This window comes from Streptomyces sp. NBC_00258 (assembly GCF_036182465.1).
Lineage (GTDB): Bacteria > Actinomycetota > Actinomycetes > Streptomycetales > Streptomycetaceae > Streptomyces.
The window spans coordinates 11,018,152-11,132,623 of sequence record NZ_CP108081.1 but is presented as its reverse complement, the minus strand read 5'-3'; the positions used below and the strand labels follow the sequence as shown (position 1 = coordinate 11,132,623).

Sequence of the window (114,472 nt, the reverse complement as noted above, 5' to 3'; positions counted from 1 at the left end):
GCGGAGCGGCTGCGCCGGGCATGGCTGGAGAGCGAGCGGCACGCCGACCTGAGCAGTCTTGACCTGGCCGGGCTGTTGTCCGGTGCCGACGGCGGCCCTCGCACGGCGAGCCCGGCGGGCTTCAGTTTCGCCCGCTTCCCGGCCCGCCCGGCGGCGGACTGCCCGGTGGAAGTGCGGGCGACCGCGGCCGGCACCGGCTCGGCCGCGACCCGGCTGAGCCTGCTGTGCTGGGCGGACGGCCCTGTGCTGCGCATGTCGTGGAACTTTCCGCTCCCGCTCTTCGAGCGGCGGACCGTGGCGCGTCTGGACCGGGAGTACCGGGAGGAACTGGCCGCTCTGTGTGCGCTCCCCGCACCGCCTGCGACTGCCCTTGCGCCTGCTGAGGTCGCCTCCCCTGATTCCGGCGTGACGTCCGCGTCGCTCGCCGGATCGGACGGCGGTCCAAGCCTGGTCGACCGCCTGCTCGACCGGTTCCGTGCCACGCCCACGGCGACCGCGGTCGACTCCGGCGCGGCGACGCTCACCTACGCGGCCCTCGACCGCGCATCGGACCGGCTCGCCGCGCGCCTGCGGGCCCTCGGCGTGCGTCCGGGCTCCCTGGTCGGACTCCTCACCGAGCCGGGCCCGGACACCGTGATCGGCGTGGTCGGCATCCTGCGGGCCGGTGCCGGCTGGGTTCCGCTGGATGCGGGCCATCCCACGGCACGGATGGCGGATCAGCTGGCCCGCACGGGTGCCACCACCGTGGTGTGCCATGCCTCGACCCTGTCAACCGCCAACGCCCTCGGCGGAGTTCGGGCCGTGGCCGTCGACGACCTGCCGAGCGCGCCGGTCGCAGAGGCCGTCGTCCCCGTGTCCACGGCGGAGGCCGAGGCGATCGCGTACGTCATCTTCACCTCCGGATCCACCGGGCGCCCCAAGGCGGTCCCCATCACTCACCGGGCGATGGAGAACTACCTCGACTGGGCCGTCGCCACCTTCGGCTACGGCGCCCAGGACCGCCTGGCCCAGACTGCGTCGCCGTGCTTCGACGCCTCCGTACGCCAGTTGCTCGCACCTCTCCTGGTCGGCGCCACCGTGGTGACCGTGCCGCAGGACCTGCGACGCGACCCCGAACTGCTGCTCGCGTACGTGGAGCGGGCGCGGATCACCGTATGGAGCTCCGTACCGACGCTGTGGGAGCAACTGCTGTCGGCGGCCGAGGAGCAGGTGCGACGCGGGGCCGGGCGACCGGACCTGTCGGCACTGCGATGGGTGCACGTCGGAGGTGAGGCACTGCCTGCCGCGCACGTCCGCCGGTGGTTCGACCTGTTCGGAACCGGCACACGGATCGCCAACCTGTACGGGCCCACAGAGGCGACGATCAACGCCACCTGCCACGTCATCGACGTCCGTCCCGACGACGACGTACAACTTCTGCCGATCGGACGGGCCGTCGCCGGTACCGATCTGGAGGTGGTCCGCCCCGACGGCACGCCGTGCGGGCGGGACGAGTTCGGCGAACTGCTCATCGCGGGAGTCGGGTTGACCCCCGGTTATCTGGGCGAGCCGGACCTGACGACCCGTGCGTTCGCCGTACGTGACGGTCGCCGCTGGTATCGCAGCGGGGACCGGGTACGCCGCGGCGAGGGCGGCACCCTGGAGTTCCTGGGCCGAGTCGACGACCAGGTGAAGATCCGTGGGAACCGGGTGGAGCCGGGAGAGGTCGAGGCGGCCCTCCAGACACACCCCGGCATTGCACGGGCCGCTGTGACCGCGCGCGAAGGGCGGCTGCTGGCGTTCGTGACCGTCCGGCCCGGTTCCGGCCGACCGGCCACGCGTGACGTGCGCCGACACCTCTCGGACGTCGTGCCGCCGTTCATGGTCCCGGCGCGCATCACGGTCGTTGACGCGCTGCCGCTGACCGGGACCGGCAAGGTCGACCGCCGTGCTCTGTCCGACCGGGCATCTGCCCCCGCGGACCGTGCGGGCAGGGTGGCGAGGGACGCTGGGGCGGCACAGGAGCAGACCTCCACGGCACGGTTGTCGTCCCTGCCCACGCCGTCCGCGTCCCTGTCCGCGTCGACCACCGCGCTGTCGACGACCGCCGACCGCGGTACTCCCCCGGCGACGCCGACCGAACGGCGGCTGGCGGCGATCTGGTCCGAACTGCTGGAGGCCGGCCCGGTCTGCCGGGAGGACGACTTCTTCGACCTCGGCGGAGACTCGATGCTCGTCCTCCAGGTGTTCGCCCGGCTCGGGGACCAGGAAGGGCCGTTGCCCAGGCCGACCGCGGTCTACCGCCACCGCACTCTCGCCGCGCTCGCCGCCGCGGTGGATGCGGCAGTGGTCGCGGGCGAGGGGCAACCGTGCCGGACGGAGACAGCCACCGCCGCGGGCTCCCGCTCGGCGGGAGCGGACCACATGGCTCCCTTCCCTCTCACGCCGGGCCAGCGCGGATTCCTCCTGGCCGAGGAGCTCTCACCTGGCGGTGGTGCCTGGCTGGCGCGGCTACGGCTGACCGGCCCACTGGACCAGGAGGTCTTCCAGACCGCGGTGGACCTGCTGGTGGAACGCCACGCGATGCTGCGCACCGTCTTCCCATCCGGCGCCCGGCCGCCCGTCCAGCAGGAACTGCCGCGCTCACTGCGGCTGCCGGTCGTCTTCGAGACACTCCGCGACCGCGGAGATGTCGACGAGCGGGCTGCGGCCGAGGCAGGCCGGCGCTTCGAGCCGTGGACCTGGCCCCTGCTGCGGCTGCGCGTGCTCACCCTGGCTCCGCACGAGCACGTCCTCCTCGTCCACGCGCACCACCTCATCGGCGACGGGTACAGCGCCGCGCTGCTCATGCAGGAACTGACGGACGCGTACGACCGGCTGGTCGTCGGCCACACAGCCGAACCGTCCTCCCCACCGCGTGCCACCTTCCGTGACCACTGCCTGCTGTTGGCCGAGACGGTCATCGAAGCCGCATCCGAATCCCGAGCGGGGTCCGGCTCAGCGCCGGGCGCCGCGCAACGCCGGGCCCGGCTGGGTGCCCCCTACCGGCCCCCGGTGCTGCGCGCCCTCAACGACGACACGGGCAGCGGCAGCAGTACGCCGACGGACGGCGCCACCCCCGCGTTCCATTCGGCGGAGTTCGTGCTCGACGCGAGCCGGACGGCAGCGCTGCGGGTGCTCGCGGCAGAGGCGGGGGCGACCCTGTACGCGCCGCTGCTGACCGCCTACTACCAGCAGTTGGCGGAGGTCACCGGCCAAGCGGACCTGATCCTCGGGCTGGCGGTGAGCGGGCGGGACCGTCCGCTGCCTGATGTGCACCGGATCTTCGGCCCGTTCGCCGCCGCGGTACCGATGCGGCCGGACGGCACAACCGGCCAGGGGCCGGGAGAAGGTCCCTTCGGTGATGCCCTGCGCCGGATCGTGACCGAGGCGGAGGAGGCACGGACCCACGAGGACGTACTCCCTCGCCACGCCAACGGGCTGCCGCTGACGTCGCAGTTCTTCTTCACCTTCCTGGACTTCTCCGCGCTGGCCGCCCCCAACGGCGGCACGCTGACGGTGTCGTGGGAGGACGCGGACAGCGCGTTCGCCCCGCCGTCGACGGCGACGGACGTGTTCATGGCGGTACGGCCGGACGGAGACGGGCTGCGCGTGACGCTCCGTGGATCCGCGAATGCCTTCTCGCCGCCCGCACTGGACGGCTTCGCGCAGTCGATCCGCGCCCGGCTCACCCGGGCATCAAGCCCCGGCCTCGCGGTTCGACGGCAGCGGGCTCGGGAGACGATGGACGCGGCACTGGTCGGATACCTGCCGGCCCCCGACCATCTGGCGCGGCTGGCGGGCCTGCCCGACGGGGCGCTGCCACGCGCCGAACTGCGCACGATGCTGTTCCCCGACGGCGCGCCGCGCCTCCTGGAGACGGTGGAGACGCCCCTGGGCCGCTCGGGCTTCGTATGCGTGCCGCTCTTCGCCGACGAGCTCGGCCGGGATCCCGGTCTCGTCCGGCACGCCGGCCACGCGGTGTCCCTGGCTTCCTCGCTCGGCGCCCGCTGCGTCTCGCTGGCGGGGATGATCCCGTCGCTGACCGGTTACGGCTTCGACGTGCTGTCCTCCGTCGAGGGGGCAGCGGCCGTGACGACGGGCCACGCGGCGACCGTTGTGTCGGTGGTCAAGACGGTGCGGGCGGCCCTCGACGCCACCGGCCAGAACCTCGCGGACCTCGACGTCGCGTTCGTGGGGCTGGGTTCGATCGGCTCCTCCTCGCTGGAACTGCTCCTCGCACAGGCCCCCCGTCCACCACGTCGGCTCCTGCTGTGCGACGTACGGGGCAGCGCACCGCGACTGGAGGAGCTGGCCCGGAACCTGCGTGAGCGGGGGCTGGCCGGCGAGGTCGAGGTGGTGGAGTCCCGGCAGGGACTGCCGGACGCGGTGTACGGGACCGATCTGCTGGTGACGGCGATCAGCGGCAGCGCCGCGGTCCTGGAGGTGGACCGGCTGAGGCCGGGCACCACCGTGATCGACGACTCCTTCCCCCACTGCTTCGACACCGCCCGAGCACTCGCCCGGATGCGGGACCGGCAGGACGTACTGGTTCTGGGCGGCGGACTGCTCCACATCGGCCGCACCCACCGTGAGCCCGCCGAGGGCCTGCCTGCCACGGCAGCGGCCGGCTACCTCGCCCAGCCCTGGATCGAGGGCACCCTCGCGTCCTGCCGTACGGAGTCCCTGTTGCACGCCTCGTTGCCCGAACTGCCGCTGGTGCACGGCTTGGTGGACCGGGAGGTGGCCCACGCCTACGCCCGGGCCGTGGAACAGGCCGGAGTGACGGCGGCCCCGCTCCACCTGCTCGGGCACGTCATCAGTTCGGACGTGGCGGTTGGTCTGCCGAGGAAACGCTGACCGGTGGCGTGCACGATGGCCAAACGGCCGGGCCCGCGAGAGCGGGAAGCTCTCGCGGGCCCGGCCGAGGGGCGCCCAGGTGTCGCTCTGCTGTTCAGATCGGTGGCGTCCCGCTGTTCAGAGACGGCCGCCGCTGAGGCGGGAGAGCGGGCCACGCCGACGCAGACCGGCACGGCGGCCCAGCGTGTAGGAGCAGAGGACCACGGTGGCGGTCCCCGCTCCGGCGACGACCGCCACAACCTTCCTGGCCTTCAGGAGGGTCCAGGCCATGCCGGCCTTTCCGACCGTCTGCTGGGCGGCCGAGGAGACGGTGCCCTGCACTGTCCTGGCCGCTTCCCTGGCCTTCTCCGACGCCGCTCCGCCGAGACTCACCACGGCTTCCTTGCTGCCGTGGCCGACGGCGGCGGCCGCTTCTCCGGCGCTCTCCGCCGCCTGGGCGGCAGCCCGCTGCGACTCCTTCGCCGGCGCCGCGGCGCCTTTGGTCACGGTGTTCTTCGCCGCTCGCGCGCTCGCGGGCGGCGTCTGTCCGTTCGTCGTCTTGTCGCTTGCTCCAGCCATGTGCGCCGGGTAACCAGCCTCACGTTCGGCAAACGGAGACCCTCATCGCGCAAGCTGATCGCATCGGGCGGCGGCTCCCGCCCACCGTCGTCGAGTCCGTCGATGCGGGCGATCCCCCACAGAAATGCGAACTCACGTCCACGGCGGTGTTTCGCCCGGCGGATCGCGCCTACCGGTACTACATGGTCCAGTCGATGCGCGAGACAGAACGCAAGTACGCCGTCCCTTCGTCCTCCGACACCTCCTGGCTGTCCGATGCCTCCTGGCTGTCCCAGTTGGAGCGTGTGGAAGGTGTCGCGGCGGTCGTCGACCGGGGACCCGAGGAGTTGGACGCGGTCTACTACGACACCGCCGACCTTCGCCTGTCCGGTTCTTCCGCCACGCTGCGCTGCAGGACCGGCGGCTCCGACGCCGGGTGGCATCTCAAACTGCCGTTGCCGGGCGACAGTCGGGAGGAGATCCAGGCTGCTCTGACCGACACCGTCCCGGACACCATGCTCGACCTGACCGTCTCCCGCACGCGCGGAGCAAGGCTGACCCCGGTGGTTCGCATTCGCTCGACCCGCGAGGTGCGGCATCTTGTCGACGCCGAGGGCACTCTCCGTGCCGCGCTGAACTTCGACACGGTTCGAGCGGAGTCCCTGCGTGCGGAGGGCAGGCGTGCCGCGTGGAACGAGGTGGAAGTGGAGCTGGCCGAGGGCGCCGATCCCGCGCTGCTGGACGCCGTGGACAAGAAACTGCGGAAGAACGGCATCGCTCGCGCGCAGTCCCCGTCGAAGCTGGCCCGGGCCCTCGACGAGACGACGACCGCCGCCTCGGCCGATCGCGTTGACCGGTCCGGCGACCTGGACCTGAACCCGGGCTCGGCCGGCGAGCAGGTCCTCACATACGTGCGCGAACAGATCCGTATACTCACGGCCCTCGATCCGGCCGTACGACGCGACCGGCCCGACTCGGTGCACAAGATGCGCGTCGCCTGCCGCCGTCTGCGCAGTTGTCTGCGCTCCTACCGGTCCGTCCTGGACCGCGAGGTCACGGACGCGATCCGGGCCGAGCTGAAGTGGCTGGCCGGTGAGTTGGGCGCCGAGCGCGATCAGGAAGTTCTGATGGAGCGCCTCACCCACGGCGTCGACGTCCTGCCCGAGAAGCTCGTTCTCGGCCCCGTCGTGGCGCGGCTCCAGACATGGAACGTCGTCCGTGGCACCGAGTCCCACCAGCGCTCTCTCGATGCCCTGGGCTCGCGCCGCTACCTGACCCTGCTCGACTCCCTCGCCACACTGGTGGAGCGGCCTCCGCTGCGTGCCAAGGCCGGCAAGGCGGCCGGCAAGGTCGTGGCCAGGGCTGTCCTCAAGGAGTACGACCGCCTGGCCGAGCGCATGACGCACGCTCTGGACCTGTCGCCCGGTCCCAAGCGCGACGTGGCGCTGCACGAGGCCCGCAAGGCGGCGAAGAAGGTGCGCTACGCGACCGAGGTGGCCCGCCCTGCCCTCGGGAAACCGGCCAAGCGTCTGGGCAGGCGCGTCAAGGCGGTCCAGAAGGTCCTCGGTGATCATCAGGACAGCGTGGTCGCCCGGGGCACGATCAGGGATCTGGCCGTGGCGGCCCAGACGGCGGGCGAGGCCGGCTTCACCTGGGGTCTGCTCTACGGCACGGAGCAGGCCGGAGCGAACGCCAGGGAACAGGAGGTGCCCGCGGTGTGGGAGCGCGCCTCGGCCCCCGCGCTGCGCAAGCGCCTCCGTCGTTGACGGATGCGGACACCCTGCTCGCCGTGCGCGACCGAGCCTTGGCGGCTTGGCCGCGCACAGTCGCGCGCCCCGAATCGGCCAGGCCGAGCCCGTGACCGTGGCGTACGGGATCCTTCCAGCCGAACCAAAGACATGGCCGTCATGCCTCTCCACGGCCACAGCCGGTGTCCGGACAGGGGCGTGGAGGTGCGAGATCAGCGTCGCGGGCCCTCGCTGCCGGCCGGAGCAGCGATGTCCTCGGGGGCGATGTTCTTGTTGTGGCGGAGCAGGTTGTGCGGGTCCCAGGTGGTCTTGACCGTGCGCAGCCGCTGGTGCTTGGCCTCGCTGCCGTGCACGCCGCGGCGCCATGCCTCGCCCAGGTCGTCGGTGAGGTTGGTGTAGCCGTTGGTCAGCGAATGGGGCCGCATCACCTCGCTGACGGTCGTCGCCCACTGCTCGTACTGGGTGTCGTGGTCGGGCACGTCCCACATGTTGACGGCCTCCCACAGCCAGGCGGCGCCCTCGCGGGAGAATGCCGTGGCGTCCTCGGCGACGTCCTCGGAGATCGCGCCGCCCATGCACCAGAGGTTGAAGGAGGTGGCGGCACCGGGGTGCGACGGAGCGGTTACGGCCTGGCGCAACAGAATGTCGATGACGTCGGTGGACAGGGCAGGTAGGTAGCCACCACGCAGGTTCATGCGCTGGCCGTACGGCGCTACGGCGTCGAGCATGCTGTTCGCCCGCAGCCACGGCATCCTGGCGACCAGGTTGACCAGCGGCCGGCCGAGTGCGACGAGCGGCTCGATGACCTCATCCGCTGTTGCGAGGTCCCCGGTGTAGACGGGGACGAGGACCAGGACCGGCCTGCCGTGTGCCTCCGGCGGCAGTATCGGCAGCGCGGGGGCGGCGGGTCCTGGACCGTCTGAACGACTCCCCGGCCCTGGTGCTGACCGACATGGCCGACACCCTCGCGATGAACCCGCTCGCCACCGCGCTGCTCGGCGACCAGACGCTCCACACCGGACTGGCCCGCAGTGCCTACTACCGCTGATTCATGGACCCCGCCGAACGCCTGGTGTACCCCGAGGGGGACCACCCACGCCACGGCCGTGCCCAGGCCGCCCGTCTGCGGGTCGCGCTGACATCCGGCAGCGACATCCCCAGAGCCGCTCGGATAGTCGCCGAACTCCAGGAACACAGCCCTGAGTTCGTCCGCCTGTGGGAGTTGCAGGAAGTCGCCCAGCGCTACGACGAGAGCAAGACGATCGTCCATCCCGAACTCGGCCGCATCGATGTCGACGGCCAGGTCCTGTTCACCGACAACCGCGCACAGACCTTGGTCGTACTGACCACACGCCCCGGCACGGAGAGCCACGGCAAACTCGAACTGCTCTCCGTCATAGGGCACCAGCAGCTCACCTCCTGACGCCGTCAGTGGCCGACGTCGTGGTCGCCCGCTTCCACGAGGCCGCTCTCGTAGGCGAAGATCACGATCTGGATCCGGTCGCGCAGCCCGAGTTTGGTGAGGATGCTCGACACATGTGATTTGACCGTGGCGGCGCCGATGGACAGTTGCCCGGCGATCTCCGCGTTGCTCGCGCCCCGGGCGACGGCGGTCATGATCTCGCCCTCTCGGCCGGTGAGCCGTTCCAGGCGTGCCGCGGCGACGGTGTTGACGCGGCGCTGCGTGAACCGGTCGATGAAGCGCCGGGTGATCGAGGGGGCCAGCAGTGTCCCGCCCTCGGCCACGGTGCGTACGGCGGTGGCCAGTTGTTCGGGGGGAATGTCCTTGAGCACGAAGGCACTGGCGCCGGAGCGCAGCGCCTCGTAGACGTACTCGTCCGGGTCGAAGGTGGTCAGGATCAGCACCCGGGTTTCCCAGTCGGCCTCCTGAAGGATCCGGGAGGTCGCTTCGAGGCCGTCCATCTCGGGCATGCGGATGTCCATGAGGATCACGTCCGGGCGATGCCGGCGTACGGCCTCGATCGCCTCGATACCGGTCCCCGCCTCGGCCACGACCTCGATGTCGTGGTGGACCCGGAGAATCATGGCGAAGCCGCGGCGTACGAGCGCCTGGTCGTCGGCGACGACGACACTGATGCTCACGTGGGCTCCCCCTTGGTGGGCAGATGGGCGGTGAGCCGGAAGCCGCCGCCGGGGCGCGGCTGGGCGTCGAGGCTTCCACCGAGCAGGAGGGCTCGTTCCCGCATGCCGACGATGCCGTGGCCGGGCAGGCCCTCGTGCGCGGCGGACACCGACCGGACGGCGGTACCGCGGCCGTCGTCGAGGACTTCGATGGTGATTCCGTCGCCTTCGGCGCGCAGGTGCACCTCGGTGCGGGTCTGCGGTCCGCTGTGCTTGAGCACGTTGGTCAGTGCCTCCTGGACGATGCGGTACGCCGAGAGATCCACCCGGGCCGGGAGGGGATCTTGGATGCCGCCTGCGACCGAGACGTCCAGACCAGCCTCCCGGACCTCGGCCACCAGGCGGGGCAGGTCGGCCAGGCCCGGCTGAGGACCAAGGCCGTCGCGTTCGGTGTTCGGCCGCAACACTCCCAGCAGGTGTCGCAGTTCGTCCAGCGCCTGGCGTCCCGCTTCCTCCACCGCCGCCATCGCTTCCAGGGCGCCCTGCGGATCCTCGGCGGCCACCATCCGGGCCGCACCGGCCTGCACCGTCATCATGCTCACCCGGTGGGCGACCACGTCGTGCAGTTCACGGGCGATGTGGGTGCGTTCCTCGGCCACGATCCGCCGTGCCTCGGCGGCCTGTTCCTGGCGGAGCCGGGCAGCCCGCCCCGCGCGAAGCCGGAGGCGCCGGCCGAGGTACCAGGCCCCGAACATGAAGACGTAGCCGAAGCCGATGTCCTCCCAGGGCGTGGAGAGGAGGGCGCCGTCGATCGTGAGCGCGACGACGGCCGCGCCGACACCGAGAGGGCCCCACCGGTTGTCGTCGTCGTGCCGCCCGACGCTGTAGAGCGCGACGATCACGACCCCGCCCAGCACGGAGTAGCTGCTTCCCAGCGTCGGGAGCCACGCGACGAGTGCCACGCACAGGACCGCGACCGGCCTGCCCCGACGCAGGTAGAGCGCGGCGCCGGCCAGGGTGATGAGCAGGAGGGCGGGCTGGAGCACGCTGGTGACAGGGCGGATGACGAGGGAATCGCCCGGACCCTCCTCCAGGAGCGCGGTCAGCAGGAACACGACGGTCGCGAGTACGGCGTCCGCGCCCCGCGGCCAGCGCGTGAACGGGCCGCGGAACCTGCCCGGCGCCCTGCGGCCCGGTGTCTCGGCATGCGGAGCCGTACGGATCATCGTCGCTCCATCAAGAGGCGGCCGGTGCCTTGGCCGAGAAGCGTCCGGTGCCCTGGCGCAGGGCACCGCGACGCGCCGGGCAAGCCATCGTAATTCCAGCTCCGAGGCACCGTCACCCGCCTGCGGGCGGATGCGGTCCTCCGCCCCCGGGCGGAGACGTGGGCCCGTACTCCCCGTCGTGCGTGGGGGCGCCCAACCCCCCTGACGGCGGGAGACGGCACCGGCGTCGGCGCCCACGATGGAACCGCTCGAACCTCCTGCCGCCGCGCACCGACCGGTGCCACCCGGACGGCAACCGTCCCGCACAAGCCCAGCCGACCGGTGCCACCGGTCGGCAGCCATCCCGCAAGAGCCCAGCCGACCGGTGCCGCCGGTCGGCTGCCGTCTCCCAGGAGCCGCAGCCATGAACCGACTCACGCGCCGTATCGGCGACGCGAGCGCCCGCCGACCGTGGGTGACCATCGCCGCCTGGGTGGCCGCCCTGGCGCTCGTACTGCCCCTCGCCGGCCTGGTCGGCGGCTCGTTCGTCGACGACCTCGTCGCTCCCGGCAGCCAGAGCGAGAAGGCGATGGAACTGCTCGAAGAGCGCTTCCCCGAAGCGTCCGGCGGCAGCGCCGTCGCCGTCTTCGCCGTGCCGGAAGGGGAACGGATCGATCGCCACCGGCCTGCCGTCGAAGCGGCCGTCGACCGCATCGCCGACGTGGCACACGTCGCCACGGTCACCGATCCCTTCACCACGGGCACCATCTCGCCCGACGGACGGATCGCCTTCGTCCAAGTCGCCTTCGACGTACCGCCGATGGAGGTGCGTCCCGAGCAGATCGATGCCCTGGGCGACGCGATCGAACCCGTACGCGGCGACGGCGTCGTCGCCGAACTGGGGGGCGACGCCGTCTTCATCAACGCCGAGACGCCGACGTCGGGCGCGGAGGCGGCGGGCCTGCTGACGGCCCTGGTCATCCTGGTGGTGGCGTTCGGCACGATCGTGGTCGCGCTGGTCCCGATCGCGCTCGCCCTGGTCGCCGTGGCCGCCGGCCTGGGCAGCATCGTACTGCTGGCCCATGCGACGGACGTGTCCACGGCCGCGCCCACGATCGGCGCGATGATCGGCTTGGGCGTGGGTATCGACTACGCCCTGTTCATCGTGGCGCGCTGCCGCGAGAACCGCGCGGCCGGCCAGGACAACTCCACCGCTCTGTCGAACGCCATGAGTTCGTCCGGCGCGGCGGTGCTGTTCGCCGGCGGCACCGTGGTCGTGGCGATGAGCGCGCTGGCGCTGACCGGCCTGGGCTTTCTGACCTCGATCGGCCTGAGTACGTCGCTGATCGTGCTGTTCGCCGTGGCGACCGCCCTGACGTTGCTGCCCGCCCTGCTCTCCCTGATGGGCGACCGCATCCACAAGGGGCGGCGGCTCCGGGGCCTGCGTACGCGCCGCAGCAAGAAGCCCGAGGACCCCGAGAAGACGGCATGGTGGCGGTTCGCGCACCGCGTCTCCGGTCGGCCGTGGCCGTACCTGCTGGCCGGGTCCGCGGTGCTGCTGGCGCTGGCGATCCCGGCGCTGCGCATGGAGACGGGTTTCCCCGACGCGGGCAACGACGCGACCGGCACCACGCACCGCCGCGCCTACGACTTGTTGGCGGAGGGCTTCGGTCCCGGTTTCAACGCCCCGCTGCTCATCGTCGCCGATCTGCGCAGCGCCGGTGTGGACGCCGAGGGCATCCCCGAGTTGTCCCGGCGTATCGCCGACGTCCCCGGCATCGCGTCGCTCGGCGAGCCCAGGGTCTCCGCGGCGGGCGACACGGTCGTGCTGCCAACACTTCCCACCACCGCCCCCGCGGACGCCGCGACCTCCGACACCCTCGAACGCGTCCGCGACATCGTCCCCGACAATGTCGCCGTGGCGGGCCTGACCGCCATGACCGACGATCTCACCCGTCAACTCGCCGACACCCTGCCGGTGTTCATCGCCGCGATCATCGTGGTGTCGTTCCTGCTGCTGATGCTGGTGTTCCGCTCCGTCGCGGTACCCCTGAAGGCCGCCGTGATGAATCTGCTGTCCATCGGCGGCGCCTACGGCGTCGTGGTGGCCGTCTTCCAATGGGGCTGGCTGGGAGGGCTGTTCAACCTCCACGAGACGATGCTGATCGCCTCACCCCTGCCGACGATCTTCTTCGCGGTCCTCTTCGGCCTGTCCATGGACTACGAGGTGTTCCTGCTCTCGCGCGTCCGCGAGGAGTACGACGCCACGGGTGATCCCACCGAGTCGGTGGCACGCGGCATGGCGGTCACGGGCCGAGTGATCACCTCCGCCGCGCTGATCATGACGGTGGTCTTCCTCAGCTTCGTCGCCAACCCCTCGCCACTCGTCAAGATGATGGGACTGGGGCTGGCCACGGCCATCGTGCTCGACGCCACGATCGTCCGCATGGTTCTGGTGCCCGCGGCCATGGCGCTGCTGGGGCGCGCCGCATGGTGGCTGCCCCGCCCACTCGACCGGCGGCTGCCCCGTGTCGCCGTGGAGAGCGTGGCGAGCGCCGACGTCCCGCCTCCGCCCGAGCCCACGCCGGCCCCCACTGCCCGGATCAGCTGAAGTCCCGGCACGTACGCGTCACGCTCCATGCCTGCGAAGTGGTCTGCCTCATAGCCTGTCACAAGGGTCAGTCGGGCGGCGTCTTGATGCCGAACCCACTGCGGATGAGGGAGACACCATGGCTGAGAACACTGAGGTGGTCGTGATCGGCGGCGGATACGCCGGCGTCATGGCGGCCAATCGTCTGACGCAGCGCGACGACGTGACAGTGACTCTGATCAACCCGCGCCCGATCTTCGTTCATCGGATCCGCCTGCACCAAGTGGTGGGCGGGTCCCACGACGTGGTCGTCGACTACCGAGAGGTCCTGGCCGAGGGCGTCGAGCTGGTGGTCGACACCGTGGCACGGATCGACGCGGCCGAGCGCAGCGTGGCGTTGGCGGCGGGCGGCGCGGTTGGCTACGACTATCTGATCTACGCGGTGGGCAGCGGCAGCGCCGACCCGGGTGTGCCCGGAGCGGCCGAGTTCGCCTACCCGATCGCCGGCCTGGAGGAGGCGCAGCGGCTGCGGTCGGTCCTCGACGCCGCGCCCGCAACGGCCGCGGTGACGGTGGTCGGAGCCGGCATGCTCGGCATCGAGGTCGCCGCCGAACTGGCGGAGGCGGGCCGCACCGTGACCCTGGTGTGCGGCGAAGAACTCGGGCCCTATCTGCACCCCCGTGTTCGGCGCTCGATCGCCAAGCAGCTGGCCAGACTCGGTGTGACCGTACTCGAAGGCCCCGACGCGAAGGTGACGGCTGTGGCGCGCGATGCCGTGCAGCTCGGTGACGGTCATGAGCTGCCGAGCAAGGTGACCGTCTGGACCGCCGGATTCGGTGTGCCGGACCTGGCCGTGCGCAGCGGGTTGAGCACCGACGCCCTGGGCCGCCTGCTCACCGACGAGACGTTGACGAGCGTGGACGACGTACGCATCGTCGCGGCCGGGGACTCGGCGGCACCGTCGGACCTGCCGTTGCGGATGAGCTGCCAGGCCGCGGGCCCGCTGGGCGCCCACGCCGCCGACACGGTGCTCAGCCGGATCGCGGGTGAGCAACCAGCGTCCATCGACGTGGGGTTCTTCGGCCTGTGCGTCAGCCTTGGGCGTCACGCCGCCACCGTGCAGCTCGCCTCCAAGGACGACACCGCGAACAGGTTCTCCATCGGTGGCCGCATTGCCGTGAAGATCAAGGAGAGCAGTTACAAGGGCTTGCTCAAACACCTGGCGGACGAGGCGCGCAAGCCCGGTTCGCACACATGGCCCTTCAAGGACGGCAAGCGCCGGCAACTGCTGCAGGCCGAGCGCGGTGAGGCACCGGCCACCGCTGAACGGGCAGCCTAGCCAGGCATTCGTGGCCGGTCCGGTCCACTCCGCGCCAGACGCTCCCCCAGTGTGGCCGCGAACTCCTCCGCCCTGGCCAGTTGGGTGCGCAGATCCTCAACTCGCTTGTGTGCCGCCTGCTCGAAGCCTCGAATCCGGTGCAGCAGTTCCTCGCGTTCGTCGGGCGGCAGTTCCTCGCCGGAGTCGAGGCGGTCGGTGGCGTCGAGCAGGGCACGCATCTCGTCGAGGGTGAAGCCGAGCGGCTTCATGCGCCGGATGACCATCAGGCGGGCGACGTCGGCATCGGTGTAGAGGCGGAACCCGCCCTGGGAGCGGGCGGAGGGGATGACGAGGCCGGTCTCCTCGTAGTGCCGGATGGTGCGCAGCGACAGCTCGGTCCGTGCCGCGACCTCGCCGATCTGCATGTGCTCGCTGCTCACGCGGGGTGCCTTCCTCGTCTTCCACTGCGGCCGCAGGCAGCCGACGCCGATCTCTACTCTAACGTTAGGGTAGAGTTGCGCCGGTGTCGGGGCGGTCGCCTGCCGTGCCCGTTCCCATGGCGCGGGATGCCGTCCCGTGACCGTCAGCCGTGTCGGGGCCGACGAAGCCCCCGGCGAAGACCGTTGTCCGCAGGAGAGAGCGTACGCATGTCCGTGATGCCCGGCGCCGCTCCCTGCCCACCGTGATCCTTCGACCGCAGGCAGCGCCCGATTTCCGCGCCGGTCACGTCGCCGCTGCCCTCTGACCTCGGTCCGCGCCGCTCGCGGATCTCGTGGAGGACCGCCCCGATTCTCCACGCCTACTCGCGCGCCCGCCGTGATGCCGGGTGTGCCCGAGCACGACAGGTTCCTCTCCTCTTGTCCTCCCCCGCACTGCCCCAGGCCGCCCGGCCGCATGGCTCCCGACGTCCGTCATGGCTGTCCGATCCGAAGGTGCTGCGCACCGAGGTGCTGGCCGGTCTCGTGGTCGCCCTGGCACTGATCCCGGAGGCGATCTCGTTCTCGATCATCGCCGGGGTCGAGCCGGCGATCGGCCTGTTCGCCTCGTTCACGATGGCAGTGACCATCTCGATCGTCGGCGGCCGACCGGCCATGATCTCCGCCGCCACCGGTGCCGTGGCCCTGGTCATCGCCCCGCTCAACCGTGAACACGGCTTCGGCTACCTGGTAGCGGCCGTCGTCCTCGCCGGTGTCTTCCAGATCGTCCTCGGCGCGCTCGGGGTGGCCAGGCTGATGCGGTTCGTGCCGCGCAGCGTGATGGTCGGCTTCGTCAACTCCCTCGCCATCCTCATCTTCCTGGCGCAGGTGCCGGAGATGACGAGCGTGCCCTGGCCGGTCTATCCGCTGATCGCCGCCGGGCTGGCGCTGATGGTGTTCTTCCCGAAGGTCACCACGGTGATCCCGGCGCCGCTGGTCTCCATCGTCATCCTCACGGTCATCACGCTCGCGGCCGGGATCGCGGTGCCGACCGTGGGCGACAAGGGCGACCTGCCGTCCGCGCTGCCGGTGCCCGGGCTGCCTGACGTGCCGTTCACCCTGGACACCCTCACCACCGTCGCTCCGTACGCGCTCGCGATGGCCCTGGTCGGTCTGATGGAGTCGCTGATGACCGCGAAGCTGGTCGACGACATCACCGACACCCACTCCTCCAAGACCCGCGAGTCCATCGGGCAGGGCGTCGCCAACATCGTGACCGGCTTCTTCGGCGGCATGGGCGGCTGCGCCATGATCGGCCAGACGATGATCAACGTACGGGTCTCCGGCGCCCGCACCCGCCTGTCGACGTTCCTTGCCGGCGCCTTCCTGATGGTGCTGTGCATCGTCTTCGGACCGGTCGTCTCCGACATCCCCATGGCGGCGCTCGTCGCGGTGATGGTCATGGTGTCGTTCGCGACCTTCGACTGGCACTCCATCGCCCCGAAGACACTCAGGCGGATGCCGGCCGGGGAGATCACCGTCATGGTGGTCACCGTCGCCTGCGTCGTCGCCACCCACAACCTCGCCATCGGCGTCGTCGCCGGCTCCGTCACCGCGATGGTCATCTTCGCCAAGCGCGTCGCCCACGTCGCCGAGGTCACCGCCGTCACCGACCCCGACCACGCCACCGTCGTCTACCGGGTCACGGGCGAGCTGTTCTTCGCCTCCTCCAACGACCTCGTCGGCCGGTTCGACTACGCAGGCGACCCCGGCAAGGTCGTCATCGACCTGACCGCCGCCCATATCTGGGACGCCTCCTCCGTCGCCGCCCTGGACGCCATCGAGACCAAGTACTCCCAGCGCGGCAAGTCCGTCGAGATCATCGGGCTGAACGAGCCCAGCGCCCACCTCCACACGACGCTCAGCGGCGAACTCTCCGGCAGCCACTGACTCCCGAGCAGCCGGGGCTCGCCCCCCTCGCACGACGTGAACGCGGTCGCCCACGGACAGCGCATCGTCTTACGGACTCGTGACGTGGTGCGCGCGGCCCGGGGGTGAGACCGGTGTGCCGCCCTACCGTGGGCGCATGCGAGTACTGGTCACCGGCGGTGCCGGGTTCATCGGGTCCCATGTCGTCGAGGCGCTCCGGGCGCGCGGGCACGAGCCCGTCGTGTTCGACGTGCGTGATGATCCTGGCGCGGACGTCCGGGACCCGGAGGCGGTTGCCCGTGCCCTGGCCGGTGTGGACGCCGTGTGCCATCAGGCGGCGATGGTCGGGCTGGGTACCGGGTTCGCCGACGCGGCGGAGTACGTCTCCCGAAACGACCTGGGCACCGCCGTCCTGCTCACGGCCATGGCCGGACAGGGCGTCCGGCGCCTGGTGCTGGCCGGCTCGATGGTGGTCTACGGCGAGGGCAGGTACACGTGCCGGCGGCACGGGGTGGTACGTCCCGGGCCCCGGGACGTCACCGACCTGGCGGCCGGGCGCTTCGAGCCGCGGTGCCCGGTGTGTGGGCAGGAGTTGTCACCGGGACTGGTCGGCGAGGACGCGCCGATGGACCCCCGCAACGTGTACGCCACCACCAAGCTCGCCCAGGAACATCTGGCCGCCGCATGGGCGCGCTCGACGGACGGCTCGGCGGTGTCGTTGCGCTACCACAACGTGTACGGGCCCCGGATGCCCCGGGACACGCCGTACGCCGGAGTCGCCTCCTTCTTCCGTTCGGCGCTCGCCCGCGGTGAGGCCCCGCGTGTGTACGAGGACGGCCGGCAGCGGCGGGACTTCGTGCACGTACGGGACGTGGCGGCGGCCAATGCGACGGCGCTGGAGGCGGATTCGGCCGTAGGAGCGCTCACCGCTTACAACACCGGCAGCGGTGAGCCGCACACGGTCGGCGAGATGGCGAGGGCGCTGGCGGCGGCGGACGGCGGGCCCGAGCCGGTCGTGACCGGCGAGTACCGGCTGGGCGACGTGCGGCACATCACGGCGGACTCGTCCCGGCTGCGCGCGGAGCTGGGATGGAAGCCGGAGGTCGGCTTCGCGGAGGGCGTGCGGGAGTTCGCGCGGGCCGGGATGCGTGGCGCGTAGCCTCCTTGGACCGGTGGTGCTGCCCGCCTCAGGAAGCGGCCGCGGGCAGCACCACCTCGAAGCGGCAGCCGCCGGGAATGTTGCGCACGGTGGCCCGGCCCTGATGGGCCTCCACGATGCCGCGGACGATGGCCAGGCCCAGGCCGGCCCCGGCAGGTGGGGTACGGGCGTGGGTGCCGCGCCAGCCGGTGTCGAAGACGCGGGGCAGGTCCTCCTCGGGGATGCCGCCGCAGCCGTCCGTCACGGACAACACCACGCCGTCGGGCAGGCGTTCGGCGGCCACCATGACGGTGCCGTCCGCGGGGGTGCGCCGGATCGCGTTGACCAGGAGGTTGCCCAGCACACGGCTCATCTCCTTGCCGTCCACCTCCACCGGCAGGGGCTCGACGCGGTCCCCGACGAGGCGCACCCCGTGTTCGCGGGCCAGCGGATACACCCCGGCGAGGGCATCGCCGACCAGGTCGTAGACGGACATACGGGAGGGCGACAGAGCCAGGCTGCCGGCGTGGATGCGGGAGAGTTCGAAGAGGTCGCCGACCATGTCGTTGAGGCGTTCGACCTCCGTGCGGATCTGCTTCAGATAGCGGTCCGGGTCGGCGGCGACACCGTCCTCCAGCGCCTCGGCCATCGCGCGCAGGCCCGCGAGCGGGGTGCGCAGATCGTGCGAGATCCAGGCGACGAGTTCACGACGCGAGGCTTCCAGGGCACGCTCGCGCTGCCTGGATTCGGCGAGCTTCGCGCTGGTGGCCTGCAACTCGCGGCTGAGCGCGGCGAGTTCGGCGGTGGCCGCACCGTGGGGTGCCGTGAAGTCACCGTCGTCACCGAAGGAGCGGGCGGCAAGGGCGAGTTCATGGCTGCGGGCGACCACCCAGCGGCCCAGCAGCAGGGCGGCGGCCAGGGAGACGACGGCCGCCATCGCGACCACCGTCGTCACCACGGACAGGTCGTGTGCGGACAGGAACATCGCCTGCGCCACGGCCAGGGTGCCCGCGAGCATCGCGGTCACGGCGACGGCGGCCACCACGGTGAGGGAGGTGGTCAGTGAGCGGCGGCGCAGCATCCACAGCGCTCCCGCGCCGAGCAGCCCGGCCGCAGCGGCGCCGAGGAAGGCGTACAGAGCGATGAGCAGGGTGGCGAGCATGATCACTCCCCACCCTGGCCGGACACACCGGGAGGATCGGAAGGACCGGAGGACCCGGCGGAATCGAACCGGTAGCCGACGCCCCACACCGTCTGGATCAGGCGCGGCCTGGCGGGATCGTCCTCGACCTTGTTGCGCAGGCGTCGGACGTGGACCGTGACCGTCGAGAGGTCGCCGAAGTCCCAGCCCCACACCTCCCGCATCAGATCCTCGCGGCTGTAAGCCCGGCCCGGATGCCGCAGGAAGAACGCGAGCAGGTCGAACTCGCGGAGGGTCAGGGCGAGTTCGCCGCCGTTCTTGGTGGCTCGGCGCGCGGCCGGGTCGACGGTGAGGCCGGCCGCGCTGTGGGAACGCGTGCCCGGACGGGGCCGCGTGCGGCGCAGGACCGACTCCACCCGCAGCACCAGCTCCCGGGGGCTGAACGGCTTGGTCACGTAGTCGTCCGCCCCCACCTCAAGGCCGAGGATGCGGTCGTCCTCGTCGCCGCGGGCGGTGAGCATGATGACCGGCACGGGGCCGCGGCCGCGCAGCCGGCGGCACACCTCCAGGCCGTCCATGCCGGGCAGCATCAGATCGAGTACCACCAGGTCCGGCCAGTGCGCGGCGGCGCCTGCGAGGGCGGTCGGCCCGTCCTCGGCCCGGTCCACCAGGTACCCGGCGCGATCAAGGTAGCCCGAGACGACCTCGGCGACCGTGGGGTCGTCGTCGACGACGAGGACACGTGCCGTCCCGGGCCGTGCGTCGGCGGAGACGTCCGCCACCGACTCGTGCGGTTGCTGTTCCATGCGGCCAGCCTCGCACCGCATGCCCTCCGCCGTCGCTCCCCGAGTGGCCCACCCGCCCTGACGTCCGTGTTTCGTAAGGAGCCGAAGTCCGATTTGCCCGGTTCGCGTTCGTAGGGTGAGAGCCGTGATGACCTCTTCCACACCCGAGGACGTCGATGTCGTCCTCCCCTGTCTGAACGAAGCCGAGGCACTGCCCTGGGTACTCGCCCGCATTCCGCCCGGCTGGCGTGCCCTCGTCGTGGACAACGGCTCCACCGACGGCTCGGCGGACATCGCCCGCGAACTGGGCGCCACCGTCGTCCACGAACCGCGCCGCGGCTTCGGCGCCGCCTGCCACGCGGGGCTCACCGCGGCCACGGCCGGCATCGTGTGTTTCTGCGACTGCGATGCCTCGCTGGACCCTGCTCTGCTCGTGCCGTTCGTGGGCGAAGTCCGCGGCGGCGAGGCCGACCTGGTGCTCGGGCGGCGCCGGCCGCGGGGCCGGGGCGCCTGGCCCGTGCACGCCCGGGCGGGCAATCTCGCGCTCGCGCTGATGCTGCGCCGCCGCACCGGTCTGCGCCTGCACGACCTGGGTCCGCTGCGGGCCGCCCGCCGCGAGGCGCTCCTCGCCCTGGACCTGACCGACCGGCGCAGCGGCTACCCGCTGGAGATGGTCGTGCGGGCCTCCGACGCGGGCTGGCACGTCACCGAGCACGACGTCCCGTACCTGCCACGGTCCGGTACCTCGAAGGTGACCGGGACCTGGCGCGGCACCTGGCAGGCGGTACGGGACATGAGCCGCGTCCTGGCCGAGCGACCCGCCGTAACCACGGCGGCCACAGCACAGACACAAGGAGGATCCCGCCGGTGACCACCCTGCTCGTCATCGCCAAGGAACCGCGGCCGGGACGGGTGAAGACCCGGCTCACGCCGCCGTTCACGCCCGAGGAGGCGGCGGCGCTCGCCGAGGCGGCCCTCACCGACACCCTGCGCGCGGTGGCCGCGGCACCCGCCCGACGCCGGGTCCTGGTCCTCGACGGAAGGCCCGGGCCCTGGCTGCCGCCCGGCTTCGACGTCGTACCGCAGTGTGCGGGCGGCCTCGACGAGCGGCTGGCCGCGGCCTTCGCCGGCTGCGACGGACCGGCCCTGCTGATCGGGATGGACACACCACAGGTCACCCCCAGTCTGCTCACTGCGCACTTCGACGGGTACGACGCCTGCTTCGGCCCGGCGGAGGACGGCGGCTTCTGGGCTCTCGGGCTGGTGGAGCCGGACCCGGAGCTGCTGCGCGGGGTCCCGATGTCGACGCCCGGCACCGGCGCCGCACAGCGCGCCAGGCTCGTCGCCGCCGGCCTGCGGGTGCGCGACCTGCCGCGCCTGCGGGACGTGGACACGTCCGCCGACACCGAAGCGGTCGCCGCCCTGGCGCCGCACGGCTGCTTCGCCGCGGAACTGGCCCGGCTGCGGACGGCCGGCCGCCGATGAGCACTGCGCATGAGGTGATGGCGCGGGACACCTCCGGGCACAGCTGGTCGGCCGACCCCTACGCCGACGCCCTCCGGGCCGGCCGGGGACCGCTCTTCCTGCGCCGTGGCGACGGCTGGCTGCTGCCGCTGGACGTCGAGCGCTGGTGTGCGCGGGCCGACGCCGTGGACCGGGAGGTCCTGGACCGGTGCGAGAGTGCCGTTCTCGACGTCGGGTGCGGGCCCGGGAGGCTGGTCACGGAACTCGCCGTCCGGGGCCGGACCGCGCTCGGTATCGACGTCAGCGAGGCCGCCGTCGCGCACACCCTGGGCCTGGGCGGGCCCGCCCTGTTGCGCTCGGTCTTCGAACCGCTGCCGGGCGAGGGCCGATGGAACACCGCGCTGCTCCTGGACGACAACCTCGGCATCGGCGGCGACCCACGCGCCCTGCTCCGCAGAGTGGCCCAACTACTGCTGCCCGGCGGCCTGTTGATCGCCGAGACGGCCCCGGTGGACGTGGACGAGCGCGCCGACGTCCGCATCGTGCGCGGCACGGACGCCCAAGGGGCCACCGGCGCCGCGTTCCCCTGGGCCCGGCTCGGCACCCGGGCGCTGCTGCGGTACGCCCGCCCGCTGGGCTGGCGCACCGTGGATCAGTGGTCGACCGGTGGCCGCTGCTTCGTCTCCCTGCGCAGCCGCAGCACCAGCAGCAGGGCGGAACCACCGAACAGTACGGCGGTGATCAGCAGCCAGCGGGCGAGGAAGCCGTCCGCGGACAGACCGGTGGCGGACTCGTAGCTGTCCTCGACCCGGCCGCTGATCAACGGGAACCACACCAGCAGCAGAAGCCCGGAAAGGGCCGCCGGCACCCGGACGTACAGCGTCCAGGTCCGGCGGCCGACGGCACCGAGCGCTCCGGCGACGGCCCGGTCCAGGGCCGCGTACAGCGGCAGAAACACCAGGTCGTGCAGTACGGCCGCGCCCACGAACCACAGCGTCACCCCGAGCCGGTCCCCGGACAGCAGGCGCACACCGGCGTATCCGGCGAGTGCGAACGAGCAGGCCAGGAGCAGAATCTGCAGGGGGCTGCCCAGCGGAGGGAACGCTTTGCGCATCACAGGTCTCCGAACGTCATCCGGGCCACCCACTTGGTGTTGAGCACACCGGGCGCCGCGGGCACGATGATCCGGGCCGGGTAGCCGTGGTCCGGGGTGAGCGGCTCGCCGTTGACGTCCAGGGCGAGCAGGGAGCGCGGGTCACGCACCTGGTTGGACCGCAGGGCGGCCTTGCGGAAGGCGCCATGCCGCTGGAGGGACTCCACCATGACGTCGGGGGCCGCTTCCGCGTCGTACCCGACGAGAACGGCAAGTTCACGGATCCGTACACCCCGCCACCACTGGTCGCCGGTGGACCACCCCTCCACACAGGCGATGGGCAACGCCGAACTGTGCAGGGGCAGTTCGAGCAGTTCGGCACGGCTCAACCGGACGGTCCCGGAAGGGCCGGTGAGGACCAGCCGCCACACGTCCTCGCGCATCTCGACAGCTCTGATCCCCCGGGACGCGGCCGTCTTGTTGATCTGGAAGCCGCCGGGACCGCTGCCCGGATCGGCGCCACCGTGCGGCGCCAGGAGGGCAGTGCGCCGCAGCGGACCGTCGAAGCTCTGGCCGACCGTGGTGCCGAACAACAACAGCGAACCGCCGCCGACGAACCACAGCGCGCCACGCCGGGACACGGTGGGCTCGGCCGGCTCCGGGGAGACCAGCGGGAAGTCCGGCTCCCCGCCCGCCTCCTCCTGAGGGCCGTTCCCCGCCCGCATGCGACGCACATTGCGTACGGCGGCGGGGGCCCGGAGCACCACATGCACCACGAACGCGGCGAAGAACACCCAGGCGCCGTAGAAGTGCAGCGGATAGAAGGAGCCGGGGAAGAGGTAGTCCAGCTGGACGTTGAGCACACCCGTCACGAACTCGAACAGCACGCCGCCGACGAGGAACAGCAGGGAGATCCGCTCCGCGGCGTGCGCGAGCGACCGGGCCGGCGGCAGCGCGAACAGCTTCGGCACCACCGACCACAGCTTGGCCAGCAGGACCGGGATGAGCGTGATGCCGAGCGTGACATGGACGCCCTGGGTGAGCCGGTACAGCCAGTACGGATGCGTCGGCCAGGCGAAGAGGTAGAAGCCGAGCAGTCCCTTGTCAGGGGTCTTGTCGTTCACCGGCGCGAGGTCCGGGTTGTACGCGGCGTACGACAGCAGCCCCGTCACGAACAGCGCGGTGATCCCGCCGAGCAGCACGAGACCGAGCACGGAGGTGAACCACGGGCCGCGTACGGGACTGCGCCAGAAACCGGGGGACGTGGGCGAGACAGGCGGGGTGTGCAACCGTGACATGCGCCGACCGTAGGCCGCCGCCACTGCGGAAAGGGGCCTTCGACACATGACGAAACGCTGACGTCCGCACGCGCAACAGCCTCGGCGCGGTCCCCGCGGCCTAGCGTTCCCCCGTGACCCGTGATCTTCTCCGAGACCTGTACGCGACCGTGGCCGCCGCCCTTCTCGTCGTGACGGCCGCCCTTGTCGGCACCGCGATCGAGCGGGAGCACGGCACCCTGCACGTGGGCTGGCCTCCCCTGTACGCCAACTGGGGTCTCCACGTAGGCCCCGGCACCCCTGCGGCACTCGTCGTCGCCGTAGGCGTCGTGGCGTACGGGCCGCGAGTGGCCGCCCGGCTACCGTGGCGCGCTCTGCTGGGCGCCGCCTGGGGCACGGCCATGGCGTGGACGTGGTCACTGGCGCTGATCGACGGCTGGCAGCGCGGGGTCGCGGTCCGACTCACGACCAAGTACGAGTACCTGCAGGTCATCGACCGCTTCCATGACATCCCCGCGACACTGCGGGACTTCACCGGCCACATCCTGATCCACTCCCCCGACCACTGGCCCGCGCATGTGGCGGGCCATCCTCCGGCGGCGACGGTCACGTTCGTCCTGCTCGACCGGGTCGGACTGGGCGGCGGAGGCTGGGCCGGGGCCTTTTGCATCACCGTCGGTGCGTCGGCGTGCGTGGCGGTACTGATCGCCGTGCGGGCCCTCGCGGACGAGGCGCTCGCGCGCCGAGCGGCACCGTTCCTGGTGTTGGCGCCGGCCGCGGTATGGATGGGGACGTCCGCGGACGGCTACTTCGCGGCGGTCGCCGCCTGGACGATCGCGTGCCTCGCCCTCGCGGTCACCGGGCACCGGCCGCGGCTCACCGGTTTCGCCTCCGGCCTCCTCTTCGGCCTCACCTGCTATCTCTCCTACGGGCTCACTCTCTTCGCCGTGATCGCGGGAGCCGTCCTGCTGCTGGGCCCGCGCCGAACCCGGCCCCTGCCCTACGCCCTCGCCGGAGTCGCCGTCGTCCCGGTCGTGTTCACCCTCGCGGGCTTCAACTGGTGGGAGGCGTATCGGCTGCTCGTCGAGCGCTACTACGAGGGGGCCGGCGGCATCCGGCCCTACGGCTACTGGGTGTGGGCCAACCTCGCCTGCACGGTCCTGATCGTGGGCCCGGCAACGGTGGCGGGCCTGCGGCGCACCGGCGCCGCGCTCTCCCAGCTCCCGACACGGCTCAAGGCACGTCCTCCCCGAGACGCTCCTCTTCCCGGGCGGACACGCGACCGCCACGGCGCTTCCGCACAGGTCGGCTCGGCCCTGCGCCGACGGGTCCTGCCCTGGGCGGACATCCCCGGCGCCTCCGCCGAACTCCGCCTCGCCGTGCTGGTCGCCGCCGCATTCGCCGCTCTGCTCATCGCCGACCTGTCCGGGATGAGCAAAGCGGAGACCGAGCGCATCTGGCTGCCGTTCGCCATGTGGCTACTGGCCTCGTGCGCGTTCCTGACCCGACCCCGCAGCTGGCTCGCGGCCCAGGCAGCGCTCGCCCTGCTTCTCAACCACTTGCTGCTGACCGGCTGGTGACGGACGGTGCCGCGCCCGGCACGCAGGCCGCCCGGACCCGGTGAAGTCGAGGTTGAGGTCGGCTCGCGGCACGGACGTACCGTCCGGCGGCGACTCCGTGGCCCGCCCATCAGCGCGCGGCGATGGCAGACCCGATCGGGCGGGAATCTCCGGTCGTCGGGGAAATGCATGACCGTGGCCGGCGGGGCGATCGACGACCGGACCGAGATCCAGCTGTCCGGCTGCAACGGCAACGGCAGCCAGCGGTTCCACCTCGCCGGTACACAACCGATGGCCGATCAGTCGCGGAAGTGCGTCGACGTCTTCGGGGGTTCGAGCGGAACAGGGGCGGTCCTCTGGGAATGCGACGGCAGGGACAACCAGATCTGGACACTCCGCTGACCAAGGGCTCGTCCTCCAGGGCCTGTCTGACGACCCCGTCCGCCTCGGCGTATGCCGCCCCTTCTTGCCCCACGTTCAACTCCCTTGTACGTCCGCACCGTTGACGCGCCCTCTCCCCCTCACTACCTTCCGAGAGCGCTCTCATGTTCGTTTCCACAGCCCCCGCCTTCGCTCGCACCGGTGTCGTCCGCGAAGGAACGAGACCGGTTCCACGGGAAGGGCTCAGGGGCGTTGCCCTGACAGAGAGGCCCCATGACTCTCCTTCCAAGACCCCGAATCCTCAGGCGGTCGGCCGCGACCCTCGCCCTTGCGCTGCTGGCGGGCCTCGCCCCACAGTCCGCGTCCGCCGCCGACACGACCACTGCCGCGGCCGCCGCCGCGATCTGCAACAAGTACTGCGACGCCCGTGACCCCGCCCTCTCCCCGGGCGACCGGACTCCGGTCACGGCGGCGGTCCACGGGCGGTCGATCGCCCTCCACTTCGACGACACCGACGCGATGGGCTGGGCGTCCATCGGCAACGGCAACCCGGGCGACGAGGTCTGGCTCGACCGCTCCTTCGACGGCGGCCGCACCTGGAGTTCGGGCAGCAGGCTCGGCGACACGACCGTCCCGGCAGGTCAACGCGCCTGGCGCACGCTCATGTACAACGTGGACGACTGGAACAACCACGGCGTCGGCGCCCTTCGCGCCTGCGGCAAGGCCGGGGACCGCACCGAGATCGCGTGCACCCCGTGGGCCCGCACCACGTGGAACGCCGGCAACCGGCGCACCGCGGCCGCCACCGGGCTGATGACCTCCTACAACTACGGCACCGGCCTGTTCGACACCACCGGCTGGTGGAACTCGGCCAACGCCCTCAACGCCCTCGTCGACAACATCCGGGTGACGGGCATGAGCAGTTACTCGTACGCGATCTCCCGCACGTACGACCTGAACCTCAACGCGAAGGACGGGCAGTTCCGCAACGAGTACATCGACGACACCGGCTGGTGGGGGCTCGCCTGGGTCGCCGCGTACGACCTGACGGGCGACCGCCGCTATCTGGACACCGCCCGCGCCGACGCCGACCACATGGCCGCGTACTGGGACGGCACCTGCGGCGGCGGAGTGTGGTGGAGCACGGCGAAGACGTACAAGAACGCCATCGCCAACTCCCTCTACATCCAGCTCAGCGCCGCCCTGCACAACCGCATCCCGGGTGACACGACGTATCTGAACCGGGCGCGGGCCGGCTGGTCCTGGTTCCAGGGCACCGGCATGATCAACGGCTCGAACCTGGTCAACGACGGAGTCGACCTGTCCACCTGCCGCAACAACGGACAGGCCGTCTGGTCGTACAACCAGGGAGTCCTGCTCGGGGCCCTCACCGAACTCAACAGGGCGACCGGCGACGGCGCACTGCTCACCCGCGCACGGCAGATCGCCGACGCGGCGACCTCGACCTCCTCGCTCCACACCGCCGACGGCATCCTGCGCGACCCGTGCGAGGGCGGCGACTGCGGAGGCGACGGGCCGTCCTTCAAGGGCGCGCACGTCCGCGGTCTGGGCAAGCTCAACTCCGCGCTGCCCGACCACCCGTACACCGCCTACCTGCAACGCCAGGCGGACCGTGCCCACACGAGCGACCGCAACGCTCTCGACCAGTACGGACTGCGCTGGTTCGGCCCGGTCGACAAGCTGGACGCGGCACGGCAGCAGAGCGCCCTCGACCTGTTCAACGCGGCGCCATGAGACGGGAGTTCATCGATCGTCCGACAACGTTGTCTGCACTTGGTCTGGACAATTGGCCGGGTGAATGCTGTGGTGTTCGTGCAGCAAGCTCTCCCGTGTTGAACCAGTTCCACCGTCCTGCGGGCGGCGTTCCTCCGTGCGCCACCGAGACACTGGAGCGATCACCATGCTGAGACCCCTATCCACCTGGCGGCGCGTCACGACCGCCGCCGCGGTGCTTGCACTCGCCGTCACCGGCCTCCTCTCCTCCGGCACGGCTCCCGCCGATGCCGCCGCGGCGGCCTGGACCCCCAAGCCAGCGCCCATGACGACTCCGTGGACCGACCAGGTCCCGGTCGACAACCCGCTGCCGGAGTATCCGCGACCGCAGCTCACCCGGCCCGACTGGGCCAACCTCAACGGCATTTGGGACTTCGCCGTCACATCCCGCGACGCCGGTCAGCCGTCGTCCTTCGGCGAGCAGATCCGGGTGCCCTTCGCACCGGAGTCCGCGCTCTCGGGCATCCAACGGAAGATCACCGAGAACGACAAGCTCTGGTACAAGCGCACCTTCACGGTCCCGTCCGGCTGGGGCGCCCGCCGCGTCCAGCTCAACTTCGGCGCCTCCGACTGGGAGACCACGGTCTGGGTCAACGGACAGCAGGCAGGGGCCGTCCACCGAGGAGGCTACGACTCGTTCTCGTACGACATCACGCCGCTGTTGAACGGCGGCGGCACCAACACGATCGTCGTCTCCACGTACGACGCCACGCAGACCGGCGGCCAGGCCGTCGGCAAGCAGCGCATCCAGGACGTCACCCCGCACGCCGGGCGCAGCATCTTCTACACCGCCACGTCCGGGATCTGGCAGACGGTCTGGCTGGAGCCGACCGCCGCCGCGCGCATCACCCGGCTCGACATGGTCCCGAACCTCCAGGACAACACCCTCCGGGTGACGGTGCGCGCGGCCGGGGCCGACGGCGCGAGCGTCAAGGTCACCGTCTCCAACGGCGGCACACAGGTCGGCAGTGTCACCGGATCGGTCGGCCAACAATTCTCCGTACCGGTGCCCAACGCCCGTCTGTGGTCGCCGGAGGACCCGTTCCTGTACGACGTCACGGCCGAGCTCACCGGCAGCGCGGGCGCCGACCGGGTCGGCAGTTACGCGGGCATGCGGTCCATCTCGGTGCGGAATGTGAACGGTGTCCAACGCCCCGTGCTCAACGGGTCGTTCGTCTTCCAGAGCGGCACCCTGGACCAGGGCTACTGGCCGGACGGCCTCCACACCGCCCCCAGCGACGCGGCCCTCAGGTACGACCTGCAGAAGCACAAGGACCTGGGCTTCAACATGGTCCGCAAGCACATCAAGGTCGAGCCGCAGCGGTGGTTCTACTGGGCGGACCGTCTGGGGCTGCTGGTGTGGCAGGACATGCCGGCCATGGACAGTGGAAAGAGCCCGTCAGCCGCGGCCCGCACCCAGTGGGAGAACGAGTACCGCGCGATCATCGACGAGCACCGCAGCTCGCCCTCGCTGATCCTGTGGGTCAACCAGAACGAGGGCTGGGGCCAGTACGACCAGGCCCGCATCGCGGACATGGTCAAGTCGTACGACCCCTCGCGCCTCGTGGACAACATGAGCGGCGTCAACTGCTGCGGATCCCAGGACGGCGGCAACGGGGACGTGGTCGACAACCACAACTACGTCGGTCCCGGCAACACCCCGACGGAGCCGGTACGCGCCTCCGTGCTTGGCGAGTACGGAGGTCTCGGCATCCGGGTCTCCGGCCACGAGTGGTATCCGGGCGGCGGGTTCAGCTACGAGGACCAGCCGAGCCTGTCCGCCCTCAACGACCGGCTCGTCGGGCTGCTCGACGGCATCCGGGAGAACTCGATGCCGGCGGGCGGCCTGTCGGCGGCCGTCTACACGCAGATCACGGACGTCGAGAACGAGGCCAACGGCCTGCTGACCTACGACCGCCAGATCGTCAAGGTCGACGAGGCCCGCGTCCGGGCGGCCAACCAGGCGCTCATCACGGCGTCCCGCACGGTCGGACCGACGGTGAAACTGCCGGTGGAGCAGTACGTGTCGATCCGGGTCACCACGCCGGGACATACCGACCGCTACCTCCGTCACAAGGACGGGCTCGGCTTCACCGAGGTGGTGAACTCGGGCAGCACCGCCCTGCTCAAGGAGGACGCCACCTGGAAGGTGAAGCCCGGTCTCGCCAACCGGCTCTGCTACTCCTTCGAGTCCCGCAACTACCCGGGCGAGTACCTGCGCCACAGCGAGTTCCGCGTCCGGCGCGACGCGAACGCCAACTCCACGCTCTACAAGGAGGACGCGACCTGGTGCCCGGTGCAGGGCAGCGGTGGCATCCGGCTGTCGGCGTCGGGCTTCCCCCGCCAGTACCTGCGGCACATCAACGCGGAGCTCTGGCTGGCCCAGCAGGGCGGCACGCACACCTGGGACAACCCGGCGAGCTTCGTCCCGGACACCACGTGGGCGATCTCGGCACCCTGGGCGCCCTGAGCACGACCGCCCACGTACAGCAGGCACTTCTGAAGGTGGCCGCCCTCCACGGGCGGCCATCCCCTCCCTTCCGCGTACGGTCCTCACGGATTGGCGGTACGTCATGTCAGCCCGGCCCCACCCGGTCCTCGGCGGACCCCTGACCCTGTTCCTGGCCCTGCTCCTGGCCCTGACCGGCCTCGTCGCCCTCCCCGCCCCCGCCGCCCGTGCCGCGACGCCGGTCTGTGCCCTGGCGTGCGACACCCTGGACCCTTCGAAGGCACGGCAGGACACCTTCCCGGTGCCGAACAGGACCATCAACGGCCGGATCGTCCGGCTGCATGTCTCCGACCCCGACAACATGGCCTGGGCGAGCATCGACAACGGCGTGAAGGGCGACGCGACCTGGCTGGACCGGTCCTGGGACCGGGGCGCCACCTGGGAGCCCTTGCTCGGCAAGGCCGGCATCCCCGGCACGTGGACCGGCACCCGCACGCTGATGTACAACATCACCGACCCGGTGGGGCACCGGCGCGGCTGGATCCGTGCCTGCGGTGACGCAGGTGGTGTCACCTGCACCGACTGGGCGTATCCGAAGGTGTGCGACGGCTCGTTCTGCGACGGCGCCGATCCCGCCACCGCGTCCGGCGACGACACCCCCGTACCGTCTGCCACCCTCTTCGGCCGCACCATCAGCCTGCATGTCGACCAACGCAACGGAATGGCCTGGGGCGTCGTCGGAGGCGGTGGCGCGGGCGACGAGATCTGGCTCGACCGCTCCTGGGACGCCGGCGCGAGCTGGCCCGAGGGCGCTTCCCTCGGCCGTACGAGCGTGTCGTCCGGGGCGACTTCGACCCGGACCGCCATGTTCGCCACCCGGGACCCGCGGGGCCTGCTGTACGGCGGGGCCGTCCGCGCCTGTGGCCGTGAGGCCTCCCACCAGGAGGGCAGCTGCACCGCCTGGGCCAGGCCGGCACCGACCCGGGCACGTGCGGGGGCGGACGCGCTGATGGCGTCGTACCAGACCAACGAGGGCTGGTGGCGCAGCAGTTGGTGGAACTCGGCCGTCGCCACCACCTCGGTCATCGACTTCGCCGAGCGCACCGGGCGGCACGACTACGACTGGGTGATCTCCCGTACCTTCGAGCAGAACCGCGGTGTCTTCCCCGCGGGGGCCCGCAGTTCGGACCCGATCGAGGGGCACTTCATCAGCCGTGCGATCGACGACGCGGGCTGGTGGGCCATCGCCTGGCTGACGGCGTACGACTACACGGGCGAGCGGCGCTACCTGGACGAGGCCGTGACGATCGCCGACTACGTGCACAAGTACTGGGATCCGAGCACGTGCGGCGGCGGTGTCTGGTGGGACCGGGAGCGCACGTACAAGAACGCCGTGACCAACGGGCAGTACCTGTGGCTGACCACCTCGCTGCACCAGCGGATCTCCGGTGACACCGTGTGGAGTTCGCGAGCGGCCACGGCCGCGAACTGGTACCTGGGCAGCGGGCTGATCAACTCCTCCGGCCTGGTCAACGACGGGCTGAACGCGAACTGCGGCAACAACGGCCAGACCGTGTGGAGTTACAACCAGGGCCTCGCCATCGGCGCCTTCACCCAGCTCTGGCGGTCCACCGGGACCGGCCGGTACCTGGACACGGCAAAGCGCCTGGCCGACGCCGCGATGTCCTCGCCGGCGCTGACCCGCGGCGGCGTGCTGACCGAGTCCTGCGACGTCGGCACGGGTTCCTGCGACGACAACCAGAAGCAGTTCAAGGGCATCTTCATACGGCACTTCGCCGACCTGGCGGACGCCACCGGGTCCACCGTCCACCGGGCCTACGTGACGAAGCAGGCCGACTCGATCTGGGCCACGGACCGGGACCCCCTCAACCGCCTGGGCCAGCGCTGGTCCGGCACGAGCCCCAACCCGTCGGACTGGCGCACCCAGGCCGGCGCATTGGAGGCTCTGACGGCTGCGGAAGGTCTATCGGTCCGATGATGAACTCCTTTGCCGTGCAAGGGATGTCAGGCGGTCCAGGACCAGTCGGCGACCTCGGGCAGGTCCGTGCCGTGTTCGCGGATCCAGGCGTGATGGCGGGTACGGGCATCCGCCATCCGCTGGCGTACGGCGGCGGCACGGACTCCGAGGCCGGGGACGCGGTCGATGACGTCCATGACGAGGCGGTAGCGGTCCATGTCGTTGCGGACGACCATGTCGAACGGTGTCGTGGTGGTGCCCATCTCCTTGTAGCCGCGGACATGGAGGTTGGCGTGGCCGGTGCGGCGGTAGGCCAGGCGGTGGATCAGCCAGGGATAGCCGTGGTAGGCGAAGATCACCGGCTTGTCGGTGGTGAACAGGCCGTCGTACTCGAAGTCGCCCATCCCGTGCGGGTGTTCCGCGCGTGGCAGCAGCCGGGTCATGTCCACGACGTTGACGACGCGGACGGCCAGCTCGGGCAGATGGCGCCGGAGCAGATCGGAGGCGGCCAGGATCTCCTGGGTGGGGACGTCACCCGCGCAGGCGAGGACGACGTCGGGTTCGCGGTCTCCGTTGGCGGAGCCCGCCCAGTCCCAGATGCCCGCTCCGCGTGCGCAGTGGGCGCGTGCCTGGTCCATGGAGAGCCAGTCGAAGCAGGGCTGCTTGCCCGCGACGATCACGTTCACGTAGTCGCGGCTGCGCAGGGCGTGGTCGGCCACGGAGAGCAGGGTGTTGGCGTCCGGCGGCAGATAGACCCGTACGACCTCGGGGCTCTTGTTGAGGACGTGGTCGACGAAGCCGGGGTCCTGGTGCGAGAAGCCGTTGTGGTCCTGGCGCCAGACATGCGACGTCAGAAGGTAGTTGAGGGAGGCGATCGGGGCTCGCCACGGCAACTCCCTCGATGTCTTGAGCCACTTGATGTGCTGGTTGACCATTGAGTCGACGATGTGCACGAACGCCTCGTAGCAGGAGAACAGACCGTGCCGTCCGGTGAGGAGATAGCCCTCCAGCCAGCCCTGGCAGAGGTGTTCGGAGAGGATCTCCATGACCCGGCCGTGCCGGTCCAGGTGTTCGTCCACCTGGAGCATCTGTGCCTGCCAGGCCTTGCCGCTGGCGTTGAAGACGGCGCCCAGCCGGTTGGAGGCGGTCTCGTCGGGGCCGACGAGCCGGAAGTCACGACGGCCCGACGTGTCGTTCATGATCTGTTCGAGGAGATCGCCGAGGACCCGGGTGGGCTCGTGCGAGGTGACGCCCGGCTTGTCGACGGGGACGGCGAAGCGGTCGAGGGACGGCATGGGCAGGTCGCGTACGAGCAGACCGCCGTTGGCGTGCGGCGTGGCGCCCAGCCGGCGAGCCCCCGCGGGAATGCATGCGAGGACCTCTGCGGTGGGTCGGCCGTCGACGTCGAAGAGTTCCTCGGGCCGGTACGAGCGCAGCCACGTCTCCAGTTGCCGCAGGTGGTCGGGGTTTTCGCGCACGCCGGACAGCGGGACCTGGTGCGCACGCCATGTTCCCTCGACCGGCTCCCCGTCGACCTCGCCGGGTCCTGTCCAGCCCTTCGGGGTCCGCAGCACGATCATGGGCCAGTGGACGCGCTCCGTCACGCCGTCTTCACGAGCCGTGTTCTGCATCAGCGCGATGCGGTCGAGGGCCTGGTCGAAGGCGCCGGCCATGGCGCGGTGGATCTCGCGCGGGTCGTCACTGGTGACATGGATCGGCTCGTGCCCGTATCCCCGCAGCAGGGCGTCGAGTTCGTGCTCGGGAATCCGGGACAGCACGGTCGGATTGGCGATCTTGTAGCCGTTGAGGTGCAGGATCGGCAGGACCGCGCCGTCGTGCACCGGGTCCAGGAACTTGTTGGAGTGCCAGGAGGCGGCCAGCGGTCCGGTCTCCGCCTCGCCGTCACCGATCACGCAGGCGACCAGCAGATCGGGGTTGTCGAAGGCGGCCCCGTACGCGTGGGCGAGGGAGTACCCCAGCTCGCCACCCTCGTGGATCGAGCCCGGCGTCTCGGGCGCCACATGGCTGGGCACGCCGCCGGGGAAGGAGAACTGCCGGAACAGCCGGTCCATGCCCGCCGCGTCGCGCGAGACGTCCGGGTAGGTCTCGCTGTAACTGCCCTCCAGCCAGGAATTGGCGAGGACGGCGGGACCGCCGTGGCCGGGACCCCAGACGCACAGGGCGTCGAGACCGCGGGCCTTGATCACCCGGTTGAGGTGCGTGTGCACGAGGTTGAGGCCGGGCGAGGTACCCCAGTGGCCGAGCAGCCGTGGCTTGATGTGCTCGGGCGTCAGAGGCTCGGTGAGCAGCGGATTGGCCAGCAGGTAGATCTGGCCCACGGCAAGGTAGTTGGCCGCCCTCCAGTGGGCGTCCAGGGTGCGCAGTTCCTCGTCGGTCAGTACGGTGCTGTCCTGGTGTTCGACGTTGGTCATGGTGACTCCGTGGGTGTCATCGAAGGACGTCATCGAGCGGAGGAGGCGGCATGGCCGGCAAGAAGACGGCGAGGGTGCCGCGTGCGGCGTACGAGCAGGAGCTGCTGCGTCTGCAGACGCAGCTGGTGAAACTCCAGGAGTGGGTGCGGGCCGAGGGCGCCCGGCTCGTGGTGGTCTTCGAGGGACGGGACGCGGCCGGCAAGGGCGGCACGATCAAACGGGCCTCGGAGCACCTCAACCCGCGCGTCGCGCGGACCGTGGCGCTGCCCAAGCCGACCGAGCGCGAGCGCACCCAGTGGTACTTCCAGCGGTACGTCGAGCATCTGCCCGCGGCCGGGGAGATCGTGCTGCTGGACCGCAGCTGGTACAACCGCGCCGGTGTCGAGCACGTCATGGGCTTCTGCACCAAGGAGGAGTACCAGCTCTTCCTCCGCCAATGCCCGATCTTCGAGCGGATGCTGGTGGAGGAAGGGATCCTGCTGCGCAAGTACTGGTTCTCGGTGAGCGACACGGAGCAGCAGAAGCGGTTCCGGCAGCGGCTGAAGGACCCGACGCGGCGCTGGAAGCTCTCCCCGATGGACCTGGAGTCGATCACCCGCTGGGAGGCGTACTCCCGGGCGAAGGACGAGATGCTGGTGCACACGGACATCTCGGAGGCCCCGTGGTTCGTCGTGGAGAGCGACGACAAGCGCCGGGCCCGCCTGAACATGATCGCCCATCTGCTCGGCTCCGTGCCGTACCACGAGGTGCCGCCGCCAGTACTGGAGCTGCCGGCCCGGCCACCCTCGACCGGCTACCAGCGCCCGCCCCGCGATCTGCAGACATACGTCCCCGATCACGCGGCGAGCCTCTGAGCCGGTCATGCCTGTTGGGGGACGACGGCGACGGGGCAGGCGGAGTGGTGCAGGACCGCGTGGGCGACGCGGCCCAGCTGGAGCCCGAAGTGGCCGTGGCGCCGCTGGGCTCCGACGACGAGCAGGTCGGCCTCGGCCGAGGCGTCGAGCAGCACCGTTCGGGCGGGTCCCTCGACGATGCGCCGGCGCAGTTCCACACCGGCCGGGGCGTCACGCAGTGCCGCTTCCAGGGTTTCCGTGGCCTGCTGTTCGTGCAGGTGGGCGGGTTCGCCGGACAGCAGAGGGTGGTCGGTCGACTCGTGCGCCGGGCAGCGCCAGGCACGTACTGCCTCCAGCGGTACCCGACGTTCCCGCGCCTCCTCGAACGCGAACCGCACGGCGGCCGAGTTCTCGGGCTCCTCACCGACGCCGAGCACGATGCGCCGGCGCATCCTGGACGTCATCCGATGGTCGTGGCTGCCGCGCAGCACGATCACCGGGCAGTCCGCGCGGGCGGCCACGGCGAGGCTGACGCTGCCGAGCAGGAGCTCGGCGATTCCACTGCGGCCGCGGGTGCCCAGGACCAGTGCGGAGGCGTTTCGCCCCTCGCGCAGCAGTGCGGGCACCGGTTCCTCGGGCAGCACCTCGGTGGAGATCTTCAGGTCCACCTCGCGGCGGTGCGCACGCTTCGCGGCGGCCTCGACGATGCTGTCGGCCAGCACCTGCTCCGAGGACCTGCCGAGGCCCTCGGCCAGCGCGGCGCCCTCGTAGCGCTCCCACAGTGAGGCGTACACCAGCCGCAGCGGTACGCCGCGCAGGGCGGCCTCGTCCGCCGCCCAGTCCACGGCGCGCATGCCGGGTTCGGAGCCGTCGACACCGACGACCAGGGGAAGCTCCATCGCCCTCACCTTCCTTCGCCGAGGTCGAAGACGATCCTTGCCTTGATCTGGCCGCGCAGCACCTCGTCGATGGACTCGTTGACGCTCGCGAGGGGTCGGGTCTCCTGGATCACCCTGGTCCGGCCCGCCGCGTGCAGCTGGAAGACCTCGGTCAGGTCCTGCCGGGTGCCGACGATGGATCCGATCACGGAGATCCCGCCCAGGACGGTGTCGAAGATCGGGACCTGGATCGTGCCGTGCGCCGGCAGTGCGACCATGACGAGCCTTCCACCGCGCCGGAGCCCTGAATAGGCCGCGGAGAAGGCGGTCTCGTTCACCGCGAGCGCGATGGCGGCGTGCGCGCCTCCGTGCCGCCTGAGCACCTCGCCGGGGTCGTGCTCGCGGGCGTCGATCACGATGTCGGCGCCCAGTTCCGCGGCGAGTTCGAGCTTCTCGTCGGTGACGTCGATCGCCGCCACGGTCGCTCCGGCGATCTTCGCGTACTGCACCGCCAGATGGCCCAGTCCTCCGACACCGGAGATGGCGACGAGCTGCGTGGGCCGAACGCCGGCGACCTTGAGGGCCTTGTACGTGGTGACGCCGGCGCAGGTGAGCGGGGCGGCGTCGAGCGCGGAGATGCCCTCGGGCACCGGCTGCGCGAAGTCGGCCCAGGCCAGCATCTTCTCGGCGTACGCGCCATCGCACCCGTATCCGGTGTTGATCTGTTGCTCGCACAGCGTCTCCCAGCCGGACAGGCAGTGCTCGCACCGTCCGCAGGTCTTGCCGAGCCAGGGCACGGCGACCCGCTGCCCGAGGGCCAGGTGGGTGACGTCGTCTCCGAGGGCCTCGACGAGACCGACGCCCTCGTGGCCGGGGACGAAGGGAGGGTTCGGCTTGACGGGCCAGTCGCCGTGGGCCGCGTGGATATCGGTGTGGCACAGCCCGGAGGCCTCCACGCGGACCCGGACCTGGCCGGAGCCGGGCTCTGGATCGGGGCGCTCCTCGATGACCAGGGGCTCGCCGAATGCGCGTACGACCGCTGCCTTCATGGTTCTCGTTCTCCTCGGGATGCGTCAGCCGTGCGCGACGACGGCGACGGGGGCGGTGGCGTGATGCAGCACGGCGTGTGTGACCGAGCCGATGTGGGCACCGACCGGGTTGTGGCGGACGCGGCGGCCCACGACGACCAGGGAGGCCTCGCGGGAGGCGTCGACCAGCTGGTTGGCCGGGCTGCCCGAGCGGGACTCCTCGACGACCTCCACGTCCGCGTACTTCTGTCGCCACGGGCGCAGCGTCTCGGTGAGCCGGGCGGTCTGCTGCAGGACTATCTCCTCGTGCAGGCCGAGGTCGGCGGACAGCCCGTAGGCGTAGTACGGCGGAAGACTCCAGCCGTGCACGACCCTCAGCGCGGTGGCACGACGGGCCGCCTCCTCGAAGGCGAAGGCGAGCACCGAGTCGTCCGGGCTGTCGGGGTCCAGGCCGAGCACCACCGGCCGGAAGGGCGTCGCGGCGGACGGGATGCCGGACGGATCCATCGCGTGCTCGTCGGCGGCCTGTTCCCCGGCACGGACCAGCACCACGGGCCGCTCGGCATGCGCCACGACGGAGAGGCCCACCGAGCCCACCAGGAACCCGCCGATCCCGCTCAGGCCGCGTGAGCCCAGGACGAGCAGCGCGGCGTCCTGGGCCGGGCGCGCCAAAACCTCGCTGGGCCGGCCGTAGACCTGCTCGGCGGTGATCTCGACACCGGGGTGCCGCAGGCGCAGGCCCTCGGCGGCCTCACGGGGGATGCGCTCGCTCCAGTGCTGTTGGGTCTCGGCGCCGAGGAGTGGCGCCTGTGCCACGGGCGTCGGAGCGGGCTCCCACACATTGACGAGCTTCAGCGGCAGTCCGTGCAGTTTCGCCTCCCGGGCCGCCCATTCGGCCGCGGCGTGGCTTTCGGGCGAGCCGTCGAGTCCCACGATGACGGTGCGGGGCATGGTCTCCACCTTCTGGGTCGGAATCGGAACCGGAATCGCGGTCGCACGATCCGGTTCCAGCGTCGTGTCGGATGAGTTCGTGGTGCAGGGGCCGTAGGTCCCCAGCAGGGGCCGATCGGCCCCATCGGGCCAACGGGAGCGGCGGGCCCGTGACGGGGCCCGCCGCGTACCCCGAGGTCAGCGCAGCCAGCCGTTGCTGCGGACGAACGGCAGCCTGGCCCAGAGCTTTCCGATGCCCCAGGTGTCGCCGGCGGAGGCCAGGGCGAGGGCGATCAGGGCGACGGCGTAGACGAGGTGGTAGTCGACGAACGGGTTCGTGGACATGCTCGGCGACCCGTCGGAGAGCTGCTTGGCGGGCGGCCACTCGGCGATCCACATCAGCGCCATCATCGCGGTGCCCGCTACGGCCGCGAGCCGCAGCGCGAATCCGCCGACCAGGGCCAGTCCGACGCCGAGCAGGCCGGCCATGAACAGCCAGTTCGCCCATGGGGCACCGGCCCAGGAATGGAACGTGGACTCCAGCGGCCCGGCGGCGACGCCGCTGAGGAAGCCCTTGGTCGGCGAGCCACCGTCGATCCAGCCCTTGCCGGACGGGGTGGCGTAGCCGAAGCCGAAGGTCTTGTCGAGGAACGCCCACAGGAAGACGAACCCGGTCAGCAGGCGCAGGGACGCGAAGGCGTAGGCCCGCGCCGTGTGCGTGTCGGTACGAGCCGACACGGCGGACTCGGAGGTGTCGGCGGTCCCGTTCCCGCGGAACGACGGCAGGTGGAACCCCGGGCTCCGGCGAGGATGCTCGTGCACGGCCATGGTGATGGTCCCTTCGGGGATTCGGGGATGGTCCGGTCGTTGTCCGACACCAATCACTCTGGTCGCACCGGGCGGGCGTCACCGGATGCCGAAGGTCCGCGACAACGGGGCCGAACGGCCCTTTCCGCAGGGCCGGTTGGGCTGCCGGTAAGGGGACCGCACTGCCTGTAGGTTCCTTCGGCCGGGTCCGCGCCTCGCGGCCGTCCGCGCCTCGGTGGATCCTGAGGTCACGCGGCAGAAGGAGACTCATGGCAAGGAGCACGGGTGGGCACGTTCCGGGGCGGGAGCGTCCGGCACCGGGGCTCGGCACGCTCCTCGGCCGTCTCACGCCCGGACTCGGCACACTCCTCGGCTACCGGCGCTCGTGGCTGAAGGGCGACCTGCTGGCCGGGGTGACCGTGGCCGCGTACCTCGTCCCGCAGGTGATGGCGTACGCGGGCGTGGCGGGCCTGCCGCCGGTCGCCGGACTGTGGGCGATCCTGCCCGCACTCGCGCTGTACGCCGTGTTCGGCTCCTCACGCCTGCTGTCGGTCGGCCCCGAGTCGACGACCGCGCTGATGACGGCAACCGTGGTCGCCCCGCTGGCCGCCGGAGACCCGGACCGTTACGCCGCGCTGGCGGCCGCCCTCGCACTCACGGTGGGCCTGCTGTGCCTGGTGGCGTGGGCGGTGCGGCTGGGGTTCCTGGCGGACCTGCTCTCCCGGCCCGTCCTGATCGGCTACCTCGCGGGCGTGGCACTGATCATGATCGTGGACCAGCTGCCCAAGCTCACCGGCGTGGACACAACGGGCTCGGCCTTCTTCGCCCAACTCTGGTCCTTCGTACGGCACCTGACGCAGGTCCATGGGGCGACGCTGCTGTTCGGCGCCGTCACGCTCACGTTTCTCTTCGCGGTGGCGCGGTTCCTCCGGATGGTCCCCGGCCCGCTGCTGGCCGTGGTGCTCGGGACGGCGGCCGTGGCCGTGTTCGACCTCGACGACCGGTACGGCATCAAGGTGATCGGCGAGGTCCCGTCGGGGCTGCCCGGCCTCGCCGTGCCCGACCTGACCGAACTGGCGCACCTGGTCCTCCCCGCCCTCGGGGTCCTCCTAGTGGGCTACACGGACTTCATCCTCACCGCGCGTGCCTTCACCGTCGACTCCTCCGACGACAAGGGCCCCGGCCTCGACCCCAACCAGGAGTTCCTGGCCCTAGGTGCGGCCAACCTGGGTGCGAGCGCGCTGCACGGATTCCCGGTGAGCAGCAGCGCCAGCCGGACCGCGCTCGCCGCCTCGGCGGGCGCCCGCAGCCAGGCGTACGCGCTGGTCGCCGGTGCGGCGGTCCTCGCGGTGCTGCTCTTCCTCAGCCCGCTGCTGACCCGCACGCCCTCGGCCGTACTGGGCGCGCTCGTCGTGTACGCCGCCGTCCGCATGATCGACCTGGCGGGCTTCCGCCGGCTGGCGTCCTTCCGCCGCCGGGAACTGCTGCTGGCCCTCGGCTGCCTGGCCGGGGTACTGACCCTGGACATCCTCTACGGCGTGATCGTCGCCGTCGGCCTGTCGGTCGCGGAGCTGCTGGTCCGCGTCGCCCGTCCGCACGATGCCGTCCAAGGAGTGGTCCCGGGTGTGGCCGGCATGCACGACATCGACGACTACCCCCAGGCCCACACCATCCCCGGCCTGCTGGTCTACCGCTACGACTCGCCCCTGTTCTTCGCCAACGCCGAGGACTTCCGGCGCCGGGCCCTGGCCGCCGTCGACGGACAGGAGGACGCGGTCCGCTGGTTCGTCCTCAACACCGAGGCCAACGTCGAGGTCGACATCACCGCCCTGGACGCCGTCGACGCGCTGCGCCTCGAACTGACCCGGCGCGGCATCGTGTTCGCCCTCGCCCGCGTCAAGCAGGACCTGATGGACGACCTGGACGCGTACGGCCTGACGAAGTCGGTCGGCGCCGACCTGGTCTTCCCGACGCTGCCCACCGCCGTCGCGGCGTACCGGGAGTGGAGTCACGCCCGGGACGACACTCAGTAGAACGACAGGGCCTACAGCCCGTGCTCCCGGCACACGGCGCGGCGGAGTTCTTTCACGAGGCCGGGGACGCTGCGCCGTCCTGCCCGGCAGGTACGAGCAGCACCGGGCAGTGGGCCCGATGCAGCAACGTACGTGCCAGGGAACCGAGATGGCGGCCGTGCCCGCTCTGCTTGCACCGGCGGGCGGTCACGGCGAGGTCCGCCGTACGTGTGGCCTCCAGCAGCGTCTGCGTGGAGGCGGCGGCAGCGTCTCGGCTCGCCACGCGGACGAGAGGATGCCGCTCGCCGACCTCCGCCGGCGCGTCACCGGCCGGCAGGTACGACGCGGTCCACTCGCTCCGTCGGCGCGGCACCGCTACCGGGACCGGGTGCCGATCCGCCGAGGACCGGAAGACGCGCAGTGAAGCCCCACGGAGTTCCACTTCCTGAAACGCGAGCGCCGCCGTGTCCGCGTCGTCCTCGTCGTCGAGGACGAGCAGTACCTCGTTGTGCAGGTGCGGCGGCGAGTCGCCTCGTACGACCAGCAGCGGGCCGGGCGCGTGCGCGGCCAGGCGCCGGCTCACCGAGCCGAACACCGTGCTCGCGAACCCGCCGAGACTCCGGCAGCCGACGACCGTCAGCGCGGCGTTGCGGCCGCGTTCCGCCAGAACGGCCGCCGAGTGTCCCTCGGCAGGGACGGTCATGACTGGCAGGCCCGGGTGGCGGTGACCCACCCGCGAGGCGGCGGACGCCAGTACGGGGCCGGCTTCGTCGCGGTCGGGCACGGCATACACGATCTCCAGAGTGGCGGCGCGCAGCGCTGCCTCGTCGGCGGCCAGGTCCAGTGCTCTTACGGCGATGACGGAGCCGTCCACACCGACGACGACGTGACGTGTGGTCATGACTGTTCCCTCCCTGGGGCCGTTGGTGCCCGGAGCACCGTCACGGCGCCGGTTCAGCCGTGCGGGACGACGGCGACGGGGCAGCCGACGTGGTGCAGCACCGCGTGCGTGACGGCGCCGATGTGCGTGCCGAGGTGGCTGTCCCTGGTCCGGCGCCCCACGACTACGAGGGAGGCTCCGGACGACGCCCGCACCAGCGCGGTGGCGGGCCGGCCCTCGGAGACGGTCTCGACCACGGAGATCTCTGGGAACTTCTCGCACCACGGGCGCAGGGCCGCGGCCATGGCGTGTTCCTCTGCCGCGATCAGCTCCGGCCCGGTCACCGGGGCCCACGGTCCGTCGGCCGGCTCGACCCGCGGCATACCGAAGGCGTGGATCACGTGCAGCGTGGCGCCGCAGCGCCGTGCGGACTCGAAGGCGAACTCGATCAGCTCGTCACCGGGGCGCCGGACGTCCAGGCCGAGGACGACATCGCGATACGGGGTCTCGGGGATCTCCTCGGGCGAGACGCCGTCCAGGGTGATGAAGTGTTCGTCGGCGGCACTCTCGCCCGCACGTACGAGCACCAGGGGGCGGGAGGACCTGGCGACGACCCGCTGGGACACGGAGCCGACCATGAATCCCGCGACGCCACTGAGACCACGGGACCCGAGCACCAGCAGCTCCTCGTCCTCGGCCGCCGAGAGAAGGGCGGCCACCGCGGAGTCGGCCACCAGTCGCTCGACGACCCGCAGCCCGGGGTGCGCGGCACGGATGCTGCCCGCCGCCCGGTCCAGGGTCTGTTCGGCCCAGTCGCGCTCGGTCCTGTCCGCGGGGACGGAGGGGGCTGGGCGTGGGTGCCACGTCCAGGCGTGCACGAGGTTCAGCGAGACGCCGCGACGCAGGGCCTCACGGGCCGCCCAGTGCGCGGCGGCGAGGCTCTCGGCGGATCCGTCGATTCCCGTGGTGATGTGCCGAACCATGGTGGGCACCTCCTGTGTCCGTTCCTGCCCGTTCTCGTACAGAGCCTCGTACAGGAACACCCGCGTGAGCAGGGGCCGCACAGGCCCCTCCCTGGGGCCGGATGGCCCATGGTTCGAACCCAAGCACGGGCACACGCTGGAAGTCGTAGGTCCGAACGTCCGTCCTGGAGGCCGGTCATGAACGCTTCGCCCACGTCCAGCATGCTGCGGGCGCTGCCCGCCGAGCACCGGCAGCGACTGATGCACATAGCCCGGGAGGTGTCGTTCCCACAGGGAATCCGCCTCTTCGAGGAGGGTCGTCGCGCCGACCGGTTCTGGATCATCCGCACCGGCACGGTTCAGCTCGACATGCACGTACCCGGCCGCCAGGCAGCGGTCATCGAAACCCTCGGCCACAACGAACTCGTCGGCTGGTCCTGGCTGTTCGCACCGCACTCCTGGCATCTGGGCGCCGAGACGACGAGCCCGGTCCGCGCCTACGAGTTCGATGCCACGGCCGTACGGGCGATGTGCCAGGACGACCCCGCCCTGGGTCACACGGTCACCCAGTGGGTGGGTGACATCCTCGCCCACCGCCTGCGCTCGGCCCGCACCCGGCTGCTGGACCTCTACGCCCCGTACGGCAGCGGCAGCCGCCTGTGACCGCACCCTGAGCGGTCGCCTCAGGGACGGGCCTGGTCCGGGGCGAATGCGCCGGACAGGGTGCATTGTGGATCGGAGTGGGGCCGGTCGGCCCTAGTGCATCAGGTCCCGGCGAGTGACGATCGTCGTCACGGACAGTCCGCAGTCCGTCAGTAGCCGGGGAACGAGGGGTCGTCATGACCGAGGCACGCACCTTCACTGAGCAGAACCCGATCCGTGTCTTCCTGCTGGACGACCACGAGGTCGTACGACGCGGCCTGTCCGACCTCCTGGACTCCGAGCCGGACATCTCGGTGGTCGGCGACGCCGAGAACGTCGAGCACGCACTCGTCCGCGGCCCGGCCCTGCGCCCCGACGTCGCCGTCCTCGACGTACGCCTGCCCGACGGCGACGGGATCACCGTCTGCCGTGAACTGCGCAGCCAGATGCCGGAGCTGGCCGTTCTCATGCTGACCTCGTTCGACGACGAGGAGGCCCTGCTCGACGCCATCATGGCCGGTGCCTCCGGTTACGTGCTCAAGCAGATCAAGGGCTCCGACCTCGTCTCGGCGGTACGCACCGTTGCCTCCGGCCAGTCCATGCTCGACCCCGCGACCACGGCCCGGCTGATGGCCTCGCTCCGTGCGGACCCCGCCGGAACCCCGGCCGTCGCCCCCGAACTGGCAAGCCTGTCCCCACGCGAACGCGACATCCTCGCCCTCATCGGAGACGGACTCACCAACCGCGAGATCGGCAAGAAGCTCTACCTCTCCGAGAAGACCGTCAAGAACCACATCTCCCGCCTGCTGGCCAAACTGGGCGTCCAGCGCCGAGTACAGGCCGCAGTCCTCGCCTCCCACCTCGAACAACCCGAATCCGGAGACCGCCCCACGAAGTGAAGCGCATCCGGGCCGTCCGGCACCGGACAGAGCCGTACGGCCCCTGCTGCCGCGACACCCGGTGACCGCACGCCGGGAGCGGTCATCGATGAGCCCGGCCTGTCACTCGGCCCAGGGCGGGGAGGAGTCTGCGATGCAGTCAGCGACACTCGACGCCCCAACCCTGGAGAAGCTCATATCCGCGGCCGTGGCCGCCCCCTCGATCCACAACACCCAGCCCTGGCGCTTCCGCCTCGACCCCGAGACCGTCACCCTGGAGATCCGCGCCGCCCCGGACCATGGCCTGCGCCACATCGACCCGACCGGGCGTGCCCTCCACCTCTCCGTCGGGTGCGCACTGCTCAACCTGCGGGTGGCGGTTGCGCACTTCGGCTGGGAACCGGTGACCCTCCTGCTGCCCCGGCCCGACGAGCCGGATCTGCTCGCCGCCGTACGCCTGGGCGGCACCGCCAGAAGCGCCTCTTCGCCGCGCCTGTACGACGCGGTGTGGCGCCGGCACAGCAGCCGCTTCCCCTTCTCCGAGCGGCCGTTGCCCGCTGCCGTCCTCACCGAACTCGCCGAGGCCGCGCACAGTGAAGGCGCACTGCTGAGCCGTCCCGCGCCGCGCGAGACCGACCGCCTGCTGCGGCTGACCGCGGAAGCGGAGCGCCGCAACACGGCCGACGCCGACCGGGCCGGGGAGAGCCGCCTATGGGTGCGCGATCCGAATCAAGCGAACCTGGGAGTACCGCCGGAGGCACTGGGCCCGCAGGATTCCCGGGGACAGGTCCCGATGCGGGACTTCGGCGCCCACCGGCACCCGGCCGTGCCGGCCTCCCGCCCTTTTGAGAAGCGGCCGTCGATCGCCGTACTGTCCACCGCGCACGACCGCCGGGCCGACTGGCTACGCGCCGGGCAGGCCCTGGAACGCGTGCTGCTGACGGCCACCGCTCGTGGCCTACGGGCATCGCTGCTGCACCAAGCGCTGGAGTGGCCCGATCTGCGCGAACAACTCGTGCCGTGGCCGAGCGACCGGCGCGATCACGCACAGATGGTGATCCGCCTGGGGTACGGCCCGCAGGGGCCTTCCTCGCCGCGTCGCGGAGTGTCCGGGACGCCGGCCGAAAGAGCGTGGTCAGTCCCGCGCTGAGCCTGTCGGTACACGCCACACCAGACGTGTACCGCCGCCCTGCGGCCGTTCGCCGAGCGTGAGTGTTCCACCGAGCGCGCGAGCCCGGTCCTCCAGGTTCTTGAGTCCGCTGCGCGCCACCCCGTCGGGCACTCCGCACCCGTCGTCCGTCACCGTCAGCGCCAACTCGCCCCTGGCGCACTGCAGATGGACGTCCACGGAGTGCGCCCCCGAGTGCCGGACCGCGTTGCTGAGCGCCTCGCCGAGGACCGCGACAGCGTGGTCGGCCACCTCGCCGGGGACGTCCGTGTCGACGAGACCCTCCACCCGCAGCGCGGGAGCGAACCCGAACGAGGTGGCGGAGACCTTCACCGCCTCGGACACCCGGCCACGAAGACCGCCGCCCTCCTTGGCCCCGCCGCCATGGGCGCGCAGACCGAAGATGGTCGACCGAATGATCTTGATGGTGTCGTCGAGATCGTCGACAGTGCGCGACAGCCGCTCCACGGCCTCGGGATGGTCCACGAAGCGCTGTGCGCTCTGCAGGGTCATGCCGGCCGCGAAGAGGCGCTGGATCGCCAGATCGTGCAGATCGCGCGCGATCCGGTCCCGGTCCTGCAGCAGCGTGAGCTGTTCCGCGTCCCGGCGGCGCTCGTCGAGCTCCAGCGCCAGCGCCGCCTGACCCGCGAACCCGAGCAGAGGCCCGCCGTCGGCGTCGGAAAAGGGCGTTCGGCCCGCCAGACGCCCCAGCAGGAGCACTCCGCGGGCCTTGCCGCCTGCGCCGAGCGGCACCGCGACCACCGGGCCGAGCCCGGCCCACTGCGCCTCCCCCTCGCCGGTGCGCGCATCCCGCTCGATATCGGCGCTGACCACCGGCCCCGCCGTGGTGAGTGCGGCCGCGACGAATCCGTCCTGCGCGGAGAGGACCAGCCCGCTGCGCTGCTCCGCGTCCACCCCGACCGCGAGCACCGGCCTCAGTTCCTCCGCCCCGATCATGTACTCCGCGATCATCCCCACGTCCGCCGAGGCGATCTCCCTGGCCTGTTCGACGATCAGCTCCAGCACCTCGGCGCCGGACGTGCCCGACAGCAGCGCGCTCGTGACCTCTCCGCTCGCCCGCATCCAGCGCTCACTCAGCCGCGTCTCCTCGTACAGCCGCGCGTTCTCGATGGCCACCCCGGCCGCCACGGCGAGGGTGGAGAGCACCGACTCGTCCTCGGCATCGAACTCAGCAGCCCCCCTCTTCTCGGTGAGGTAGAGATTCCCGAACACCTTCTCGCGCACGCGGATCGGCACACCCAGGAACGAATGCATCGGCGGATGGTGGGCCGGGAACCCGTGCGAGGCCGGGTGCTCCGAGAGCTCCGGCAGCCGCAACGGCTCCGGGTGCCGGATCAGCTCGCCGAGAATGCCGTGGCCGCTGGGCAGGTCACCGATCTCCTCGCGCCGTTCCTCGCCGATGCCCACGGTCAGGAACTCCGACAGCCTGCTGTCGTCGCCGATCACACCCAGCGCCCCGTACTCGGCGTTCACCAGCACCACGGCGGCCTCGACGATGCGCCTGAGCACATGGGGAAGATCGAGCTCCCGCCCGACCGACAGAACGGCCTCCAACAGGCTGTGCACCCGATCCTGCGTCCCCCGGGCCGCGTCAATGCGCGCCTGCAACTCATCGAGCAGCTCGTCCAGCCGCAGCTTGGGCAGCTGCGGCTCGGAACCCCCGTGCCCTTCCCCACTCATCGCTTCCTCCGACACACGCAGCCAGGGTGCAGCTCATCCGGTGGACGCCATGTCCACCGTACTGGCCAAAGGGCAGGTCGAGGGTCTTCTCCCGGAGACGCTGTCCGAGGTCCGCGGTGAAGCGCGCTGTCACTTGCCCCGCCTGGCAAGGTCGATTGCACGGCAGTGGTCGCCGACTTCGACGCCGGGCGGAAGGACACTGGAGATGCGCTTCGGACGCCCTGCTCAACGCTGCATGTCCAAGTCCTTCCGCGCCTGGTTCATGAAGGAGGCAATCGCCTCTCCGGCGAATTCGATCTGTTCCACGTAGTCGCGAGGGAAATCAGGCATCTGGAACATGTCGCGACGCGAGATTCCCGACGTCGTGGTGACCAGCTCCGATTGGTCGGGGTCCCAGTACTCCCGGCTTCTCCACGCCCAGTGATCCAGCACCGCGAGCGCGTGCACGGCCGCCGCGCTGACCTGCGAAGTGGCCTCCAACTCCAGTTGCGCGCAGGCTTCTTCGCATTCTTGCCCCGCCCCTACCACCGCTCCCAGCAGTGCCGCGACGGCGCCGACCAGCGCCGCACCCCCCGAATCCATGGCACGAGTCTCGGGATTGCGGCCCTCTCCTGCATAGGGGCCTTCGGCAACTGCCGCATGAGGCCGCCCATGTGCAACGACCCAGGTCTGACCGGTCGCCCCTGCGCCCGCCCGTCGACTAGGCAGCACCACGGACCGGAGTTCGCGACGCGGGCGGGGTGATGCCCGAGAGATCGCGGACGGCGACGCTGTTGCGGTCGCAGACCGAGCGGCCGAGGGCGTACTGGGGCCACAGACCCGCAGCCACGCGTCGGCTGCGCTCGCTCCACTCCCGGGCAGGTCCGCTGCTGGTCTTGTAGTAGTTGAGGGCGTAGCCGCCGGTGTGGATCCGGAGCAGACAGAAGCCGCCCGGGTACTCCTTCACGGCACTGACCTCCTGGAGGGTGACGTGCCGGGCCTGTGGGAGGACGGTGCGCTTGTTGCGGTGGGTGTGACCGGCGTGGTGGAGGAAGACGCCGGGAGCGACGGAGTAGGCGTCGAGGATCGCGCGGGCCTGGCGACGGTTGAGGCGCTGTCCGCTCATCACGGGGAACAGTGAATGGCGCACGGTCAGCGGGTGGTGTCCGAAGACCATGGTCGGCTGGTCCCTGTTCTCCCTCAAATGCGCTCGGAACCAGGCCAGTTGGTCGGGTGAGAGTCCACCCGAGTCGCCGCCGTTGCCCCTCTTCTCGTAGGTGTCCAGTCCGACGATCCGCAGACCGCCGAGATCACGTGCGAAGTACGCGGGCCCGTCGCCACCGGGGAATTCGTCCAGGAAGCTGTCGCCGAACGGTTCATGGCCGATCGGCGGTCTTCTGGGCCGGTCGTGGTTCCCGCGGACGACGAAGTAGTCCTGCCCGTGCGTGCCGAAGCCGTCCAGGATCTGCCTGGCCTCGGTCAGGTCGCGCGGCGCGCCGCCGGCCGAGATGTCGCCTGCGGCCAGCAGATGATCGGCTCCGCGTCGGCGGGCCTCGTCGACCAGGGCCCTGCCCATGATCTCGGGATACGGTGCGAGGCCGAGCCGCTGCGAGATGCCCCGCATCAGCGGGACTCCGGCCACCAGCCCGGCCGTGGTCTCTCCCAGATGCAGGTCGTTGCAGAGCGCGATCGTCCTCAGGTGGCGGCCCGGCGGAGGCTGGGGCGTCGTGAAGGAGTACGGGCCACCGCGCGAGCCGAACCCGTGCAGCGAGGTTCCGACGGCGTTGCCCTTCACGAGGTGCAGCGGTGTGGGCGTGGCCGCCGAACCGCGGGAGCGGGCCTGGTAGTAGTACGTCTGGCCGGGTTCGAGATCGGTCAGTTCCACGTAGTGGTGGGCGGTGCGGCGGCCTTCGGAGGCGGTGCGGTTCAGCCGGGCGGGGTGGGTGCCGTAGACGACTTCGCCCTCGGTCACCGCGGGGAGCAGGTGGCCGAATCCGTCGTCGCTGCCGGTCACACCGGTGTACCAGGTGATGACGGCCGAGTCCTCGGTGAGGGTGACCAGTTCCAGGTTGACGGCGGACACCGCGTCCGGGTCGCGGGGGTGGCGTATCTGTGACGTACCGCGGCGGGCGACGGCGTGCAGGGCTCGGAGCAGGGCGGGGGCGAGGAGTGCGGCGGATCGCAGGCCACCGTGGGGAGCGGAGAGGCAGCAATACATGTCTGATTCGTGCCCGCTGGTGGTGAACCGCAACAGTGCGGCGGGCGGCGGCCACTTGAAACGCCGGCGTGCGCGGGTCTCACAGCAGGCCGAGGTCCCGGGCGCGCAGCGCCGCCTGGGTGCGGTCGCGCAGGGCGAGGCGGGTGAGGATGCGGGACACGTGGTTCTTGACCGTGCCCTCGCTGAGGTACAGCCGCGCGGCGATCTCCCGGTTGGTGTGACCCTGCGCCACGAGCCGCAGGATGTCCGTCTCGCGCGGACTCAGAACGGCGGCAACAGGCTCGGTGGAGTTGGGGGTGGGCGCCGGCAGAGAGGCGGTGAGGTGCCGGGCGACGGACGAGTCGAGCTGGGTGACTCCCGCGTGCGCCAGGCGGACCGCATGGGCGAGTTCCTCGGCCGGCAGGTCCTTCAGCAGGTAACCGTGGGCGCCGGCCCGCAGCGCCTGCACGACGTACTCCTCGTCCTCGAACGTCGTCAGCATGACGACCCTGCACCCGGGGGCCCGGCACCGCAGGACGGCGACCGCTTCGATCCCGTCCATCTCCGGCATCCGGACGTCCATGAGCACGACGTCCGGGCCCAGTTCGAGTGCCTTCGCCACGGCGTCCCGGCCGTCCACGGCCGTACCGACGACCGCGATGCCCGGCCGGATGGCGAGCAGCGAGGCGATCCCGTCGCGGATGAGCCGCTGGTCGTCGACCACCAGCACCCGGACCGGCGGCGCCGGCTCCTGATCTTCCATGCTCACCTCCGCCCGGGACTCGTCCATGCTCATCCCCGCGCAGCCTTCCCGCGCGGCACGGTCACCGTCAGCCGGGTTCCGGCATCCGGGCCGCTGTCGATGTCCACGCTCCCCGCCACCAGGTGCACCCGTTCCCTCATCCCGACCAGCCCGAACCCGGTCACGGGCGCGTCCGGTGCGAAGCCGCGGCCGTCGTCGGCCACCACCAGCCGCGCGGTGTCCTCGGCCAGCAGGACCGCCACCGTCACCCGCGTGGCCCGCGCATGGCGGCGCGCGTTGGTCACCGCCTCCTGGGCGGCCCGGTACAGGGCGGTCAGTTCGGCCGCGCCGAGGCCGTCCTCGTCGCCCGTCACCTCGACGGTGACCACCGGCCGGGCCTCGCCGCCGTGGGCCAGGCCGGCGAGCGCGGCCGAGAGCGTGGGGTGCGCCGCTTCGCCGCGCAGGGCACGGACCGACTGCCGTACGTCGCCGAGTGCGAGCTTCACCGAGCCCCTCGCCTCGTTCAGCGCCCGCTGGGCCGCGTCGGGGTCCAGGGCCCTGAAGTCCGAGGCCATCTCCAACTGCACGGACATCGCGGTGAGATGGTGACCGAGGCTGTCGTGGATGTCCCGGGCCAGCCGATTGCGTTCGGTGGCGGCCGACAGCTCGGCGACCCGCGCTGCATACTCCTCCAGTTCGCGCCGGGCGCGCTGTTCACCGACGGCCACGGCGGCCATCGAGAGCGCCAGGACCAGGCCGACGGAGAGCATCAGCAGGTCGGAGACGTGCTCCAGATCGCGGTACCAGCCGGGAGCGGTCAGCACGTACAAGGTGAGCAGCCCGGCCGGACAGAGCGCGCCCAACGCGAGTGCGGTCGTACGGCCGAATGCGAAGTACGCGGTGAACGGCAGCAGCACGAACAGCACTTGGGCCAGGTCCGACGCGTCGAGGACCACCGCCGCACCGATCAGCGCGCAGCGCGCCAGCAGCAGCGCCACCCGCGCCGCGGGACGGCGGTGTCCGGCCGCTTCCAGGGCGAAGAGCGCCCCGATCACGGCGACGAAGCCGACCGTCCGCCACACCGACGGCCCTGGGCCGTCACCCAGTCCGGCCGCCGCGTAGTACAGACCGCCCACGAGCACGGCGCCGTACAGCAGCGGCGGCACCCACCGCACGGGCCCGTACGCCGCCATGCACACCCCCTCACCCGCTGTCGTCAGGCTAGGCCGAACCTGGCTGCTCAGCGGCATCGCCGCGGAAACTCCGGGCGGTTCGGGCCGAACGGCACGTGCCGAACGGCTGTACAGCGCACGGGAGATGGTGACCTCCGGCCGTCGATGTCCCCGTTCTGCACCTCCTGCCACTGATCGGCATCTCCCTACGGTTGCGGCCTGCCCCACTGTCAGAACCGTCGGAGCAACCGGAGTTGGCCTCATGTCCTCGCCCATCACCCCGCCCATCACCTCATCGACGTCTCGTGCCGGCGCCCTGTGCGGAGCGCTGGCCGGTCTGCTGATCGCCCTGCCCGCGCTGGTCGAGGCGTTCACCGGGGAGACCACCGCGACCAGCGTCCCGCTCGGCCTCTCCCCCGCGTTCGCCCTGCCACTGCTCACCGCACTGCAACTGCGGCAGCGCCCTGCCACCGGCCGCTTCGCAGAGGTGGCGCACATGGTGAACCTGATCGGTCTCGGCCTGTTCGGTTCTGCCGCCTTCGCCTCGAACCTGGTGTTGTTCTACTTCGACGACGACGTCATCGACGAGGTACTGACCGGCCCGACGATCCCCGCGCTCATCGGCTGTGCGGCCGTGTTCGCCATGGGCTGCGCCCTGTTCGGGGCAGCGATGATCCGCGCGCGGGTGCTCCCGGCGATTCCGGCCTGGGGCTACGCCGTCGTCCTGCCGCTGTTCGCGTTCCTCACCGGGCTGTCCGACGGTCTGCTCACGACCGGGCTGCACGTCCTGGTCGGCGTCATCCTGATGTGGCTCTCGGCGGCGCTGTGGCACGCGGCGCGGGACGCCCGACACACCACGGCCCAGGCCCGGGTGTCGGTCTGAGCCGTCAGTGTCCGCCCCTGGGACGCGCGCGGTACGGCTGGAGTGGGGTGGTCATGAGCTGCGCTCCAGCCCAGCGGATGCGGGGGTCCGGGCTCTCCCCGGCCTCGTAGTCGGCACGCTGCTGCGGGGTGTCATGCAGGAGGGCGTCCCGTGGCCTGGGGCCTTCGCGGAGTTCGAAGTCCAGGGCGCGGCGCGGCTTGAGGCGGTGGGTGTAGGCGATGCCGTCGCCTGGGCGCTGGTCGGCGAGAACCTCGAGGGCGACGGAGTGGTAGTCCGGCTCGCGGGGGAGGGTGTTGCGTGTGACCGCGCTCCAGTCGAACGGCGCGAACGCGGCGATGACGGCGACGAGCGCGGTGGCGACGCGACGGACCACCTGGGGCCGAGCGGTGAACCGGTGGATGCCGATGGTCGCCAGCAGGATCAAGGCCGGGACGGTGAACAGCAGACAGCGGTCGAGAAGGAGATGCAGCCAGCGGGCCGTGGCCACGGTGAGCAGGAACGGCGCCAGGGCCCACAGCGCGACCGGCGTGAGACGGGTCGGCAGGCGGGTGTCGGAGCCGGGGCCGGGGCGGGAATCTGAGCCGAAATCGGGGCCGGGGCCGGGATCAGGTTCGTTGCCCCGCCTCCGGCGAAACGCCGCGACCAGCGCCACGCCCGCACCGCCGAGCGCGACGGCGGTGACGACCGGGGACCGGAACAGCATGTAGGGCATGGCGGCGATGTCGTTCCAGGCCGGCGTGTTCCAGGCGATCTGCTGAGCCTGGGTGCGAGCGAGAACGACCAACGGCACGACCGGCGCCAGCCCTCCGCCCACCGCGATCGACCACGCGCCCAGGACCTGTCGGTCACTCCGACGCCTAGCGTCCAGCACGGCGGCGAGGTGCGCGACGAGCACGGTGAGGGCCACCACAACATGACATCAATGGCGGCCGGCCCACATGGGCCGGCCGCCACAGTTGCTCCACGTCTTCCGATGCGGGTCACGGGCGCCGGTGGGAGAGCCGACGCGCCACCACCGGGATGATCACAGCGGCGGCCACCAGATGGGACACCGCCAGGACGAACTGGGTGGAGGTAGCGGTGTGCGGGGCCACCGCCGGACCGGCCATGGACAGTGCGGTGAGCACGACGGTGGTCACCACGAAGGTGCGGGCGGGCCGCTTCGCCCAGCGGGCCAGGACCACCGCGAGGACGATGCCGATGACCGACCAGAACAGCACACCTCCGAAGAAGCCGCCCACTGGGATCTCCGCCGCTTCCGTGGCGCCGGGACTGGCCGCCTCCATCGGTACTCCGACGCCTCGGGCGATGAGCCCGAACGCCTCGGTCACGACGGCACCGGCGAGCGTGGCGAGTACGCCGACCAGCCACACGGGGCGCGCGTCGAGAAACCGTACGGACCGCGCGGAGGACAGGGAGGAGGAGGTGGAACGGGTCTGGGACGTGGTTGCGCTCATGGCACTGACTCCTGCTTCGTTGTGGGGTGTTGATGTCTTTCGAAGGGTTAGACCGGGGGCCGCTCCAGAACTCATCGCTCACCGGGCAACTTCTTTCGCGGTGCGTGCGAAGGGACTTCGCGAGGGGAACTTGCGAGGGGACTTGGTGAGATCCACTGAGATCCTTCGGCAGGACCGGAATTCGCGGTTGGATGGATCCATGACTGAGGCTGCCGAGCGCTTCGATCCCGCGGTCCGGGAGATGATGCAGGCCAACCGGGCGAACTGGGACGCGCGGACTCCCGTACACCTGGCCAGCCGTTTCTACGGCGTTGAGGAACAGCCCGATCCGTTCCGCTGGTTCGCCCCCTTCGAATGGGAGGACCTCGGCGAGTTGGCCGGACGGGATGTCGCGCATCTGCAGTGCCATCTGGGCACGGAGACCCTCGCGTTCGCGAGGCGTGGAGCGCGCACGGTCGGCCTGGACATCTCCGGGGCATCGGTGACTGCGGCCCGGGACCTCGCGGCGAAGGCGGACTGCGCCGTCGACTACGTCCGCGCCAATGTGTACGACGCGGTGGACGCGCTCGGCCAACGACGCTTCGACGTGGTCTACACCGGCAAGGGGGCACTGTGCTACCTGCCGGATCTGGACCGCTGGGCGGAGGTGATCGCCCGCCTCCTCAAGCCGGGTGGACGGCTGTACCTCGTCGAGTTCCACCCCATGCTCAACGCCCTCGGCCCCAAGCCCGCACCCGACGAGGGCCCGGACCTTCTGCTGCGCCACGACTATCTGCAGGGGCGCGGCGCCATCCGCGGAAACTCCACCCACACGTACACCGACGGTCCGGCCGTCGACGGCGCGACGGAGAGTTTCGAGTGGAGGCACGGCCTGGACGAGGTGATCAACGCCTTGGCCGGAGCCGGCCTGCGCATCGTCCGGCTCCGCGAGAGCGAGGAACTCCCCTGGCCACGCTTCCCGCAGATGATCCGCACCCCTTCGGGCTGGTGGCGGCTCCCGGACAGCGCGCCGCGCATCCCGCTCCTGTACGGACTGCTCGCTTCCCTCTAGGCGGGCTCGGCCCTGTGAAGGTCGCCGCCCGCGGTTTCGGCCGCTTCGGCGTCGGCGATCCTGCCGCGCAGCATGAGGTCCATCACCCCCATGAACCGCTGCGTGCGCGGCCGGCCGAGCACGAAGGGATTCTCTCCGTCGGGCCTGTTCCGGAGCTGTTCGGCGCGTTCGAGACCGTGGTCGTTGGGGTGGTTGGACAGTTCCACGTCCACGTCGGCCTGGCGGATCCGGTCCCGGAAGGAATGGATGGACGCCAGGTAGGTGTGCAGCTCCGTGAGTGAGGTGGGCGGGTTCATGCCGCCCCACAGCATGGCCGTGTGGCGCTCACGGCCCGCCCGTACGGGGATGATCGGCGAGACGGTTCCCGAGGTGTGGCCCGGGGTGTGGTGCAGTCGGATCGTCGTGCCACCGAGTGTGAGCCGTTGCCCGTCCGTGATCTCCAGGTCCCGGGTGGGGGCGTGGTCCGGACGGGTGCGGGCGATGAGGTCCCAGTCGGCCGCTGTCATCAGCACCCGTGCTCCGTAGCGGTCGGCGAGGTACTGCGCGCCGCCGAAGTGGTCGTCGTGGCCATGGGTGACGACGACGTACTTGATCGTCTCCGGATCGGCTCCCAGCTCACGCAACCCGGGGACGAGCACGTCCTCGGCCTCCGCGGGCGAGGTGAGCGCGTCGATCAGTACGATCCCGTCGTCGGTCAGCACCGCCATGGCCGAGATCCAACCGGCGCTGAGAAAGGCCAGGTTGTCGAAGATCTTCAGCGGCTCCGGTGCCGGCGGGCGAGGAAAGTCGATGCCAGGGGTCAGGGCCCTCACGAGGGCGAGGAGGACCGGATCGTTCCCTGCCAGCTTGCGGGCACGGTCGTAGTAGTCCTGTGCTTCCGCTCCGACGGCCACCGCCTGTGAGGTGAGTGCGAACGAGCCCGCACCGGCGGCGAGTCCAAGGGCGGCGAGCCGGCCGAAGCGACGCCTGGACAGGTGACCGACCGAGTCCTCGGGTCCGGATAAATGGGCCACGGAGAGTCTCCTGACTGCCGTTCTGACACATGAGTCGAATCAGGATCACGATAGGCGGCAGTGCCGGAGCAAATCGCACCACCGACCGCGACACCCCGTACGCGGCCCTCATCGGGCCTGGTCGGTTCGCTGCTGAGAGGGAACGGACCTCCCGTCCGACGTGCCATCCGGTCCACCTACACTTTCCGCCCATGATGCCTTTGGACGACCCGCGCTGGCCCACCCTCGACCATCGGGGCTGGTCCAATGGGCAGGGCAGCTCGCCCGACGCCCCCTTCGTTCCCGACGAGTTGCGCCACCTGATGGCCGACCCCACGAACGGCGGGCACTTCAACGACCTGTGGCCGTACCTGTGTTCCGAGGGCACCGCCTGGCCGGCCGCCTACGCGGCCGTGCCGTACATCGTCACGATCGCGCGCGGGCTTCCTCCGGCCAAGCGCGACGACTACCTGTACGTCGTCGGCCTCGTGGCGATGTGCTCCGGCGAACACGGCGGGACTCCGGCCGACCTGCCAGACGACATCGCGGACGCCTATCGTCAGGCGCTCCCCGAGGCGATGACCCTCCTGGCGGACACGTTGGCCACGGCGGATCACGACCAGATCACCACGCGCTACCTGCTCGCCGCCGCGGCGGCCCTCAAGGGCCACCCCGAGTACGCCGAGATCCTCAACGATCTCGATGTCTTCGCCGAATGCCAGTCCTGCGGCGAACCCATGCTGGAACTGCCGGAGTAGCCGCGTACGGCGAGCGAACCGCTCAGGAGTTACTCCGTCAACTTGCCCTTGCGCAGGGTGAGTACGCGATCGGACTGGGTCGCCAGGCGCTGGGAGTGGGTGACGACCACCACGCACTTGTCCTGTTCGTGGGCCAGGTCGCGGAAGGTGTCGATGATGCCCTGGGCGGTGTCCTCGTCGAGGTTTCCGGTGGGTTCGTCGGCGAAGAGGATGTCGACGTCGCAGGCCAGGGCCCGGGTGATGGCGACACGCTGCTGCTGGCCACCGGAGAGCTTCATGACGTTGCGCGTGGCCGTGTGCTTGTCCAGGCCGACCCGCTCCAGGAGTTCCAGTGCGCGCGCCCTGCGGCCGCCGCGGCCCGGCTTCACGCCGGTGATCTCCATGGCGGTGGTGACGTTCTGAAGGGCGGTCATGTAGGTGAGCAGGTTGTAGTGCTGGAAGACCGTGGCGGCGTGCTTGTTGCGGTAGCGGCCGAGGCCGAGACTCGTCAGGTCCTCGCCGTTGAAGCTGATGGTGCCCCGGGTGGGTGCGTCGAGGCCGCTTGCGAGGCTGAGCAGCGTGGTCTTGCCGCTGCCCGAGGGTCCCAGGACTGTGTAGAAGGTGCCGCGTCGGAAGCTGTAGTCGATGTTCTTGAGCACGGTGGTCCGGCGACGCTGGCCGACGTAGGTGTGGCTGACGCCGTCGAGCCGGAGGACGGGCGTGTTTTCGGTGGTGGCAGGGGTGGTCATGGTGGCTGTCACTTGCCCTTCGTCAGGATGGTCCGTGGGCTGAGCCGCAGCACGGAGGCGGCCGGGACGGCGGTGGCGAGCAGACCGAGGCCCAGGCCGACGGCGCCCACGGTGGCGAGGGCCGCGGGGTCGAGGCGGATGTCGATCCGGTCGATGGGGTCGGCGTTCTCCACCGGCTTGTCGTTCGGGTCGATGCCCTGGTCGATGCCGGTACTGCCGGGTGCCGGAGGCTGCCAGGAGTCGAGCTTGTGCCGGGCCGCGGCTGCCTCTTCGCCGAGCAGCGACTGGCTCGCGCTCTGGGTCAGGCTCTGGGTGAACAGAGAGCTCAGGCCGATGGCGAGGGCCGCGACCGCGACGATCTCCAGCGCCTGCTGGGCAACGAGTTTCCACTTCTTCTCGCCCATGGCCAGCAGTACGCCGTACTCCTTGCGGCGCTGCTTGACCGCGAGGTTGACGAGGAGGACGAGTACGGCGGCGCCCGCGATTCCGATCAGCCACATCGCGAGGGCGGCGGTGGAACCGATGCTGTCCAGGGGGCCGGTCATCTGCCGGATCGCCTTGTCGTTCGCGTCCAGGTGGAACCCGTCGAGCTCGGACCCCGCGATCCGCGCGGCCTCCTCCTTGAACTTCCCCAGGTCTTCGGCGTCCTTGAGGAGGAACGTCGCATTCCTGGCCTGGAGAGCCGCGTCCCCAGTGGTGTTGAGTCCGGCGAAGCCGCCGATGGACGCGTACAGCATGTTGGCCGGGTCGACGAAGTGCTCGGGCTCGGGTTCGGAGCTGGGACGCGGGTCCCGGTAGATACCGGTCACGGTGAACTCTGCCGTGGCAGTGCCCTCGTTCGCCCCCAGGGTGATCTTCTCGCCGGTCTTGAGGCCGTTCTTCCGGGCCAGCCTCTCCTCGATCAGCAGCAGGTGCTTGTCCTTGTCGGCGGCGGTGAGGTGCGCTCCGGACAGGAGTTGGAACTTGCCGCTGCGGAAGTCGGGCAGGAGTGCGGAGTCGAGGATTCCGATGGTTGGGGTGCCGTCGCGCCCCATGCCCGAGGCCCCGGTGTCCACTCCCCCGGTGACCAGCTCGGTGCCGCCCTTGACGACGCCGCGGTCGAACATGGAGTAGTTGTACTTCTGGACCAGGGTGGACGTGCCCAGCTTCTCCACTGTTGCGGCGCTGATCTGCGGGGCCATCAGACCACCGGCGGCGTTCTGGCCGGTCAGGTCCATCACCAGATTGACCTCGGCGCCCACGGAGCGCTTGGCCTCGTTCTTGGCCTGGGCGGTCGCGTCCTGGATCAGTACGCCGGCCAGCACCATCACGGAGATGACGAGGAAGGTGCACAGGGTGATCAGGGTCCTGCCCCTGCGGGACCACAGGCTGAACCCTGCGCGTTTGACGAAGTTCATGTCGGTCGGCTCTCCCGGTCTGTGTCGGTGCGGTGCCTATTCGCTGTCGATGAGGATGGAGCGGGGGTGGAGGCGGAGGATTCCGATGCCGGGGACGACGGTGGAGACCAGGGAGATGCCGAGACCGATGCCGGCGACCTTGCCGAGGTCGGACGGCTGGACGCGCATCTCCGGCGAGTCGGCCGGTGCGTCCGAGGGCCGGGACCGCGGGGAGGTGTCGGACTCCTGGTGGCCCAGCAGCGCGTCGCCCGCCGGCTGGGCGGCTACCTGACCGGCCAGGGCGGCGACGGCCACCGCGGGCAGGGCGACCGCGGCCACTTCCACGGTGTGCTGGCCGATGAGCTTCCACTTCTTCTCGCCCAGCGACAGAAGCATCCCGAGTTCGTCGCGGCGCTCCCGGATCTGCAGCATCACGATGAGCCCGAGAATCAGCGCACCGGCCACGGCGATGAGCCGGACGATCAGCCTGGCGAGGGTGCCGACCCGCTGAATCGGACGGACCTGGTCCTTGTACGCCTTGTCGTTGACGCGGAAGTCGAACGCCCCGGTGCCGAGGAGCCGCCGAGCCTCGGCATGCAGCTGCTCGGCCTGTTCCGGCGAGCCGATCCTGAAGACCGCCTCGGCCAAGTCCGCCGAGCCGGGGCTCAGTTGCTGAATCGTAGGGACCGGTACGTACAGCGTGTTGCCGGGCAGCAGGTGCGGCGGCGTCCACCTCGACGGGTCCGGCATCGAGTCACGGTAGATCCCGACGACCGTGAGCGGCACGGTGCGCTTGCCGTCGGCGGACTGCACACGGATGGTGTCGCCGAGCTTGAGCCCGTTCTTCTCGGCCAGCCGTTTCTCGACCACGGCGACCTCGCGGCCGGCGTCCTCCGGGGTGATCCCACGCCCGGCTGTGATCTTGTTCGAGCCGTACGAGAAGGGCAGCAGCAGGCCGGAGTCCCGCACTCCATTCAGTGCCAGGGGGCGCTGGGGCTTCGCCCCCGCGCGGTTGCCGCCAGGCTTCGGGACGTCGGACTCCAGCGGTTCGATGCCGCGGGCCTCGGCCTGGATCGGGAGCCGCGGGTTGTACCGGTGGACCCGCGGAGACGAACCGAACCGGTCCGCCAGCGCCGGGGTGAGGCCCTTGCCCTTCAGCGTCACGTCGACGCCGATCGTCCGCTGTGCGTCCGCCTCCTGACGGGCGGTCGCGCCTTGCAGGAGGAAGCCGCCCAACAGCAGGGTGCAGATGACGACGAAGATCCCCAACAGGACGGCGGTCCTGACTTTCCTGGCACGCAGGCTCAGCCCGGCGCGCTTGACGAAGTTCATGGCCACGACAGAAGCAGGGCGCCCTGTGCAGCGGGATAAGCGCGTTACAGCGGCGTAAGGGCCCCGTGCTTGCGAGGCCGGGGAGGTGCGGCCGCGGCCGTTGTCCTTACTCCACTGCAATGCCACGCCGGGTTTCATGGGGCGCATGAGAGTTCTGGTAGCCGAGGACCATCGCGTTCTCGCCCGTACGATCGCCACGGGTCTGCGTCGGCAGGCGATGGCCGTCGATGTCGCCGTCTCCGGTGACGAGGCCGAGCGCATGTGCCTGCTCACCGACTACGACGTGCTGGTCCTCGACCGCGACCTGCCGGTCATGACGGGCGACGAGGTGTGCCGGCGGCTGCGCGAACTCACCGACCCGCCGCGGATCCTGATGCTGACCGCGTCCGGCGAGATCACGGACAAGGTCTACGGGCTCACGACACTCGGCGCCGACGACTATCTGGCCAAGCCCTTCGACTTCGCCGAGCTGGTCGCCCGCATACGCACGCTCGGCCGCCGTGTCCCCAAGTCGCCACCGGTCGCGCTGCGACACGAGGGCATCACCCTGGACCGGGCGCGGCACGAGGTGTCCGTGGAGGGCCGGCGGCTGGAACTGACACCCAAGGAGTTCGCGGTCCTGCGACTGTTGATGGAGGCTCAGGGGGCGGCGGTGCCGCACGACGAACTCGTACGCACCCTCTGGGACGAGAACCTCGACCCGCGTACCAGCGTGGTACGGGCCGTCGTCAGCCGGCTGCGCCGCAAACTGGGTGACCCCGGCCTCATCACCGCCGACAAGGGCCAGGGATACCGGCTGTGCGACTGAACCCGCGGGCGCTGCTGCGGGGCATGCCGTTCCGTGCCCGGCTGACCGCGGCCTTCTCCGTGCTCTTCCTGCTCGCGGGCGCGGCGCTGCTGGCCTTCGTGGTGCTGCTCGCGCGCTATGGAACGGCCCAGCAGCTCAAGGGAATCGAGATCACGAAGGGCGGCATGCCGAGCGACGGCGGGTTCACCGCAGGGCCCGTGCAACCCACGGACCCTTATGGACCTGCTCCGCCGCCGGTAACGACTCGCGACGACTTCGCCATGATCCGGCAGATGGACCAGACCGTACAGGCCGTGCAGGACACCGCCCTGCGACAGATGGTCCTCTGGTCGGCCGTCGGGCTGCTCGTCATGGCGCTGCTGGCCGGACTGGTCGGCCGGTGGCTGGCAGGGCGGGCGCTCGGGCCGGTCGCCGCGATGACGAAGGCCACCCGTCGGATCAGTGAGCAGAACCTGCATCAGAGGCTGGCGCTCACCGGCCCCGACGACGAACTCCACCGCCTGGCCGACACCTTCGACACCATGCTCGACCGGCTGGAGAAGTCGTTCGAGAGCCAGCGGCGCTTTGTCGCCAACGCCTCCCATGAACTCAGGACGCCCCTCGCGGTCCAGCGCACCAGCCTGGAGGTCGGCCTCGCCGATCCTCTTCCCGACGGTCTCGCCGAGGTACGCGAGGACCTGCTCACCGCCAACCGTGAGGCCGAGCGGCTGATCACCGCGCTGCTGCTGCTCGCCCGCAGCGATCGCGGCCTGGAGGAGACCGAGACCGTGGACCTGTCGGCCGCGGCCCGGCTGGTGGCGGCCGAACTCGCCCCGCAGGCCGAGGGAGAGCAAGTGGACGTGGAGGTGACGGCGGACCGGCGGTTGACCGTCCCTGGTGATCCCGTACTGCTGCGCCACCTGCTGACCAACCTCGTCCGCAACGCCATTCAGTACAACCACCCTGGCGGCCGGGTTCGGGTACGGCTCGAAGGCCGCACGCTGACCGTGGCCAACACCGGGCCTCCGGTGCCCGTCGACCGGGTACCGGACCTTTTCGAGCCGTTCCGCCGACTCGCCCAGGACCGCATCGGAACCACCGGCCACGGGCTGGGCCTCGCCATCGTCCGCTCGATCGCCGAGGCCCACGGAACCGAGGCAACGGCCGAGCCCGGCCTGCCGGGCGGCCTCGTCGTCACCGTCCGCTTCCCGTGATCCATGAAGGCCGGAGTGTGGGGCCGGAGCCACCCGGCGAGCGGAGGTGAGCCGCTCGCCGGGCGGTCCGGGTCAGGCGCAGCCGGCTGGAGTCGGCCGCGACACGTCGTTGATCAGTGCCTCGTGGGCTGCCTTGACTCGCTTCACATCGGGCTTGACGACCTTGCGGTCGTATGTGATCAGCCCGTTGAGTTCGCCCTCGACATCCGCGATCTGGGTGTAGACCGCGCCGTTGCCGCCCTTGCAGGCCAGGGCGTGCACCTCGGCGAGCTTGGTGAGGTAGTCGTCGGTGTACGTGGCCGGGTCGACGTCGACGTAGGACTGCTGGACCGACCAGGCGTGTCCGGGCACCGCCAGGCCGAGGCCGCCGTACTCGCCCATGACCGTGGCCCGTTTGCCGTCCGGGCGCGGTGGTAGCGCGGGGCTCGGGTAGCCGTGCTCGTCCATGATGTCGCCGGTGCCGCCGTCGGCGCCGAGGTTGAGGCCCGACTGGTTGTTGACCAGCCGGGTCGGGTCCCAGGCCTTGGCCTGTGTGGCGATGCGGCCGACGTCGTACTGGCCCCACCCTTCGTTGAAGGTGACCCACATGACGATGGACGGGCTGCTGATGTGCTCGTCGATCATCTGCTTCATCTCGAGCTCGTACTCGGCGCGGGCCGCGGTGGACGGGTTGACGCCCGCCGTCATGGCAGGCATGTCCTGCCACACCAGCAGGCCGAGCCGGTCGGCCCAGTAGAACCAGCGGTCGGGTTCGACCTTGATGTGCTTGCGGACCGAGTTGAAGCCCATCGCCTTGTGCATCTTCAGGTCGTAGGCCAGGGCCTTGTCGCTGGGGGCGGTGTGCAGGCCGTCCGGCCAGAATCCCTGGTCGAGGGTGGCCATCATGAAGACCGGCTTGCCGTTGAGGACGGTTCGCGGGGTTCCGTCGACGTTCTCCACGGTGATGGACCGCAGACCGAAGTAGCTCTTGACGCGGTCGGCGCCGACGCTGACCTTCAGGTCGTAGAGGAACGGGTCGTCGGGCGACCACAGACGGGGTTTCTTGATCTTCAGGGTGAGAGGACTTCCGGTGCGTCCGGTGACGGTGGCGACCTTCCGCTTGCCGTCGTACGCGGTAGCGGTGACGGCGAGTCCGGGACGTACGCCCTGCGGCTCGACGGTGAGGGTGCCCGTCGCGGCGTCCGGGGTGAGCTTCAGCGAGTCGACGTGGTCGGTGGCGACGGGCTCCATCCACACGGTCTGCCAGATACCGGAGGACGGGGTGTACCAGATGCCGCTGGGGTCGAGGCGCTGCTTGCCGACGGGCGGGTTCTCGCCGTTCGCGGCGTCGGTCGGGTCGTAGACGCCGACGATCAGCTCCTGGGTGCGGCCGGGCTTGAGGGCGTCGGTGACGTCGGCGCTGAACTTGTCGTAGCCGCCCTTGTGTTCGGCGACCTTGGTGCCGTTGACGTAGACCTCGGAACGCCAGTCGACCGCGCCGAAGTTGAGCTGCAGGCGCTTGGCGGAGCCGATCTTCCAGTCGGAGGGGACGGTGAAGGTGCGCCGGTACCACATCCGGTCCTCGTGCCGCTCGATGCCCGAGAGCTGGGACTCGACGGGGTACGGGACGAGGATCTTCTCGGCGAGTTTCCGGCCCACCGGGGGCTGTTCGCCAGCCTTCGCCGCGGCGAACTCCCAGCTGCCGTTGAGGTTCTTCCAGTCGCTGCGGGTGAGCTGCGGCCTCGGGTACTCGCGGTGGGCGTTGGCCGCGGTAACCTTCTCGCCCCACGGGGTGCTCAGCTGGTAGGTGGATTTGTTGGAGCCGCTGCTCCAGAAGGCCTTGACAACGTTGCCGTCCTTGCCGGAGAGACCCCCCGATCCGTCGTAGCGCACATCGGCGGCGCCGCGCGCGGTGCCGGTCTTGTTGCCGACCACAGGTTCCTTGAGCGCGACCAGCAGCGATCTCGGGTTGGCCGGATCCAGGCGCACCCGGCCGAGCGGCCAGGTGGCTCCGCCGATCACTGCGTCCAGGTGCTCGGTGAGACCGGCCGGGGCTGCCGCGAGTGCCTGGACGAAGTCGAGCCGCAGGGTGCGGCCGTCCTTGAGGACCGTGGCTGCGATGGCCCCGTTGTAGTCGTAGCCCTCGGGCAGCAGGAAGGCCGACTGCGGGATGGCGGTCTTGGTGCCGCCGGGCGGCGTCCAGCGCACGTGGAGGTTGGAGCCTCCGTAGTGCTCGAAGTACTCGATCTTGATGTCGTAGGCCTTGCCGGCGGTCAACTCCACCGGTTGGCCGGTCTGTTCACGGTCCCAGTCGTCGACCCAGTGGTCGATGACGGGTTTGCCGTCCACCCAGAGGCGGAAGCCGTTGTCGCCGATGACCGAGAAGGTGGTGGGGCCGGTTTTCTCCGGCACGATCCGGCCGGTCCAGCGGACGGAGACGTCGTCGGACCGTCCGGTCGCCGAACGCAGACGGGGCTCCAGGTTGTCGAAGTCGAGCTGGGGGTCGAATCCGGTCGCTTTGAGTTCGTGGAAGTCGAAGGCGCCGGGGGCGGACTGGGTGTAGTACTCACCCTTGAGGCCGTGGATCTCGGGATCCTCCGCGGCCGTCGCGGCAGGTGCTGCGGCCAGTCCCGCGGCACCCAGCACTGCTGCGACGAGCAGGGCGAGGCTGTGTTTGATTGGTCTGATGCGCACGAATCCTCCTTGGTTGAGGAAGGGTGGCGGCTCGGTGCTTCAGTCTGTACAACGTTGGAAGCAGAGGCAGTTGGCATGAGAGCACGGCTCCCGGCCGCTGTCCAGGTCCATGACAAAGCTCCGGTCGCGGAGCCCCCGTCGATGCCGAGGAGATCCCTTGCGGGTCAGCCTGAAGGACGTGGCCGAACGGGCCGGCGTCTCGATCAAGACCGTTTCCAACGTCGTGAACAACTATCCGCACGTCACACCGGCGATGCGCGCCAAGGTGCAGGAGGCGATCGACGAGCTCGGCTACCGGCCGAACCTCACCGCACGCCATCTGCGCAAGGGCCGTACGGGCATCATCGCGCTCGCCGTTCCCGAGCTCGGGAATCCCTACTTCGCCGAGCTCGCCGGCGCGGTGATCGACGCGGCGGCCCAGCACGAGTTCACGGTCCTGCTCGACCACACGCGCGGCGACCGTGAGCAGGAGTTGCTGGTCAGCCAGGGTTTCCGGGCCCGGGTGATCGACGGGCTGATTCTGAGCCCGCTGGAACTGGAGGCCGAGGATCTGCACGGCCGGGCCGACGACGTTCCGCTGGTGCTGCTCGGCGAGCGCGAGTACGACCTGCCGTTCGACCACATCGCGATCGACAACGTGGCCGCCTCGCGAGAGGCGGTGCGCCATCTGATCGGCCGCGGCCGGACCCGGATCGCCTACCTCGGCGCCCGCACCGATTCCGCGAACCGCCCCGCCCATCTGCGACTCGACGGCTGGCGGGCGGAGTTGACGGCGGCGGGCCTGCCGACCACGGACGACATGATCGTTCCCGTCGACGGCTGGGACCGGGACGACGGGGCCAGGGCCATGGCCCGGCTGCTGGACTCGGGCACACGGCCCGACGCGGTCTTCGCCTACAACGACCTCATCGCGATCGGCGCCATGCGGGTGCTGCACGAGCGCGGGCTCCGGGTGCCGTGGGACGTCGCCGTCGTGGGTTTCGACGACATCGCCGAGAGCCGTTTCGGAGCCGTCTCGCTGACCACGATCGCGCCGGACAAGCAGGCCATCGCCCGCCTTGCGATGGCCTCACTGCTGCGCAGCCTGTCGGGCCGTCAGGAACCCGGAGGACGTGAACTGACCGCGGAATACCGGCTGGTGGAGCGGGAGAGCACCCTCGGGCGACGGTGACCTCGGTCCGGACCAACTGGCCGAGATTTCGGACGGAAGGCTTTACAGCCCCCTTCCAACGATGTAAAAAACTCCCCTGAACGACGTGCACGCCATGTTGACCGCAAGTGCCGAACTCCCCGGGAGCGCTCTCAGCGCCGGGGCCGCGCCGTTTGGGGACTCCCATGAAGCCCACCGCACTTCTTCGTCGTACCTCCGCTCGAACCCTCCTCGCCACCGGCCTCCTCACAAGCCTCGTTCTCACCACCGGATGCACCAAGTCGGAGGACTCCTCCGACAGCGACAAGGCCGCACCCCAGCAGGGTGACGCCGGCCAGCAGGTCGCCTCACCCAGCACCGGATCCGGGCCCGCCTGCACCATCGCCGCGTACGGGGGCGAGAAGCTCGACCTCAAGAGCGCCACCGTCGGTTTCTCCCAGTCCGAGAAGGCCGCCAATCCCTTCCGGATCGCGGAGACCGCCTCCATCAGGGCGGAGGCGCGGAAGCGCGGCGTCAAGCTCCTCACCGCCAATGCCCAGTCGCAGTTCTCCAAGCAGATCAGCGACGTCCAGGACCTCATCGCCAAGGGCGCCGACCTGCTCGTCATCGCACCGCTCAACTCGGACGGCTGGGAACCCGTGCTGCGCACGGCGGCGGCCAAGCACATCCCGATCGTCACGGTGGACCGCAAGATCAACGCCACCGCCTGCAAGGACTATGTGAGCTTCATCGGCTCCGACTTCGTGGAACAGGGCAAACGGGCCGCCGACGAGATGATCGAGGCGACCGGGGGCAAGGGCGACATCGCCATCCTGCTCGGTTCGGCGGGCAACAACGTCACCACGGAACGCACCAAGGGCTTCGTCGACCGGATCAAGGACAAGGCCCCCGGTCTCAAGGTGGTGTTCCAGCAGACCGGCGACTTCGCCCGCGAGAAGGGCCAGTCGGTCACCGAGAACCTCATCCAGTCCAAGCCCGGGATCAAGGGCATCTACGCCGAGAACGACGAGATGGGCCTCGGCGCCGTCAACGCCCTCAAGGGCGCGGGCAAGAAGCCGGGCGCCGTGAAGATCGTGACCATCGACGGCACACGCAACGCCGTGCAGGGCATCGTGGACGGCTGGATCCACGGCGTCATCGAGTCCAACCCGCGCTTCGGGCCGCTCGCCTTCCAGACCCTCGACACCTTCACCAAGGGCTCCGAGGTGGCCCAGGACATCGTTATCAAGGACAGCGCGTACACCGAGGCCAACGCCCAGTCGGACCTCGACAAGGCGTACTGAGATGCTCGCTGTCACCGGCGTGTCCAAGGTCTTCCCCGGCGTGAAGGCGCTGTCCGACGTGGACTTCACCGCCCGCGCCGGGGAGGTCCACGCCCTCGTCGGCGAGAACGGCGCGGGCAAGTCGACCCTGATCAAAGTACTCACCGGCGTCTACCGGCCGGACGCGGGCGAGGTCGTCCACGACGGCACGCCGGTCCGCTTCACCACACCCCTGCAGGCCCAGCAGGCCGGCATCTCGACCATCTACCAGGAGGTCAACCTCGTCCCGCTGATGAGCGTGGCCCGCAATCTCCTCCTCGGCCGCGAACCCCGCGGCCGGCTCGGTCTGATCGACTTCCGGCGCATGCACCGGGAGGCGGACGAGGCGCTGCGCGGCCTGGGCATCCGCGTCGACGTGCGCCGCCCGCTGCGCGAACTCGGCGTCGGAGCCCAGCAGATGGTGGCCCTCGCGCGTGCCGTCGCCGTCGACGCCCGTGTGGTGATCATGGACGAGCCCACCTCCTCGCTCGAACCGCGTGAGGTGCGCACCCTGTTCGACGTGATCCGCATGCTGCGCGAGCGCGGCATCGCCGTGGTCTACGTCAGCCACCGCATGGGCGAGCTGTACGAGATCTGCGACACGGTCACCGTGCTGCGTGACGGCCGTGTGGTGCACACCGGCCGTCTCGCCGATCTCGACCGGCTGCGTCTGGTCTCGCTCATGCTGGGCCGGGAGATCGGCGAGGTCCGCAGCGAGGGCCTGACCAAGTTCACCGGATCTCACCACGCTTCGGCCGAACCGATGCTGCACGCCGAGGGATTGACGGTCCGTCACCAGCTGCGGGACGTGTCGCTCTCCATCCGTCCGGGCGAGGTCGTGGGCCTGGGCGGGCTGCTCGGCTCGGGCCGCAGCGAGACAGCCAGGGCCGTCGCCGGGGCGCTGCCGACGGACTCGGGCCGGGTCTCGGTCGGTGGCGCTGTCGTGCGCTCCGGCTCGACAGCGGCCGCGATCCGCGCCGGCATCAGCCTGCTGCCGGAGGACCGAAAGGCCGAGGGCATCGTCCCCGGACTGTCGGTTCGGGAGAACATCGCGCTCGCCGCCCTGCCCTCGCTCTCACGGTTCGGCCTGGTGGACGACGCCCGTGTCGACCGGATCGTCGACACCTTCGTGCAGCGGCTGCGCATCAAGTCCGCCGGCCCGCACCAGAAGGTGGGCGAGCTCTCCGGCGGCAACCAGCAGAAGGTGCTGCTGGCCCGCTGGCTCGCGCTGCACCCGAAGGTGCTGCTGCTGGACGAGCCGACCCGCGGGATCGACGTCGGCGCCAAGGCGGAGGTACAGGCACTCATCGACGAACTCGCCGACGACGGCCTCGCCGTGCTCCTGATCTCCTCCGACACCGAGGAGCTCATCGAGGGCAGCGACCGGATCGTCGTACTCAAGGACGGGGCGGTGGTGGAGGAGCTGACCGGCGACGCCGTCACCGAGGACGCGCTGATGCGAGCCATCGCGGCCGAACCCGCCGGGAGCCACCATGACTGAACTCACCCTCACGCAGGGCCGGGTGGACCGCGAACGGCTGCTGCGCCTGCTCCAGGAGTACGGCGTCTACGCGGGCGTCGCCGCACTCCTGCTCTTCAACTTCGCCTTCACCAATCACTTCGTCTCCGCGGAGAACTTCCGTACCCAGGCCGTCCAGGTCGCACCGGTGCTCATCGTGGCACTGGGCATGGCGCTGGCGATCGGCACCGAGGGCGTCGACCTGTCGGTGGGTTCCGTGATGGCCCTGTCCACCTCCCTGCTCTCCCTCTATCTCGGCTACGGGCCGTGGGCCGCCGTGCTCGTGGCGGTGGTGGGCGGCATCGTGATCGGGCTCGCGAACGGAACACTGGTCGCCCACCTGGGTGTTCAGCCCATCGTCGCCACGCTCGCCCTCATGGTCGCCGCTCGCGGCCTGGCCCTGGTCCTGCTCCCCCAGCTCAAGGACGTACGCGATCCGGGCATGACGGCGCTCGGCTCCGGCGACGTGCTGGGCGTGCCGTATCTCGTCCTCATCGCCGTCGGCCTGGCCCTGTCGGTGGCCTTCGTGGTGCGCCGCACCACCTTCGGGCGACAGTTGCTCGCCATCGGCGACAGCCGGCCGGCGGCCCGCCTCGCCGGCCTGCCCGTCCGCCGCGTCCTCATCGTGGTGTACGCCTGCTCCGGCGCTCTGGCCGCGGTGGCGGGCGTCCTCGCCACCGCCCGGCTGACGGCCAGCGACCCGACCTCGCTGGGCACGCTGATGGAACTGTCGGCGATCACCGCCGTGGTCGTCGGCGGCACTCCCCTGTCCGGCGGCCGGGTCCGGATCGGCGGCACGGTCGCCGGTGCCGTCCTCATCCAGCTGCTCACCACCACGCTCGTCAAGCACGACCTGCCGCCGTCGTGGACTCAGATGGCCCAGGCCGTGGTGATCGTCGGCGCCGTCTACGCGGCCCGCGAACGGGGGAAGCGATGACCACCGAGACCACGGAAGCCGACATGCAGCCCGACGCCGTCCGGCAGATCACCGACGAGGACCGCGGACCGGGCCGCGCCGACCGCTTCAGCGCCCTGGCCCAGCAGCACGGGGCCCTCGTCACCCTCCTGGTGGCCATGGTCGTGGCGTCGCTGAGCTTCGACACCTTCCTGACCGGCGACAACCTCGAGAACATGGCGCTGTCCTCGGCCTTCCTCGCCGTGGTCGCGCTCGGCATGACGTTCGTCATCGTCACCGGCGGGATCGACCTGTCGGTCGGCTCGCTCTTCGCCCTCGGCGGAGTGGTGGCGGCCTGGGGATCGCAGTACGGCTCGGCGGTGGCCCTGCTGCTCCCGCTCGCGGTGTGCGGGCTGATCGGCCTGGTCAACGGACTGCTCATCGCCCGGTCGGGGCTGGCCCCGTTCATCGTCACCCTCGCCGCCATGCTCGGCGCGCGCGGCATCCTGCTGGCTGTCACCGACGAGGGCTCGCGGACCTATCTCGTCGACAAGGACTCGTTCTACGCGACACTCGGCCAGGACTCACTGCTCGGGATCGGCGTGCCCGTGTGGATCACGGTGGCCCTGTTCGTACTGGGAGCCGTCGTACTGCGACGCACCAGATTCGGCCAGTACGTGTACGCGGTCGGCGGCAACGAGGACGCGGCGGCCCTGATGGGTGCCCCCGTGGCACGGACGAAGATCGCGGTGTACGCCGTGTCGGGTCTGTGTGCCGGCCTCGCGGGCGCGCTCAACGCCGCCTGGCTGCTGTCGGGCGTGACGATCCTCGGCTCGGGCATGGAACTGGAGGCGATCGCGGCGGTCGTCATCGGCGGCACCCTGCTGTCCGGCGGTTTCGGCTTCGTCAGCGGTTCGCTGGTCGGGGTGCTCCTGCTGACGGTGATCCAGAACGTCATCAACCAGATCGGCTCCCTCGACTCCGCCTACCAGCAGGTCGTCAGCGGCGCCTTCCTCGCCGTCGTGGTCGTGGCCCAGACCTGGCTCGGCCGTAGACGGCGGATCCTCTGACCGCGGAACCGCGGCCCTCCCGGTGAATCCGTGACGACGACCTCGATGTGCGGCGCGGGCTGCTTCAGGGCAGCCCGCGCCGACGTGTTCAGGTGTCCCGGGCAGGCCCGCGTTACGTGGTGAAGCGGTGGCTGCCGGAGCCGGCCCGGTACACCGCGCAGCCGTCCTCCTCGCGCAGGAACGTCGCGCGGGTGTGGGTGACCGCGTCAGGACCGTCCGCGGGGATCCATACCTCGGCGGTCGTGTTGGCCGGCACGGTGCACGTCAGGACGAAGCCGCCGGACCGCTGTTGCCAGCGCGTGGAGATCGGACCGTGGACCGAGGTGAACGTGGCGCGTGCGGAGGTGACGTCCCCGCCCGGGCGGGGGCGGATGACGATCTCCCGGTAGCCGGGCCGGCCCGGCGAGATGCCGGCGATGTTCGTGTACATCCACTCGCCCACCGAGCCGTAGGCGTAGTGGTTGAAGGAGTTCATGTCCGGTGTCTGGAAGTCGCCGTCGGGCTCGATGGAGTCCCAGCGTTCCCACATCGTGGTGGCGCCCTTGTCGATCTGGTAGCCCCAGCTGGGGTAGGAGCGCTGCTGGAGCAGCCGGTAGGCGACATCGGTGTGCCCGGACTCGGTGAGGACGGGCAGCAGCCGGGGCGTACCGAGGAAGCCCGTCGACAGGTGCCAGTCCTTGGCCTCGATCAGCGCGACGAGCCGGTCGGCCGCCGCTTTCCGCAGTGCGCCCGGCAGCAGGTTCATCGACAGGGAGAGGACGTACGCCGTCTGCGTGTCGCCCTTCACCTTGCCGTCGGCGGTGACGTAGGCGTCCTGGAACGCCTTGCGGATGCGCTCGAAGAGGTCGAGGTGGGCGGCGGGGTCCTTGCCGAGTTCCTCGGCCGTTCGTGCGGCGAGGTCGGCGCTGTGTGCGAAGTACGCGGTGGCGATGACGTCCTTCGGTGTCTCGTCGGAGACGTTGAGCCAGTCGCCGTACCCGCTGGCCGGCCGCAGCAGACCGGTGCTGTTCTTCTCCAGGTACTTCAACCAGGCCTGGATGGACGGCCAGGCGTCCTCCAGCACCTGCCGGTCCCCGTACGCCTGGTACAGGGACCAGGGGACCGTGACACCCGCGTCGCCCCATCCGGCGACGCCGTTGCCGACCGTCCCGACCATGGGCGCCACATCGGTGAATGCGCCCTCGGCGGTCTGGGCGTCACGCAGGTCCACGAGCCACTTGGTGAGGAAGCGGGCCGATTCCATGGTGTACGCGGCCGTGGGCGCGAAGACGTTGATGTCACCCGTCCAGCCCAGGCGTTCGTCGCGCGCGGGTGTGTCCGTCGGGATGGAGAGGAAGTTGCCGCGCTGTCCCCAAGTGATGTTGCTGTGCAGCTTGTTGAGCATCGGGACGTTCGTCTCGAACTCGAAGGTGAAGGGCGCCGCCGTGTGCATGACGCGGCCGGTCATGGCCTTCGCCGAGGGAGCGCCCGGGAACCCGGTCACCTCGACGTAGCGGAACCCGTGGAAGGTGAAGCGCGGCTCGTACGTCTCCTCGCCACGGCCCTTGAGGATGTACGTGTCGGTCGCCGCGGCGGTGCGCAGGTTCGCGGTGTAGAGGGTGCCGTCAGGGTTGAGGACCTCGGCATGTCTCAGCCGCACGGCCGTTCCCGCGGGGCCCGCGACACGCAGCCGGACCGAGCCGACCATGTTCTGGCCCAGGTCGAAGACGAAGACCCCCGGCCTGGGTTCCGTCACCTTCTTGACCGGGAGTTCCCTGGCCACGCGGACCGCGCCGTCCACCTGGGCGACGATCAGATCGGGAGCGGCCTCGCCCGCGGCGCGCACGGCGAGCCACGTCCGGTCGTCGAAGCCGGGTGAGGTCCAGCCGGCGGTCTCCTTGCGCGCGTCGTACGTCTCGCCGCCCAGCAGGTCGGCGGAGACGATGGGTCCGGAGGCGGCCCGCCACTGAGTGCCAGACGTGATGCGTTCGCTCGTGCCGTCGGCGTACTCGACCTCCAACTGCGCCAGCAGCGCCGGGCGTTCACCGTACTGGTGAGGCCCGAACATGCCGACGTTGCCCGCGTACCAGCCCGGTGCCACGTAGGCGCCGATGGCGTTTGCGCCCTGCCGCACGAGCCCTGTGACGTCGTACGTCTGGTACTGGACGCGTTCGCGGTAGTCGGTCCAGCCCGGGGCGAGCTCATCACGTCCCACGCGGCGGCCGTTGAGGTGCGCCTCGTACAGGCCGAGGGCCGTGGCGTACAGGCGTGCGCGTGACACCTTCTTGCGCGGCAGCCGGAACTCGTGCCGCAGCTGGTTGGCGGCGTACACCACCGGGACGACCCTCCCCCACGGCCCCGCTCCCCACGCGGCTGCCTTCTTCGCCGCCGGCCAGCCGCTGTCGTCGAAGCCCGCCTCGCGCCAGCCGTCGGCGGGTTCCTTGTCCGCCGACTTCCAGGAGGTGTCGGTGACGATCTTCTGCTCTCCGGAAGGAGTCCGAACGGTCAGGACGGCGACCAGGCCCGCGGGTCCCACGGTCGCGTTGGTCACCGACACGGCGAGGACGTTGCTGCCGGAACGCACCTGGGCGAGTACGTCGACGACGGCCGGGCGGCGCCAGCCGTCATGGTCCGTCGCCAGGTCGGTGCGGGCCACCTCGGTGCCGTTCACGGAGACGGCGTACACGTTGTCGGCGCTGAGGGCCAGGGTCGCCGCCGTGACTCCGTCCGGGAGGTCGAAGGTCCGACGGAACCAACGGGTGGCCGCCGGGGCGCTGTTGGCCGGTTCGCCCTCGGGGAACCAGATCCAGTCACAGCCCTCGAGGGACGGCGCGTCCGTGAGGGCCGCGGGAGCGGAGATCCAGTCCGCGGACCACTGCGCGGCGCTCATGAGGCCGGTTTCCCACCACGACGGCGCGCTCCAGCCGGACGCCTCGCCGTCACCGTCCCACACCCGCACGGACCAGAAGTAGCGTGTCCGCGGCTTGAGTTGAGGGCCCCTGTACGCAACGAGCGACGAATCGCCGGAGACGACCTTCCCGCTGTCCCAGACGTCCGGGCGGGACAGGCGCGACTCGCTGGAGGCGACGCGGACCTGATAGGCGCTCTGGCGCGAGCCCGGCTTCTCCGAGGCCATCGGCCAGCTCAGTCGCGGATGTTGCGCGTCGAGGCCCAGGGGGTGCTGAACGTACTCGACGGTCGGCACGGTGACGCGCATGGCGCCGCGTTGCGCGGACGCCTGAGCGGGTGTGGACGCCGGCGCGGCGACGGCCGGCCCTGCCCCGGCGGCCACACCGGCGACCGTGGCCGCCGCGCTCGCCAGGATGTTCCTCCTACTTATCACTACGGGCCCCTAACGCAGAATGATGAATCGATTCACGGCGCTGGACGTAGGTGAACGTAGGGGCGCCCGAGGCGAGGGTCAATGAGTGTGCAGGGATTTCTTGACGGACCGTCGAATGAGGGTGTGACTTCGGCCGGGTCCGTCGCAGCCACGACGCGAGGCGATTGAACGGTTTCAATACCCAGGAGCGAGGCGTCGCATGAGGCCTGGGACGATGATCTCGACACGTATGCGACGGACGCGACGATCAGGGCCGGGGACGGTCCGCCGAAGGAGTCAGCTTGAGCGACACGACGACGGGCACCGCGGGCAGGCGGGTCTTCATCGACAAGCAGAGCCCCAAGGCCTATCACGCGCTGGTCCAGGCCTCCGAAGCCGTCCGTGCGACCGCCGCCGACGCGGGCCTTGACCGCATCCTGGTGGAGCTGGTCAACCTCCGCGTGTCCCAGATCAACGGCTGTGCCTACTGCCTCGATGTGCACACCAAGGCAGCACTGCGCGCCGGCGAGACCACGCAACGCCTGGGTGTACTGCCCGCCTGGCGTGACACGGAACTGTTCGCACCACGAGAGCGGGCGGCGCTCGCCCTTGCGGAAGCGACCACCGACATCGCGAACGCGACCGCGCAGGAGGACGCCTACGAGGACGCCCGCCAGGTCCTGACCGAGGACGAGATATCCGCCGTGATCTGGGTGGCCCTCACCATCAACGCCTTCAACCGGGTCTCGATCATGAGCAAGCATCCGGTGCGCGGGCGCCCTCAGGGGTGACGGGTACGCGCCGGTCGGTGCCGGTGTCGTCCCCGCCGGGCGCGGGCCCGGGGAACCTTTGCAGGCTCGATTCGAGGTCGTCGAGGGCCCGGCGAGCCGCCGCGATCCGCTCGCGCAGTTCGCGTCCGGCGTCCTCCCCCGTCGAGGCGGACGGCTGTTCGGCCGGCCCGCGCGCCTCCTCATCCAGCAGCTCCTGCTCCCGCTCCAGTTCGCGGGCCTCGTCCAGCGAACTGATGACGACTCCGATGAGGACGTTGACGAGCACGAAGGAGGCGAGCAGGACGTAGGAGGCGTAGTAGACGATGCTCCAGCGGGAGATCTCCAGACCGGCGCGGACCGCGTCACCGAGGCCGTCCAAGGTCATCAGGAGGAAGAGGGTGAGCACGGCGCGGCCGAGGGAGCCGAAGTGTCCGGGGTCGTTGTCGGCGAAGAAGACCCAGCCCACCATCGCGTAGACGTACAGCAGCAGCGCGCCGATGAGCAGGAAGCTGAACGTGCCGGGCAGGCTGCGGCCCACGGCGACGAGGAAGACACGCAGTTGGGGCAGGAACCGGGCCGTGCGCAGGACACGGGCCAGGCGCAGGAGCCGCAGGATGGTGCCGTTCTCCCGGACGACGGGCAGGAACACGGAGACCACGACGGCCAGGTCGAAGAGGTTCCACGGGTCGCGGAAGAAGCCGCGCGGACGGTCGGCGTGCGCACAGACCCGTAGGAGTATCTCGACCGTGAAGGCCACCAGGAAGCTGTGCTCGACGACCTTGAGCACCTCGTGCCAGCGGTGGACGACGCCCGCGTAGGTCTCGACGCCGAGGACGACCGCGTTGGCAAGGATCAACGCGAAGACCAGGATGGCGAACCAGCGGGCCTCGGTGAGGGCGCGGCAGCGTTCGGCCAGGAGCCGGCGCGTGGTTGAGCCCGTGGTTGTGGCATCTGTCATCGCGCTTCTCGGTTCCCTCTCCTCAATGCGTCGTCCTCCGTCAATGCGTCATCCGCGTGCCGCTCGTAGAAGTGGATCTTAGAAGCCCTTTCGTGCCCGACCGAACCGGGCACAGGATGTCGGGTCCGGCAGGGTGGGTCCTTCCTAACGTTGGTGATCGAAAGGGAAGGAGACCGGGGTGCTGGAGCGGCTCAACCAGGCCATGGAGCACATCGAGTGCCACCTCGATCAGCGCATCGAGGTGTCCGAACTGGCGCGGATCGCGGTGACGTCGGAGTACCACTTCCGGCGGCTGTTCTCAGCGCTGGCGGGGATTCCGCTGTCGGAGTACATCCGGCGCAGACGCCTGACGATCGCGGGTGCCGAGGTGCTGGCGGGTGAACGGACGCTGCTGGAGATCGCGGTGCGTTACGGCTACACCTCGGGGGAGGCGTTCGCGCGTGCGTTCCGCACGATGCACGGCGTCGGTCCCGGCGAGGCCAGGCGGGCCGGTGCGAGTCTGCAGTCCCAGCCACGGATGTCCTTCCGCCTCACCGTCGAAGGGAGCAGCAGCATGCGGTACAGGGTCGTGGAGAAGGAGGAATTCAAAGTGGTGGGCAAGAAGGCGCGCGTCCCTCTCGTGCATGAGGGGATGAACCCGGCGATCGCCGCCTTCATCCGGGGCATCGGCCAGGAGACGATCCAGCGCATCGAGCGGCTGTCCGATCAGCAGCCCGAGGGGATCATCTCGGTGAGCGACAATCTGGACGAGAGCCGCGCCGAGGGAACCGAACTCGACTACTACCACGGCGTGGTGACTCACGCCGCCGTGCCCGAGGACATGGACGCGCTCACCGTCCGGGCCGGGACATGGGCCGTCTTCGAGAACTCCGGACCCTTCCCGCAGGCGCTCCAGTACCTGTGGCGGGACGTGTTCACCCAGTGGTTCCCGTCCAATCCGTACCAGAGCCGACCGGGGCCCGAGATCCTGCGGACCCGGCTGTCGCAGGATGCCACGCACGCGGACGCGGAGCTGTGGATCCCCGTGGAGCGGACCGCGGTCTGAGAGACGGCGCGCGGCCCGGGACGAGGGGCGGGCCGCGCGCCGACACGGTAGCTGCTTCCGCAGGCGGCTGGGCCGACGCCGTCCCATGTTCCGGTGGATGCCGGACCGGCGGCTCCAAGGGTCTATCGTGTCGGCATGTCCGTCCCTGAACTGATCCGTATCGTCTCCCGCGACTCGCCCATGGCGCTGGCCCAGGTGAAGCGTGTCCAAGGCGAACTGGCGGCGCTGTATCCACACTTGCGCACCGAAGTGGTGCCCGTGAAGACGACCGGCGACAAGTGGATGGGCGACCTCGCCCAGGTCGAGGGCAAGGGGGCGTTCACCAAGGAGGTCGACGCCGCGCTCCTGGCCGGCGAGGCGGACCTGGCGGTGCACTGCGTCAAGGACGTGCCCGCCGACCGGCCGCTCCCGGCAGGCACCATGTTCGCCGCGTTCCTCAAGCGGGACGACATCCGCGACGCCCTCATCCACCCCGACGGACTCACCCTCGACGAACTGCCGGACGGAACCCGGATCGGCACCTCCTCGGTGCGGCGCATCGCCCAGTTGGCCGCCTCCCACCCGCACCTTCAGTGCGTGCCCTTCCGCGGCAACGCCAACCGGCGCCTGGCCAAGCTCGCGGCCGGCGAGGCGGACGCGCTGCTGCTCGCGGTCTCCGGCCTGGAGCGCATCGACCGCACCGATGTGATCAGCGAGATCCTCTCCCCCGAGACCATGATGCCGCCGATCGGCGCGGGCATCCTCGCCCTGCAGTGCCGCGAGGGCGACACGACGGTCATCGACACCGTCAGCGCACTCGGAGACCCGGACACCCACCGCGAGGCCACCGCGGAACGCATGTTCCTCCACGTCCTCCAGGGCCACTGCAACTCCCCGATCGCCGGCTACGCCACGGTCGCACGAAACGGCGAACTCTCCCTGCGCGCCTGCGTGTTCACCCCGGACGGCAAGACCCAGCTCAACGCCCACGAGTGGGCCGGCCCCCTCGACCCGGCCACCCTCGGCACCTCCGTCGCAGTCGCCCTGCTGCGCCAGGGCGCCCGGGATCTGATCGACGGCATCGCCCACTGACGGTTCAGAGCGATTCGCCGGGCGCCAGAAAGCGGTAGTCGCAGTCGGTCGACTCGGCGAGCCAGCCGTTCACGCTGCTCAGGCCGCGATCGTTGATCTGGGCGTCGTGAATCGGGAACGCCCTCCGCGGTTCGATCGCTTTGACGAAGCTGATCGCCTCCGCCGTCTTCATCCACGATCCCTGGGCCGGGACCAGGAGCGTCTCGATCGGCTGCTCAGGGACGTGGAGCGAGTCACCGGGGTGGTAGACCGCCTCGTCGATGACGTAGCCGAGGTTCGCGCAGTCCGGCCGGCCGTCGTGGACGAACGCGTGCCGCCCGCCGACCGCTCGTACTCGGAAACCGGCGGCGGTGAACTCCGTCCCGGAGGACACTCCGATGATCTCCAGCCGTGGAATGTCCGCGTCGGCCGGGGCGTACACGGGCACGCCGAGCCCGGCCAGGCGGAGGACGTCGATGTGATCGGCGTGCTCGTGCGTCACCAGCACGGCGTCCGCGCCTCGCAAGGCCGTCGGCTCGCTCCACGTCCCGGGATCGATGACGAGCACCCGGCCATCGTGTTCGAGCCGCACACATGCGTGGGTGTATTTCGTGATCCGCATGGCGTCCCAACGTACGCCGCACGCCCGCTGGTTCCAGGCTCTGCGCAGGCGGGGTACACCGTGGCGGTAGCCGCGAACGGGAGTCGTAGCCGTCGTCGGCACGTGGCGAACCGTCACGGCGCGGCGTCGCTACCGCCCGGGTCGTTGGGGTGGGACTGGAGTGCGGTGACGGAGGCGGTCATCCACGGGCGAAGCGGCAGCGTGCCGAGCACCTTCGCGTGGAGTTCCTCCTCGTCGGAGGCCCGCCAGATGCCGATGCTGCGCAGTTCGCCGACCGGGCGCCAGAGCCGCGCCAGATTTCCGGTGGCGGCGAGTTCCCGGGCGCGGACGGCTTCGGCCGCGCGCCGTCGGTCGACCTCGTCCCGGCCGGTCCCCTCGGGGACGGTGGTCGTGATCTCGACCAGGAACTCTCGCACGGTCCTGCTCCGCTCGATGAGGTGTCCGGCGGGAACCGGACGCCGCGATGGTGATCGCGTCCTGTCGTCGTCATCGTCCGCCCACCACCAGGCCCGACGCCACGACCGGCTGCCTCGCTGCTGATAGGTACGGCCTCCTACCGGACGTACGATGGCGAGCGTGGAGTTGCGCCAACTGCGGTACTTCGTGGCGGTGGCCGAGGAGTTGAACTTCGGCCGGGCCGCCGAGCGGCTGCTCATCGCCGGCCCGTCCCTGTCCCAGCAGATCAAGGCACTCGAACGCGATCTCGGGGTGCGCCTCTTCGACCGTGACCGCCGCTCGGTGTCGCTCACCCCCGCCGGTTCCGCCCTGCTCCCCCATACCCGCGCCCTGCTGGAACGGGCCGACGATCTCCAGCATCGCGCCCGCCGCCTGTCCGGATCGGATCCGGTACGGCTCGGTTACGTCAACTGGCTGCCGGCAGACCTGACCGCCCGCACCTCCGCCGTGGCCCAGCTGCACATCGACGCGTGGATCGCCCCCTCCCACACCCAGGCCGCCCGGGTCGCCGACGGCAGTCTGGATCTCGCCGTGTGCTGGGTGCGGTCCGAGGATCTGGAGCGGCACGGCCTGGAGGCGCGGCTCATCGGCGCCGACCGGCTCTACGCCGTCGCGGCCGGCGACGACACCGGCGTTGTGGCCGCCCAGGACACCGCCGTCCTCCTCGACGACGACACCACCTCGTGGTCCTCCTGGAACGCCTACGCCGAGCAGTTGGCGCACGACACCGGGGCCCACGCGGTACGCATCCTCGACGGAGGCATCACCGGCCCCGCCTTCTTCGACCACGTACGCCGCAGCGACCGCCCGGTCATCAACTCCCCCAAGGGTCAGACCACCCCGCTGCCGCCCGACCTGGTCCAACGCCCGGTCGTCGGGCCGGAGATCTACTGGACCTGGTCCCTGGTCCGGCGAGCCGGTGAGGTCCGCACCGCCGTTCTCGCCGTCTCCGACACCCTTTGCGACGGAGTCGGAGATCTCGGCCTCCACGGCCCGGCCGCCTGGCTGCCCGACGGCGACCCGCACAAGCTCTAGCCGACGCCGAGCGTCTTCCCGAACATCGTCCCGCCGGCCTGCGCTGGGAGCCCAGCCCTACCAGCTGGGAGGAAGCCGGTCCTGGCCGTCTGCTCTCTGACCTTTGACTTCTCTTCCTGCGGCCGCCTAGTTTCCAAATAGTCGACCGGTTGGCTAGTTGCGAACCGGGCCGAGGAATACGCACCCCATACCGGAGAAGGTCACCATGAACACGCAGCACCAGAAGGTCGCCGTCATCACCGGAGCGTCGCAGGGCATCGGCGCCGGACTGGTCGACGCCTACCGCAAGCTCGGCTACGCCGTCGTCGCCACCTCACGCACCATCGCCCCCGCCGACGACGCGGACATCCTGACCGTCCAGGGCGACATCGCCGACCCCGCGACCGCCGAGCGCGTCATCGCCGCCGGCGTGGAGAGGTTCGGCCGCATCGACACCCTGGTCAACAACGCGGGCGTCTTCGTCGCCAAGCCCTTCACGGACTACACCCAGGACGACTACGCCACCGCGACGGGCGTGAACGTCACCGGCTTCTTCCGCATCACCCAGCTGGCCGTCGAGCACATGCTCGCCCAGGGCGGCGGCCACATCGTCAACATCACCACCAGCCTGGTCGACAACGCCGACGCCAACGTGCCCTCCGTGCTGGCCTCGCTGACCAAGGGCGGCCTGCAGTCCGCCACCAAGTCCCTCGCCATCGAGTACGCCACCCGCGGCATCCGTACCAACGCGGTCGCCCCGGGCACCATCAAGACCCCTATGCACCCCGAGGAGACCCATGCGGCCCTCGCCGCCCTGCACCCGGTCGGCCGGATGGGCGAGCAGAGCGACATCGTCGACGCCGTGATCTACCTGGAGAACGCACCGTTCGTCACGGGCGAGATCCTCCACGTCGACGGCGGCATGAGCGCCGGTCACTGACGCTCCCGTCGCTCCTGTCGACCCCATGAACCCCATGGCAAGGAGAGCCCTATGAACAGCACCACAGACACCGCGTCGGTCCTGCGTGGCGTCCTCGACCGGTGGAAGGCCGCCGTCGACAGCCATGAACCGCAGCAGGTCGCCTCCCTGTTCACCGAGGACGCGATCTTCCAGGGACTGCACCCCTACAGCGTGGGACGCCAGGGCATCGCGGACTACTACGACTCCCAGCCTCTCGGTCTGACCGCCGCGTACCGGATCGTCGAGACCAGACACCTCGCCGACGACCTCGTACTCGGCTATCTGAGCGTGGACTTCTCGTTCTCCGACCGGCCCACACTCACCGTCAGCCTCGGCGTGGTGGCGAAGCGCTCGGAGGAGGGCTGGCACATCAGCCACTACCAGGTCTCGCGCCTCGACTAGTTGCCATCGAGCGAAGCGGTCAGGACCACGTCCGGCGCCATGACCTCCATCAACTCCTGCAACTGACCGGTGCGCAACGCGGCCAGGAATCGCTGTCTGGGGTGCCGCTTCGGGACCAACCATCCCCTGCCGTGGATAGGCAGGGGATGGTGAGGCAGGGAATGGTGGGGCAGCAGCCTCGGCCGACGGACTCACCTCTTGGAGGAAGTGAACCGACCATGGCGAGGATCGTCGTACTCGGCGCCGCGCTCGGCGGCCTGCAGACAGCGCTGCTTCTCGCCCGGGACGGCCACGAGGTGACCGTCCTGGAACGCGATCCGCGGCCCCCGCCACCCGACGCGGAACCCGCGTGGTCGCAGTGGCCACGCCCCGGTATCGCACAGCTGCGCCAAACGCACCTTCCGCTCGCGCGGTGGCTTCAGCTGGCCGAGGCCCATCTCCCGGACCTGGTACGGGAGATGACGGAGGCAGGGGCCGTCCGGATGAATGTGCTGGCGCCCGAGCCGGCCTTCCGTGGTCCGCTGATGGCCGGGGACGAACGGTTCGACACCCTCGCCGCCCGGCGTTCCCTGCTCGAAGCCGCCGCGACGCGCACCGCCGAGAATGCGGGCATACGCATCGGGCGGGGCACCGTCTGCCGGGGACTGCGCAGCTCACCCGGCCCGCGGACCCCATACGGCGGTGCGTCCGGCGATCGCGTTCCCCATGTCACCGGAGTGGAGACCGACGCGGGCGGGTCGAAGGCCGATCTGGTGGTCGACTGCACCGGGCGCAGGTCCCAACTCCCCTCCTGGCTACGGGACATCGGCGTGCCATGTCCGGTCGACGAGTCCGGCCGGCGCGGCTTCACCTACTACAGCCAGTACTTCCGGTCCGCCGACGGCGCGATCCCGACGGACCGGTTCCCCCTGGTGGTGGAGCACGGATCGCTCGGTCTCCTGCGCATCCCGGCCGACCACGGCACCTATTCGCTCTGCCTCATCAGCCGCAGCGACGACGAGCAGCTGCGGCGGGCGCTGCGGAACGAACGCGCCTGGTCCGCCGCCGTGCGCCTGTTCCCCGGCGCGGACCGCTGGCTCGACGGGCGGCCCGTCACGGACGGCATCCAGATCATGGCCGGCCTCACGGACCGCAAGCGGCTCCTGTACGACACCCAACACCCTCTCGTCACCGGGCTGGTGGCCGTCGGGGACGCCTGGGCCATCACCACGCCGACCGTGGGACGCGGGCTGGCCATGAGCCTCCAGCACAGCCTGCTCCTGCGGGACATCCTGCGGCGGACCGGCACCGCCCATCCTGTCGAGCTCGTCACCGGGTTCGCCGAGGCGACCAGGAACAGCCTCGGTCGGATCTACGAGCAGACCACCGCCTACACCCGCCACCGCCTCTCCGAGATGGACGCGCACGCGGCCGGAACCCCCTACCGGAACCCGGATTGGAACCGCGCCAAAGCCCTCGCCCTGCTCGCCCAGCGCGACACCGACGCACTGCGAGCGGAACGAGCCGCCGCGCACCTCCTGCCCGGCGCCCGCGAGGTACTGGCCGCTCCGGCTCTCGCCAACGCGGTCACCCGGCTCGTCCCCGAGGTGGAGCGGCGCATGCCACCCGGTCCCTCACGGGCCGATCTCCTCAAGGCCATCGAAGCGTGAGGCCCCTGCCCTGATCCGGGCCGCATCGGCCCCCGGGCGCCAGGTTTCCTGAAAATCCGGTGGCGGCCCCGTCCTGCGGCGGTGACCATCACGGCATGGGCATCTTCCTGGAGACCGACCGGCTCGTGCTGCGGCCGTTCACCGCCGCTGACGTCGACCATCTGCTCGCGCTGGACGGCGACCCCGACGTCATGCGCTTCATCAACGGTGGCCGTCCGGTGAGCCGGGAGGAGATCCGGGCGAAGACCCTGCCGCGGCTCCTGCACGATCATCCGGGCCTCGGGACCCGCGGCTACTGGGCCGCCGAGGAGAAGGCCACCGGGCTGTTCCTGGGCTGGTTCGAATTCAGGCCACTGGACGAGGCCGGCCCGGCCGTCGTCGAACTCGGCTACCGGCTCAACAAAGCCGCCTGGGGCCGCGGTTACGCCACCGAGGGATCGCGGGCCCTCATCGACAAGGGCTTCACCGACCTCGGAGTCGAGCGCGTGACCGCGAACACGATGACGGTCAACACCGGATCACGGCGGGTCATGGAGAAGGCGGGCCTGTCCTTCGTCCGCACCTTCACCCAGGACTGGCCGGACGCACTCGCGGGCTCCGAGCACGGCGAGGTCGAGTACGAACTCACCCGCACCGAGTGGCAGCGACAGAGGTAGGCGTCCGTGGACCGTGGCGGCCCACCGGACTCGTCCGTCATCACCACACCGTCACGGGCGGGCGTCACAGCGGTACCGGCCGCCCGACCGGCGTCACACCGCCCCGGCTACGGCTTGACGCCCACGCCGGTCCACAGGCTGACCTCGGCGTCGGTCGGCTGCTGCTCCGTGGCAGCGTTGTCATCCTGTGCGTCGGGGCGCCAGCGGTGGCCGACGGTGATGCCGGGTTCGAGCAGGTCGAGGCCGTCGAAGAAGCGGGCGACGTCCTTCTGGGAACGGAACTGCACGGGCGTGCCGGCGCCCGTGTAGATCGCGGTGACCTTCTCCCAGGTGGGCGGGTCGAAGTCGGGCGTGCAGTGGCTCAGGGCCAGGGCGCTGCCCGACGGCAGGGCGTCCAGCAGACGGCCGACGATCCCGTACGGGTCCTGGGCGTCGGTGACGAAGTGCATGAGGGCGTTCAGGGACAGCGCCACGGGCTGTCCCAGGTCCAGCACTTCGGCCAACTCGGGCGCGTTCAGGAGCGATTCGGGGTCGTTGGCGTCCGCCTCGATGTACGTGGTGCGGCCCTGGGGGGTGCTGCGCATCAGGCGCTCGGCGTACTTGAGGACGAGCGGGTCGTTGTCGGCGTAGACCACCCTGGCCTCGGGGACCACGCTCTGGGCGACCTGGTGGAGGTTCGGCTCGGTGGGGATGCCGGTGCCGATGTCGAGCCACTGACGGATGCCGTGCTCCCTTGCGAGGACCCGGGTGGCGCGGTGCATGAAGGCCCGGTTCTCGCGGGCGCACACGAAGATGCCGGGATAGGCCGCCGCGACCGTCTCCGCCGCCTGCTTGTCGATGTCGAAGTGGTCCTTGCCGCCCAGGTAGTAGTCGTACATGCGGGCGGAGTGCGGCCTGCTGGTGTCGATGTCCCGCGCGGCCTGGGAGTTGCTCATTCTTGCCCCTTCAGTGGTGTACGTCGGCGTGCCGGGCGGGTCGCAGCCAGGGCCGGCCCGGGTTCTTCCCGTTCGTGGTGTGGTTCAGCCGGCCGCCAGATGATCGGCGAGGCCCTTCTTGACTCCGGCGACGAACGCGGCGATCTCCTGCGGTGTGTAGATCAGCGCGGGACCGGCGGGGTCGGTCGACTGCCGCAACGCCACGCGGCCGTCGGCGAGTTGCTTCGTCTCCACGCACTGCCCTCCGTTGGGGCCGCTCCACGGACGCTCCCAGCCCTGCTCGCCGAGTTCCGACGCGGGCATTCCGTTGTACACACTTCCGTCGGTGGTGGTCATGAGTACTCCTTGCGCATGCGGTTCAACAGGGCCTTGCTGTCCGCGGACGAGGTGAGCAAGGACATCCGGTTGTGCGCCTCCAGATGACCGGCGACGTCGGAGCGCTGGTCCAGGTACACGGAGGCGGAGAGGATCTCGCTGTAGACGATGTCCGGCAGTTCCCGCTCCTCGAACCGGAAGTAGGTGAAGGGGGCGCAGGCCCCGACGTGGGCCCCTGCGGTGAACGGCACGACGTCGACGCTCACATGGTCCAGCTCCGAGACCTCCAGGAGCCGCTCGATCTGCTCCCGCATCACCTCGGCACCGCCCACCACCCGGTGCAGGACGGTCTCCTCCATCACGACCCATAACGTGGGCGCGTCGGGTCTCTCCAGCAGGCCCTGCCGACGCAGCCGCAGATCGACCCGCCGCCCCAGGTCCTCGTCGCTCTCGTTCGGGAAGCCCCCGCGCAGCACCGCACGCGCGTAGTTGTACGTCTGCAGCAGCCCGGTGACGTAGTGCGGCTCGTACGTGCGCAGTGTCTTGGCGCCGGTCTCCAGGCTCACGTACGCGCTGAACCAGTCGGGCACCACATCGCGGTACGCGTGCCACCAGCCGGGCTCGTTGGCCCGCTCGGCCAGGGTGACGAACTCGTCGACCTCCTGCTGCGCGGCCCCGTAGGTCTGCAGCAGTTTCTCCACGTAGAGGGTCTTGAGCGCGACCTCCGCCTTCTCCAGCCTGCGGATGGTCAGCGGCTTCACGTGCAGGGCCTTCGCCGCGTCCTCCAGCGACACTCCCGCGCCCTGCCTCAGCTCCTGCAGCCGCTTGCCCAGGATCATGCGGAGAACGGTGGGTGCACTGGTGCCGACGCCCGAACGAGCTTCGCTCACGCCCTACCTCCTGAGGAACTGTCACCAGTACGAGTCTGACAGCGACTTGCTGATGGCACCAGACAGATACCGTCTCGCTGAAATTATCAGGGAGACGGTTGCAGCGTGAACTGGGCTGCGAGCATAGTTAGTTCTGTGAGCGATCCCACCGAACGCGCGCGCATCGTCGTCAACACCCGCCACGCCTCGTGGAGTTGGCACACCTCAGCGTTCGGACCGCAGGCCGCCGGAACACCCCGCCGGACGGAGCCGAAGGTCGTGATCCCCAACTCCCCCAGCGCTCCTCCTGGTTGGAAGGCAATCACCGTGTCCCCCCACACGACCCCCTCCCCTCTCCTCTTAGGCTCCACGAACCCGGACACAGCGCACTGGGTCGAACTCCCGGCGCTCCGGACCAGCGTCAAGGTCGCCCGCAACACGATGGGCGAGCGGCTCACCGCGTGGCGCCTGCCCTGCGAGGTGCGCGAGGACGCCGTACTCCTCCTGTCCGAGCTGGCCACGAACGCCGTACTGCACACGGTCAGTACGCGGATTCTGTGCGGCGTCGGGCTCATGGCGGAGGGGGGCCTGCGCCTGGAAGTGCACGACCAGGACCGCACGGGCCGCCTCCTGCCCCGACGCGATCCCGGCCCCGACGACGAGAACGGCCGCGGGCTGCTCCTCGTGCAGCACATGGCCGACACCTGGGGAGTCGACCGCTCCACGTTCACCGGGGGCCACGCGGTCTGGGCAACCCTGACCACCGCTCTCTGAACCGAGCGGTTCGACAACCCTTCCTGATGCCGACGGACACCGCGTCCGTCGGCATCCCGCGCGTCCCCGCGGAAGCGGGACCTGCCGGAAGCGCACCCCGAGAGCCGCACAGCCCGTGAACGCCTGCATGCGGTCCGTAACCACTGTGACGCCTGAGGCCCCTGATCACGCTGTCGGAGTGGTGGCCCGCGCCGATGCGCGGTGCCCCGCGCCCGGATCTCCCTGCCATTTCCGTGACGGCTTCGCCGGACAACCACTGCTGTGTTGGGAGATGGTGAAGGCAGACGAGAACGGCACCGGAGGAAACGGTGGGCACGATAGAACAGGGGACAGTCGGCACAGGGAACGGCGTGCCGCGTAAACGGGCGAAAGCGGTGCCTGCAATGAGCGCAGCCGGAATTCCCGTGTCCGACGACGACGAACAGGTCCGCGGGCCGTTACAGCCGAGCGCGCTGCTGGACGTGCTCGGCGTGGCCTCGGTGGTGCTGGACACCGAGGGACGCGTCGTGCTGTGGAGCCCGCAGGCCGAGGAACTGTTCGGCTACACGGCACGAGAGGCGCTGGGCGAGTACGCGGCCCGGCTGATGGTGCACGAGCAGCACGTCGACCTGGCCGTCAAGCTGTTCACCGACGTCATGGACACCGGCCGGGGCTGGGCCGGCGGTTTTCCCGTCCGACACAAGGACGGCACCACGCGGCTCGTGGAGTTCCGGAACATGCGGCTCCTGGACGACCGCGGTGGCGTCTACGCCCTGGGGCTCGCGGCCGATCAGGCGACCGTGCACCGTCTGGAACGGGATGTCGCGCTGTCCGTACAGATGGTCTCGCAGTCCCCGATCGGGCTGGCGGTCCTGGACAGGGACCTGCGGTACGTGTCGGTCAACCCGGCCCTGGAGCGGATGAACGGCATCACCGCCGCGGAGCACGTCGGCCGGACGATCCGCGAGGCCCTGCCGTTCCTGGACGCCGAGGCGATCGAGTCCGCGGCGCGCCGGGTCCTCGACACGGGCGTCCCTCTCGTCGAACAGCCCACGATCGGCCGGACCCCGGCCGATCCGAACGAGGACCATGCCTGGTCGGCCTCGTACTACCGGCTGGAGGACTCCCTGCAGACCGTGCTGGGCGTCGCCGTCTCGGTCGTCGACGTGACCGAGCGGCACCGCTCGGCGATCGAGGCGGAGACAGCGCGACGACGCCTCACGGTCATCGCCGACGCCTCCGCCCGTATCGGCACCACTCTGGAGCTGGACCGCACCGCCCGTGAACTCGCGGACGTCGCCGTCCCGGAACTCGCCGACATCGCGTCCGTGGACCTGCTGGAGGCGGTGGTGGAGGGCCGCCGCAGCGACCTGGGCCCCACTGAGCCCACCCTGATCCGCACTCTGGCCGTCCAGGTCGATCACGCCGCCACCGAGACCCCTGACGAGGCCGTGCCTCCCGGGCAGGTGGCCCGGTACGGCTCGGACCGTCTCGTCACCCAGTGCATACGCACGGGCCGCCCGGTCATGGTGCCGCAGGTGAAGGACGAGGACCTGCTCCGTATCGCCCAGGATCCCCAGGCGGCCGTACTCCTGGGCCGGGCAGGCGTCCACTCGTACCTGGCGGTGCCGTTGGTGGCGCGCGGCGAGGTGCTCGGCGCCCTGGATCTCAAGCGGACGCGCAACCCGCGGCCGTTCAGCAACGACGACCTCGTGCTGGCCCGGGAACTGGCCTCCCGTGCGGCTGTTCAGATCGACAACGCCCGTTGGTACCAGAACGCCCGCAACACCGCCGTCGCCCTGCAGCGCAGTCTGCTGCCCAGCCACCCGCGCATGACCGCCGGGCTGGAGGTCGCCTCTCGCTACCAACCCGCGGGAGCGGCCGGTGAGGTGGGCGGCGACTGGTTCGACGTCCTCCCCCTGGACGGCGACAAGACCGCGCTCGTCGTGGGCGACGTGATGGGCAGCGGGATCAACGCCGCCGCGACCATGGGCCGGCTGCGCACCGCGACGAGCACCCTGGCCTCGCTCGACCTCGATCCCGCCCGGCTCCTCGAACACCTCGACAAGACCACCGGGGGCCTGGACGAGTCCATCGCCACCTGCGTGTACGCCGTCTACGACCCCCACAAGCACCAGTGCAGGATCGCCAACGCCGGGCACCTGCCACCGGCCCGCATCCGCGTCGGCCACCCTCCCGAACTGCTCGACCTGCCCACCGGGGCACCGCTGGGCGTGGGCGGTGTCGCCTTCTCCACCACCACCGTCGATCTCGATCCCGGCGACCAGCTCGTTTTCTACACCGACGGGCTGGTAGAAACGCGCCACCACGACCTCGACGACCGGCTGAACACGTTCCTGGGACTCCTCGACGATCCCGCGCGTCCCCTGGAGGACGTATGCGATCTCCTCCTGAGCACCCTGCACCACCCCGACAACCACGACGACGTGGCCCTGCTCATCGCCCGCGCCCAGCCACAGGCATAAGGATCCTTCACTCATGACGAGCTTCGCCCAGCTGCGCAGGGCGGCGCTCTCGCTCCCCGCGACGGCGGAGCGAAGCATCGGCGCCGGCGCGAAGTCGTTCACCGTGCGCGACAAGCGGTTCGCCTCGATGGGCAACGACGACCACGTGCGGCTTCACCTCCCCGCGGCGGACGCGGACGAGGTCCTTGCCGCGCATCCGACCGCCGAGCGGCTGACCCGCGGCGCGGCGCCCATCGGCGTACGCCTTCCGATCGCGGACATCAACGGTCAGCAGCTCAACCACTGGGTACGTCGCGCCTGGCTCGCACACGCGCCCAAGCGCCTCGCGGCGCAGGCAGAAACCGCGGACACGGCGGCCGCCGGTGAGGTCGGCGACCTGCCCAAGGCCATCGGGAGGCCCACCACACGGGCACTCGCCGACGTCGGTATCACCACGCTCGCCCAGGTCGCCGAGTTGAGCGAGGCCGAGCTGCTGGCCATGCACGGCGTCGGCCCGAAAGCGGTTCGCCTTCTCGGCGAGGCGCTCAGCGCGACGGGACACCGCCTCGAGGGCTGACGCGGCTGCCGCTCTTCGGGCAAGGGGTGGTGCGCGGCGAGTCCGCGGTCTCAGGGCTCGATGACGAGGCGTTCGACGAGACCCTCGCGGAGCGTGAACCGGTAGTGGAGATCGACGGTGCCGCCGGGGAAGTCGCCTTCGAGGTGCTGGGTGGCGATGTAGTGGTCCGCGTCGGTCTGCCGGGCGTCGGTGAGCTGGACGGTGAAGGTGAATTCGGTGGCGGCCCGGCCCAGCCATCCCTCGATCGCCGCCACACCCTCGTAGGTGTGGCCGTCGTCGATCACCGTGGCGTCGCCGGTGAACGCCGTGACCGCGGTGGCGGTGTCGTGGTCGCGGTGCGCCGTCAGATAGCGGGTGATCACCTCGGGCAGGGCGTCCAGGGCGATGGTTTGGGGCTGGTTGTCGTGCATGACGCTCCTCGTGCAGGGGGTGAAGGGTGGTCGCGGAATCAGACGGTGGGGGTGGTGCCGCCGTCGATGACGTGCTCGGCGCCGACGATGGCCGAGGCGCGGTCGGAGACGAGGAAGGCGACCAGTTCGGCGACTTCCTCGGGCCGGTTGGGACGGCCGAGCGGGATGCCGCCGAGGGAGTCCATGAGCCGGCCCAGCGCCGCTTCCCCGGTGATGCCTGCCTCCTGGGCGATCCGGTCGACGAGATCGTCGGCGGCCGACGTCCGGACGAAGCCGGGCGAGACGGAGTTGACGCGGACGCCCCGCGGGGCGACCTCGTTGGCCAGGCCCTTGCTGTAGGTGGTCAGGGCGGCCTTGGCGGCGGCGTAGGCCAGAGTTCCGTTCCACAGCGGCATGCGGCGCTGGATCGAGGTGACGTGAACGATCGCGCCCTTGCCTCCGGCGATCATGTGGGGCAGGAGAGCCCGGTCCAGACGGACGGCGGCCAGCAGGTTCGTGTTCAGTTCCCTGGTCCAGTCGTCGTCGCCGAGTGCCGCGAAGCCGCCGGCCGGTGACCCGGATCCGCCGAGGGTGTTGACGAGGATGTCGACGCCTCCCAGACGGGCTTCCACCTCCGCGACGACGTGGGCGGCGCCCGCGGCGGTGGACAGGTCGGCTCCGACGAAGGTCTTCTCCTCGACATCGTCAGGGCGACTGCGGGCGGTGACGAGCACGGTCGCGCCGGCCCGGGCGAGGCGTCGGGCGATGGCGGCTCCGGTGCCCTTGGTGCCGCCGGTGACCAGGGCGCGCCGGTCTTCGAGGGATTCGCTGAGGGATGTGGCCACGATGTTCCGTTTCCGAGTACGGGCATACGGCGTCCGGGGGCGGACATGGTGCGCTACCGCTCCCGACTGAACTGCTAAAATAGAAGCTACTGACTTCGACTTTAGCAGTAACTGAAGGGACGGTCGCCGTGGCAAGCCGGATCAGGCTGGAGGACCGGGAGTGCCCGCTGTCCACGACGGTGCAGCACGTCGGCGAGTGGTGGACCTTGCTGATCCTCCATGACGCCTTCGACGGCTACACCCGCTTCGACCAGTTCCAGGAGAGCCTCGGCATCTCCTCCAGCATGCTCACCACCCGGCTCAAGACCCTCGTGGAGGACGGTCTGCTCGAGCGTCGGCCCTACCAGACCAACCCCGTCCGCCACGAGTACGTACTGACCGAGCTAGGGCACTCCCTGCGACCGGTGATCATCACCCTGGCCGCGTGGGGCAACTCCCGCCTCCCGGCGGCGGAGCGCAGCATGATCCTCGTCGACGCGCACAGCGGCCAGGAGGTCGAACCGGTCGTGGTCGACGCCAGGACCGGCCGTCGGCTCGACGACAGCGACGACTACGTCTTCGCGGCAGGGCCCGCCGCCGGCAATGCCATGCGCAGTCGCTACGCGACACGGCCGGGGAGCCCGGCGGAGGAGGCGTAGGGCGAGGCGTGCGGCGTGGGCGCCCACCGGCGTTCACGCCCCCGATGACGAACCAGCCGGGCCTGCCGCGTCGCCCGAACCGGCTCGGTCACCACCGGGCCGGGACTCTCGGGTAGGCGCGGCGCGCCTCGTCCTCGTGTACCGGGCCCCTCCTACGTACGGGGCGCCTCCTCACCTGCCGGACGCCTCAGCTCGTGAACATCGCGGTCCCGTTCACCCACGTTCCGGTGACCGCGCCGGCCCGCTCCGAGGCGAGGAACGCGGCCAGTTCCGCGACCTCCCGCAGCCGTGGCGACGCGGGGAGCATGCGCAGGCCGTCCAGCGTGTCGAGGATGCCCCGCAGCGCTTCGGGGCTCGCCATCGCCGGGTTCACGGCCCCGAGCTTCTCCGGTGTCAGGGTCTCCGGCACTCCGGCCACCCACAGCCCGAGCGCCCGTACGCCTTTCGGCCCGAGTTCCTGTGCCAGCGCGCGGATCAGCGTGTCGATCGCCGCGTCCGCGGGGCACGTACCGCCCATCATCGGACTGGCGTGCGCGGAGCCGCTGTTGAGGGCGAGGATCACGCCGGAGCCCTGCTCCGCCATGCGGCGGCCCGCGGCCCGGGCGGTGATGAAGTTGGTGGTGACGCCCGTGGTCACCGGGGCGGTGTAGTCGGCCACCGACATGTCCACCAGCGGCGTGCCCTGCACGTCGTTGCGGGTAATGAGGTTGAACGAGATGTCGACCGAGCCCGCCTCCGCCAGCACGGTGTCGGCGTGCTCCTCCACCGACCGCTCGTCGAGGGCGTCGACCACGGCCACGTGCGCCCGGCCGCCTGCCGCCTCGATGTCCTTGGCCACCGCCGCCAGCTTGGCGGCCGTCCGTCCGGCGAGGAAGACGCGGGCGCCCTCGCGGGCGAAGGTGCGGGCGACAGCGCCGCCGATGTTCCCGCCGGCGCCGTAGATGATCGCGTTCTTGTCCTGCAGCAGCATGATGGCTCCTGGTCCGCAGCTGTCGTGATCCGAAGTTGTCGGCCATACAGACGCACGGCGAGCGCGCCAGTCATCGCTCCTGGTCGGAAATCTTCAGCGGCAGCCCGAAAGCCGGCAGCAGGTGCGGCTCGAACGTGGTGATCTCCGCGATGCGGCCGTCCTCGATACGCAGGACGTCCAGGGTCTGGGCGCGGTAGACGGTCGTCCCCGGCCGCTGGACGTAACCGCCCATCGCGGGCAGCCCGTTCGCCCAGGTCGGCAGGTGCCGCCACCGGCCGAAGTACATCGGGGAGGCCACGTCGAGAGTCTGGCCGACGAAGGCGAGAATCGCGTCGCGTCCGACGAACCAGAACGGGTTCGGCGGCATGGTGAGCCTGGCGTCGGCGGCCAGCAGCTCCGCCATCGCGGACAGATCGAGCCGCTCGGCCGCGTCCCGGTAGCGCTCGACCACCTCGCGCTCCTCGCGGGTCGGCGCGGCCGCAGGCGCCCATTCCGTACGGCGGCCCGCGGGGAGATGCTCGCGCAGTGCGGGTCGGGCGCGCTGCAGGGCGCTGTTGACGGAGGCGGTGGACAGTTCCAGCAGCCCGGCGGTCTCCGTGGCCGGCAGGCCCACCACGTCCCGCAGGATCAGTACCGCCCGCTGCCTCGGCGGCAGATGCTGCAGGGCGGCAAGGAAGACCAGTTCGACCGTCTCGCGCGACAGCGCCTGCGACTCGGGGCCCGCCTCCTCGGCGGGGATGTCGGCGAGCAGCTCGTCGGGGTACGGCTGCAGCCACTCGATACGCGTCGGCGGCTCGCCCTTGCCGTGTTCCATGCCGGGCAGCCGCTCGTACGGGTGCGGGGTGCGCTGGTGGCGGCGCAGGTGGTCCAGGCAGGTGTTGGTGGCGATGCGGTACAGCCAGGTGCGTACGCTCGCCCGGCCCTCGTACGCCTCCCGGCTCCGCCAGGCCTTCAGGAACGTCTCCTGGACCAGGTCCTCGGCCTCGTCGTACGAGCCGGTCATGCGGTAGCAGTGCACCTGCAATTCGCGGCGGTACGGCTCCAGGAGCTCGGCGAAGCCGGAGTCCGTGTCGGTCTGCTGCGGCACGACGGAGCCTTTCGGGCGGCGACTCGGGTCTGATGCGCCGTCATTGTGCCAGCCGGGAGGCCACGCAGGGCAGGTCAGGCCGTGGTGCCGTGCGCCCATGACATACCGCAGGGCACCGACGCGGCTGAATGCGTGGACGGGTACGCCGACACCGGGGCGTTGTCAGTGGTGGGAGGCAAGATGACGGGCATGACAACACCAGCTGCAGTGATCGTGGACGCCGCCGCCTACGCGCAGGCGGTCGAGGACGCGGTGAAGGCTTCGGCCGCCTACTACGCGGGCGGCACCTCGGTGCTGGACGACGACTCCTACGACCGGCTGGTGCGCGGTATCGCGGCGTGGGAGGCCGACCATCCCGACGAGGTGCTGCCCGACTCCCCGAGCGGGAAGGTCGCCGGGGGCGCTGTGGAGGGGGATGTACCGCACACGGTGGCGATGCTCAGCCTGGACAACGTGTTCTCGGCCGAGGATTTCACCGCCTGGACGGCGTCGCTGGCCCGGCGTATCGGCCACGAGGCGGAGCAGTTCAGTGTCGAGCCGAAGCTGGACGGTCTGGCGATCGCGGCCCGCTACACGCGCGGGCGTCTGGACCGGTTGATCACTCGGGGCGACGGGACGGCCGGGGAGGACGTGTCGCATGCGATCGGCACCATCGAGGGCCTGCCCCAGGCGCTGGCCGAGCCGGTGACCGTGGAGGTGCGCGGTGAAGTCCTCATGACCACCGCCCAGTTCGAGCACGCCAACGAGGTGCGCACCGCGCACGGCGGGCAGCCGTTCGCGAACCCGCGCGGCGCCTCGGCGGGCACCCTGCGGGCCAAGGAGCGTGCCTACACGGTGCCGATGACGTTCTTCGGCTACGGCCTGCTGCCTCTTGCCGACACCGAGGCGGAGCTCGCGGAGCGGCTGGGCGAGAGCGCGCACAGCGACCTCATGGTGCGGGCCGCCGCGCTCGGGGTGAACACCACCGCCACGACCGCCGTGCCCGGCGTCACCGCGGAGACGGCCGAGCAGGTACTCGACCGGGTGCGGGAGATCGCCGCGCTGCGGGCCGAGTTGCCGTTCGGGATCGACGGCATCGTCATCAAGGCGGACCTGGCCGCCGACCAGCGGGCCGCCGGTTCCGGTTCACGCGCCCCGCGCTGGGCGATCGCCTACAAGCTGCCCGCCGTGGAGAAGATCACCCGGCTGCTGGAGGTGGAGTGGAACGTCGGCCGCACCGGCATCATCGCCCCGCGCGCGGTGCTGGAGCCGGTCGAGATCGACGGCGCCACCATCACGTACGCCACCCTGCACAACCCGGCCGACATCACCCGCCGCGATCTGCGCCTGGGCGACCATGTCATGGTCCACCGGGCCGGCGACGTCATCCCCCGTATCGAGGCCCCCGTCGCCCATCTGCGCACCGGTGACGAACAGCCCATCGTCTTCCCCGACGTGTGTCCGCGCTGCGGGGCCGGCATCGACACCAGCGAGCAGCGCTGGCGCTGTGAGAACGGCCGCAACTGCCACTTGGTCGCCGCCCTCTCGTACGCCGCCGGGCGCGACCAACTCGACATCGAGGGCCTCGGCCACACGCGCGTCGTCCAGCTCGTCGAGGCGGGCCTGGTCAAGGATCTCGCCGACCTGTTCTCCCTCACCCGCGACCAGTTGCTGGCTCTTGAGCGGATGGGCGAGACCAGCACCGACAACCTCCTCGCCGCGCTCGACACGGCGAAGGGGAGACCGCTGTCGCGGGTGCTGTGCGCGCTCGGGGTCCGCGGCACCGGCCGGTCCATGTCCCGCCGTATCGCCCGCTACTTCGCCACGATGGACCACATCCGCGCCGCCGACGCCGAAACGATGCAGCAGGTCGAGGGCATCGGTACCGAGAAGGCCCCGTCGATCGTCGCCGAACTGGCCGAACTGGCCCCGCTGATCGACAAACTCGCCGCGGTCGGGATGAACATGACCGAGCCCGGCGCCACCCCGCCCCAGCCTGCCGCCGAGAGCAGCGAAGACAACAGCGAGGGGAGCGTCGAGGAGAAGGGCGAGAAGAGCGGTGCGAGCGAGGCGGCCGGTCCGCTGGCGGGGATGACCGTGGTCGTCACCGGTGCGATGACCGGGCCGCTGGAGAAGCTCAGCCGCAACCAGATGAACGAACTCATCGAACGCGCCGGGGGCCGCTCCTCCTCCAGCGTCTCCAAGAAGACCACTATGGTCGTCGCCGGTGAAGGCGCCGGATCCAAGCGTGCCAAGGCCGAGTCCCTCGGCGTCCGGCTGGCTACGCCCGACGAGTTCGCCGTCCTCGTCGCCGACTTCGTCGACTGATCCCACCCCGAGCGGCGGGACCGATGAGTTTCTTCCGCCGAGGTCGTCCTACAACCGATGAGCGTCGACGATCGACAACGATCGGCGAGGAGGAGATGGTCACCATGGACGGATCGGCACGGCAGGAAGCCTTGGAGCGGCTGGACGTTCTGGTCGGCGAGTGGGTGGTGGAGGCCGACTTCCCCGGCCTGGACACACCTGCCGCGCGTAGCGTGTTCGAGTGGACCCTGGACGGACGGTTCCTGGTCCAGCGCACCGAGATCTCGCTGGCCGAGGCCCCGGACAGCATGGCGATCATCGCGGCCGACCCGGAGACGGACGCGTACACGCAGCACTACTTCGACTCTCGGGGTGTCGTCCGGGTGTACGCGATGAGCTTCGCCGGCGGAGTGTGGCGACTGCTGCGCGAGGCGCCGGACTTCTCGCCACTGGACTTCCGGCAGCGGTTCACCGGACACGTCGGCGACGACGGCACCACCATCCGAGGCAGCTGGGAGACCTCGCACGACGACTCGACCACCTGGGAGCACGACTTCACGCTCACCTACCGCAGGAGTCTTTGAGATGGCATTCAGCGGATCACCGGCATTCCCAGCCGACGTACCACGCGACATCGTCGACGCGAACAGGTACATGGTGCTCGCCACCGCCGACCATGCGGGAACGCCGTGGAGTTCACCGGTGTACTTCGCCCACCGGGGGTACCGCGAGTTCTTCTGGGTCTCCTCACCGCAGGTCACCCACTCACGCAACATCGCGGTACGCCCCCAGGTGGGCATCGTGGTCTTCGACTCCTCGGTGGCGATCAGTACCGGACAGGGTGTGTACATGTCCGCCGTCGCGTCCGCGGTGGACGCCGCCGACGCGGAGGACGCGATCGCCGTCTTCTCCCGCCGGTCGGTCACGCACGGCGGCCGGGTATGGACCGCCGACGACCTCGCAGACGCTCAAGGCGTCTCAGGTGTGGCCCTCTATCGCGCGGTTGCTGATGAGCACTCGACGCTCGCCAAGGACGGACAGCCGGATCATCGCGTGCCCGTCCGGCTCACCGACTGATCGATTGCGGCAAGTTCGGGGCTAGAACCTGATGTCGGCGGCGATCGGGAGGTGGTCGCTGCCGGTGGCGGGCAGGGTGCGAGTGTCGGTGACCACCAGTGAGCGGGTCATGACGTGGTCGATCCGGGAGACGGGGAAGGCCGCGGGCCAACTGAATGCGAAGTTTCGCCCTGCCGAGTCCATCCGCTCGGTGACCGGGTCCAGCCCGCGGTCGTCCAGCGTGCTGTTGAGGTCGCCCAGCAGAATGACCTTGGCCAGCTTCTCGGCGGCGATGGCCTCACCCAGCAGACCGGCGCTCTCGTCCCGCCAACCGGAGCTGAGGCCGTTCCATCGGATGCGGACCGAGGGCAGGTGGGCGACGTACACCGCGATATCGCCCCGGGGCGTGCGTGCCGTGGTCCGCAGGCCGCGGTTCCAGCCCTCGGGGATACCCTCCGGTTTGATGTCCACCGGACGTACGTCCGACAGCGGATACTTCGACCAGAGCCCGACGGTTCCTTCGACCGCGTGGTGGGGGTAGTCCGCTGCCAGGGCCGACTCGTAGACCGACAGCGCGGAGGGCGTCAGCTCTTCCAGAGCGACGACATCCGGGGCGGCCTCGATCAGGGCGCTCGCGGTGCCCTCGGGGTCGCTGTTCTCGTCACTGACGTTGTGCTGGACCGCCACGATGTCGTGCGCGCCGCTGTCTTCCTCGGCCAGCACCATCCCGCCGAAGAGGTTCCCCCAGACCGCCCCGGGCAACAGCAGCGCCACCAGGGCGATGGCCGAGCGGCGCAGCAGCGCCAGGACGAGCAACAACGGGACGGCCAGGCCCAGCCAGGGCAGAAACGTCTCCAGCAGGCTGCCGAGGCGACCCACCGAGTTGGGCACGACGGAGTGGAACGCCATCAGCAGGGCGGTCAGCACGGCGAGCGACGCGAGAACACGCCCACGCGCCCAGGGAGACCGGCCTGCCGTGTCCTTACCCCACCGCCACCAATCGACGGTCCTCAGCCACCGGCGGACCGCCACGGCCTTCGCCCCCGGCACCACACGGCTGTTCGCCTGCTCCCCCACGTCCCACCCATCCACCCCGGCCCTGTCCCCGCGCCACATCCATGAGCACGACGTGCCCAGTACGACGCTCAGTCCGAAGATCAGGTTCCAGTCGGCGACCAAGGAACCTCAAGGCAGCGGCCCGAGCGTTCCTCGGTCCGAGTCCAGTCCCCTGCCTCCAAGGTGGCCGATCAGAGGGGCGCCCCACCGAACCCGATCTCGTTCCCCTCGGGATCGTGATACGTCGCCTTACGCACACCGTTGCCGTACGTCTCCCGCTTCGTCGGCTCGATCCCCCGGTCGGCCATCCCGGCCACACGGGCATCGAAGTCATCGACGAAGACGGTGTGAAGGGCATGCCCCGCATGCTCGGGCCGATGCTCGACGGCCACCGAACGATGCTCCGCGAGCTCCCACACAGCCTCCGCGTCGCCCGCAACGTACGTCGGCGGAGTTCCGAACAACCGCTCGTACCAGGCCAGCGCCCTCGCATAGTCGCTGACGGGAATCCCTGCAAACAGGTCGACGGCCATTTGGTCATGTTAGTCCGGGAGCCTCGCTCGGGCCGGGCGTCCCGTAACTGATCACCTCGAAGCGGGCGGCATCTCCGCGCAGCGAGAATGTGGATGCCCTCCGCCGAACAGATCGACGTGCACGAGACTGTCCTGCGTGAGCGCGCCTCGTTGTTCGTCGGCGGTGTGTCGGCGGGCGTTGACCCGGGAGGAATCAACAACATGATCATCTTTGGTACCAAGGGATATCTGTACCAGCTCGCGATACTGACGCTGGTGTGCGGGCAGTGCGGCAATCCCTCCGCGCACACGCTCAGGAAGCGTGTCACGAAGTTCACGCTGTTCTTCGTGCCGTTGTTCCCGTTCTCGACGAAGTACCAGACGCAGTGCACCTTCTGTGGTGCGGAGCAGAAGGTGACCAAGGAGCAGGCCGAGCAGCTGCAGGCTCAGGGTGCGGGCGGTCAGGGCGGTCAGCCGTACGGGCAGCCGCAGCAGCAGCCGTACCAGTCCTGAATCGGGCCGGGAGCGAGGGCGAGGGCAGGTTCCCGGCCTGGGCGGACAGCGCCCAGGCCGGGGCCCGCGGCCCTCAGGACAGCCCACCCCTGCCGGAAGGCGTTGGCCTCTGCGTCGGCCTCAACGCTGGTGCGGGCCGGCCGGCGGTCAGGATCAGGACGGTGGTCGGATCGGGAAGGTGACGGCGACCCGTAAGGCATCGGGGCGTGGTGGACATTGCTGGGCATGAACGCGGATGAGCGGAGTGAACGGCTGGAGCAGTTGTTCCGGCAGACCTTCCGCCGGGTGATGGCGTACTGCCTGCGCCGGGCGAGTGAAGCGGCGGCGCACGACGCGGTGGCCGAGGTGTACGCGGTGGCCTGGCGCAAGAGGCGACATCTGCCCGCCGATGACGAGGAGGCGGTGCTGTGGCTGCTCGGCATCGCACGCCGGGTACTGGCCAACCAGGCCCGCAGTCAACGGCGTTGGGCTCGACTCTTGATGCGGGTCGCCGAACGGGCGGAACCTGATCCGCCGCCCGCCGCCGACCCGTACGGCGCGGAAGACGCGGGCGACGGCCTCGCGGCGGCCCTGGCACAGGCCTCGGACGCCGATCGGGAACTACTGCGCCTCGCCTACTGGGACGACCTGTCCCGCAACGACATCGCGACCGTGCTGGGCATCTCCGTCGGAGCCGTCGACACCCGCCTCCACCGGGCCAGACAGCGGCTGCGTCAACGTCTCGCCGCGGCGAACGCGCACCAGGATCCGGCAAAGGAGAAGAACCATGCTGAGCGATGACGTGCTCGACCGAATGCTCCGTAGCAGCGATCCGGCTCCCGGCGACTCGGCCACGGACCCCAACTCGCCGGCCGCGGAACGGATCCTCGCCCAAGTACGCCGACGCACCCGGCAGCGGCGCAGGCGCACCCTGATCATGGCTCCGGTGGTGGCGCTGGTCGTGGCGGGCGCGACCGCGGGGACGTACGCCTGGGTGGCCGGCGACGGCAAGGGACACACCCTGGACTCGACGGGGCTGGTCTGCGTAGGACCCGCCCAGGGGGATGCCGTCGTCGGCTTCGACCCCGGGGCGGACGATCCGGTGGCGGTATGCCGGAAGCAGTGGTCCGAGATGTTCGGCCAGCCGGTGCCCGACGCGCTCACCGCCTGCGTCGACAGCTCTCTGCAGGGTTCCATCAAGGTCTACCCCGGTGGCAAGGACCAGTGCGCACGTCACCGTGCCGACCCCTACCTCGGGCCGACACGGGAACAACTCGGCCTCTCCCGCCTCCGTGCCGATCTCAAGGAACGCTTCGCCGATCGCACCTGCATCCCCCACCCCGAGCTCAGGAAGGTGATGAGCGAGCTCTTCACCCGGTACGGCCTCGACGGCTGGGAGGCACGCCACTTCCAGACGGCCGACAAGGAACCGGAGGGCCCCTGCGCGGACATCGGCCTCATCGACGAGCCGGAACGCGTCATCCTGCTCGGGGATCACAAGCCCGGCACCCTCGTCCACTGGCCGTAGACCGACCATGCCCGTCAGCCGTCCGACACGGCGTCCGGCCCAGGAGCCCTGGGCCGGACGCCGTGCAGATGCCGTACGACATACAGACGTCGTATGCCGTACGGACAAGCGAGCCGAATCCCAGGACTCCGTGATCAAGGAGCGGCACAATGGCGGGCAACGGTCCGATGTCGCTCCGGCGGCCGCACACACCCAGGACGCCCGACGTGTTGTCCGGGGAAGGGAAAGACATGAGTGAAGCCCAGACCCCGTCCAGCGGTTCGGCGAGGCTGAACCCCGGGGTGGCGCACAACGCCCGGGTCTGGAACTACTGGATCGGCGGGAAGGACAACTACGAGGTCGACCAGGCGGTCGGTGACCAAGTAGCCGGTATGTTCCCCGTGATCCGGGACGTGGCCCGCGCGGACCGTGAGTTCCTGGGCCGTGCGGTCCGGCATCTGGCCACCGACCTCGGGACGCGGCAGTTCCTCGACATCGGAACCGGACTGCCCACCCTGGACAACACCCACGAGATCGCCCAGCGGATCGCCCCCGAGTCGCGGATCGTCTACGTCGACAACGACCCCATCGTGCTCGCCCACGCCCGGACGCTGCTGACCAGCACGCCCGAGGGAGCCACGGACTACATAGACGCCGACGTCCACCGACCGGAGACCATCATCGAGCGCGCCGGAGCGACGCTGGACCTGGACCGTCCCGTCGCGGTCATGATGCTGGGCATCCTCAACTTCGTCCTCGACACCGACCGGGCACAGGACATCGTGCGGCGGGTCATGGCGGCGGTTCCGTCCGGCAGTTGGCTGGTCCTGACCCATCCCACCACCGACGCCGACCTCGGTGGCGAGGGCAACATCGCGGCCATGAAGTTCTGGAACGAGAACGCCACTCCGCCGATCACCGCCCGCAGCCGCGCGCAGATCACGGCCTTCTTCGAAGGCCTGGACCTCCTCGACCCGGGCCTCGTCTCCTGCGCGCGATGGCGTGCCGAGTCCGACAGCCCTGCCCTGATCCCCCAGTTCGGCGCGGTGGCCGTCAAGCCCTGACCAGCTCGCTGCCCCGTGCCGCGTGCCCCCTGCCCCACGTACTGCGGGCAGGGGCACGGAACACGTCCGGCGGCATCCCGATGGCGTCAGCTCCTCAGGTTCGCGCCCACCGCCGCCGCGACGACGCGGTCCCGTTCCGCGCGCGTGAACAGCCCGCCCGACAGCCAGGTGTCGGCGAGGGCGCGCACCGCCGCGACGAAGCGGGCGGAGGTCTCGAAGGGCGCCTGTGCCCAGAGCACGTCGAGGAAGGTCAGACCGTCGGCGCGAGCGCGATTGGGTACGCCCGAGTCCGCCGCGCCGAACACGACAACGGGTTCGGAACGCCTGAAGTAGGCGTGGTACCGGGTGTCGTCCCCGACGAAGAACGGCGCCAGGGTCAGGCCGTGCGTGGTGAAGTGCATCGGCCGTCCCTCAGGGCGGATCACGTCGGCGAGGTCGCCCCGGAGCCTGAAGTCCTTGTAGAAGGAGAACACGCGGAATGCCTGCTCCTGGCTCTGGGCGACCAGCAGCACCGGCCCGTGGAACACCGACTGGACGGTGGGATCGTCCAGCGCCCTCTCGATGCGCAGACGGTACGGGGCGGAGACGCCGACCCGGTCACCGCGCCGCCAGGTTCTGCTCAGGGTGAGGTAGCTGCCGGGTTCGGCGACGACCCGCTGCCGCACTCCGTTGACCGTGACGGTGAAGCCTCCCGTGGCCCAGGACGGCACCCGCAGCTTCAGATCGAGCTTGCCGCCGCCCTCACGGAACGTCAGCGTGCGTACGCCCTCGGCCGGGTAGTCGCTCGTCTGCTCGATGACGAGGCCCCGCTCCGGCCACCGCAGTGTCGAGGCGAGGTAGAGGTTGACGTACAGGGCGCTGCCGTCGGCGGAGCGGAAGTACACCGAGTCCTGGTACTTGGTGTGGTTCTCCATGCCGGTGCCGCCACAGCAGGTGCCGGTGTTGTCGTACTCGCGCACGACCCCCGGCCCCATTCCCACGAAGTAGGTGACGAGGGGGCTGGTCGTGCTGCGGGTGTCCCGACGGGAGGCGAGGATGTGGTTGGTCAGGCCCCGCTCGTAGTAGTCCATGTAGGCGGGGTCCGGCTCGTGGAAGAACAACTGCCTGCTCAGTTTCAGCATGTTGTACGTCGCGCAGGTCTCGGCGTTCTTGTCGTCCAGGGTGGCCGCTATGGCGTTCCGGGCGCGGAACATCTCGCCCTGGCCCGTGCCGCCCAGGCTGTACATCCGGGGGCCCGCGACCATGCCCCAGAAGTTGCGGGCAGCGGCGGCGTACTCCTCCTCCCCCGTGTGGTCGAACAGCCGCAGATAGCCGGTGAACTGCGGGATGTGCTGATTGGCGTGCCGACCGTCGAGGATGTCGCGATCCTCGGCGCAGGCGTCCAGCAGAGCGGTGTTGTCGAAGCAGCGGGCGGCTGCCAGGTGCTCCGCCCGGCCGGTGAGGGCGTACAGGTCCGTCATCACCTCGTTCATGCCGCCGTACTCGCCCGCGATGTAGATCGACCACATGCGCTCCAGCTGGGCCTTCGGCAGGCGGCCGAGCCGGCTGTGCACCCAGTCGCCCATCTTCGAGACGATCTCCAGGGCCTCGGCGTTGCCGGCCAGGGTGTGTGCGTCGAGGAGACCGCGCATGATCTTGTGACAGGTGTAGTACGGCGCCCAGATGGTGGGGTACGTCGTGTAGGTCTCCAGCAGGATGAACTGCGTCTCCGGGTACGCCGCCAGAAAGCCGGGGTGACTCGGTCTCGGCGAGCCGCTCTCCGCCAGGGCCTTCTGGCATTCGCCGAGCGCGCCGACCAGATGGTCCAGCTTGGTCTTGAGTGCGGACTCCCGTGTGTCGGCGTACGCCTGGGCGACGAGGGTGAGGAAGTGACCGCCGTAGTGGCCGCGCAGGTTGCCGTCGGAGGTCTCCCAGCCGCCGGGCGGCCGGGCTCCGCGGGTGTCGAGTCCGGCGTTGGCCCGGAAGACGGCCAGGATGCGGTCGGCCGGGTAGGTCCTGGCGTAGTCGAGCATCAGGTCGCGCTTCTGCCGGAACACCCCGTTGCCGAGGGTGACTTGATCCAGCGCGAAGGGAAGAACGGTCCAGGTCGGCGGGGCGGGCACCGGAGCAACGGTAGCTGCCCGGGCGGCGACCGCGGTCGGGGCCGTATCGACGGCGGCATGCGCCGAGGTGGCTCCGTGCACGAGCGGGACGGCGGCCGTCCCGGCCGCGAGCGCCAACAAGCGGCGGCGGGTGGGGGGTTGGGACATGCTCGGACTCCGATCGTCGGTCGTGGGGTACGTATGGGGGCGACGCGGGGAACAGCGGCCGCTCTCTCACGGCGGAGCGGTCACGGTGATCGTGGCCGTGGCGCGGTAGGTGGTTCCCGCCACGGTTCCCTTCACCTCGAAGGTCCCCGGCCGGGCGTACTGGTCCGCATCCACCGGATCCCAAGTCACGGCGATCCGGCTGTCCTTGGAGCCGTCGTTGTAGGTGGCGACCACGGCCGCCGGGAGCCGGGGCGCCGTGCCGGCCCGGGTGGTGACTCGTTCCTCGGCGATGCTGGTGATCTCGACCGCGTCGGTCTGCCGCACCCATACGATTGCGGTGACGGGCTGTGCGGTCCGGTCGGCGAGCCCGGTGATCCGTACGCTGGTGCCGCCCTCGGCGACCTGCTCCTCGGTGAGGGCCGGCCAGGCGACGGGCGAGCGCGCCGTCGAACCGTCCGAGTACACCAGCGTCACTTCTCGGGGCAGTTCGGGGATCTTTCCGCGCGGGGTGGGGACGTGGACCTCGCGCACGGAATCCGGTGTCTCGGCGTACACCTTCCATTCCTGCACGCCGAGGGCCAGGCCGGGATGGCCCGTCAGCCGGGCCCGCAGGGCTGTGGTGGTGACGGGAGTGAAGGTGGTCCGGTTGTAGCGGTCCTCGGCGGTGCCGTACTCGCTGGGCGAGGCGACCTCGCGCCAGGTGTCGCCGTCGCGGTACTCGACGACCCAGGACTCGGGGACTCCGACGCCGTCGGTCGCGCCCGGCTGTGCGTCGCGGAAGAAGTACAGGTCGGACCCGTCCACACGGACCGGGTCGTCCCAGGTGTACTGGACCCACTGCGTGCCCTTCTCGGGCCAGCTGCCCCAGCGCGGGGCATCGGAGGAGGACGCAGGCTCCCGGCCGTCGTTGATGGCTGCGACCGACTCCCAGCCCGAGGTGTAGGAGGCGGTGGGTGCCGCGGACGGCGCAACGTTGGCCTGTCCGTCCGCGAGTCCCTCCGCCTTGACCGCGACCTTCTTCGACGACTTCGACGTGCCGTCGGTGGCGGTGAGTTCGAGGGTGTAGGTGCCCGCCTCGGTGAAGCGGGCGACAGTTGTCGAGGCGCGTGGGTCGTCGAAGATGACGGTGCCGCCGTCCGGGCCGTCCACCGCCTTCCATTCGGCGGAGAGTTTCCGCTCCGGCAGCCCGTCGTCCTCGACGATGCCTGTCAGCCTGACCTGGCCCGGCCGGCTGTACGTGGTGTCGCGCCACGCCTCGACGTACGGGGCCTGGTTCCGGGCCGCCGGAGGCCGGGTTCCGGTGGCGTACGCCTGGATCTCCTTCAGGCCGCTGGTGTGGCCGTCGCGGTGGCGCATCAACACCCGCAGCTTGTCGGTGATGACCTCATGGAAGCGCACCTGATTGAGGTTGGCCCTCGGGTTGACCGGTGACTTGGCGGGGCGGGCCACGTCCTTCCACTGTCCGTCGCCGTTCTCGTACTGCACGGTGTAGAGGGCGGGCTCGGCGTATCCGCCCGGCCGTTTGTCGCTGTAGAAGTAGAGCCTCGCGTCGTCGACCTTGCGCGGCCGGCCGAAGTCGATCTCGTACCAGTCCTCCGCGTTGCCCGAGCCGCGGGCGCCCCAGTAGGGCTCGTTGATGGTGAAACCGTCGACGGCACCGGCCACTCCGCGCCCCTCGGCCTCATGGGAGGCACGGGCCGTGGCACCGGCGGCGAGGTTCTTCTTCGCGGTACCTGTCAGGTCCCGGCCCGCCTTGGCGAACAGGTCGGTGACACGGTCCTCGGCGCCGTACTCGACGTCCCGGGGCTCGGCAACTGCCGTACGCAGACCGGTCGTTCGGGCCTTCGCGTCACCACCGTCGGGGAAGGTCACCTTGCGTGTGACCGAATCGTAGACGACATGGGTGAGGGAGTCGGCGGTGAAGGCGAGCTTCCCGTCGAGGTACACGGAGTAGCCCTCGGGGACCTGACGCCCGTACGGCCGTTCGCCGTCGCCGGGTTCGTCCCACAGCACGGCCACGTCGGTACCGCGGTAGTTGATGTCGGTGACGGCGAAGTGGGGCCAGCCGATGTCGATCGGCGACAGTTCGATCTTCCGGTCGGTGCGCGGCCGGAAGCCCATCGCGTCCTCGATCACGGTCAAGTTGGTTGTGCCGAGGATGGTGTGGTGGATCCAGGAGCGGTAGCCGATCTTCTGCGGGTCGGCGCTGCCGTCGGCCCAGAACTCGTTCTGGTCGGGCCACCGGTTGTCGCCGTCGACGTAGTGGGCCCAGGCGTTCCAGGACAGCAGCTTCTTGTACCAGGTGTTGTCGATGTACTTGTTCGGGTACTTCCGCAGCACCGAGGAGAGGAAGCGGAAGGTGACGGTGGAGTTGATGACGGATAAGTTGTTGCTTCCCGGGTGTCCCTGTCCCGCCGCTTCCTCCTTGTCGGCCTGGTTCGCGGTGAAGAACGGGAAGACGGGGTACTGCTCGGCGTCCGCCCACAGCCGCAGCGCTTCGAGGTACTGCGGGTCCTCGTCCGGCGTGGGCATCAGGCCCACGCTGTACGGGTAGTAGTTGTTGATCTCCTTCCAGGGCACCAGCGTGTCCGTGGCCACGTGCCGGTGCTTGAGGAGTTTGTCCTTCGGGTCCCAGAGGTGCTCGAGGACCGCGTCCTTGACCCGTTTCGCGACGCCTCGCATCTCGTCGGCCTTCACGGTCTCGCCAATCAGGTCGTACGCGTCGGCCGCGGCGTTGGCGTTGCTGTGGACGTAGGCCGACTCGGCGCGGTCGAGGTTGCCCGGCTTCCAGTCGAAGGACACCGCGTCGGCGTCGTTGCCGGTCATGGCGCCCCAGTCGTACTCGATCAGCCCGTTGCCGTCCTCGTCGTAGTTCTCCAGCTGGCCGCGGACGTCCTTCTCGGCGTACCGCGCGAGGTTGCGCGCGATGCCGTCGGGGCCGCCGTGCACCTGGTAGGAGCGCCAGGCGGCCTCGGAGATGTACTGGGTGTAGCTGTTGGACCAGTTCTCCGGATCCCCCGGGTTGTCGGTGTACTTGCTGTTCTTCGACACCTCTCCGGCTGACACCCAGGGACCGTACGAATAGCTCGGGTCGCGCAGGTACTTGAGGTCGTCGACGAACATGCCGACGGTCAGGGCGATGGCGTTGTTGTAGCCGAGCACGCCCTCCATGGAGGTGGGGAACTGGTAGTCGTTGCCGGGGATGTCGGCGTCGAGGTAGTTGTAACGCAGCAGCCACCAGCGGTAGTACAGCGTCTTCTCGATGTTGTCGTCCGGCACGTCCATGTACGGCAGGTTCTCCGCCCACCAGCGGTTGTAGGTCTGCACGTGGTGACGGAAGGCGGCGGGCGCGCTCGCGGTGCGCACGGAGTCGTACTCCGGCCGCGAGCGGGCGATCTCCTCGGTGACGAAGCCGAGTTGGACCTTTGTGGTGACGGTGCCACCGGTCGGAACCGCGATGGCGCGGGTCAGGGCCTCGCCGTCGGAAGCGGGGGCCATTCCCTCGCCACTGAAGCGCGGAAAGACCGTGGTGAGGTTGTTCTTCGCGGCCACCGCGCCAGTGAGTTCCCGGCCCTCGGTGGTCGTGGCGTATGGGGACGAGGCGCGCAGGGTGACCTCGCGACGGGCCGAACCCGTGTTGGTGACGGCCAAGTTGGTCACCGCCACGTTCGCTTCGGTGATGAACTTGGTCTGCGTGACCTTCAGTCCGGTGGCCTCGTGGGTGAACTCGCTGCGCCAGTAACTGGGCGTCTGCGTCCTGGCGGCTGTGTTCTCGCGGAGGGTGATGTTCTCGCCGTGCACGGCCAGGGTGACGGTGTACGCGGACCGGTTGTCGATGCTCTCCCAGTAGGCGACCTTGCCGCCGAACCCGAGTCGGGAGGGGTCGTGCTCCTTCATGAACACGGCCCGGCCCCGGGTGAACAGCCACGGGCCGGCCGGGTCCTCGCCCTTGCGGGCCAGCATCCGGTCCATCCAGAAGTCGGTGCCGTTCCCCGACTTCCGGTCGGCGTCGTACTGGGCGTGCATCGTGCGACGGACGGAGAAGCCTGCCGGTAACTCCGGTACGGGGTCCGCGGATCCGGAGTAGACCGGGTAGCCGATGGCCGAGTTGTCCGCCTCGGCGGGCACGGTGGCGGCGAGGGAGGTCAGCAGCCCAAGAGCCAGTACCGCGGCCAGGGTTCTTCGGTGGTGGCGTCTTCGCGGTCTGTGCACGACTACCTCCCTGTGGGGGTGCTGTCCGGGTCTGCGGGGCGGTCCCTTTCCTCGCGGAGTTCCGGTTCCGCGGCTCGGTCCGGTTCCGCGGTGGGCAGCCACACGCGCATCGTGGAGGGGCCTCGGCCGGCCCAGGAGTGATAGGGCACCAGGACGATCCCCGTACGGGCGGTGTCCGACGCGAGGGGACGGTCCAGCGGCTCGTACGGCCAGGCCGTGTCGGTCGCTTCGGCGTGTGCGAGGAGTTCCCCGGCGACCACGACGGTGCCGCTCGCTTCATCCGGTCCGGCCGGTCCGTCCGTCGGCCGGGCGGACGGGTCCACCCGTATCGCGTCGACTTCGTGGCCGTCCGGCAGGTCCACGGACTCGGCGCAGTACACCAGCGGCCCGCGCTCGACCGCCGCCGTACCGCGAATCGCGTCGATGCGCTGGTCGGCGCGTGTCCAGCGCGGGGCCACGGGCAGTTCGAGCCGGATCTCGTCACCCGGCCGGAAGACCCGGGTGATCTCGGCCGTGCCCGGGGCGACGACGCGGCGTGACCCGTCCGGGTCGACCAGCCATGCGGTGGCGCCCGTCGTCCACGCGGGGACGCGCAGCGCTAGGGTCCAGGGCCGGTCAGGGGACCTGCCGATCCGTACGGCCACGTGCCCGCCGGACGGGTAGTCGGTACGGACCCGCAGCGCGACGCCGTGGCCGCCCGCGAGGGAGGTGGTGATCTCCGAGTCGGCGTACTGGTGCAGCTGCACGCCGTGGTCGTCCGCCGTGGCCAGATAGCCGGGCAGCTGGGCCAGGGTCCGCGCCACATTGGTGGGGCAGCAGGACACCGCGAACCAGGGTGCGCGCAGGCTCGACTCGGCGCGCGGGCTGTCGGTGTCCGTGGCGGGTGTGGTGCCGCGGCGGCGCCGGTGCAGGGTGTTGGCGTAGAAGAAGGCCCGGCCGTCGTCGGACGGGGAGGTCGCGACCACGTTGAACAGGGTCCGCTCGGCCAGGTCCGCGAAGCGTGGTTCGCCGGTGGCGAGCAGCAGCCGCCAGCTGAGCATCACGGAGGCGACACCGGCGCAGGTCTCCGAGTAGGCGCGGTCGGGCGGCAGCACGAAGTCGTCGCCGAAGGCCTCGTCCCGGTGGTGCGAGCCCATGCCGCCGGTCAGATAGGTCCGCCGGGCGACCGTGGCCTCCCACTGCCGTACGACGGCGGCGAGCAGGTCTTCGTCCCCGGTCTCCACCGCCACGTCGACGGCGCCCGCCGCGAGGTAGAGGGCGCGGACGGCGTGTCCGCGCAGCACCGTGGCGTCCGGGACGGGCATGTCGTCCTGGTAGTAGGCGCGGCCGAACTCGGGATCTGCGAGGGTGCCGTGTCCGCGGCGGTCGACGAAGAGCGCGGCCTGGTCGAGATAGCGCTGCTCCCCCGTCAGTCTGGCCAGCTCCACCAGGGCCATCTCGATCTCAGGGTGACCGCAGACGCGCTCGATACCGCCCCGGCCGAAGGTGGCGCACACGTGGTCGGCCGCCCGCCGGGCGATCTTCGCCAGCTCGCCCGCGCCCCGGGCGCGGGTCTGGGCCACGCCCGCCTGGACGAGGTAGCCGTAGCAGTACAGCTCGTGGCCCCATTCGAGGTCGCTGTAGCGGGGCTCCTGACCCGGGGCGCCGAAGGCGGTGTTGAGATAGCCGTCCGGTTCCTGGGCCGGTGCGATGATCTCGGTGAGCGCGGCGATCTCGGCGTCCAGCGGGGCACCCGCGCCCTGCCCGGCGGCCTCCCAGGCCATGGCTTCGAGCAGCTTGTAGACGTCGGCGTCGGTGAACTCGCGGCCCCGCCGGTCCCGGTGGATCCGGCCCTCGGCGGCGGCGCGGAAGTTGCCGGTCCAGCCGACGCGTTCCATCCAGTCGCGGCAGTGTCCGAGTGTGGCGGTCGCGTTGACGTGGCGGCGTCGGGCCCAGAAACCTCCGGTGATCCTGACTTCGTCGAGACCGAGTGGCCGCAGCCTGCCCCGGGTCGGCGCCACCGGCAGGACGGATGACCGTGCCATGTTCTCCCTCACCAGTTCATGCCTTCGGTTCGTCCTTCCGGTTGTCCGTTCGGGTCGGTGCCGGTCCGATCAGGTCTGTTCGGGTCGGTGTCACGGCGATTCAGGGGTCTGCGAGGCACGTCAGCCCTTGAGCGCACCTGACATGAAGCCGCGTATGTAGTGCCGTTGCAGAAGCAGGAAGAGGAGCAGACAGGGCACGGCGAGGACCACCACGCCGGCCTCGGTCGCGCCGTAGTCGACGGCGCCCATGCTCTGCTGACGCAGGTTCGCGACGGCCAGCGGCAGCGGTGCCTTCTCGCTGTCGGAGATGAGGATCAGCGGCGCGATGAAGTCGTTCCAGGCCGCGAGGAACGCGAAGAGCCCCACGGTGATCAGCCCAGGACGCACCGCCGGCAGGAGGACGCGGCGCAGCGCGCCCGCCGTGCCGCAGCCGTCGACGAGCGCCGACTCCTCCAGTTCGCGCGGTACCGCCTCGAACGAGATCCGCATCATGAAGGTGGCGAACGGCAGCTGGAACATGGCCAGTACGAGGCTCAGCCCGACCAGCGAGTTCTGCAGGTGGAGCCTGCCGAGCAGCACGTACAGCGGGATGAGGAGGGTGGCGTACGGGACCATCAGGATGGCCAGGGTGAGCAGGAACAGCAGGTTCTTGCCGGGGAAGTCGAAGCGGGCGAAGGCGTAACCGCCCAGCAGTGACACTCCGAGGGTCAGGGCGACGGTGAGCGCCGACACGACGGTGCTGTTGAGGAGATAGCGCCACAGGCCGGCGTCGTAGTCGAGGAGCGTCCGGTAGTTGCCGAGGCCGTAGCCGGATTCCTGCGCGGTGCCCGGCTGTCCGCTGACCGAGGCCCAGGCGTTCCACACCAGCGGGAACAGGAAGATGACGGCCAGTCCACCGGCGACCACGTAGTAGGGCGTCCGGCCGAGGGCGCGGGTGAGCACGGTGGTGTCCCCTCTCACGAGGCTCATGAGGCGGCTTTCATGACTCGTCGGCGCGGCGCAGACCGCGGAACTGGAGGACGTTGAGCAGGAGCAGCACGGCCAGCACGATGATCGAGAGAGCGGCGGCGGTACCGAGGTTGAGGCGCTGGAAGGCCTCGCGGTAGATCAACTGGACGACGGTGACTGTGCTGTTGTCCGGTCCTCCCTTGGTGAGGATGAAGAACTGGTCGAAGGCGAGCAGCGATCCGGTCACGCAGAGCAGCAGGCACAGGGCGAGGGACGGGCGCAGCAGCGGCAGCGTGATGGAGCGGAAGATCTGGCCGCGGCTCGCGCCGTCCATCCGGGCCGCCTCGTACACCTCGTGGGGAATGCGCTGGAGGCCCACGAGGAGGATCAGCATGTAGAAGCCGGCGAACTTCCAGACGATGAGGAACACCGTCGAGAGCAACGCGGAGGTCGATGTCCCGAGGAAGGACACCGGGTCGTCGACCAGGCCGAGGCTCTCCAGGATGCTGCTGAGGGGGCCGGTGGTAGGGCTGTAGAGGCCCCAGAAGAGCAGGGACGCGGAGGCCAGTCCCAGGGCGCTGGGCAGGAAGTAGACCGTGCGGAAGAAGCCCGCGCCGGGGCGGAACTCCTGCACCAGCAGGGCGAGGAGGAGCGCCAGTGCGATGAGTACGACCGTGACGATCACGGTGTAGAGGAGAGTGAAGCGGACCGCCGGCCAGAACAGGGTGCTGTCGGCCGCGTCGGTGTAGTTCTCGGGCGCGTTGACGCCCCGGTCTCCCGCGAGCAGGGGCCAGTCGCTGAGTGACATCTGTCCGACGAGCAGCAGCGGCAGCAGGAAGAAGGCCGTGACGAACACGGCCGTGGGGGCCGCGTAGGCGAGGCCCTGGGCCTTGCGGGACGCCCGCCACCGGCGCGCGGGTGTGCGCCGGGGGCGGGTCCGGCGCTCCGGCGGGCTCCGGTGCGTGGGCGCCGTTCGGTCGGCCGCCTTCACCTGCATGGCTCTCCTCTGCCGTGCGATGTGGTTGGAGTGGGTGGGATCAGGCCTGTGGCCCGGAGCCTTGACGGTGGGCTGCGGGTGAGTGGGGGCTGATCGCGCGGTTCCCGCGCCCCTTAGGGACGACGGGCTGCGCCCCTGTCCCTCAGCGCCGTGGTGCCCTTCAGTCGGCCAGTGAGGCAGTAACCGCCTCGTTGTCCTTCTCCACCTTCGCGCCGTCGCCGAACACGGCGTTGCGCATCAGGGTCAGCCAGGGCCCGTTGGGGTCGTTGAAGGTCTGGCCGAACTTCAGGGCGTACGGGGTGTGGCCGTCGGCCACGAGTTCGTTGATCGTCACGAGCCGCGGGTCCGCGTCGGAGTACTTGTTGGACGCGAGATCGGTGCGGGCGACCACGTCCTTGTTGGCGGCGACGACGTCGACCTGCGCCTTGTCGCCCAGGGACCAGGCGAGGAAGTTCCAGGCCTGGTCGGCGGACTGGCTGGTGGCGGAGATACCGACGGCGTCGCCGCCGACGAAGGTGGACTTGCCGCCGTCGGGCCCTGGGATGGGCGCGACACCGAGGTCGAGGTCCTTGGGCATCAGCCCGAGGGTGGTGGACGGCATCGGCATGACGCCGACCTTGCCCTTCGGGAAGACGCCGGTCCAGGTCGTGCCCGTCTCGTCACGTGCGCCCGGGGCCACGATGTCGTCGTCCACCCATCCGCGGTAGGTGTCGTAGACCTTCTTGGCGGTGTCGGAGGAGAGCTCGGCCTCGGTTCCCTCCTTGTTCAGCACCTCGTCGCCCGCGGCCCAGATGGAGGGCCACCAGGTGAAGACGCCGCATCCACCGCAGTTGCCCCCGAAGAAGGTGCCGTTGACGCCACTGCCCAGCGCGTCCACGGCCCTTGCCTGCTGGTCCCACTCGCTCAGGCTGGTGGGCGGCTTCTCGGGGTCGAGCTTCGCCTGCTTGTAGAGCGCCTTGTTGTAGAAGAGCACCGACAGGTCGAGGGTGTGGGGCACGACGTACTTCTTTTCCTCGTACGTACCGGCCTTGATGTGCGACTGGGCCAGCTTGTCGGCGAAGGGCAGGGCGTCGACGCGTCCGGTGATGTCGGCGAAGAGGCCGCTGGAGGTGTAGTTCGGGACGAACACCACGTCGGAGGCGAAGAGGTCGGGCAGGTCCTTGGACCCGGCCGCGGCACCGACCTTGGCCTGGTAGTCGTCGGTGGGGATGACGGTCAACTCGATCTCGTTCTTGTGGCTCGCGTTGTACGCCTTGACCAGGGCCTCGCTCTGCGGCCTGGTCGCCGCACGCGTCCACATCGTCAGCTTGGCGCCGTCGTCGGTGCCGGTGGCGCCCGCCGCTCCGCCCCCTCCCCCGCCGCCGCCAGAGTCGTCCGCCCCCGATCCGCATGCGGTGACCAGGCTCGTGGCGGCGAGCAGCGCGATGGCACCGGTGACGAGGCGGCGTGTGTGTCCAAGCGGTCCGGCCGTGCTCCCCATGGTCGATCCCCCTCGTGTGCGGCGGGCCCTGGGCGGGCCGGCCGTTCGGGACGATGGATGTGGTGGCACTGAACTCTGCGAAGAACTCTGCGAAGGAAACAAAACCGAAAAGGTTTTCTGCGACGCTAGGACGCGACTCACAACCCGTCAATCCCCTTGCAGGAAACGGCTGACGAGGATTCTTCGAAACCCTGGGAAGCATCGGCACCGAAACGGTTTCGCGTACTGTTTTCCGGGCGGCGTGCACCCGCGACGGCGTCGGCACATGACGCGAGAGACGCGAGACAGGAGCAATCCCCATGGCACAGGCCACCGGCCCCTCCCGTTCGCAGCCCGCCACGCTCAGCGACGTCGCCCGACTGGCGGGCGTGTCGATCGGCACCGCGTCCAAGGCACTCAACGGCCGCAGTCAGGTACGTGCGGAGACGAGACAGCGGGTGATCGAGGCGGCCGAGCGGTTGTCGTTCCGGCCCAACCAGGTGGCCCGTGGCCTGCTGGCCGGGCGGACCGGCACGGTCGGGCTGCTCACCAGCGACCTGGAGGGCCGGTTCAGCATCCCGATCCTCATGGGCGCGGAGGACGCGTTCGGCGCGGGCGAGGTCGCCGTGTTCCTCTGCGACGCCCGCGGTGACGCGATCCGCGAGCAGCACCATGTCCGCGCGCTGCTCGGCCGCCGGGTCGACGGTCTCATCGTGGTGGGCAGCCGGACCGACCCGCGTCCGTCACTGGGCCGCGAACTGCCCGTCCCCGTCGTCTACGCGTACGCGCCGTCCGTGGATCCGGCGGATCTGTCCATCGTCCCCGACAGCGTTGGCGCCGGCCGGATCGCGGTGGAGCATCTGCTCGCCTGTGGACGTACGCGGATCGCACACATCACCGGTGACCCCGGGTACCTCGCCTCGCAGGAACGGTCCGAGGGGGCCCTGGCCGCGCTCGCCGACGCCGGCCTCGCCCTGGCCGGCGAGCCGCGGTTCGGGGTGTGGTCGGAGGGCTGGGGCCGGGCGGCCACCGCGATGCTCCTCGACCAGCACCCGGACATGGATGCCGTCCTGTGCGGAAGCGATCAGATAGCGCGCGGTGTCATGGACGTACTGCGCGAGCGCGGCCACCGTGTGCCGGAGGACGTGGCGGTCATGGGCTTCGACAACTGGCAGGTCCTCACCTCCGCCTCCCGGCCGCCCCTGACGAGCGTCGACATGAACCTGGAACAGGTGGGCCGCGCCGCCGCGCACGCCCTGTTCACCGCGATCGCCGGGGCGCGGCGCTCGGGGGTCGAGACGCTGCCCTGCCGGGTGGTGATCAGGGGGTCGACAGCGCCCCTGTCCTGAGCAGGACAAGGCCGACCCGGGGCGGGCCGACGGTTCAGCGGCCAATGGGTTCGGCGGTTCAGCCCTCAACCGGCAGGAAGTAGCGGAGTTTCTCCTTGGCCCGTGCGCCGAGGCGGTCGTAGAAGCGGATCGCGCCCTCGTTCCACGCGGGGGTCTGCCACTGGACCTCGGTTAGCCCGAGGTCCCGCGCCTCGGCCACCACGGCCTCCATCAGCGCGGCACCGAGGCCGAGGCCCCGGTTGCCGTCGCGAAGGAAGAGACAGTCCATGGTGAGGTACTCGCTGCCCTCCCAGGTGGAGATTTCGGGCGCGCAGGTGGCGTAGCCGACGACCTCGCCGTCGGGCA

General features: G+C 70.4%; 96 protein-coding genes and 2 pseudogenes (2 of these 98 running past the window's edge). 50 read left to right on the top strand and 48 right to left on the bottom strand.

What is annotated here, in order from left to right:
- Positions 1–4,878: the 3' end of a non-ribosomal peptide synthetase/type I polyketide synthase gene (locus tag OG718_RS49365; RefSeq protein ID WP_328847289.1), read on the top strand. Its footprint begins 7,356 nt before the window's first position; the window shows 4,878 of its 12,234 coding nt (coding positions 7,357–12,234); its start codon lies beyond the left edge, outside the window; it ends in the stop codon at positions 4,876–4,878.
- A 117-nt stretch (positions 4,879–4,995) separates the two neighbouring features.
- On the opposite strand, the gene OG718_RS49360 is transcribed toward OG718_RS49365, so the two are convergent.
- The gene (locus OG718_RS49360) at positions 4,996–5,436 is read right to left on the bottom strand and encodes a hypothetical protein (RefSeq protein WP_143642274.1); all 441 of its coding nucleotides are present in this window, start codon (positions 5,434–5,436) and stop codon (positions 4,996–4,998) included.
- A 182-nt stretch (positions 5,437–5,618) separates the two neighbouring features.
- Here OG718_RS49360 and OG718_RS49355 point away from each other — a divergent pair, with 182 nt between their 5' ends.
- Positions 5,619–7,181 carry a CYTH and CHAD domain-containing protein gene (locus tag OG718_RS49355; RefSeq protein ID WP_328847288.1) on the top strand — a complete coding sequence of 521 codons (1,563 nt, stop codon included), beginning with the start codon at positions 5,619–5,621 and terminating at the stop codon, positions 7,179–7,181.
- A gap of 194 nt (positions 7,182–7,375) precedes the next feature.
- On the opposite strand, the gene OG718_RS49350 is transcribed toward OG718_RS49355, so the two are convergent.
- A complete protein-coding gene (locus tag OG718_RS49350; protein WP_328847287.1) occupies positions 7,376–7,891 on the bottom strand; it encodes a BBE domain-containing protein in 516 nt (171 codons plus the stop codon).
- A 224-nt stretch (positions 7,892–8,115) separates the two neighbouring features.
- Here OG718_RS49350 and OG718_RS49345 point away from each other — a divergent pair.
- A pseudogene (locus OG718_RS49345) lies at positions 8,116–8,586 on the top strand (MmyB family transcriptional regulator).
- Between the two features lie 5 nt (positions 8,587–8,591).
- On the opposite strand, the gene OG718_RS49340 reads toward OG718_RS49345, so the two are convergent.
- Together OG718_RS49340 and OG718_RS49335 are read right to left on the bottom strand one after the other, a co-directional pair.
- On the bottom strand, positions 8,592–9,266 hold the full coding sequence (locus tag OG718_RS49340; RefSeq protein ID WP_143642277.1) for a response regulator transcription factor: 675 nt from the start codon (positions 9,264–9,266) through the stop codon (positions 8,592–8,594).
- Complete coding sequence (locus OG718_RS49335; RefSeq protein WP_143642279.1) at positions 9,263–10,471, bottom strand: sensor histidine kinase; 1,209 nt, start codon at positions 10,469–10,471, stop codon at positions 9,263–9,265. The genes OG718_RS49340 and OG718_RS49335 overlap by 4 nt, the downstream gene beginning before the upstream one ends.
- Positions 10,472–10,874: 403 nt before the next feature.
- Here OG718_RS49335 and OG718_RS49330 point away from each other — a divergent pair, with 403 nt between their 5' ends.
- Both OG718_RS49330 and OG718_RS49325 read left to right on the top strand, forming a co-directional pair.
- A complete protein-coding gene (locus OG718_RS49330) occupies positions 10,875–13,061 on the top strand; it encodes an MMPL family transporter (RefSeq protein WP_328847286.1) in 2,187 nt (728 codons plus the stop codon).
- 118 nt (positions 13,062–13,179) lie between these two features.
- The gene (locus tag OG718_RS49325) at positions 13,180–14,379 is read left to right on the top strand and encodes an NAD(P)/FAD-dependent oxidoreductase (RefSeq protein WP_328847285.1); all 1,200 of its coding nucleotides are present in this window, start codon (positions 13,180–13,182) and stop codon (positions 14,377–14,379) included.
- Here OG718_RS49325 and OG718_RS49320 read toward each other — a convergent pair.
- Complete coding sequence (locus tag OG718_RS49320) at positions 14,376–14,798, bottom strand: MerR family transcriptional regulator (protein WP_143642285.1); 423 nt, start codon at positions 14,796–14,798, stop codon at positions 14,376–14,378. The genes OG718_RS49325 and OG718_RS49320 overlap by 4 nt on opposite strands.
- 417 nt (positions 14,799–15,215) lie before the next feature.
- Between OG718_RS49320 and OG718_RS49315 the strand changes: the two genes are divergently transcribed.
- Positions 15,216–16,724, top strand: coding sequence for a SulP family inorganic anion transporter (locus OG718_RS49315; RefSeq protein ID WP_328847284.1), 1,509 nt, complete (start codon positions 15,216–15,218; stop codon positions 16,722–16,724).
- 136 nt (positions 16,725–16,860) lie between these two features.
- Entirely contained in the window at positions 16,861–17,862 is a 1,002-nt protein-coding gene (locus OG718_RS49310) for an NAD-dependent epimerase/dehydratase family protein (RefSeq protein ID WP_328847283.1), read from the top strand.
- Between the two features lie 28 nt (positions 17,863–17,890).
- Here the strand turns inward: OG718_RS49310 and OG718_RS49305 are convergent, their stop codons facing one another.
- Positions 17,891–19,003 (bottom strand): sensor histidine kinase, encoded by a 1,113-nt coding sequence (locus OG718_RS49305; protein WP_328847282.1) that lies wholly within the window; start codon positions 19,001–19,003, stop codon positions 17,891–17,893.
- Positions 19,004–19,005: 2 nt separating this feature from the next.
- A complete protein-coding gene (locus OG718_RS49300; RefSeq protein WP_143642293.1) occupies positions 19,006–19,788 on the bottom strand; it encodes a response regulator transcription factor in 783 nt (260 codons plus the stop codon).
- A 127-nt stretch (positions 19,789–19,915) separates the two neighbouring features.
- Between OG718_RS49300 and OG718_RS49295 the strand changes: the two genes are divergently transcribed.
- The 3 genes from OG718_RS49295 to OG718_RS49285 are packed head-to-tail and all read left to right on the top strand — an operon-like array spanning position 19,916 to position 22,028.
- Entirely contained in the window at positions 19,916–20,638 is a 723-nt protein-coding gene (locus OG718_RS49295) for a glycosyltransferase family 2 protein (protein WP_186001400.1), read from the top strand.
- Positions 20,635–21,252: a TIGR04282 family arsenosugar biosynthesis glycosyltransferase gene (locus OG718_RS49290; RefSeq protein ID WP_143642296.1), complete on the top strand. Its 618-nt coding sequence runs from the start codon at positions 20,635–20,637 to the stop codon at positions 21,250–21,252. Before OG718_RS49295 ends, OG718_RS49290 begins: the two co-directional genes overlap by 4 nt.
- The gene (locus OG718_RS49285; RefSeq protein WP_306942197.1) at positions 21,249–22,028 is read left to right on the top strand and encodes a class I SAM-dependent methyltransferase; all 780 of its coding nucleotides are present in this window, start codon (positions 21,249–21,251) and stop codon (positions 22,026–22,028) included. Before OG718_RS49290 ends, OG718_RS49285 begins: the two co-directional genes overlap by 4 nt.
- 316 nt (positions 22,029–22,344) lie before the next feature.
- Here the strand turns inward: OG718_RS49285 and OG718_RS49280 are convergent, their stop codons facing one another.
- Positions 22,345–23,622, bottom strand: a complete 1,278-nt coding sequence (locus tag OG718_RS49280; RefSeq protein ID WP_328847281.1) for a molybdopterin-dependent oxidoreductase — start codon at positions 23,620–23,622, stop codon at positions 22,345–22,347.
- Positions 23,623–23,735: 113 nt separating this feature from the next.
- On the opposite strand from OG718_RS49280, the gene OG718_RS49275 reads away from it, so the two are divergent.
- The 5 genes from OG718_RS49275 to OG718_RS49255 all read left to right on the top strand — a co-directional run bounded on the left by OG718_RS49275 (position 23,736) and on the right by OG718_RS49255 (position 31,783).
- Positions 23,736–25,181 carry a hypothetical protein gene (locus OG718_RS49275; RefSeq protein ID WP_328847280.1) on the top strand — a complete coding sequence of 482 codons (1,446 nt, stop codon included), beginning with the start codon at positions 23,736–23,738 and terminating at the stop codon, positions 25,179–25,181.
- A gap of 6 nt (positions 25,182–25,187) precedes the next feature.
- Positions 25,188–25,562, top strand: coding sequence for a ricin-type beta-trefoil lectin domain protein (locus OG718_RS49270; RefSeq protein WP_328847279.1), 375 nt, complete (start codon positions 25,188–25,190; stop codon positions 25,560–25,562).
- Between the two features lie 252 nt (positions 25,563–25,814).
- Positions 25,815–27,296, top strand: coding sequence for a glycoside hydrolase family 76 protein (locus tag OG718_RS49265; protein ID WP_328847278.1), 1,482 nt, complete (start codon positions 25,815–25,817; stop codon positions 27,294–27,296).
- Between the two features lie 166 nt (positions 27,297–27,462).
- On the top strand, positions 27,463–29,805 hold the full coding sequence (locus OG718_RS49260) for an AbfB domain-containing protein (protein WP_143642307.1): 2,343 nt from the start codon (positions 27,463–27,465) through the stop codon (positions 29,803–29,805).
- Between the two features lie 103 nt (positions 29,806–29,908).
- Complete coding sequence (locus OG718_RS49255; RefSeq protein WP_328847277.1) at positions 29,909–31,783, top strand: glycoside hydrolase family 76 protein; 1,875 nt, start codon at positions 29,909–29,911, stop codon at positions 31,781–31,783.
- A 26-nt stretch (positions 31,784–31,809) separates the two neighbouring features.
- Here the strand turns inward: OG718_RS49255 and OG718_RS49250 are convergent, their stop codons facing one another.
- On the bottom strand, positions 31,810–34,194 hold the full coding sequence (locus OG718_RS49250) for a phosphoketolase family protein (protein ID WP_143642311.1): 2,385 nt from the start codon (positions 34,192–34,194) through the stop codon (positions 31,810–31,812).
- Between the two features lie 50 nt (positions 34,195–34,244).
- Between OG718_RS49250 and ppk2 the strand changes: the two genes are divergently transcribed.
- A complete protein-coding gene (ppk2, locus tag OG718_RS49245) occupies positions 34,245–35,048 on the top strand; it encodes a polyphosphate kinase 2 (RefSeq protein ID WP_143642313.1) in 804 nt (267 codons plus the stop codon).
- Between the two features lie 5 nt (positions 35,049–35,053).
- On the opposite strand, the gene OG718_RS49240 is transcribed toward ppk2, so the two are convergent.
- The 4 genes from OG718_RS49240 to OG718_RS49225 form a co-directional block, all read right to left on the bottom strand.
- Positions 35,054–35,926, bottom strand: a complete 873-nt coding sequence (locus OG718_RS49240; protein ID WP_143642315.1) for a universal stress protein — start codon at positions 35,924–35,926, stop codon at positions 35,054–35,056.
- Between the two features lie 5 nt (positions 35,927–35,931).
- The gene (adhP, locus tag OG718_RS49235) at positions 35,932–36,954 is read right to left on the bottom strand and encodes an alcohol dehydrogenase AdhP (RefSeq protein ID WP_143642317.1); all 1,023 of its coding nucleotides are present in this window, start codon (positions 36,952–36,954) and stop codon (positions 35,932–35,934) included.
- Positions 36,955–36,978: 24 nt separating this feature from the next.
- Positions 36,979–37,884: a universal stress protein gene (locus OG718_RS49230; RefSeq protein WP_143642319.1), complete on the bottom strand. Its 906-nt coding sequence runs from the start codon at positions 37,882–37,884 to the stop codon at positions 36,979–36,981.
- A gap of 177 nt (positions 37,885–38,061) precedes the next feature.
- Positions 38,062–38,691 (bottom strand): hypothetical protein, encoded by a 630-nt coding sequence (locus OG718_RS49225; protein ID WP_328847276.1) that lies wholly within the window; start codon positions 38,689–38,691, stop codon positions 38,062–38,064.
- A gap of 248 nt (positions 38,692–38,939) precedes the next feature.
- On the opposite strand from OG718_RS49225, the gene OG718_RS49220 reads away from it, so the two are divergent.
- A complete protein-coding gene (locus OG718_RS49220) occupies positions 38,940–40,703 on the top strand; it encodes a SulP family inorganic anion transporter (protein WP_143642323.1) in 1,764 nt (587 codons plus the stop codon).
- Between the two features lie 52 nt (positions 40,704–40,755).
- On the opposite strand, the gene OG718_RS49215 is transcribed toward OG718_RS49220, so the two are convergent.
- Together OG718_RS49215 and OG718_RS49210 are read right to left on the bottom strand one after the other, a co-directional pair.
- Positions 40,756–41,583, bottom strand: a complete 828-nt coding sequence (locus tag OG718_RS49215; RefSeq protein WP_328847275.1) for a universal stress protein — start codon at positions 41,581–41,583, stop codon at positions 40,756–40,758.
- Positions 41,584–41,636: 53 nt separating this feature from the next.
- Positions 41,637–42,545, bottom strand: a complete 909-nt coding sequence (locus tag OG718_RS49210; protein ID WP_143642358.1) for a universal stress protein — start codon at positions 42,543–42,545, stop codon at positions 41,637–41,639.
- Positions 42,546–42,722: 177 nt separating this feature from the next.
- On the opposite strand from OG718_RS49210, the gene OG718_RS49205 reads away from it, so the two are divergent.
- From OG718_RS49205 to OG718_RS49195, 3 genes are all read left to right on the top strand, one after another.
- Positions 42,723–43,187 carry a Crp/Fnr family transcriptional regulator gene (locus OG718_RS49205; protein WP_328847274.1) on the top strand — a complete coding sequence of 155 codons (465 nt, stop codon included), beginning with the start codon at positions 42,723–42,725 and terminating at the stop codon, positions 43,185–43,187.
- A gap of 176 nt (positions 43,188–43,363) precedes the next feature.
- On the top strand, positions 43,364–44,065 hold the full coding sequence (locus tag OG718_RS49200) for a response regulator transcription factor (protein WP_328847273.1): 702 nt from the start codon (positions 43,364–43,366) through the stop codon (positions 44,063–44,065).
- Between the two features lie 133 nt (positions 44,066–44,198).
- Positions 44,199–45,194 (top strand): Acg family FMN-binding oxidoreductase, encoded by a 996-nt coding sequence (locus OG718_RS49195; protein ID WP_328847272.1) that lies wholly within the window; start codon positions 44,199–44,201, stop codon positions 45,192–45,194.
- Here the strand turns inward: OG718_RS49195 and OG718_RS49190 are convergent.
- From OG718_RS49190 to OG718_RS49170, 5 genes are all read right to left on the bottom strand, one after another.
- A complete protein-coding gene (locus OG718_RS49190) occupies positions 45,180–46,913 on the bottom strand; it encodes a sensor histidine kinase (RefSeq protein WP_328847271.1) in 1,734 nt (577 codons plus the stop codon). The two genes, OG718_RS49195 and OG718_RS49190, sit on opposite strands and share 15 nt — an antisense overlap.
- A gap of 225 nt (positions 46,914–47,138) precedes the next feature.
- The gene (locus tag OG718_RS49185; protein ID WP_328847270.1) at positions 47,139–47,495 is read right to left on the bottom strand and encodes a hypothetical protein; all 357 of its coding nucleotides are present in this window, start codon (positions 47,493–47,495) and stop codon (positions 47,139–47,141) included.
- Positions 47,496–47,613: 118 nt separating this feature from the next.
- Positions 47,614–49,110 carry a metallophosphoesterase family protein gene (locus tag OG718_RS49180; protein WP_328847269.1) on the bottom strand — a complete coding sequence of 499 codons (1,497 nt, stop codon included), beginning with the start codon at positions 49,108–49,110 and terminating at the stop codon, positions 47,614–47,616.
- 79 nt (positions 49,111–49,189) lie between these two features.
- Complete coding sequence (locus tag OG718_RS49175; RefSeq protein ID WP_328847268.1) at positions 49,190–49,852, bottom strand: response regulator transcription factor; 663 nt, start codon at positions 49,850–49,852, stop codon at positions 49,190–49,192.
- A 29-nt stretch (positions 49,853–49,881) separates the two neighbouring features.
- The gene (locus tag OG718_RS49170) at positions 49,882–51,024 is read right to left on the bottom strand and encodes a sensor histidine kinase (RefSeq protein WP_328847267.1); all 1,143 of its coding nucleotides are present in this window, start codon (positions 51,022–51,024) and stop codon (positions 49,882–49,884) included.
- A gap of 241 nt (positions 51,025–51,265) precedes the next feature.
- Here OG718_RS49170 and OG718_RS49165 point away from each other — a divergent pair, with 241 nt between their 5' ends.
- The gene (locus OG718_RS49165; protein WP_143642373.1) at positions 51,266–51,886 is read left to right on the top strand and encodes a hypothetical protein; all 621 of its coding nucleotides are present in this window, start codon (positions 51,266–51,268) and stop codon (positions 51,884–51,886) included.
- 4 nt (positions 51,887–51,890) lie between these two features.
- On the opposite strand, the gene OG718_RS49160 is transcribed toward OG718_RS49165, so the two are convergent.
- The gene (locus OG718_RS49160; protein WP_143642375.1) at positions 51,891–52,793 is read right to left on the bottom strand and encodes a hypothetical protein; all 903 of its coding nucleotides are present in this window, start codon (positions 52,791–52,793) and stop codon (positions 51,891–51,893) included.
- A 73-nt stretch (positions 52,794–52,866) separates the two neighbouring features.
- A complete protein-coding gene (locus OG718_RS49155) occupies positions 52,867–53,343 on the bottom strand; it encodes a DUF6069 family protein (RefSeq protein ID WP_143642377.1) in 477 nt (158 codons plus the stop codon).
- Positions 53,344–53,542: 199 nt separating this feature from the next.
- Here OG718_RS49155 and OG718_RS49150 point away from each other — a divergent pair, with 199 nt between their 5' ends.
- Positions 53,543–54,394, top strand: coding sequence for a class I SAM-dependent methyltransferase (locus tag OG718_RS49150; RefSeq protein WP_328847266.1), 852 nt, complete (start codon positions 53,543–53,545; stop codon positions 54,392–54,394).
- On the opposite strand, the gene OG718_RS49145 is transcribed toward OG718_RS49150, so the two are convergent.
- Positions 54,391–55,407 (bottom strand): MBL fold metallo-hydrolase, encoded by a 1,017-nt coding sequence (locus OG718_RS49145; RefSeq protein WP_223064975.1) that lies wholly within the window; start codon positions 55,405–55,407, stop codon positions 54,391–54,393. The genes OG718_RS49150 and OG718_RS49145 overlap by 4 nt on opposite strands.
- A gap of 191 nt (positions 55,408–55,598) precedes the next feature.
- On the opposite strand from OG718_RS49145, the gene OG718_RS49140 reads away from it, so the two are divergent.
- Complete coding sequence (locus OG718_RS49140) at positions 55,599–56,144, top strand: hypothetical protein (RefSeq protein WP_143642381.1); 546 nt, start codon at positions 55,599–55,601, stop codon at positions 56,142–56,144.
- 29 nt (positions 56,145–56,173) lie between these two features.
- On the opposite strand, the gene OG718_RS49135 is transcribed toward OG718_RS49140, so the two are convergent.
- Genes OG718_RS49135 through OG718_RS49125 form a run of 3 tightly spaced genes read right to left on the bottom strand, consistent with a single transcriptional unit; the run spans position 56,174 to position 59,580 of the window.
- The gene (locus tag OG718_RS49135) at positions 56,174–56,884 is read right to left on the bottom strand and encodes an ABC transporter ATP-binding protein (RefSeq protein WP_260695657.1); all 711 of its coding nucleotides are present in this window, start codon (positions 56,882–56,884) and stop codon (positions 56,174–56,176) included.
- Entirely contained in the window at positions 56,881–58,269 is a 1,389-nt protein-coding gene (locus OG718_RS49130; RefSeq protein ID WP_328847265.1) for an ABC transporter permease, read from the bottom strand. The genes OG718_RS49135 and OG718_RS49130 overlap by 4 nt, the downstream gene beginning before the upstream one ends.
- Positions 58,270–58,305: 36 nt before the next feature.
- A complete protein-coding gene (locus tag OG718_RS49125) occupies positions 58,306–59,580 on the bottom strand; it encodes an ABC transporter permease (RefSeq protein ID WP_328847264.1) in 1,275 nt (424 codons plus the stop codon).
- 145 nt (positions 59,581–59,725) lie between these two features.
- Between OG718_RS49125 and OG718_RS49120 the strand changes: the two genes are divergently transcribed.
- Positions 59,726–60,388, top strand: a complete 663-nt coding sequence (locus OG718_RS49120) for a response regulator transcription factor (RefSeq protein ID WP_328847263.1) — start codon at positions 59,726–59,728, stop codon at positions 60,386–60,388.
- A complete protein-coding gene (locus OG718_RS49115; RefSeq protein ID WP_328847262.1) occupies positions 60,379–61,581 on the top strand; it encodes a sensor histidine kinase in 1,203 nt (400 codons plus the stop codon). Before OG718_RS49120 ends, OG718_RS49115 begins: the two co-directional genes overlap by 10 nt.
- 72 nt (positions 61,582–61,653) lie before the next feature.
- Here OG718_RS49115 and OG718_RS49110 read toward each other — a convergent pair whose 3' ends face one another.
- A complete protein-coding gene (locus tag OG718_RS49110; protein WP_143642391.1) occupies positions 61,654–64,254 on the bottom strand; it encodes a PA14 domain-containing protein in 2,601 nt (866 codons plus the stop codon).
- Positions 64,255–64,411: 157 nt separating this feature from the next.
- Between OG718_RS49110 and OG718_RS49105 the strand changes: the two genes are divergently transcribed.
- The 5 genes from OG718_RS49105 (at position 64,412) to OG718_RS49085 (ending at position 70,189) form a co-directional block, all read left to right on the top strand.
- The gene (locus OG718_RS49105; protein WP_143642393.1) at positions 64,412–65,425 is read left to right on the top strand and encodes a LacI family DNA-binding transcriptional regulator; all 1,014 of its coding nucleotides are present in this window, start codon (positions 64,412–64,414) and stop codon (positions 65,423–65,425) included.
- Between the two features lie 164 nt (positions 65,426–65,589).
- Positions 65,590–66,687, top strand: coding sequence for an ABC transporter substrate-binding protein (locus tag OG718_RS49100; RefSeq protein WP_143642395.1), 1,098 nt, complete (start codon positions 65,590–65,592; stop codon positions 66,685–66,687).
- A 1-nt stretch (position 66,688) separates the two neighbouring features.
- Positions 66,689–68,206, top strand: a complete 1,518-nt coding sequence (locus tag OG718_RS49095; RefSeq protein WP_328847261.1) for a sugar ABC transporter ATP-binding protein — start codon at positions 66,689–66,691, stop codon at positions 68,204–68,206.
- The gene (locus OG718_RS49090) at positions 68,199–69,161 is read left to right on the top strand and encodes an ABC transporter permease (RefSeq protein WP_328847260.1); all 963 of its coding nucleotides are present in this window, start codon (positions 68,199–68,201) and stop codon (positions 69,159–69,161) included. Before OG718_RS49095 ends, OG718_RS49090 begins: the two co-directional genes overlap by 8 nt.
- The gene (locus OG718_RS49085; protein ID WP_443055293.1) at positions 69,158–70,189 is read left to right on the top strand and encodes an ABC transporter permease; all 1,032 of its coding nucleotides are present in this window, start codon (positions 69,158–69,160) and stop codon (positions 70,187–70,189) included. Before OG718_RS49090 ends, OG718_RS49085 begins: the two co-directional genes overlap by 4 nt.
- Positions 70,190–70,301: 112 nt before the next feature.
- Here the strand turns inward: OG718_RS49085 and OG718_RS49080 are convergent, their stop codons facing one another.
- The gene (locus OG718_RS49080; protein ID WP_328847259.1) at positions 70,302–73,511 is read right to left on the bottom strand and encodes an alpha-L-rhamnosidase; all 3,210 of its coding nucleotides are present in this window, start codon (positions 73,509–73,511) and stop codon (positions 70,302–70,304) included.
- Between the two features lie 281 nt (positions 73,512–73,792).
- Between OG718_RS49080 and OG718_RS49075 the strand changes: the two genes are divergently transcribed.
- The gene (locus OG718_RS49075; RefSeq protein WP_260695658.1) at positions 73,793–74,281 is read left to right on the top strand and encodes a carboxymuconolactone decarboxylase family protein; all 489 of its coding nucleotides are present in this window, start codon (positions 73,793–73,795) and stop codon (positions 74,279–74,281) included.
- On the opposite strand, the gene OG718_RS49070 is transcribed toward OG718_RS49075, so the two are convergent.
- Positions 74,241–75,218, bottom strand: coding sequence for an ion transporter (locus OG718_RS49070; protein ID WP_306942126.1), 978 nt, complete (start codon positions 75,216–75,218; stop codon positions 74,241–74,243). The genes OG718_RS49075 and OG718_RS49070 overlap by 41 nt on opposite strands.
- A 178-nt stretch (positions 75,219–75,396) precedes the next feature.
- Here OG718_RS49070 and OG718_RS49065 point away from each other — a divergent pair, with 178 nt between their 5' ends.
- Complete coding sequence (locus tag OG718_RS49065; protein ID WP_306942124.1) at positions 75,397–76,263, top strand: AraC family transcriptional regulator; 867 nt, start codon at positions 75,397–75,399, stop codon at positions 76,261–76,263.
- Positions 76,264–76,398: 135 nt separating this feature from the next.
- Positions 76,399–77,334, top strand: coding sequence for a hydroxymethylbilane synthase (gene hemC / locus OG718_RS49060; protein ID WP_328847258.1), 936 nt, complete (start codon positions 76,399–76,401; stop codon positions 77,332–77,334).
- Between the two features lie 4 nt (positions 77,335–77,338).
- Here the strand turns inward: hemC and OG718_RS49055 are convergent, their stop codons facing one another.
- Positions 77,339–77,935 (bottom strand): MBL fold metallo-hydrolase, encoded by a 597-nt coding sequence (locus OG718_RS49055; protein ID WP_328847257.1) that lies wholly within the window; start codon positions 77,933–77,935, stop codon positions 77,339–77,341.
- A gap of 113 nt (positions 77,936–78,048) precedes the next feature.
- Complete coding sequence (locus OG718_RS49050) at positions 78,049–78,351, bottom strand: muconolactone Delta-isomerase family protein (RefSeq protein ID WP_143642412.1); 303 nt, start codon at positions 78,349–78,351, stop codon at positions 78,049–78,051.
- 151 nt (positions 78,352–78,502) lie between these two features.
- Between OG718_RS49050 and OG718_RS49045 the strand changes: the two genes are divergently transcribed.
- From OG718_RS49045 to OG718_RS49035, 3 genes are all read left to right on the top strand, one after another.
- Complete coding sequence (locus OG718_RS49045; protein ID WP_143642415.1) at positions 78,503–79,426, top strand: LysR family transcriptional regulator; 924 nt, start codon at positions 78,503–78,505, stop codon at positions 79,424–79,426.
- Positions 79,427–79,631: 205 nt separating this feature from the next.
- Entirely contained in the window at positions 79,632–80,345 is a 714-nt protein-coding gene (locus OG718_RS49040; RefSeq protein WP_143642417.1) for an SDR family NAD(P)-dependent oxidoreductase, read from the top strand.
- 51 nt (positions 80,346–80,396) lie between these two features.
- Positions 80,397–80,768 carry an SgcJ/EcaC family oxidoreductase gene (locus tag OG718_RS49035; protein ID WP_143642419.1) on the top strand — a complete coding sequence of 124 codons (372 nt, stop codon included), beginning with the start codon at positions 80,397–80,399 and terminating at the stop codon, positions 80,766–80,768.
- A gap of 2 nt (positions 80,769–80,770) precedes the next feature.
- Here the strand turns inward: OG718_RS49035 and OG718_RS54505 are convergent.
- A pseudogene (locus OG718_RS54505) lies at positions 80,771–80,860 on the bottom strand (RNA polymerase subunit sigma-24); the annotation flags it as partial.
- A gap of 126 nt (positions 80,861–80,986) precedes the next feature.
- Between OG718_RS54505 and OG718_RS49030 the strand changes: the two are divergent.
- Together OG718_RS49030 and OG718_RS49025 are read left to right on the top strand one after the other, a co-directional pair.
- Positions 80,987–82,417, top strand: coding sequence for a hypothetical protein (locus OG718_RS49030; protein WP_328847256.1), 1,431 nt, complete (start codon positions 80,987–80,989; stop codon positions 82,415–82,417).
- 95 nt (positions 82,418–82,512) lie between these two features.
- Entirely contained in the window at positions 82,513–83,073 is a 561-nt protein-coding gene (locus OG718_RS49025; protein WP_328847255.1) for a GNAT family N-acetyltransferase, read from the top strand.
- A 107-nt stretch (positions 83,074–83,180) separates the two neighbouring features.
- Here the strand turns inward: OG718_RS49025 and OG718_RS49020 are convergent, their stop codons facing one another.
- From OG718_RS49020 to OG718_RS49010, 3 genes are all read right to left on the bottom strand, one after another.
- Complete coding sequence (locus OG718_RS49020) at positions 83,181–84,008, bottom strand: SAM-dependent methyltransferase (RefSeq protein WP_143642424.1); 828 nt, start codon at positions 84,006–84,008, stop codon at positions 83,181–83,183.
- Positions 84,009–84,092: 84 nt separating this feature from the next.
- Complete coding sequence (locus OG718_RS49015) at positions 84,093–84,344, bottom strand: DUF397 domain-containing protein (RefSeq protein WP_143642426.1); 252 nt, start codon at positions 84,342–84,344, stop codon at positions 84,093–84,095.
- The gene (locus OG718_RS49010) at positions 84,341–85,213 is read right to left on the bottom strand and encodes a helix-turn-helix domain-containing protein (protein ID WP_143642428.1); all 873 of its coding nucleotides are present in this window, start codon (positions 85,211–85,213) and stop codon (positions 84,341–84,343) included. Before OG718_RS49010 ends, OG718_RS49015 begins: the two co-directional genes overlap by 4 nt.
- A 135-nt stretch (positions 85,214–85,348) precedes the next feature.
- Here OG718_RS49010 and OG718_RS49005 point away from each other — a divergent pair, with 135 nt between their 5' ends.
- The 3 genes from OG718_RS49005 (at position 85,349) to OG718_RS48995 (ending at position 88,987) form a co-directional block, all read left to right on the top strand.
- The gene (locus OG718_RS49005; protein WP_328847254.1) at positions 85,349–85,966 is read left to right on the top strand and encodes an ATP-binding protein; all 618 of its coding nucleotides are present in this window, start codon (positions 85,349–85,351) and stop codon (positions 85,964–85,966) included.
- Positions 85,967–86,349: 383 nt separating this feature from the next.
- On the top strand, positions 86,350–88,431 hold the full coding sequence (locus tag OG718_RS49000; protein WP_328847253.1) for a SpoIIE family protein phosphatase: 2,082 nt from the start codon (positions 86,350–86,352) through the stop codon (positions 88,429–88,431).
- A 13-nt stretch (positions 88,432–88,444) separates the two neighbouring features.
- The gene (locus tag OG718_RS48995; RefSeq protein ID WP_328847252.1) at positions 88,445–88,987 is read left to right on the top strand and encodes a helix-hairpin-helix domain-containing protein; all 543 of its coding nucleotides are present in this window, start codon (positions 88,445–88,447) and stop codon (positions 88,985–88,987) included.
- A gap of 50 nt (positions 88,988–89,037) precedes the next feature.
- On the opposite strand, the gene OG718_RS48990 is transcribed toward OG718_RS48995, so the two are convergent.
- Both OG718_RS48990 and OG718_RS48985 read right to left on the bottom strand, forming a co-directional pair.
- Positions 89,038–89,397 (bottom strand): nuclear transport factor 2 family protein, encoded by a 360-nt coding sequence (locus OG718_RS48990; protein ID WP_143642434.1) that lies wholly within the window; start codon positions 89,395–89,397, stop codon positions 89,038–89,040.
- A gap of 38 nt (positions 89,398–89,435) precedes the next feature.
- Positions 89,436–90,221, bottom strand: coding sequence for an SDR family oxidoreductase (locus OG718_RS48985; protein ID WP_328847251.1), 786 nt, complete (start codon positions 90,219–90,221; stop codon positions 89,436–89,438).
- A gap of 128 nt (positions 90,222–90,349) precedes the next feature.
- Here OG718_RS48985 and OG718_RS48980 point away from each other — a divergent pair, with 128 nt between their 5' ends.
- Entirely contained in the window at positions 90,350–90,859 is a 510-nt protein-coding gene (locus OG718_RS48980) for a winged helix-turn-helix transcriptional regulator (RefSeq protein ID WP_186001402.1), read from the top strand.
- A 187-nt stretch (positions 90,860–91,046) separates the two neighbouring features.
- On the opposite strand, the gene OG718_RS48975 is transcribed toward OG718_RS48980, so the two are convergent.
- Both OG718_RS48975 and OG718_RS48970 read right to left on the bottom strand, forming a co-directional pair.
- Positions 91,047–91,829 (bottom strand): SDR family NAD(P)-dependent oxidoreductase, encoded by a 783-nt coding sequence (locus tag OG718_RS48975; protein WP_143642438.1) that lies wholly within the window; start codon positions 91,827–91,829, stop codon positions 91,047–91,049.
- A 70-nt stretch (positions 91,830–91,899) separates the two neighbouring features.
- Positions 91,900–93,015 carry a sigma-70 family RNA polymerase sigma factor gene (locus OG718_RS48970; RefSeq protein WP_373466312.1) on the bottom strand — a complete coding sequence of 372 codons (1,116 nt, stop codon included), beginning with the start codon at positions 93,013–93,015 and terminating at the stop codon, positions 91,900–91,902.
- Positions 93,016–93,105: 90 nt separating this feature from the next.
- Between OG718_RS48970 and ligA the strand changes: the two genes are divergently transcribed.
- The 3 genes from ligA to OG718_RS48955 all read left to right on the top strand — a co-directional run bounded on the left by ligA (position 93,106) and on the right by OG718_RS48955 (position 96,279).
- Positions 93,106–95,223: an NAD-dependent DNA ligase LigA gene (gene ligA / locus OG718_RS48965; protein WP_328847250.1), complete on the top strand. Its 2,118-nt coding sequence runs from the start codon at positions 93,106–93,108 to the stop codon at positions 95,221–95,223.
- A 104-nt stretch (positions 95,224–95,327) separates the two neighbouring features.
- A complete protein-coding gene (locus OG718_RS48960) occupies positions 95,328–95,786 on the top strand; it encodes a hypothetical protein (RefSeq protein WP_328847249.1) in 459 nt (152 codons plus the stop codon).
- 1 nt (position 95,787) lies between these two features.
- Positions 95,788–96,279 (top strand): pyridoxamine 5'-phosphate oxidase family protein, encoded by a 492-nt coding sequence (locus tag OG718_RS48955; RefSeq protein ID WP_328847248.1) that lies wholly within the window; start codon positions 95,788–95,790, stop codon positions 96,277–96,279.
- Positions 96,280–96,300: 21 nt separating this feature from the next.
- On the opposite strand, the gene OG718_RS48950 is transcribed toward OG718_RS48955, so the two are convergent.
- On the bottom strand, positions 96,301–97,437 hold the full coding sequence (locus OG718_RS48950; RefSeq protein ID WP_328847247.1) for an endonuclease/exonuclease/phosphatase family protein: 1,137 nt from the start codon (positions 97,435–97,437) through the stop codon (positions 96,301–96,303).
- A 68-nt stretch (positions 97,438–97,505) separates the two neighbouring features.
- Entirely contained in the window at positions 97,506–97,847 is a 342-nt protein-coding gene (locus tag OG718_RS48945; RefSeq protein WP_143642450.1) for a VOC family protein, read from the bottom strand.
- Positions 97,848–98,048: 201 nt separating this feature from the next.
- Between OG718_RS48945 and OG718_RS48940 the strand changes: the two genes are divergently transcribed.
- The 4 genes from OG718_RS48940 (at position 98,049) to OG718_RS48925 (ending at position 100,889) form a co-directional block, all read left to right on the top strand.
- Positions 98,049–98,339 carry a zinc-ribbon domain-containing protein gene (locus tag OG718_RS48940; protein WP_143642582.1) on the top strand — a complete coding sequence of 97 codons (291 nt, stop codon included), beginning with the start codon at positions 98,049–98,051 and terminating at the stop codon, positions 98,337–98,339.
- Positions 98,340–98,564: 225 nt separating this feature from the next.
- On the top strand, positions 98,565–99,119 hold the full coding sequence (locus OG718_RS48935; protein WP_143642452.1) for an RNA polymerase sigma factor: 555 nt from the start codon (positions 98,565–98,567) through the stop codon (positions 99,117–99,119).
- Positions 99,106–99,846, top strand: a complete 741-nt coding sequence (locus OG718_RS48930; RefSeq protein WP_328847246.1) for a hypothetical protein — start codon at positions 99,106–99,108, stop codon at positions 99,844–99,846. The genes OG718_RS48935 and OG718_RS48930 overlap by 14 nt, the downstream gene beginning before the upstream one ends.
- Before the next feature lie 230 nt (positions 99,847–100,076).
- Positions 100,077–100,889, top strand: coding sequence for an SAM-dependent methyltransferase (locus OG718_RS48925; protein WP_143642456.1), 813 nt, complete (start codon positions 100,077–100,079; stop codon positions 100,887–100,889).
- Positions 100,890–100,975: 86 nt separating this feature from the next.
- On the opposite strand, the gene OG718_RS48920 is transcribed toward OG718_RS48925, so the two are convergent.
- The 6 genes from OG718_RS48920 to OG718_RS48895 form a co-directional block, all read right to left on the bottom strand.
- On the bottom strand, positions 100,976–103,138 hold the full coding sequence (locus tag OG718_RS48920; protein ID WP_328847245.1) for a beta-L-arabinofuranosidase domain-containing protein: 2,163 nt from the start codon (positions 103,136–103,138) through the stop codon (positions 100,976–100,978).
- Between the two features lie 66 nt (positions 103,139–103,204).
- Positions 103,205–107,350, bottom strand: a complete 4,146-nt coding sequence (locus OG718_RS48915) for an Ig-like domain-containing protein (protein ID WP_328847244.1) — start codon at positions 107,348–107,350, stop codon at positions 103,205–103,207.
- Between the two features lie 2 nt (positions 107,351–107,352).
- Complete coding sequence (locus tag OG718_RS48910; RefSeq protein ID WP_328847243.1) at positions 107,353–109,374, bottom strand: glycoside hydrolase family 127 protein; 2,022 nt, start codon at positions 109,372–109,374, stop codon at positions 107,353–107,355.
- Positions 109,375–109,494: 120 nt separating this feature from the next.
- Positions 109,495–110,316: a carbohydrate ABC transporter permease gene (locus tag OG718_RS48905; protein ID WP_200402063.1), complete on the bottom strand. Its 822-nt coding sequence runs from the start codon at positions 110,314–110,316 to the stop codon at positions 109,495–109,497.
- Positions 110,317–110,353: 37 nt separating this feature from the next.
- Positions 110,354–111,319, bottom strand: coding sequence for a carbohydrate ABC transporter permease (locus tag OG718_RS48900; RefSeq protein WP_328847242.1), 966 nt, complete (start codon positions 111,317–111,319; stop codon positions 110,354–110,356).
- A gap of 160 nt (positions 111,320–111,479) precedes the next feature.
- On the bottom strand, positions 111,480–112,799 hold the full coding sequence (locus OG718_RS48895) for an ABC transporter substrate-binding protein (RefSeq protein WP_143642462.1): 1,320 nt from the start codon (positions 112,797–112,799) through the stop codon (positions 111,480–111,482).
- 299 nt (positions 112,800–113,098) lie between these two features.
- Between OG718_RS48895 and OG718_RS48890 the strand changes: the two genes are divergently transcribed.
- Positions 113,099–114,127, top strand: a complete 1,029-nt coding sequence (locus OG718_RS48890; protein WP_143642464.1) for a LacI family DNA-binding transcriptional regulator — start codon at positions 113,099–113,101, stop codon at positions 114,125–114,127.
- A 58-nt stretch (positions 114,128–114,185) separates the two neighbouring features.
- On the opposite strand, the gene OG718_RS48885 is transcribed toward OG718_RS48890, so the two are convergent.
- Positions 114,186–114,472 carry the 3' portion of a GNAT family N-acetyltransferase gene (locus OG718_RS48885; protein WP_328847241.1) on the bottom strand. It continues 181 nt past the right edge of the window, so only the last 287 of its 468 coding nucleotides appear in the window; its start codon lies off the right edge, out of view — the gene reads right to left on this strand; it ends in the stop codon at positions 114,186–114,188.

What these genes read in the sequence shown, in the direction of transcription:
- OG718_RS49360 (WP_143642274.1), bottom strand. Translation starts at nt 5,436, where the DNA reads ATGGCTGGAGCAAGCGACAAGACGACGAACGGACAGACGCCGCCCGCG.
- OG718_RS49355 (WP_328847288.1), top strand. Translation starts at nt 5,619, where the DNA reads ATGGTCCAGTCGATGCGCGAGACAGAACGCAAGTACGCCGTCCCTTCG.
- OG718_RS49350 (WP_328847287.1), bottom strand. Translation starts at nt 7,891, where the DNA reads ATGCTCGACGCCGTAGCGCCGTACGGCCAGCGCATGAACCTGCGTGGT.
- OG718_RS49335 (WP_143642279.1), bottom strand. Translation starts at nt 10,471, where the DNA reads ATGATCCGTACGGCTCCGCATGCCGAGACACCGGGCCGCAGGGCGCCG.
- OG718_RS49330 (WP_328847286.1), top strand. Translation starts at nt 10,875, where the DNA reads ATGAACCGACTCACGCGCCGTATCGGCGACGCGAGCGCCCGCCGACCG.
- OG718_RS49325 (WP_328847285.1), top strand. Translation starts at nt 13,180, where the DNA reads ATGGCTGAGAACACTGAGGTGGTCGTGATCGGCGGCGGATACGCCGGC.
- OG718_RS49310 (WP_328847283.1), top strand. Translation starts at nt 16,861, where the DNA reads ATGCGAGTACTGGTCACCGGCGGTGCCGGGTTCATCGGGTCCCATGTC.
- OG718_RS49305 (WP_328847282.1), bottom strand. Translation starts at nt 19,003, where the DNA reads ATGCTCGCCACCCTGCTCATCGCTCTGTACGCCTTCCTCGGCGCCGCT.
- OG718_RS49300 (WP_143642293.1), bottom strand. Translation starts at nt 19,788, where the DNA reads ATGGAACAGCAACCGCACGAGTCGGTGGCGGACGTCTCCGCCGACGCA.
- OG718_RS49295 (WP_186001400.1), top strand. Translation starts at nt 19,916, where the DNA reads ATGACCTCTTCCACACCCGAGGACGTCGATGTCGTCCTCCCCTGTCTG.
- OG718_RS49285 (WP_306942197.1), top strand. Translation starts at nt 21,249, where the DNA reads ATGAGCACTGCGCATGAGGTGATGGCGCGGGACACCTCCGGGCACAGC.
- OG718_RS49280 (WP_328847281.1), bottom strand. Translation starts at nt 23,622, where the DNA reads ATGTCACGGTTGCACACCCCGCCTGTCTCGCCCACGTCCCCCGGTTTC.
- OG718_RS49265 (WP_328847278.1), top strand. Translation starts at nt 25,815, where the DNA reads ATGACTCTCCTTCCAAGACCCCGAATCCTCAGGCGGTCGGCCGCGACC.
- OG718_RS49260 (WP_143642307.1), top strand. Translation starts at nt 27,463, where the DNA reads ATGCTGAGACCCCTATCCACCTGGCGGCGCGTCACGACCGCCGCCGCG.
- OG718_RS49255 (WP_328847277.1), top strand. Translation starts at nt 29,909, where the DNA reads ATGTCAGCCCGGCCCCACCCGGTCCTCGGCGGACCCCTGACCCTGTTC.
- OG718_RS49250 (WP_143642311.1), bottom strand. Translation starts at nt 34,194, where the DNA reads ATGACCAACGTCGAACACCAGGACAGCACCGTACTGACCGACGAGGAA.
- ppk2 (WP_143642313.1), top strand. Translation starts at nt 34,245, where the DNA reads ATGGCCGGCAAGAAGACGGCGAGGGTGCCGCGTGCGGCGTACGAGCAG.
- OG718_RS49240 (WP_143642315.1), bottom strand. Translation starts at nt 35,926, where the DNA reads ATGGAGCTTCCCCTGGTCGTCGGTGTCGACGGCTCCGAACCCGGCATG.
- adhP (WP_143642317.1), bottom strand. Translation starts at nt 36,954, where the DNA reads ATGAAGGCAGCGGTCGTACGCGCATTCGGCGAGCCCCTGGTCATCGAG.
- OG718_RS49230 (WP_143642319.1), bottom strand. Translation starts at nt 37,884, where the DNA reads ATGCCCCGCACCGTCATCGTGGGACTCGACGGCTCGCCCGAAAGCCAC.
- OG718_RS49225 (WP_328847276.1), bottom strand. Translation starts at nt 38,691, where the DNA reads ATGGCCGTGCACGAGCATCCTCGCCGGAGCCCGGGGTTCCACCTGCCG.
- OG718_RS49220 (WP_143642323.1), top strand. Translation starts at nt 38,940, where the DNA reads ATGGCAAGGAGCACGGGTGGGCACGTTCCGGGGCGGGAGCGTCCGGCA.
- OG718_RS49215 (WP_328847275.1), bottom strand. Translation starts at nt 41,583, where the DNA reads ATGACCACACGTCACGTCGTCGTCGGTGTGGACGGCTCCGTCATCGCC.
- OG718_RS49210 (WP_143642358.1), bottom strand. Translation starts at nt 42,545, where the DNA reads ATGGTTCGGCACATCACCACGGGAATCGACGGATCCGCCGAGAGCCTC.
- OG718_RS49205 (WP_328847274.1), top strand. Translation starts at nt 42,723, where the DNA reads ATGAACGCTTCGCCCACGTCCAGCATGCTGCGGGCGCTGCCCGCCGAG.
- OG718_RS49200 (WP_328847273.1), top strand. Translation starts at nt 43,364, where the DNA reads ATGACCGAGGCACGCACCTTCACTGAGCAGAACCCGATCCGTGTCTTC.
- OG718_RS49195 (WP_328847272.1), top strand. Translation starts at nt 44,199, where the DNA reads ATGCAGTCAGCGACACTCGACGCCCCAACCCTGGAGAAGCTCATATCC.
- OG718_RS49190 (WP_328847271.1), bottom strand. Translation starts at nt 46,913, where the DNA reads ATGAGTGGGGAAGGGCACGGGGGTTCCGAGCCGCAGCTGCCCAAGCTG.
- OG718_RS49185 (WP_328847270.1), bottom strand. Translation starts at nt 47,495, where the DNA reads ATGGATTCGGGGGGTGCGGCGCTGGTCGGCGCCGTCGCGGCACTGCTG.
- OG718_RS49180 (WP_328847269.1), bottom strand. Translation starts at nt 49,110, where the DNA reads ATGTATTGCTGCCTCTCCGCTCCCCACGGTGGCCTGCGATCCGCCGCA.
- OG718_RS49175 (WP_328847268.1), bottom strand. Translation starts at nt 49,852, where the DNA reads ATGGAAGATCAGGAGCCGGCGCCGCCGGTCCGGGTGCTGGTGGTCGAC.
- OG718_RS49170 (WP_328847267.1), bottom strand. Translation starts at nt 51,024, where the DNA reads ATGGCGGCGTACGGGCCCGTGCGGTGGGTGCCGCCGCTGCTGTACGGC.
- OG718_RS49165 (WP_143642373.1), top strand. Translation starts at nt 51,266, where the DNA reads ATGTCCTCGCCCATCACCCCGCCCATCACCTCATCGACGTCTCGTGCC.
- OG718_RS49155 (WP_143642377.1), bottom strand. Translation starts at nt 53,343, where the DNA reads ATGAGCGCAACCACGTCCCAGACCCGTTCCACCTCCTCCTCCCTGTCC.
- OG718_RS49150 (WP_328847266.1), top strand. Translation starts at nt 53,543, where the DNA reads ATGACTGAGGCTGCCGAGCGCTTCGATCCCGCGGTCCGGGAGATGATG.
- OG718_RS49140 (WP_143642381.1), top strand. Translation starts at nt 55,599, where the DNA reads ATGATGCCTTTGGACGACCCGCGCTGGCCCACCCTCGACCATCGGGGC.
- OG718_RS49130 (WP_328847265.1), bottom strand. Translation starts at nt 58,269, where the DNA reads ATGAACTTCGTCAAACGCGCAGGGTTCAGCCTGTGGTCCCGCAGGGGC.
- OG718_RS49125 (WP_328847264.1), bottom strand. Translation starts at nt 59,580, where the DNA reads ATGAACTTCGTCAAGCGCGCCGGGCTGAGCCTGCGTGCCAGGAAAGTC.
- OG718_RS49120 (WP_328847263.1), top strand. Translation starts at nt 59,726, where the DNA reads ATGAGAGTTCTGGTAGCCGAGGACCATCGCGTTCTCGCCCGTACGATC.
- OG718_RS49100 (WP_143642395.1), top strand. Translation starts at nt 65,590, where the DNA reads ATGAAGCCCACCGCACTTCTTCGTCGTACCTCCGCTCGAACCCTCCTC.
- OG718_RS49095 (WP_328847261.1), top strand. Translation starts at nt 66,689, where the DNA reads ATGCTCGCTGTCACCGGCGTGTCCAAGGTCTTCCCCGGCGTGAAGGCG.
- OG718_RS49090 (WP_328847260.1), top strand. Translation starts at nt 68,199, where the DNA reads ATGACTGAACTCACCCTCACGCAGGGCCGGGTGGACCGCGAACGGCTG.
- OG718_RS49085 (WP_443055293.1), top strand. Translation starts at nt 69,158, where the DNA reads ATGACCACCGAGACCACGGAAGCCGACATGCAGCCCGACGCCGTCCGG.
- OG718_RS49070 (WP_306942126.1), bottom strand. Translation starts at nt 75,218, where the DNA reads ATGACAGATGCCACAACCACGGGCTCAACCACGCGCCGGCTCCTGGCC.
- hemC (WP_328847258.1), top strand. Translation starts at nt 76,399, where the DNA reads ATGTCCGTCCCTGAACTGATCCGTATCGTCTCCCGCGACTCGCCCATG.
- OG718_RS49055 (WP_328847257.1), bottom strand. Translation starts at nt 77,935, where the DNA reads ATGCGGATCACGAAATACACCCACGCATGTGTGCGGCTCGAACACGAT.
- OG718_RS49045 (WP_143642415.1), top strand. Translation starts at nt 78,503, where the DNA reads ATGGCGAGCGTGGAGTTGCGCCAACTGCGGTACTTCGTGGCGGTGGCC.
- OG718_RS49040 (WP_143642417.1), top strand. Translation starts at nt 79,632, where the DNA reads ATGAACACGCAGCACCAGAAGGTCGCCGTCATCACCGGAGCGTCGCAG.
- OG718_RS49035 (WP_143642419.1), top strand. Translation starts at nt 80,397, where the DNA reads ATGAACAGCACCACAGACACCGCGTCGGTCCTGCGTGGCGTCCTCGAC.
- OG718_RS49030 (WP_328847256.1), top strand. Translation starts at nt 80,987, where the DNA reads ATGGCGAGGATCGTCGTACTCGGCGCCGCGCTCGGCGGCCTGCAGACA.
- OG718_RS49025 (WP_328847255.1), top strand. Translation starts at nt 82,513, where the DNA reads ATGGGCATCTTCCTGGAGACCGACCGGCTCGTGCTGCGGCCGTTCACC.
- OG718_RS49020 (WP_143642424.1), bottom strand. Translation starts at nt 84,008, where the DNA reads ATGAGCAACTCCCAGGCCGCGCGGGACATCGACACCAGCAGGCCGCAC.
- OG718_RS49015 (WP_143642426.1), bottom strand. Translation starts at nt 84,344, where the DNA reads ATGACCACCACCGACGGAAGTGTGTACAACGGAATGCCCGCGTCGGAA.
- OG718_RS49000 (WP_328847253.1), top strand. Translation starts at nt 86,350, where the DNA reads ATGAGCGCAGCCGGAATTCCCGTGTCCGACGACGACGAACAGGTCCGC.
- OG718_RS48995 (WP_328847252.1), top strand. Translation starts at nt 88,445, where the DNA reads ATGACGAGCTTCGCCCAGCTGCGCAGGGCGGCGCTCTCGCTCCCCGCG.
- OG718_RS48990 (WP_143642434.1), bottom strand. Translation starts at nt 89,397, where the DNA reads ATGCACGACAACCAGCCCCAAACCATCGCCCTGGACGCCCTGCCCGAG.
- OG718_RS48975 (WP_143642438.1), bottom strand. Translation starts at nt 91,829, where the DNA reads ATGCTGCTGCAGGACAAGAACGCGATCATCTACGGCGCCGGCGGGAAC.
- OG718_RS48970 (WP_373466312.1), bottom strand. Translation starts at nt 93,015, where the DNA reads ATGGGCGCACGGCACCACGGCCTGACCTGCCCTGCGTGGCCTCCCGGC.
- ligA (WP_328847250.1), top strand. Translation starts at nt 93,106, where the DNA reads ATGACAACACCAGCTGCAGTGATCGTGGACGCCGCCGCCTACGCGCAG.
- OG718_RS48960 (WP_328847249.1), top strand. Translation starts at nt 95,328, where the DNA reads ATGGACGGATCGGCACGGCAGGAAGCCTTGGAGCGGCTGGACGTTCTG.
- OG718_RS48955 (WP_328847248.1), top strand. Translation starts at nt 95,788, where the DNA reads ATGGCATTCAGCGGATCACCGGCATTCCCAGCCGACGTACCACGCGAC.
- OG718_RS48945 (WP_143642450.1), bottom strand. Translation starts at nt 97,847, where the DNA reads ATGGCCGTCGACCTGTTTGCAGGGATTCCCGTCAGCGACTATGCGAGG.
- OG718_RS48940 (WP_143642582.1), top strand. Translation starts at nt 98,049, where the DNA reads ATGATCATCTTTGGTACCAAGGGATATCTGTACCAGCTCGCGATACTG.
- OG718_RS48935 (WP_143642452.1), top strand. Translation starts at nt 98,565, where the DNA reads ATGAACGCGGATGAGCGGAGTGAACGGCTGGAGCAGTTGTTCCGGCAG.
- OG718_RS48930 (WP_328847246.1), top strand. Translation starts at nt 99,106, where the DNA reads ATGCTGAGCGATGACGTGCTCGACCGAATGCTCCGTAGCAGCGATCCG.
- OG718_RS48925 (WP_143642456.1), top strand. Translation starts at nt 100,077, where the DNA reads ATGAGTGAAGCCCAGACCCCGTCCAGCGGTTCGGCGAGGCTGAACCCC.
- OG718_RS48920 (WP_328847245.1), bottom strand. Translation starts at nt 103,138, where the DNA reads ATGTCCCAACCCCCCACCCGCCGCCGCTTGTTGGCGCTCGCGGCCGGG.
- OG718_RS48910 (WP_328847243.1), bottom strand. Translation starts at nt 109,374, where the DNA reads ATGGCACGGTCATCCGTCCTGCCGGTGGCGCCGACCCGGGGCAGGCTG.
- OG718_RS48900 (WP_328847242.1), bottom strand. Translation starts at nt 111,319, where the DNA reads ATGCAGGTGAAGGCGGCCGACCGAACGGCGCCCACGCACCGGAGCCCG.
- OG718_RS48895 (WP_143642462.1), bottom strand. Translation starts at nt 112,799, where the DNA reads ATGGGGAGCACGGCCGGACCGCTTGGACACACACGCCGCCTCGTCACC.
- OG718_RS48890 (WP_143642464.1), top strand. Translation starts at nt 113,099, where the DNA reads ATGGCACAGGCCACCGGCCCCTCCCGTTCGCAGCCCGCCACGCTCAGC.